113 protein-coding genes and 3 tRNA genes (2 of these 116 cut by a window edge) are annotated in these 111,985 nt (G+C 67.7%); 46 read left to right on the forward strand and 70 right to left on the reverse strand.

What is annotated here, in order from left to right; all coding sequences use genetic code 11:
- Window positions 1-381, reverse strand: partial view of a carbohydrate ABC transporter permease gene (locus EV650_RS13840; RefSeq protein WP_134118966.1) — the start only. Its footprint begins 573 nt before the window's first position; only the first 381 of its 954 coding nucleotides appear in the window; the start codon lies at window positions 379-381; the stop codon falls past the left edge of the window.
- Complete coding sequence (locus EV650_RS13845) at window positions 378-1,379, reverse strand: ABC transporter permease (protein ID WP_238174195.1); 1,002 nt, start codon at window positions 1,377-1,379, stop codon at window positions 378-380. The genes EV650_RS13840 and EV650_RS13845 overlap by 4 nt, the downstream gene beginning before the upstream one ends.
- Window positions 1,380-2,115: 736 nt before the next feature.
- Here EV650_RS13845 and EV650_RS13850 point away from each other — a divergent pair.
- A complete protein-coding gene (locus EV650_RS13850; protein ID WP_134118968.1) occupies window positions 2,116-3,363 on the forward strand; it encodes an MFS transporter in 1,248 nt (415 codons plus the stop codon).
- Here the strand turns inward: EV650_RS13850 and EV650_RS13855 are convergent.
- A complete protein-coding gene (locus EV650_RS13855) occupies window positions 3,314-4,294 on the reverse strand; it encodes a TerC/Alx family metal homeostasis membrane protein (RefSeq protein ID WP_134118970.1) in 981 nt (326 codons plus the stop codon). The genes EV650_RS13850 and EV650_RS13855 overlap by 50 nt on opposite strands.
- Before the next feature lie 303 nt (window positions 4,295-4,597).
- Between EV650_RS13855 and EV650_RS13860 the strand changes: the two genes are divergently transcribed.
- The 6 genes from EV650_RS13860 to EV650_RS13885 all read left to right on the forward strand — a co-directional run bounded on the left by EV650_RS13860 (window position 4,598) and on the right by EV650_RS13885 (window position 10,858).
- Window positions 4,598-5,143: a TetR/AcrR family transcriptional regulator gene (locus EV650_RS13860; RefSeq protein WP_202874502.1), complete on the forward strand. Its 546-nt coding sequence runs from the start codon at window positions 4,598-4,600 to the stop codon at window positions 5,141-5,143.
- A complete protein-coding gene (locus tag EV650_RS13865; protein ID WP_134118974.1) occupies window positions 5,143-6,660 on the forward strand; it encodes an MFS transporter in 1,518 nt (505 codons plus the stop codon). Before EV650_RS13860 ends, EV650_RS13865 begins: the two co-directional genes overlap by 1 nt.
- 210 nt (window positions 6,661-6,870) lie before the next feature.
- The gene (locus EV650_RS13870) at window positions 6,871-7,182 is read left to right on the forward strand and encodes an RlpA-like double-psi beta-barrel domain-containing protein (protein WP_238174196.1); all 312 of its coding nucleotides are present in this window, start codon (window positions 6,871-6,873) and stop codon (window positions 7,180-7,182) included.
- A 13-nt stretch (window positions 7,183-7,195) separates the two neighbouring features.
- Window positions 7,196-7,798 carry a cell wall protein gene (locus EV650_RS13875; protein WP_134118978.1) on the forward strand — a complete coding sequence of 201 codons (603 nt, stop codon included), beginning with the start codon at window positions 7,196-7,198 and terminating at the stop codon, window positions 7,796-7,798.
- 1 nt (window position 7,799) lies between these two features.
- Entirely contained in the window at window positions 7,800-8,621 is an 822-nt protein-coding gene (locus EV650_RS13880; protein ID WP_134118980.1) for a MauE/DoxX family redox-associated membrane protein, read from the forward strand.
- A gap of 182 nt (window positions 8,622-8,803) precedes the next feature.
- Complete coding sequence (locus tag EV650_RS13885) at window positions 8,804-10,858, forward strand: PQQ-dependent sugar dehydrogenase (protein WP_134118982.1); 2,055 nt, start codon at window positions 8,804-8,806, stop codon at window positions 10,856-10,858.
- 7 nt (window positions 10,859-10,865) lie between these two features.
- Here the strand turns inward: EV650_RS13885 and EV650_RS13890 are convergent, their stop codons facing one another.
- The 5 genes from EV650_RS13890 to EV650_RS13910 form a co-directional block, all read right to left on the reverse strand.
- Window positions 10,866-11,483, reverse strand: a complete 618-nt coding sequence (locus tag EV650_RS13890) for a TetR/AcrR family transcriptional regulator (RefSeq protein WP_134118984.1) — start codon at window positions 11,481-11,483, stop codon at window positions 10,866-10,868.
- Complete coding sequence (locus EV650_RS13895; protein WP_134118987.1) at window positions 11,480-12,493, reverse strand: NAD-dependent epimerase/dehydratase family protein; 1,014 nt, start codon at window positions 12,491-12,493, stop codon at window positions 11,480-11,482. The genes EV650_RS13890 and EV650_RS13895 overlap by 4 nt, the downstream gene beginning before the upstream one ends.
- A gap of 75 nt (window positions 12,494-12,568) precedes the next feature.
- On the reverse strand, window positions 12,569-13,426 hold the full coding sequence (locus EV650_RS13900) for a haloalkane dehalogenase (RefSeq protein WP_134118989.1): 858 nt from the start codon (window positions 13,424-13,426) through the stop codon (window positions 12,569-12,571).
- An 11-nt stretch (window positions 13,427-13,437) separates the two neighbouring features.
- A complete protein-coding gene (locus EV650_RS13905) occupies window positions 13,438-13,875 on the reverse strand; it encodes a MarR family winged helix-turn-helix transcriptional regulator (protein WP_134118991.1) in 438 nt (145 codons plus the stop codon).
- 57 nt (window positions 13,876-13,932) lie between these two features.
- Window positions 13,933-14,439: an NUDIX domain-containing protein gene (locus EV650_RS13910; protein WP_134118993.1), complete on the reverse strand. Its 507-nt coding sequence runs from the start codon at window positions 14,437-14,439 to the stop codon at window positions 13,933-13,935.
- 179 nt (window positions 14,440-14,618) lie between these two features.
- Here EV650_RS13910 and EV650_RS13915 point away from each other — a divergent pair, with 179 nt between their 5' ends.
- The 3 genes from EV650_RS13915 to EV650_RS13925 all read left to right on the forward strand — a co-directional run bounded on the left by EV650_RS13915 (window position 14,619) and on the right by EV650_RS13925 (window position 17,082).
- Window positions 14,619-15,014 carry a VOC family protein gene (locus EV650_RS13915; RefSeq protein WP_134118995.1) on the forward strand — a complete coding sequence of 132 codons (396 nt, stop codon included), beginning with the start codon at window positions 14,619-14,621 and terminating at the stop codon, window positions 15,012-15,014.
- A 454-nt stretch (window positions 15,015-15,468) separates the two neighbouring features.
- Entirely contained in the window at window positions 15,469-16,575 is a 1,107-nt protein-coding gene (locus EV650_RS13920; protein ID WP_134118998.1) for an NAD(P)/FAD-dependent oxidoreductase, read from the forward strand.
- Between the two features lie 84 nt (window positions 16,576-16,659).
- Window positions 16,660-17,082, forward strand: coding sequence for an iron chaperone (locus EV650_RS13925; RefSeq protein ID WP_134119000.1), 423 nt, complete (start codon window positions 16,660-16,662; stop codon window positions 17,080-17,082).
- Between the two features lies 1 nt (window position 17,083).
- Here the strand turns inward: EV650_RS13925 and EV650_RS13930 are convergent, their stop codons facing one another.
- Window positions 17,084-17,659 (reverse strand): YbhB/YbcL family Raf kinase inhibitor-like protein, encoded by a 576-nt coding sequence (locus EV650_RS13930; protein WP_134119002.1) that lies wholly within the window; start codon window positions 17,657-17,659, stop codon window positions 17,084-17,086.
- Window positions 17,656-18,156: a MarR family winged helix-turn-helix transcriptional regulator gene (locus EV650_RS13935; RefSeq protein ID WP_134119004.1), complete on the reverse strand. Its 501-nt coding sequence runs from the start codon at window positions 18,154-18,156 to the stop codon at window positions 17,656-17,658. Before EV650_RS13935 ends, EV650_RS13930 begins: the two co-directional genes overlap by 4 nt.
- A gap of 120 nt (window positions 18,157-18,276) precedes the next feature.
- On the opposite strand from EV650_RS13935, the gene EV650_RS13940 reads away from it, so the two are divergent.
- Entirely contained in the window at window positions 18,277-21,405 is a 3,129-nt protein-coding gene (locus EV650_RS13940; protein WP_134119006.1) for an AfsR/SARP family transcriptional regulator, read from the forward strand.
- Here the strand turns inward: EV650_RS13940 and EV650_RS13945 are convergent.
- A complete protein-coding gene (locus EV650_RS13945; RefSeq protein ID WP_134119008.1) occupies window positions 21,389-22,132 on the reverse strand; it encodes an ABC transporter permease in 744 nt (247 codons plus the stop codon). The two genes, EV650_RS13940 and EV650_RS13945, sit on opposite strands and share 17 nt — an antisense overlap.
- Window positions 22,129-23,073 carry an ATP-binding cassette domain-containing protein gene (locus EV650_RS13950; protein WP_134119010.1) on the reverse strand — a complete coding sequence of 315 codons (945 nt, stop codon included), beginning with the start codon at window positions 23,071-23,073 and terminating at the stop codon, window positions 22,129-22,131. Before EV650_RS13950 ends, EV650_RS13945 begins: the two co-directional genes overlap by 4 nt.
- 100 nt (window positions 23,074-23,173) lie before the next feature.
- Here EV650_RS13950 and EV650_RS13955 point away from each other — a divergent pair, with 100 nt between their 5' ends.
- A complete protein-coding gene (locus EV650_RS13955; protein WP_238174197.1) occupies window positions 23,174-23,896 on the forward strand; it encodes a DUF4097 family beta strand repeat-containing protein in 723 nt (240 codons plus the stop codon).
- A gap of 77 nt (window positions 23,897-23,973) precedes the next feature.
- On the opposite strand, the gene EV650_RS13960 is transcribed toward EV650_RS13955, so the two are convergent.
- Both EV650_RS13960 and EV650_RS13965 read right to left on the reverse strand, forming a co-directional pair.
- Window positions 23,974-25,431: an FAD-dependent monooxygenase gene (locus tag EV650_RS13960; RefSeq protein WP_134119013.1), complete on the reverse strand. Its 1,458-nt coding sequence runs from the start codon at window positions 25,429-25,431 to the stop codon at window positions 23,974-23,976.
- 83 nt (window positions 25,432-25,514) lie between these two features.
- Complete coding sequence (locus tag EV650_RS13965; RefSeq protein ID WP_134119015.1) at window positions 25,515-26,942, reverse strand: DHA2 family efflux MFS transporter permease subunit; 1,428 nt, start codon at window positions 26,940-26,942, stop codon at window positions 25,515-25,517.
- A 53-nt stretch (window positions 26,943-26,995) separates the two neighbouring features.
- Between EV650_RS13965 and EV650_RS13970 the strand changes: the two genes are divergently transcribed.
- Window positions 26,996-27,706: a TetR/AcrR family transcriptional regulator gene (locus EV650_RS13970; RefSeq protein ID WP_134119017.1), complete on the forward strand. Its 711-nt coding sequence runs from the start codon at window positions 26,996-26,998 to the stop codon at window positions 27,704-27,706.
- Window positions 27,707-27,788: 82 nt separating this feature from the next.
- On the forward strand, window positions 27,789-28,433 hold the full coding sequence (locus tag EV650_RS13975) for a dihydrofolate reductase family protein (RefSeq protein WP_134119019.1): 645 nt from the start codon (window positions 27,789-27,791) through the stop codon (window positions 28,431-28,433).
- A gap of 52 nt (window positions 28,434-28,485) precedes the next feature.
- Here EV650_RS13975 and EV650_RS13980 read toward each other — a convergent pair whose 3' ends face one another.
- Window positions 28,486-28,719, reverse strand: coding sequence for a hypothetical protein (locus EV650_RS13980; RefSeq protein WP_134119021.1), 234 nt, complete (start codon window positions 28,717-28,719; stop codon window positions 28,486-28,488).
- A gap of 117 nt (window positions 28,720-28,836) precedes the next feature.
- Window positions 28,837-28,909, reverse strand: a tRNA-Ala gene (locus tag EV650_RS13985).
- A gap of 150 nt (window positions 28,910-29,059) precedes the next feature.
- On the opposite strand from EV650_RS13985, the gene EV650_RS13990 reads away from it, so the two are divergent.
- A complete protein-coding gene (locus EV650_RS13990; RefSeq protein WP_134119023.1) occupies window positions 29,060-30,079 on the forward strand; it encodes a class I SAM-dependent methyltransferase in 1,020 nt (339 codons plus the stop codon).
- A gap of 232 nt (window positions 30,080-30,311) precedes the next feature.
- On the opposite strand, the gene EV650_RS13995 is transcribed toward EV650_RS13990, so the two are convergent.
- The 5 genes from EV650_RS13995 to EV650_RS41320 all read right to left on the reverse strand — a co-directional run bounded on the left by EV650_RS13995 (window position 30,312) and on the right by EV650_RS41320 (window position 32,337).
- On the reverse strand, window positions 30,312-30,956 hold the full coding sequence (locus tag EV650_RS13995; RefSeq protein ID WP_134119025.1) for a histidine phosphatase family protein: 645 nt from the start codon (window positions 30,954-30,956) through the stop codon (window positions 30,312-30,314).
- Entirely contained in the window at window positions 30,953-31,330 is a 378-nt protein-coding gene (rsfS, locus tag EV650_RS14000) for a ribosome silencing factor (protein WP_134119027.1), read from the reverse strand. Before rsfS ends, EV650_RS13995 begins: the two co-directional genes overlap by 4 nt.
- Before the next feature lie 11 nt (window positions 31,331-31,341).
- The gene (gene nadD, locus EV650_RS14005) at window positions 31,342-31,953 is read right to left on the reverse strand and encodes a nicotinate-nucleotide adenylyltransferase (protein WP_134119029.1); all 612 of its coding nucleotides are present in this window, start codon (window positions 31,951-31,953) and stop codon (window positions 31,342-31,344) included.
- A 20-nt stretch (window positions 31,954-31,973) separates the two neighbouring features.
- Window positions 31,974-32,132 (reverse strand): hypothetical protein, encoded by a 159-nt coding sequence (locus tag EV650_RS40340; protein ID WP_166678110.1) that lies wholly within the window; start codon window positions 32,130-32,132, stop codon window positions 31,974-31,976.
- A 76-nt stretch (window positions 32,133-32,208) separates the two neighbouring features.
- Window positions 32,209-32,337, reverse strand: a complete 129-nt coding sequence (locus EV650_RS41320) for a hypothetical protein (protein ID WP_255512034.1) — start codon at window positions 32,335-32,337, stop codon at window positions 32,209-32,211.
- A gap of 144 nt (window positions 32,338-32,481) precedes the next feature.
- Between EV650_RS41320 and EV650_RS14010 the strand changes: the two genes are divergently transcribed.
- Window positions 32,482-32,934 (forward strand): Lrp/AsnC family transcriptional regulator, encoded by a 453-nt coding sequence (locus tag EV650_RS14010; protein ID WP_134119031.1) that lies wholly within the window; start codon window positions 32,482-32,484, stop codon window positions 32,932-32,934.
- Here EV650_RS14010 and EV650_RS14015 read toward each other — a convergent pair.
- On the reverse strand, window positions 32,864-34,102 hold the full coding sequence (locus EV650_RS14015) for an MFS transporter (RefSeq protein ID WP_134119033.1): 1,239 nt from the start codon (window positions 34,100-34,102) through the stop codon (window positions 32,864-32,866). The genes EV650_RS14010 and EV650_RS14015 overlap by 71 nt on opposite strands.
- Before the next feature lie 88 nt (window positions 34,103-34,190).
- On the opposite strand from EV650_RS14015, the gene EV650_RS14020 reads away from it, so the two are divergent.
- Complete coding sequence (locus EV650_RS14020; protein ID WP_134119035.1) at window positions 34,191-35,054, forward strand: winged helix-turn-helix transcriptional regulator; 864 nt, start codon at window positions 34,191-34,193, stop codon at window positions 35,052-35,054.
- Here EV650_RS14020 and EV650_RS14025 read toward each other — a convergent pair.
- Window positions 35,044-35,928, reverse strand: coding sequence for an alpha/beta fold hydrolase (locus EV650_RS14025; protein WP_134119037.1), 885 nt, complete (start codon window positions 35,926-35,928; stop codon window positions 35,044-35,046). The genes EV650_RS14020 and EV650_RS14025 overlap by 11 nt on opposite strands.
- Window positions 35,929-35,994: 66 nt before the next feature.
- On the opposite strand from EV650_RS14025, the gene EV650_RS14030 reads away from it, so the two are divergent.
- Entirely contained in the window at window positions 35,995-36,573 is a 579-nt protein-coding gene (locus EV650_RS14030) for a PadR family transcriptional regulator (RefSeq protein ID WP_134119039.1), read from the forward strand.
- On the forward strand, window positions 36,570-37,235 hold the full coding sequence (locus EV650_RS14035; protein WP_134119041.1) for a 4'-phosphopantetheinyl transferase family protein: 666 nt from the start codon (window positions 36,570-36,572) through the stop codon (window positions 37,233-37,235). The genes EV650_RS14030 and EV650_RS14035 overlap by 4 nt, the downstream gene beginning before the upstream one ends.
- A gap of 6 nt (window positions 37,236-37,241) precedes the next feature.
- On the opposite strand, the gene EV650_RS14040 is transcribed toward EV650_RS14035, so the two are convergent.
- From EV650_RS14040 to EV650_RS14085, 10 genes are all read right to left on the reverse strand, one after another.
- Window positions 37,242-38,519 carry a glutamate-5-semialdehyde dehydrogenase gene (locus EV650_RS14040; protein ID WP_134119043.1) on the reverse strand — a complete coding sequence of 426 codons (1,278 nt, stop codon included), beginning with the start codon at window positions 38,517-38,519 and terminating at the stop codon, window positions 37,242-37,244.
- A complete protein-coding gene (locus EV650_RS14045; RefSeq protein ID WP_134119045.1) occupies window positions 38,516-39,010 on the reverse strand; it encodes an HXXEE domain-containing protein in 495 nt (164 codons plus the stop codon). Before EV650_RS14045 ends, EV650_RS14040 begins: the two co-directional genes overlap by 4 nt.
- Window positions 39,007-40,119: a glutamate 5-kinase gene (gene proB, locus EV650_RS14050; protein WP_134119047.1), complete on the reverse strand. Its 1,113-nt coding sequence runs from the start codon at window positions 40,117-40,119 to the stop codon at window positions 39,007-39,009. The genes EV650_RS14045 and proB overlap by 4 nt, the downstream gene beginning before the upstream one ends.
- Before the next feature lie 3 nt (window positions 40,120-40,122).
- On the reverse strand, window positions 40,123-41,697 hold the full coding sequence (gene obgE, locus EV650_RS14055; RefSeq protein WP_134119049.1) for a GTPase ObgE: 1,575 nt from the start codon (window positions 41,695-41,697) through the stop codon (window positions 40,123-40,125).
- Between the two features lie 105 nt (window positions 41,698-41,802).
- Window positions 41,803-42,063, reverse strand: coding sequence for a 50S ribosomal protein L27 (rpmA, locus tag EV650_RS14060; protein WP_112245816.1), 261 nt, complete (start codon window positions 42,061-42,063; stop codon window positions 41,803-41,805).
- Between the two features lie 11 nt (window positions 42,064-42,074).
- Window positions 42,075-42,392: a 50S ribosomal protein L21 gene (rplU, locus tag EV650_RS14065; RefSeq protein WP_134120071.1), complete on the reverse strand. Its 318-nt coding sequence runs from the start codon at window positions 42,390-42,392 to the stop codon at window positions 42,075-42,077.
- 170 nt (window positions 42,393-42,562) lie between these two features.
- Window positions 42,563-45,940: an Rne/Rng family ribonuclease gene (locus EV650_RS14070; RefSeq protein ID WP_134119052.1), complete on the reverse strand. Its 3,378-nt coding sequence runs from the start codon at window positions 45,938-45,940 to the stop codon at window positions 42,563-42,565.
- A 156-nt stretch (window positions 45,941-46,096) separates the two neighbouring features.
- Window positions 46,097-46,924: a TIGR03936 family radical SAM-associated protein gene (locus tag EV650_RS14075; RefSeq protein WP_134119054.1), complete on the reverse strand. Its 828-nt coding sequence runs from the start codon at window positions 46,922-46,924 to the stop codon at window positions 46,097-46,099.
- Window positions 46,925-46,942: 18 nt separating this feature from the next.
- Window positions 46,943-47,443 carry an anthrone oxygenase family protein gene (locus EV650_RS14080; protein WP_134119056.1) on the reverse strand — a complete coding sequence of 167 codons (501 nt, stop codon included), beginning with the start codon at window positions 47,441-47,443 and terminating at the stop codon, window positions 46,943-46,945.
- 101 nt (window positions 47,444-47,544) lie between these two features.
- Window positions 47,545-49,791, reverse strand: coding sequence for a M64 family metallopeptidase (locus EV650_RS14085; protein WP_134119058.1), 2,247 nt, complete (start codon window positions 49,789-49,791; stop codon window positions 47,545-47,547).
- Window positions 49,792-49,911: 120 nt separating this feature from the next.
- Here EV650_RS14085 and EV650_RS14090 point away from each other — a divergent pair, with 120 nt between their 5' ends.
- The 4 genes from EV650_RS14090 to EV650_RS14105 all read left to right on the forward strand — a co-directional run bounded on the left by EV650_RS14090 (window position 49,912) and on the right by EV650_RS14105 (window position 53,181).
- Window positions 49,912-50,406: a hypothetical protein gene (locus tag EV650_RS14090; RefSeq protein ID WP_134119060.1), complete on the forward strand. Its 495-nt coding sequence runs from the start codon at window positions 49,912-49,914 to the stop codon at window positions 50,404-50,406.
- A 62-nt stretch (window positions 50,407-50,468) separates the two neighbouring features.
- The gene (locus EV650_RS14095) at window positions 50,469-51,266 is read left to right on the forward strand and encodes a lysophospholipid acyltransferase family protein (protein WP_134119063.1); all 798 of its coding nucleotides are present in this window, start codon (window positions 50,469-50,471) and stop codon (window positions 51,264-51,266) included.
- Between the two features lie 39 nt (window positions 51,267-51,305).
- Window positions 51,306-52,184, forward strand: coding sequence for a prephenate dehydratase (locus EV650_RS14100; protein WP_134119065.1), 879 nt, complete (start codon window positions 51,306-51,308; stop codon window positions 52,182-52,184).
- 22 nt (window positions 52,185-52,206) lie between these two features.
- Entirely contained in the window at window positions 52,207-53,181 is a 975-nt protein-coding gene (locus tag EV650_RS14105; protein WP_134119067.1) for a GNAT family N-acetyltransferase, read from the forward strand.
- Here EV650_RS14105 and EV650_RS14110 read toward each other — a convergent pair.
- The gene (locus tag EV650_RS14110) at window positions 53,178-53,720 is read right to left on the reverse strand and encodes a hypothetical protein (RefSeq protein WP_134119069.1); all 543 of its coding nucleotides are present in this window, start codon (window positions 53,718-53,720) and stop codon (window positions 53,178-53,180) included. The two genes, EV650_RS14105 and EV650_RS14110, sit on opposite strands and share 4 nt — an antisense overlap.
- Window positions 53,721-53,723: 3 nt before the next feature.
- The gene (locus tag EV650_RS14115; protein ID WP_134119070.1) at window positions 53,724-54,329 is read right to left on the reverse strand and encodes a DedA family protein; all 606 of its coding nucleotides are present in this window, start codon (window positions 54,327-54,329) and stop codon (window positions 53,724-53,726) included.
- A gap of 254 nt (window positions 54,330-54,583) precedes the next feature.
- Here EV650_RS14115 and EV650_RS14120 point away from each other — a divergent pair, with 254 nt between their 5' ends.
- The 4 genes from EV650_RS14120 (at window position 54,584) to EV650_RS14135 (ending at window position 60,269) form a co-directional block, all read left to right on the forward strand.
- Window positions 54,584-56,842 (forward strand): DUF8189 domain-containing protein, encoded by a 2,259-nt coding sequence (locus EV650_RS14120; RefSeq protein ID WP_238174198.1) that lies wholly within the window; start codon window positions 54,584-54,586, stop codon window positions 56,840-56,842.
- Window positions 56,843-57,197: 355 nt separating this feature from the next.
- Window positions 57,198-58,523, forward strand: coding sequence for a M28 family metallopeptidase (locus EV650_RS14125; protein ID WP_134119072.1), 1,326 nt, complete (start codon window positions 57,198-57,200; stop codon window positions 58,521-58,523).
- Between the two features lie 5 nt (window positions 58,524-58,528).
- Window positions 58,529-59,854 carry an HAD-IA family hydrolase gene (locus EV650_RS14130; RefSeq protein ID WP_134119074.1) on the forward strand — a complete coding sequence of 442 codons (1,326 nt, stop codon included), beginning with the start codon at window positions 58,529-58,531 and terminating at the stop codon, window positions 59,852-59,854.
- A 46-nt stretch (window positions 59,855-59,900) separates the two neighbouring features.
- Window positions 59,901-60,269 (forward strand): hypothetical protein, encoded by a 369-nt coding sequence (locus EV650_RS14135; protein WP_134119076.1) that lies wholly within the window; start codon window positions 59,901-59,903, stop codon window positions 60,267-60,269.
- Here the strand turns inward: EV650_RS14135 and EV650_RS14140 are convergent.
- From EV650_RS14140 to EV650_RS14160, 5 genes are read right to left on the reverse strand one after another with little or no spacing between them, the layout of a single operon-like run.
- The gene (locus EV650_RS14140; protein ID WP_134119078.1) at window positions 60,266-62,197 is read right to left on the reverse strand and encodes a TIGR03960 family B12-binding radical SAM protein; all 1,932 of its coding nucleotides are present in this window, start codon (window positions 62,195-62,197) and stop codon (window positions 60,266-60,268) included. The two genes, EV650_RS14135 and EV650_RS14140, sit on opposite strands and share 4 nt — an antisense overlap.
- Before the next feature lie 37 nt (window positions 62,198-62,234).
- Window positions 62,235-62,690 (reverse strand): hypothetical protein, encoded by a 456-nt coding sequence (locus tag EV650_RS14145; protein WP_134119080.1) that lies wholly within the window; start codon window positions 62,688-62,690, stop codon window positions 62,235-62,237.
- On the reverse strand, window positions 62,687-63,340 hold the full coding sequence (locus EV650_RS14150; protein WP_134119082.1) for a hypothetical protein: 654 nt from the start codon (window positions 63,338-63,340) through the stop codon (window positions 62,687-62,689). The genes EV650_RS14145 and EV650_RS14150 overlap by 4 nt, the downstream gene beginning before the upstream one ends.
- Before the next feature lie 60 nt (window positions 63,341-63,400).
- On the reverse strand, window positions 63,401-64,144 hold the full coding sequence (locus EV650_RS14155; RefSeq protein ID WP_134119085.1) for an alpha/beta fold hydrolase: 744 nt from the start codon (window positions 64,142-64,144) through the stop codon (window positions 63,401-63,403).
- A 10-nt stretch (window positions 64,145-64,154) separates the two neighbouring features.
- Window positions 64,155-64,610 (reverse strand): Lrp/AsnC family transcriptional regulator, encoded by a 456-nt coding sequence (locus EV650_RS14160; protein WP_134119088.1) that lies wholly within the window; start codon window positions 64,608-64,610, stop codon window positions 64,155-64,157.
- A gap of 79 nt (window positions 64,611-64,689) precedes the next feature.
- Here EV650_RS14160 and EV650_RS14165 point away from each other — a divergent pair, with 79 nt between their 5' ends.
- Window positions 64,690-65,100: a DUF2000 domain-containing protein gene (locus EV650_RS14165; protein ID WP_166678111.1), complete on the forward strand. Its 411-nt coding sequence runs from the start codon at window positions 64,690-64,692 to the stop codon at window positions 65,098-65,100.
- Here EV650_RS14165 and EV650_RS14170 read toward each other — a convergent pair.
- Window positions 65,072-65,614, reverse strand: coding sequence for a DUF6790 family protein (locus EV650_RS14170; RefSeq protein ID WP_134119092.1), 543 nt, complete (start codon window positions 65,612-65,614; stop codon window positions 65,072-65,074). The two genes, EV650_RS14165 and EV650_RS14170, sit on opposite strands and share 29 nt — an antisense overlap.
- Window positions 65,615-65,670: 56 nt before the next feature.
- Between EV650_RS14170 and EV650_RS14175 the strand changes: the two genes are divergently transcribed.
- Entirely contained in the window at window positions 65,671-66,093 is a 423-nt protein-coding gene (locus EV650_RS14175; RefSeq protein ID WP_134119094.1) for a MarR family winged helix-turn-helix transcriptional regulator, read from the forward strand.
- A 15-nt stretch (window positions 66,094-66,108) separates the two neighbouring features.
- Here the strand turns inward: EV650_RS14175 and EV650_RS14180 are convergent, their stop codons facing one another.
- The 9 genes from EV650_RS14180 to EV650_RS14220 all read right to left on the reverse strand — a co-directional run bounded on the left by EV650_RS14180 (window position 66,109) and on the right by EV650_RS14220 (window position 75,075).
- Entirely contained in the window at window positions 66,109-66,837 is a 729-nt protein-coding gene (locus tag EV650_RS14180) for a hypothetical protein (RefSeq protein ID WP_134119096.1), read from the reverse strand.
- Between the two features lie 196 nt (window positions 66,838-67,033).
- The gene (gene rodA, locus EV650_RS14185) at window positions 67,034-68,200 is read right to left on the reverse strand and encodes a rod shape-determining protein RodA (protein ID WP_134119098.1); all 1,167 of its coding nucleotides are present in this window, start codon (window positions 68,198-68,200) and stop codon (window positions 67,034-67,036) included.
- A 10-nt stretch (window positions 68,201-68,210) separates the two neighbouring features.
- A complete protein-coding gene (gene mrdA, locus EV650_RS14190) occupies window positions 68,211-70,265 on the reverse strand; it encodes a penicillin-binding protein 2 (RefSeq protein ID WP_134119100.1) in 2,055 nt (684 codons plus the stop codon).
- Window positions 70,262-70,792 carry a rod shape-determining protein MreD gene (mreD, locus tag EV650_RS14195; protein ID WP_134119102.1) on the reverse strand — a complete coding sequence of 177 codons (531 nt, stop codon included), beginning with the start codon at window positions 70,790-70,792 and terminating at the stop codon, window positions 70,262-70,264. Before mreD ends, mrdA begins: the two co-directional genes overlap by 4 nt.
- Before the next feature lies 1 nt (window position 70,793).
- Entirely contained in the window at window positions 70,794-71,711 is a 918-nt protein-coding gene (gene mreC, locus EV650_RS14200; protein ID WP_134119104.1) for a rod shape-determining protein MreC, read from the reverse strand.
- A gap of 10 nt (window positions 71,712-71,721) precedes the next feature.
- Entirely contained in the window at window positions 71,722-72,750 is a 1,029-nt protein-coding gene (locus EV650_RS14205; protein WP_439648777.1) for a rod shape-determining protein, read from the reverse strand.
- A gap of 170 nt (window positions 72,751-72,920) precedes the next feature.
- Window positions 72,921-73,331 (reverse strand): nucleoside-diphosphate kinase, encoded by a 411-nt coding sequence (gene ndk, locus EV650_RS14210; protein WP_134119106.1) that lies wholly within the window; start codon window positions 73,329-73,331, stop codon window positions 72,921-72,923.
- Window positions 73,332-73,369: 38 nt separating this feature from the next.
- Complete coding sequence (locus tag EV650_RS14215; protein WP_134119108.1) at window positions 73,370-73,720, reverse strand: DUF4233 domain-containing protein; 351 nt, start codon at window positions 73,718-73,720, stop codon at window positions 73,370-73,372.
- A complete protein-coding gene (locus EV650_RS14220; RefSeq protein ID WP_134119110.1) occupies window positions 73,717-75,075 on the reverse strand; it encodes a bifunctional folylpolyglutamate synthase/dihydrofolate synthase in 1,359 nt (452 codons plus the stop codon). Before EV650_RS14220 ends, EV650_RS14215 begins: the two co-directional genes overlap by 4 nt.
- Before the next feature lie 73 nt (window positions 75,076-75,148).
- On the opposite strand from EV650_RS14220, the gene valS reads away from it, so the two are divergent.
- Both valS and EV650_RS40990 read left to right on the forward strand, forming a co-directional pair.
- Window positions 75,149-77,701 (forward strand): valine--tRNA ligase, encoded by a 2,553-nt coding sequence (gene valS / locus EV650_RS14225; RefSeq protein ID WP_134119112.1) that lies wholly within the window; start codon window positions 75,149-75,151, stop codon window positions 77,699-77,701.
- Window positions 77,702-77,843: 142 nt separating this feature from the next.
- Entirely contained in the window at window positions 77,844-78,638 is a 795-nt protein-coding gene (locus tag EV650_RS40990) for a hypothetical protein (RefSeq protein WP_238174199.1), read from the forward strand.
- A gap of 1 nt (window position 78,639) precedes the next feature.
- On the opposite strand, the gene EV650_RS14235 is transcribed toward EV650_RS40990, so the two are convergent.
- Together EV650_RS14235 and EV650_RS14240 are read right to left on the reverse strand one after the other, a co-directional pair.
- Entirely contained in the window at window positions 78,640-79,566 is a 927-nt protein-coding gene (locus EV650_RS14235) for an AEC family transporter (protein WP_134119114.1), read from the reverse strand.
- Between the two features lie 105 nt (window positions 79,567-79,671).
- On the reverse strand, window positions 79,672-80,154 hold the full coding sequence (locus tag EV650_RS14240; protein WP_134119117.1) for a MarR family winged helix-turn-helix transcriptional regulator: 483 nt from the start codon (window positions 80,152-80,154) through the stop codon (window positions 79,672-79,674).
- A 72-nt stretch (window positions 80,155-80,226) separates the two neighbouring features.
- On the opposite strand from EV650_RS14240, the gene EV650_RS14245 reads away from it, so the two are divergent.
- A complete protein-coding gene (locus tag EV650_RS14245) occupies window positions 80,227-80,655 on the forward strand; it encodes a PPOX class F420-dependent oxidoreductase (RefSeq protein WP_134119119.1) in 429 nt (142 codons plus the stop codon).
- Window positions 80,652-81,119 carry a nitroreductase/quinone reductase family protein gene (locus tag EV650_RS14250; protein ID WP_134119121.1) on the forward strand — a complete coding sequence of 156 codons (468 nt, stop codon included), beginning with the start codon at window positions 80,652-80,654 and terminating at the stop codon, window positions 81,117-81,119. The genes EV650_RS14245 and EV650_RS14250 overlap by 4 nt, the downstream gene beginning before the upstream one ends.
- On the opposite strand, the gene EV650_RS14255 is transcribed toward EV650_RS14250, so the two are convergent.
- A complete protein-coding gene (locus tag EV650_RS14255) occupies window positions 81,113-81,607 on the reverse strand; it encodes a COG4315 family predicted lipoprotein (protein WP_134119123.1) in 495 nt (164 codons plus the stop codon). The genes EV650_RS14250 and EV650_RS14255 overlap by 7 nt on opposite strands.
- Before the next feature lie 86 nt (window positions 81,608-81,693).
- Here EV650_RS14255 and EV650_RS14260 point away from each other — a divergent pair, with 86 nt between their 5' ends.
- From EV650_RS14260 to EV650_RS14270, 3 genes are read left to right on the forward strand one after another with little or no spacing between them, the layout of a single operon-like run.
- Window positions 81,694-82,197, forward strand: a complete 504-nt coding sequence (locus EV650_RS14260; protein ID WP_134119126.1) for a sigma-70 family RNA polymerase sigma factor — start codon at window positions 81,694-81,696, stop codon at window positions 82,195-82,197.
- Window positions 82,194-82,799 carry an anti-sigma factor family protein gene (locus EV650_RS14265; RefSeq protein ID WP_134119128.1) on the forward strand — a complete coding sequence of 202 codons (606 nt, stop codon included), beginning with the start codon at window positions 82,194-82,196 and terminating at the stop codon, window positions 82,797-82,799. Before EV650_RS14260 ends, EV650_RS14265 begins: the two co-directional genes overlap by 4 nt.
- 10 nt (window positions 82,800-82,809) lie before the next feature.
- On the forward strand, window positions 82,810-83,169 hold the full coding sequence (locus EV650_RS14270) for a DUF4345 domain-containing protein (RefSeq protein WP_238174200.1): 360 nt from the start codon (window positions 82,810-82,812) through the stop codon (window positions 83,167-83,169).
- Window position 83,170: 1 nt separating this feature from the next.
- Here EV650_RS14270 and EV650_RS14275 read toward each other — a convergent pair whose 3' ends face one another.
- The 3 genes from EV650_RS14275 to EV650_RS14285 all read right to left on the reverse strand — a co-directional run bounded on the left by EV650_RS14275 (window position 83,171) and on the right by EV650_RS14285 (window position 86,467).
- A complete protein-coding gene (locus EV650_RS14275) occupies window positions 83,171-84,424 on the reverse strand; it encodes a hypothetical protein (protein WP_134119130.1) in 1,254 nt (417 codons plus the stop codon).
- 3 nt (window positions 84,425-84,427) lie between these two features.
- On the reverse strand, window positions 84,428-85,969 hold the full coding sequence (locus EV650_RS14280; protein ID WP_134119132.1) for an alkaline phosphatase D family protein: 1,542 nt from the start codon (window positions 85,967-85,969) through the stop codon (window positions 84,428-84,430).
- Window positions 85,970-86,095: 126 nt separating this feature from the next.
- On the reverse strand, window positions 86,096-86,467 hold the full coding sequence (locus tag EV650_RS14285) for a DUF1304 family protein (RefSeq protein WP_166678112.1): 372 nt from the start codon (window positions 86,465-86,467) through the stop codon (window positions 86,096-86,098).
- A 151-nt stretch (window positions 86,468-86,618) separates the two neighbouring features.
- Between EV650_RS14285 and EV650_RS14290 the strand changes: the two genes are divergently transcribed.
- A complete protein-coding gene (locus EV650_RS14290; protein WP_134119136.1) occupies window positions 86,619-87,662 on the forward strand; it encodes a helix-turn-helix transcriptional regulator in 1,044 nt (347 codons plus the stop codon).
- On the opposite strand, the gene EV650_RS14295 is transcribed toward EV650_RS14290, so the two are convergent.
- Window positions 87,649-88,548 (reverse strand): AraC family transcriptional regulator, encoded by a 900-nt coding sequence (locus EV650_RS14295; protein WP_134119138.1) that lies wholly within the window; start codon window positions 88,546-88,548, stop codon window positions 87,649-87,651. The two genes, EV650_RS14290 and EV650_RS14295, sit on opposite strands and share 14 nt — an antisense overlap.
- Window positions 88,549-88,669: 121 nt before the next feature.
- Here EV650_RS14295 and EV650_RS14300 point away from each other — a divergent pair, with 121 nt between their 5' ends.
- Window positions 88,670-89,521: an SDR family oxidoreductase gene (locus tag EV650_RS14300; protein ID WP_134119140.1), complete on the forward strand. Its 852-nt coding sequence runs from the start codon at window positions 88,670-88,672 to the stop codon at window positions 89,519-89,521.
- Between the two features lie 82 nt (window positions 89,522-89,603).
- On the opposite strand, the gene EV650_RS14305 is transcribed toward EV650_RS14300, so the two are convergent.
- From EV650_RS14305 to EV650_RS14325, 5 genes are read right to left on the reverse strand one after another with little or no spacing between them, the layout of a single operon-like run.
- Window positions 89,604-90,347 carry a sugar isomerase domain-containing protein gene (locus EV650_RS14305; RefSeq protein WP_134119142.1) on the reverse strand — a complete coding sequence of 248 codons (744 nt, stop codon included), beginning with the start codon at window positions 90,345-90,347 and terminating at the stop codon, window positions 89,604-89,606.
- Window positions 90,347-91,174: a fumarylacetoacetate hydrolase family protein gene (locus tag EV650_RS14310; protein WP_134119144.1), complete on the reverse strand. Its 828-nt coding sequence runs from the start codon at window positions 91,172-91,174 to the stop codon at window positions 90,347-90,349. The genes EV650_RS14305 and EV650_RS14310 overlap by 1 nt, the downstream gene beginning before the upstream one ends.
- On the reverse strand, window positions 91,171-92,682 hold the full coding sequence (locus EV650_RS14315) for a hypothetical protein (RefSeq protein ID WP_134119146.1): 1,512 nt from the start codon (window positions 92,680-92,682) through the stop codon (window positions 91,171-91,173). Before EV650_RS14315 ends, EV650_RS14310 begins: the two co-directional genes overlap by 4 nt.
- Before the next feature lie 48 nt (window positions 92,683-92,730).
- On the reverse strand, window positions 92,731-93,579 hold the full coding sequence (locus EV650_RS14320) for a carbohydrate ABC transporter permease (RefSeq protein ID WP_134119148.1): 849 nt from the start codon (window positions 93,577-93,579) through the stop codon (window positions 92,731-92,733).
- Entirely contained in the window at window positions 93,579-94,460 is an 882-nt protein-coding gene (locus tag EV650_RS14325; protein WP_134119150.1) for a carbohydrate ABC transporter permease, read from the reverse strand. The genes EV650_RS14320 and EV650_RS14325 overlap by 1 nt, the downstream gene beginning before the upstream one ends.
- Before the next feature lie 191 nt (window positions 94,461-94,651).
- On the opposite strand from EV650_RS14325, the gene EV650_RS14330 reads away from it, so the two are divergent.
- From EV650_RS14330 to EV650_RS14355, 7 genes are read left to right on the forward strand one after another with little or no spacing between them, the layout of a single operon-like run.
- Window positions 94,652-95,953, forward strand: coding sequence for an ABC transporter substrate-binding protein (locus EV650_RS14330; protein WP_134119152.1), 1,302 nt, complete (start codon window positions 94,652-94,654; stop codon window positions 95,951-95,953).
- A gap of 1 nt (window position 95,954) precedes the next feature.
- The gene (locus tag EV650_RS14335; RefSeq protein ID WP_238174201.1) at window positions 95,955-97,010 is read left to right on the forward strand and encodes a Gfo/Idh/MocA family protein; all 1,056 of its coding nucleotides are present in this window, start codon (window positions 95,955-95,957) and stop codon (window positions 97,008-97,010) included.
- Window positions 97,007-99,265 carry a heparinase II/III family protein gene (locus tag EV650_RS14340; protein ID WP_134119154.1) on the forward strand — a complete coding sequence of 753 codons (2,259 nt, stop codon included), beginning with the start codon at window positions 97,007-97,009 and terminating at the stop codon, window positions 99,263-99,265. The genes EV650_RS14335 and EV650_RS14340 overlap by 4 nt, the downstream gene beginning before the upstream one ends.
- Window positions 99,258-100,205, forward strand: coding sequence for an amidohydrolase family protein (locus tag EV650_RS14345; protein ID WP_134119156.1), 948 nt, complete (start codon window positions 99,258-99,260; stop codon window positions 100,203-100,205). Before EV650_RS14340 ends, EV650_RS14345 begins: the two co-directional genes overlap by 8 nt.
- Entirely contained in the window at window positions 100,202-101,017 is an 816-nt protein-coding gene (locus tag EV650_RS14350; RefSeq protein ID WP_134119158.1) for an amidohydrolase family protein, read from the forward strand. The genes EV650_RS14345 and EV650_RS14350 overlap by 4 nt, the downstream gene beginning before the upstream one ends.
- Window positions 101,010-102,377 carry a hypothetical protein gene (locus EV650_RS40345; RefSeq protein ID WP_166678113.1) on the forward strand — a complete coding sequence of 456 codons (1,368 nt, stop codon included), beginning with the start codon at window positions 101,010-101,012 and terminating at the stop codon, window positions 102,375-102,377. Before EV650_RS14350 ends, EV650_RS40345 begins: the two co-directional genes overlap by 8 nt.
- A gap of 20 nt (window positions 102,378-102,397) precedes the next feature.
- Window positions 102,398-103,696 (forward strand): aspartate aminotransferase family protein, encoded by a 1,299-nt coding sequence (locus EV650_RS14355; protein WP_166678114.1) that lies wholly within the window; start codon window positions 102,398-102,400, stop codon window positions 103,694-103,696.
- On the opposite strand, the gene EV650_RS14360 is transcribed toward EV650_RS14355, so the two are convergent.
- From EV650_RS14360 to EV650_RS14385, 6 genes are all read right to left on the reverse strand, one after another.
- The gene (locus EV650_RS14360; protein ID WP_134119162.1) at window positions 103,659-105,254 is read right to left on the reverse strand and encodes an alpha/beta hydrolase; all 1,596 of its coding nucleotides are present in this window, start codon (window positions 105,252-105,254) and stop codon (window positions 103,659-103,661) included. The genes EV650_RS14355 and EV650_RS14360 overlap by 38 nt on opposite strands.
- 103 nt (window positions 105,255-105,357) lie before the next feature.
- Window positions 105,358-106,650 carry an ATP-dependent Clp protease ATP-binding subunit ClpX gene (gene clpX / locus EV650_RS14365; RefSeq protein ID WP_134119164.1) on the reverse strand — a complete coding sequence of 431 codons (1,293 nt, stop codon included), beginning with the start codon at window positions 106,648-106,650 and terminating at the stop codon, window positions 105,358-105,360.
- Between the two features lie 172 nt (window positions 106,651-106,822).
- Window positions 106,823-107,434, reverse strand: a complete 612-nt coding sequence (locus EV650_RS14370) for an ATP-dependent Clp protease proteolytic subunit (protein ID WP_134119166.1) — start codon at window positions 107,432-107,434, stop codon at window positions 106,823-106,825.
- 29 nt (window positions 107,435-107,463) lie between these two features.
- The gene (locus tag EV650_RS14375; RefSeq protein ID WP_134119169.1) at window positions 107,464-108,087 is read right to left on the reverse strand and encodes a ClpP family protease; all 624 of its coding nucleotides are present in this window, start codon (window positions 108,085-108,087) and stop codon (window positions 107,464-107,466) included.
- A 366-nt stretch (window positions 108,088-108,453) separates the two neighbouring features.
- Window positions 108,454-109,866 carry a trigger factor gene (gene tig / locus EV650_RS14380; protein WP_134119171.1) on the reverse strand — a complete coding sequence of 471 codons (1,413 nt, stop codon included), beginning with the start codon at window positions 109,864-109,866 and terminating at the stop codon, window positions 108,454-108,456.
- A gap of 78 nt (window positions 109,867-109,944) precedes the next feature.
- A tRNA-Pro gene (locus tag EV650_RS14385) sits at window positions 109,945-110,017 on the reverse strand.
- A gap of 140 nt (window positions 110,018-110,157) precedes the next feature.
- On the opposite strand from EV650_RS14385, the gene EV650_RS14390 reads away from it, so the two are divergent.
- Window positions 110,158-110,228, forward strand: a tRNA-Gly gene (locus EV650_RS14390).
- Window positions 110,229-110,583: 355 nt separating this feature from the next.
- Here EV650_RS14390 and EV650_RS14395 read toward each other — a convergent pair.
- Complete coding sequence (locus EV650_RS14395; RefSeq protein WP_238174202.1) at window positions 110,584-111,006, reverse strand: hypothetical protein; 423 nt, start codon at window positions 111,004-111,006, stop codon at window positions 110,584-110,586.
- A 79-nt stretch (window positions 111,007-111,085) separates the two neighbouring features.
- On the reverse strand, window positions 111,086-111,985 hold the 3' portion of the coding sequence (locus EV650_RS14400; protein ID WP_134119173.1) for a phage tail protein. The gene runs 834 nt beyond the window's last position; 900 of the gene's 1,734 nt are visible here — the last part of the coding sequence; its start codon lies off the right edge, out of view; its stop codon occupies window positions 111,086-111,088.

The raw sequence follows: 111,985 nt of genomic DNA on the forward strand, positions 1-111,985 counted from the left end.
GAAGAACGTCCGGCGGGACAGCGGGTACGCGATCGCGATCGTCAGCGTGACGCTGATCAGGGTCCCGCCGATCGCGTAGATGAACGAGTTCAGGTACCCCTTCATGATGAGGGGGTCGCTGAACGCCTCTTTGTACGCGCGGATGCTCGGCTCGATCGGCCAGAGCAGCACCCGGCCGGCGCTGACCGCCGACGGGCTGCTGAACGAGTTCGCGACGATGTAGATCAAGGGAACGGCGACCACGATCAGCGCGATCCAGAGCATGATCTTCACGCCGATCAGGAAGATCTTGTCGGTGCGCGTCTCCTCGATCGTGGTGCGCCTGGACTGCTCAGGCCGCTTACCCGCCGTACGCCGGAATCCTTGCAACGTGACACTCATGACCAGAGTCCGTTCCCGGTAATGCGCTTGGCGACGAAGTTCACGCAGAGCAGCAGGGCGAGGTTGATCACCGAGTTGAACAGCCCGATCGCGGTGGCCATGCTGAAGTCGGCGTTCAGCAGGCCGGTCTTGTAGACGTAGGTGGCGATGATCTCGGACTGCGACTGGTTCAGCGGGTTCTGCAGCAGGTACGCCTTCTCGAACCCGATCGACATGATGTTGCCGACGCCGAGGACCAGGATGATCACCGCGGTCGGCATGATCCCGGGCAGGTCGACGTTCCGGATCCGCTGCAGCCGGCTGGCCCCGTCGATCCGGGCCGACTCGTGCAGCGCGGGGTCGATCCCGGACAGTGCGGCCAGGTAGATCACCGCGGAGTACCCGGTGGTCTGCCAGACGTCGGACCAGACGTAGATGTGCCGGAAGTAGTCCGGCTTACCGAGGAAGTCGATCTGCGGTACGCCGAACAGCCCGATCGCGTCGTTCACGAAGCCGAGCCGCGGCGACAGCACCAGGATCGTCATCGACACCACCACGACGGTGGAGATGAAGTACGGCGCGTAGGTGACCAGCTGGACGGTCTTCTTGAACCGCCCGTTCCGGATCTCGTTCAGCGCGATCGCCAGGATGATCGGGATCGGGAAGCTGGCCAGCACGGTGTAGGCGGCCAGGAAGAACGTGTTCTTCACCAGGGTCCAGAACACCGGGTTCTGGAAGAACAGTTCGAAGTTCTTGAAGCCGACCCAGTCGCTGCCCCACGGCCCCTTGATCGGGCTGTAGTCCTTGAACGCGATCACCGCGTTGCTGATCGGGATGTACTTGAAGATGACGAAGTACGCGAGCGGTACGACGATGAGCAGATATAGCTGCCAGTGCCGCCGCAGGCTCCGCCAGGCCTGGGTCCGGCGACTCGTTCGCGGTGGTTTCCGGGCAGCCTTCTCCGCCGCCCGCGGAGCCGGGCCTGCCGGCGCCGGTTTCACCTCGAAGGTTGCGCTCACTCCGCATCCTTTCCCTCACGCGCTGGAGTGGAACCGATATCCGATAGGATCTCGGGTTTCGCTATCCCGGAGGATGACACAAAACCCCTCCGGAGCGGAAGAGTTCCCCCTCCGGTCGAGACCGGACGGTGACCGATGCACTCCGAATCCCTTGCAGACAAGGGATACCCGGCGTTGCCGGCGGCAACTACCAGGCGGAACATGCCGAATGATCCGGTGGCACGCCACCGGATCCGGGCACAGACCGATCAAGCCCGGGGTCACTCTGAGCCACCGACACCGGACCGATCCACAATTTATTTCCCGTGTGAACTATGTTGCAGTCAACCTGCCCCGCCCGGCCCGTGTCAAGACCTGATCGGGCCGTCGACGACCGAGGGCGCGAGCGGGCCGGCACCGAGGACGTCCCAGGACTACGGGCTGTGGTCACTCGAGGTGCGGCAGGGACCGGATCACCGGGGTCTGACCTGCGGGGGGATCAGAAAAACCTGACCCGACCATCACGGGGGAACGGCCGGGCCAGGCATTACTGATAGTACCCCTGATCGCACGGCGCAGTCAGGTAATTGGGAGGCAGACGCGCCGCGTCTCACCTACCCTGATCGCCATGCGAACCCGCTCCTGAAGCGCACCCGCGCGGCACTGCCGCCGTCCGTGCGCAACGTCAAGCGTTTGACCGCGCTCGTCACACCCGGTCGCGCTTCGTCATGTCCGCACGCCTTCGGGAGCAACCCTCATGCCTGTCTACCGGTCCGCTGATCCTGTCCGGACGTACTACGTCTACCAATCCGCCTGGTCGTTCCTGGCCGCCTCGTCGTTCACCCTCAGTGCGGTGTACTACGTCCGCGACGCCGGCCTGAATCCGCTCCAGATGGTCCTGGTCGGGACCACCCTCGAGCTCGCCTGCTTCCTGTTCGAGATCCCCACCGGCATCGTCGCCGACCTCTACAGCCGCCGGCTGTCGATCGTCATCGGCTTCGTGCTGATCGGCGCCGGCTTCCTGCTCCAGGGCCTGGTGCCGGCGTTCCTGGCGATCCTCGCGGCGCAGGTGCTGTGGGGCGTCGGGTTCACGTTCACGTCCGGCGCTGACCAAGCCTGGATCACCGACGAGATCGGCACCGAACGGACCGGGCACGTCTTCGTCCGCGCGCAGCAGTTCGAGCTGGCAGCGAAGATCGCCGGTACGGTCACGGCCGGCACGCTCGGCCTGATCAGCCTGCCGCTTCCGATGGTGCTGTCCGGCGCGGGGATGATCCTGCTCGCCCTGATGCTCGCGGTCTTCATGCGCGAGCAGAACTTCCACCGCACACCCGCCGCGGAGCGGGAGACGTTCCGGCAGATGGCCGAGACGTTCAAGCACGGACTCGGGGTCGCCCGGAAGCGTCCCGTCGTACGGACGCTGGTGGTGATCAGCCTGATCTCCGGGCTGTCGAGCGAGGCGTTCGACCGGCTGTGGTCGGTGAAGATCCTGACCTTCACGTTCCCGACGGTCTTCGGTACGTCGGACCCCGCGTTCTGGTTCACGGTGCTCGCTCTGGTCGGGACGCTGCTCTCACTCGGTACGTCGCTGACACTGAACCGACTCTCCCCCGAACGTCTGTCGGCCGCCCATCCCAATGGGATCCTCGCGACCCTGGCGGCGCTGCAGGTGGTCGGCGTACTCGCCTTCGCCCTGCTCGGGAACCTCTGGCTCGCGCTCGCGGCCATGTGGCTGCAGACCGTCGCCGGAACGTTGGCGTACCCGGTCGAGTCCGCCTGGCTGAACCGGCACGTCGACTCCCGCTCCCGGGCGACGGTCATCTCGATGGTCTCGCAGGCCAACGCGATCGGTCAGGTAGTCGGCGGCCCGCCGCTCGGCGCGGTCGGCCGCTCGTCGCTCCGAGCCGCCTTGCTGACGTCCGGCGTACTGCTGACCCCGATCCCGGCGCTGTACCTCAGTCTTCGACGGGCACCTCGGCGCGCCGGTGATCGCGCGACGACTTGATCAGGCTGACGACCGTGGTGACGAACAGGGTGCCGATGATGAAGCCGAGCGAGGTCAGGATGCCGATGTGCGGCAGGTGGATCGCGCCGATGTCGTCGATGTGCGAGCCGTGCAGCGCCTCGATGATCAGCTTCACGCCGATGAACGCGAGGATGACCGACAGCCCGACGTTCAGGTAGATGACCCGCTCGAGCAGACCGCCGATCAGGAAGTACAGCTGCCGCAGGCCCATCAGCGCGAACGCGTTCGCTGTCAGCACGATGTACGCGTCCTGGGTGAGCCCGAAGATCGCCGGGATCGAGTCGAGCGCGAAGATCACGTTCGCCATCCCGATCGCGGAGATCACGATCACCAGCGGGGTCAGCAGCCGACGCCCGTCGACCCGGGTGGTCAGCTTGTCGCCGTCGTAGTCGTGCGACAGCGGCAGCACCCTGCGGAGCGCACGCAGTACGGCGTTCTCCTGGAAGTCGGTCTCGTCGTTCTCACCCTCGAGCGCCAACCGGATCGCGGTATAGACCAGGAACGCGCCGAAGATGTAGAACACCCAGCTCGCCGCCGAGATCGCCGCCGCGCCGGCCAGGATGAAGATCGCCCGCAGCAGCATCGACACCACGATGCCGATGTAGAGCACCTTGTCCTGCGCCAGGCTCGGTACGGCGAACCGCGCCATGATGATCACGAACACGAACAGGTTGTCGACGCTGAGGCTGTACTCCGTGATGTAGCCGGCGACGAACTCGCTGCCGCTCTGCCCCGGACTGAACAGGAACAGGCCGAGCGCGAAGAGGCCGGCCAGGCCGACGTAGAACAGCACCCAGCGGGTGGCGTCCTTGATCGTCACGGTGTGGTTGCGGCGCGCGATCACGACCAGGTCGAACGCGACGATCGCGAGCAGACCGATGATCGTGAGCACCCAGACAGCGGGTGGCATGACAGAGACCATGACAAACCTCCGGACGTCGGCGAACAGCAAGCTTGGTCCGGAGGTCTCTTCCACCCAGGCTGGTCGCTAGATCAACCAGTCCGGGCCGGCAGCACCGGTTCGGCCCGTCCAGGCCTCCCGTGATGACGACACTGCCGTGGCGGAATACTCCCCTCCACAAACGCTGCAAGCATATCCGGTCCCGATCTATTCCCGGTCACACCTGCCGCGCTCTTCAAGATCGTATACCGCATACTGACTTCACTGCTAGTCCGTGAGACAGTCATGCCTCATATGAGTTATGGTTGTCTCATGGCTGTTGATCGGGATCAGGTACTGCGTGCCGCCGCGGGGCTGCTGATGCGGAAGGCCGCGGCGACCATGGACGAGGTCGCCCGGGCCGCCGGGATCAGTCGCGCCACGCTGAACCGGCAGTTCGCCGGCCGGGACGCGCTCGTGCGCGCGCTCGAGGAGCTCGGCATCGCCGAGTGCGAGGACGCCCTGGCGAAGGCCCGGCTCGACGACGGCCCGGCCGCCGATGCGGTACGCCGCTTGGTCCGCGAGCTCGAGCCCTCCGCCGGACTACTCGCGTTCCTGTACTCGGAGAACCAGCTCTTCGAAGGCGACGAGCAGAACGACGGCTGGGCCCGACTCGACGCCAACCTGGTCGGGCTGTTCCGGCGTGGTCAGCAGGCGGGTGAGTTCCGGATCGATCTGAGTCCGGTGTGGCTCGCCGAGGCGATGTACGGGCTGCTGGTTTCCGGCGCCTGGGCGGTCGCCGAGGGCAGGGCTGCCCGAAATGACTTCACCCAAATGATCGCCGAGTTGCTGCTCGGCGGCGCAGTACGGAGAGACTGATGACGGTTTCGCACGACGCCGACGTGGTGACGCGGCCCGGTCGGTGGCTGGCGCTCGCCGTACTCGTGCTGGCGGTCCTGCTTGTCGCGGTGGACGCGACCGTGCTCGGCCTGGCGACTCCGTTCCTGACCGAGGACCTGAAGCCGTCGGGCACGCAGTTGCTCTGGATCGGCGACGCGTACTCGTTCGTGCTCGCCGGACTGCTCGTCTCGATGGGCAGCCTCGGCGACCGGATCGGCCGCAAGCGCATCCTGCTGATCGGCGCCACGGCGTTCGGCGCGATCTCCGTCCTGAACGCGTACGCGAACTCGGCCGAGCTGATGATCGTCGCCCGTGCCCTGCTCGGGGTCGCCGGCGCGACGCTGATGCCGGCCACGCTCGCCTTGATCCGCAATCTCTTCCACGATCCGCGCGAGCGCAGTCTCGCGATCGGGATCTGGGGTGCCGCTGCGTCCGCCGGGATGGCGGTCGGTCCGATCGTCGGCGGCGTACTGCTGGAGAACTTCTGGTGGGGTTCGGTCTTCCTGATCAACCTGCCGGTGATGGCGGTCCTGGTCGTCGTCGGCGCGAAGTTGCTGCCGGAGTCGCGTAATCCCGAGCCGGGTCCGTGGGATCTGGTCAGCGTCGTGCTGTCGATGGTCGGCATGATCGGTGTCGTCTACGCGATCAAGGAGTTCGCGGCGCACGGGTTCGGCTGGCTGGCAGTCGCGGCCGGGGTCGTCGGTGTGCTCGCGCTCTATGGATTCGTACGGCGTCAGCGTCGGTTGCCGATCCCGTTGCTGGATCTGCGGTTGTTCCGCAGCCGTGGTTTCAGTAGTGCCGTCCTGGCCGATCTGCTCACGATCCTTGGGCTTTCCGGGTTGATCTTCTTCCTCTCGCAGTACCTCCAACTGGTGCAGGGCCGGCGACCGATCGAGGCCGGCCTCGCGGAGCTCCCGGCTGCGATCGGGGCGGTTGCCGCTGGTCTCCTGGCCGGACGTGCGGCGCGGCGGTTCTCGGTACGGGCGGTTGTCGCGGGCGGTCTGGCTGCGATCGGACTGGCGTTGGCCGCGCTCACGACGATCAGCACCACCACCGGGTATCCGCTGCTCGGTGCGGCCTTGCTGGTGGTCGGGGCTGGCGCTGGGTTCTCGTTCACCGTCACGGCCGACGTGATCCTGACCGCCGTACCGAAGGAGCAGGCCGGGGCGGCGAGTGCGGTGTCCGAAACGGCGTACGAGCTCGGCGCGGCGCTCGGTATCGCGCTGCTCGGCTCGATCGTCACCGGCATCTATCGCGGCTTCCCCAGCCCGGCCGGCACGCCTGCTTCGGCGCACGAATCACTCGGTGGAGCCTTCGAAGCCGCCGCGAACCTTCCGCCCCAGGCCGCTGCCGCTCTGTTGGACGCGGCACGCGAGTCCTTCGCCAACGGCATAGCCATTGCGGCCGGCGTCGGCGCCTTCGTCCTGCTGGCAACCGCAGTCGCCGCCTGGTTCCTCCTCCGCGGCCAGGAGCTCAACGCCGGCGACGAACTCTAGGCAAAAAGTTTCCATTCTTCGATTACCCCTGGGAGATTCCGCCGAATCGGAGTACAAAGAATTCTTGTTAGGTCTTACCGCCCCTAGGCCTAGGAGGAATCTGTCATGGCCGGAATCACTGCTGAAGCCTCATGGTTCTGTTGTGGGAACGCATGGGGACCCTGTGGAAGCGCCGGGCACGGCGCCTGCGGGACCTGTAACTCGGGAAACATGCAGCACGCGTGGCCGAACACCTCGGACGGGTGCTACGCCATCACCCATCCGGACACCTGCGGGATCACCGGGATGTCCCGGCGAACCTGCGGCTTCCAGCACGCCACGACCAGTCTGTGCACTGGTAAGCGGGTCGTCACGTCGATCGCCGACTGCGGTCCGCAGACCGACCTGTTCTGCGGCGAACGCACCTGCTGCGGCGGGAACTGCGCCTCGAACCGGGTCATCGACTTCACGCCGGCCGCGTTCAGCGCGCTCGGCCTCAGCCTGAACAGCGGCCTGTCTCCCGTCACGATCAACGCGGCCTGAGAGGAGAACCGAGATGACAACCACGATGGATCGCCGCTCGCTGCTCAGCCGCGCCGCTCTCGGTGCGACCGGACTGGTCGCCGCCACCGCGATGGGATCACTCGCCCCGGAGACGGCGTTCGCCGCCGGTAGTCAGTTCGCCGACGCGGGTCAGCCGGACCCGAACTTCGCCGAGGGTCTGATCATGGGCCGCAACCAGGATCTCCTGCAGGTACAGGGATCCGACGGCCGGCTGCACCGGATCCAGCTGACCGGTGTGACGAGCGTCTGGAAGCTCCGCCCGACCACGATCGACCAGGCCAAGATCGGTGACGGCCTGTACGCACGTGGCGTGCTGCTGCCGGACGGGATCCTGGCCGCCGAGGCGGTCTGGGTCAACATCGTCAACCTGACCGTCGACATCACCTCGATAAGCCGCACCGGCGTGCAGTTCGACCACCACGGCCAGAAGGTCGTCGGTCACGTGCAATCCGGTACCACGGCAGCTGTGTACAACGGCACACCCGCGGTGTCCGATCTGTCGATGCTCAAGGTCGGCCGGCACGCCCAGGTGATCGGCGCCTGGCGACCGGGCACCAACGAGATCGACATCGCGACGATCTACACGTCGAACTGATATGGGCACCGGTTTCGCGGCTGCACAGCCGCTTCTGATCGGGTTGCTCCTGCTCTGGTCGTCGTACGGCAAGTTCGCCGATCCCAAGCAGGCCGAGCGTACGGCGTTACCGCGCTTGGTCGGCGAGTCACGAGCGATCACTGCCTATCGAACCGTTGCGGGGATCGAGGCACTCGTTGCCTTGGCCCTCCTACTCCCACCGGTCTGGACCGTCGAGGCGATCACCACGGTGGTCCTGGCGGCGGGTTTCACCGGATTCCTGATCTACTCGAAGGTCGTCGTCCCCGAGGCGTCCTGTGGATGCGCCGGAAAGTCGGCGAAACCCGTTGGCCGGCGTGCCATCGCTCGAGCTTTGTTGCTGCTGGCAACCGCTGCAGTGGCGACGACGGCGACAATCGCCTGGTGGTCTGCGGGTCCGGTCATCGCTGTGCTCGTCGTCGAGGCGGCTGCGTTCGTGATGCTGTCCGCCGAGCTCGACCGGTACTGGCTACTACCGATCCGCCGCTTCCGGATCCGGCTCAGCCATCCGTACGCCGGTACTGCGTCCGACACCGCACCACTCGCCGCGACCCAGCGGCGCGTCCTGCTCAGCCCGGCGTACCGCGCGGTCGACGGGCTGCTGCACTCCGACATCCACGACTACTGGGACGACGATGACTGGCGCTACTTGAGTTACGTCGCCAGGTACGACGGCCGCCGAGCGACCGCCGTCTTCGCCGTACCGCACCAAGACTCCACCCCGGAGTCCGTCCGGGTCGCTGTCGTTGACGAGGCGTCTGGGATGACCCTCTACCGACCGATGGTGTTGGGGGTTGCCGGGTAATCCGGACCGCCAGGCCATCACAACCGCAAGTTCGCCGCCCCCGCCAGGCTGACCGTGGCGGGGGCGGCGGCATTGTGATGGCGCGGCGGTCCGCACCTGTTGACAGATCTCAGGATCGTTAGGAAGCTTTCCTAATAGTTTGTCCCCTGCAGCTCCTCCGCCCCGGAACACCAGGAGACCTCATGAGATCCCGTTCGATCTGGTCCGTGACCGCGCTGGCCGTCCTCACGCTCGGGCTCAGCGCTCCACCATCCGCCACGGCTGCGGCTGCGGCTGCGGCCACGGACTACCAGGCCGAGGATGCGACCATCTCCCAAGGTGTGGTCGAGTCCAACCATGCCGGCTACACCGGAAGCGGCTTCGTCAATTACGACAACCTTGTCGGCGGTTACGTCGAGTGGACCGTGACGGCTCCGGCCGGTCCGGCCGACGTGACCCTGCGATACGCGAACGGCACGACGGCCACTCGGCCGATGGACTTCACCGTCAACGGTCAGCCCGGTGCGGTCGGCATCACGTTCCCCGGTACGGGCGCGTGGACTACGTGGAAGACCAAGACTGTCCGCCTCCAGCTCAGTGCCGGCACCAACAAGATCCGCGCCCGCGCTACCAGCGCTGACGGAGGACCTAACGTGGACGAGCTGACCGTCACGCCGACCACCAACGACACCACGCCCCCGTCCGCTCCGGGGAACCTTGCCGTCAGCAACATCAAGTCGAACGCCGCCACCTTCACCTGGACCGCGGCCACCGACGACGCCGGCGTGGTCCGCTACGAGATCAACCGCGGCGGCAACGTCCTGAAGGTTGTCGACGGCAACACGTTGACCGCGACCGTGGACACGCTGACCGCCAACACGGCGTACGACATCTCCGTCGGCGCATTCGATGCCGCGGGCAACGCTTCGCAACAGAGCAACGTGGTCACGTTCACCACGCCGGGCAGCGGTGACACCCAACCACCGACCGCTCCGGGGAGCCTGCACTCGACCGGAGTGACCGCGAACAGCGTGTCCCTCGCGTGGAATGCATCCACCGACAACGGCGGCAGCATCGCCGGGTACGACGTCTATCAAGGGTCGACGAAGGTGGCGACGACTGGCTCGTTGACCGCGACCGTGACCGGTTTGACGCCCAACACGCAGTACAGCTTCACGGTCAAGGCCAGAGACCCTGATGGCAACGCGTCCGATCCGAGCAACGCGGTGACGGTTCGTACGTCGACCACGGGCACCGGCGGCATTCCGGAGTACGACAAGGACATCGCGAAAGTCGACCTCGGCTGGAGCGTTGCGTTCCTGCCGGACGGGTCCGCGCTGGTGACCGAGCGGGACCGGTTCGAGGTACTGCGGGTGACGGCGAGCGGGCAGAAGACGACGCTCGGGAAGGTGCCGGGCGTGGTCACGACCAGCGGCGAAGGCGGTCTGCTCGGGATCGCGTTGTCGCCGAACTTCGCGACCGACCACTGGGTGTACTTCTACCACACGGCTTCCGGCGACAACCGGATCGTGCGGATGAAGTACGAGGACGGCAAGCTCGCCACAACCTCGTCCCCGGTACTCACGGGATTGGCGAAGAACCGGTACCACAACGGCGGGCGGATCGCGTTCGGTCCGGACGGGAAGCTGTACGCGACCGTCGGCGACGCGAAGAACTCCGGCAACGCGCAGAACAAGAACTCGCTCAACGGCAAGATCCTGCGGATGAACGCCGACGGCACTCCGCCGAGCGACAACCCGTTCTACAGCAGCGGCGGCAACGCCCGCTATGTCTGGAGCTGGGGTCATCGGAATCCGCAGGGTCTGGCCTGGGACTCGCGTGGTCAGCTGTGGGCCGCCGAGTTCGGTGAGAACAGCCTGGACGAGCTCAACCTGATCCAGAAGGGCGGCAACTACGGTTGGCCGGCCTGCGAAGGCACGATCGGCGACTGCGACGGGTACATCGCGCCGAAGCGCACCTGGTCGACGTCGCAAGCCGGGCCGAGCGGCATCGAGATCGTCAACGACTGGATCTACATCGCCGGCGTCACCGGTGAGCAGCTCTGGGTCACGAAGATCAATGCCGCGGGCAACGGTGTCGGGACTCCGCAGGCGTTGTTCTCCGGTCGCTGGGGACGACTGCGGAGTGTCACTCGGACGCCGGACGGCGGGTTGTGGCTGACGTCAACGAACGACGACAAGGACGGCGGTACGCCGAGCACGATCGACAATGCGATCGTGCGGCTGAAGTTCCCTTAGACAGTCGTTATTTCTTGCTGCTGCGGAGGATGGTGTCGAGGGCCGCGGCCGGTGGCGGGGGCACCGGCAGCGGTGGGTGGCCCGGGCGGAGGGCGTCGAGCATCAGGGCCAGGTAGCGGCGCCACAGCTCCGGGTCGATGGTGCGGCTCATGGCGAACGCCGGGCCGAGCATCGCGAAGACCGCCGCGACGTCTTGCGGCGCGGCGTCTTCGCGAATCGCGCCGGCGCGTTGACCGCGTTCGAAGAGTTCGGTGACGGAGGCAACGATCCGCGGCCAGATCCGAGCCTGCTCATCGTCATCCCCCTGTCCGGTAAGGGTTTCGTAGAGTCCGCGGTCGGTGGCCTGCCGGGAGGCGGTGCGCTGGAAGAACTGAACGAGTCCGTCCCACGGGTCTTCGATCGCGAGCGCCTCCTCGGCGTCGACCACGATCTGCTCGGTCGCATCCCGCAGTACCTCGGCGGCGATCGCATGCTTGTTCGGGAAGTGCCGGTACGCCGTACCCGTGCCCAGGCCGGCGTGCCGGGCGATGTCGTCAAGGGTCGCGCCGAACCCGTGCTCGGCGAACACCTCGCGCGCCGACGTGACGAGGCGCTCCCGGTTGCGAACGGAATCCCGCCGGCTCATCCTGCGACCACGCCGTGCTCGATGAGGCTCTCGGCGCACTCCACGACGGTCTGCGCCGCCGGGCGCTGCTTCCACCCGAGGACGCGCTCGGCCTTCGCGGTCGTGTGCCGGTTGCGCCGGCCGAGCGAAACGGTGATCGCCTTCAGCGACGGGTCGGTGATCGACGCGAGCCGGACGACGAAGTTCGGCAGCTCGCGGGTCGGCACCGACCCGGCTTGGGCGCCGAGGCCGGCCTTCAGGGCTTGGGCGATCTCCCGCATCCAGACGAATTCTCCGGTCCCGAGGAACCGTTCGCCGGCCGCCTCCGGCGCCAGCATTGCGCGGATGTGCAGGTCGACCAGGTCGCGGACGTCGACGACCTCCAGGCCGATCTTCGGTGCCCCCGGCATCTTCCCGGTCAGCATCCGCTGAATGATCTGCGTCGTACCAACGTTGTTTGCGGTCAGGATCGGGCCGAAGACCGCGCCGGGCAACACCGTCGTCAGCTCGGTCGGGCCGTCGTACGACGCCATGAAGTCCCAAGCAGCCTTCTCTGCAAGGGTCTTCGACCGCCGGTACGCCGGCAGCGACGGGTCGTCGATTGTCCACAAGGTCTCGTCCGTCACGCTCTCCTCGGCGTACGACGCCGGGCTCGCAGCGTTGGCCGCCGACGTCATCACGACCCGCCGTACGCCGGCGTTGGTCGCGGCCCGAAGGACCCGCAAGGCCCCTTCGCGCGCCGGGACGATCAGCGCGTCGGGGTCCTTCGACGACTCGTCGCCGAGCGGCGAGGCCACGTGCAGCACGTAGTCGACGCCGGCCATCGCCGCGTCCCATCCGTCGTCGTTCAACAGGTCGGCCGCGGCGAACGTCAGCCGCTCCCCCGGATCCCCCACTGCCTCGCGAACCGCGTCCCCTTTCGCGAGGCTCCGCACCGTCGTCCGCACGTCGTACCCGCGCTCGAGCAACGCGACGATCGCCCAGCCACCGACGTACCCCGTGCCGCCGGTCACCAGCACCGTTTCAGTCATCTTCTCCACCTCGGGCTTAACGGAGATCCGCTCTCCGGTTACGAGAGTAGCACGAAGTGGAGAGACGCTCTCCGGTTAGCGCAGGCCGTGCTTGTCGATCCAGGTGGAGAGCTCAGCGGCGATCTCCTTCGGGCGGTCCTCAGCGGCATGGTGGCCGGCCGGGCCGCAGTGGACGACGTCGAGCGCGGCGATGCTTGCCTGGCACCATTCCTTGACCTCGTCGCCGATGAGCAGAGTCGGCGAACCTTCGAAGGTCAGCAGCAGCTTGGGTACGTCGGGACTCGCGGCGAGCCAGTCGTCGTACGCCTCGACCCTCGCGACGAGCTCGGCCGGGTCGCCGCCGAGCGGGAGCTGACGGGCCCAGGCGAGGATGGGCTTGCGGGTTTCGGGCGTCGGGTACGGCGCGAGGTAGGTCTGCAGATCCTCGTCGGAGACTGGCGTGAGTACGCCGCCGGTGAAGGCTTGGCGGACGAAGAGGTTCTGCTCGAGGACGAGATCCTCGCCGGCGCCCGTCGTACGGATCAGGCGGGACCGTTCGGCGGCCTGTGGGGACAGGTCTTCCCAGGCCATCGGCTTCACGATCGTCTCGAAGAACGCGATGCCTTTGACGCGCTCGGGATGACGCGACGCCCAGTCGAACGCGAGCGCGCCGCCCCAGTCGTGGCCGACGAGAATCACCTCGTCGAGACCGAGTGCGTCGAACCAGGCGTCGAGGTAGCGGGCGTGGTCGGCGAACGTGTACTCGAGGTCGGGCTTGCCGGACCGGCCCATGCCGATCAGGTCGGGCGCGAGGATTCGGCCCGCGCCGACGTTCGGCACGATGTTGCGCCAGACGTACGACGAGGCGGGGTTGCCGTGCAGGAAGACAATCGGCGTACCACTGCCGCTGTCTTCGTAATAGATGGTCGAGTCGAGTAGGTCGATTTCAGGCATGACGGAATTCCTCACAGTGGGGTGTCGAGCAGGTCGGTGAGATCGCGGACGAAGCTCTTCGTCCGCGCGCCGCGGCGCCCCCCGAGCGGCGCCAGCAGTTTGTCCAGCAGAGCAGCGACTTCTCCGATCGCGGGCTGGATCGTCTCGCGCCCTTTCGCGGTCAACTCGAGCCGCATCGTGCGCGTGTCGACGGCGTCCCGGGTGCGCTCGATCAGCCCGTCCGCGTCGAGACTGCGCGCCAACTTGGAGACGTACAACGCTTCCAGGCCGGTGTGATCAGCCAACTCCCGCTGGCTCGGCGCGTGACCGTCCCGCTCGAGTCCGTACAACGAGGCCAGCATCACGTACTGCGCATGCGTCAACCCCCGCGGCGCCAACGCCCGATCAACCGCCACCCGCCACTTCATCGAAAGCCGCCAAACCAAATGCCCCGGCGTCGCTTCACCCATACCAAATACAGTACATGGCTACTATGTACATGGCTAGTATCTCGGAGTGCGACCGCTCTAGCTGCGGCCGAAGTCGGAGTAGGTAGGGAGACCGGTGGTCAGGGAGGTTTGGGCGAGGGTTAGGCGGCGGGCCATCGAGGGGCGGAGGTGGGGGGTTGCTTCGGCGAGGGTCAGGTAGTGGTGGGCTCGGGCCTCGGTGGGGTCGAGGGTGAGGGTTTGCTGGTCGAGTACGCCGCCGTCGAAGATGAACGCGAGGGAGTCGGTCCAGGGGCCGATCGCCGGGACCCAGTCGACGACCAGGAGGCGGCCGATCTCGAGGTCGAGGCCGATCTCCTCCTTGACCTCGCGACGGCAGGCTTCGTACGGCGATTCGTCGTACTCGACGATGCCGCCGGGGATGTCGAGGGTCGGCTTGTAGGTGGGTTCGAGGAAGAGGATGCGGCCGGCCCGGTCCCGGATCAGCGCGCCGCCGGCGGCGGTTTTGCGCGGCAGGCGGGCGGCGATGCCGGGGTTGAACTCCTTCTCCGGCTCACCCTCGGCGGCGAGATCGTCCTGTCGGTTCACGGGTCGAGCGTATGTCTCCTACTTCCCTGCCGTCGCGAGTAGGAGCCAGCCAGTCCCGAGCCAGGACCCGGGACTGAAGACAGGAATCGGGACTGGGGACAGGGTATGGGGGCTGGGGACCTGGTATTGCTTGTCTCCGGACACCAAAGGGTGTCTTCAGTCCCGGGAGAGGGGTCGCGATGTTGCGAGGGCGGTCGGCGAAAGGGCATTGGTTCGGGACGGTGATCGACGCGCCGGATCCGCAGGCGCTCGGCATGTTCTACCACGCGATTCTCGGGTGGGAGATCCACAAGGACGAGCCCGACGAGTTCACGCTGGCTGTGCCCGGCAACTCCGAGACCTACCTCGCGTTCCAGGCGCAGACGTCCGCGCCGTGGGCTCGCCCGGTCTGGCCGGCCGCCGACGGACAACAGCAGATGATGATGCATCTGGACATCGAGGTCGGCGAGCTCGATACCGCCGTACGGCACGCGATCGAGCTCGGAGCCACCCTCGCGGAATACCAGCCTCAGGACGAGGTCCGGGTTCTTCTCGACCCGGCCGGTCATCCGTTCTGCCTCTACGCCAACGGCTGATCCAACGCGCGCGTCATCCAGATCGAGTCGCCGCGCTCGGGGTTCTCGTCGACCCGGCCGCTGCGCTCGAAACCGAGCTTCTCGAGAACACGGAACGACGGCGCGTTCCACTCCCGTACGGTCGCCCACAGCAGGACCCGAGGAACTCCGGACCGCTCGGACGTCGGACCGTTTCAGGGGTCAACCCCCGAGTTGGCCGGTTGTCCCCCCGGCATACAAGCGGCTAAGCGGCCGGGTCAGGGGTTGACCCCTGAAACGTACGTCGTCGGGCGGGGCTGGGCTCGGCGCGCGGCTGGGGTTAGGAGCGCGGGGGCGGGCCGCGGGCCGGATTCGTGACGTCCCTGGTGTCCGCGCCACCGCCGCAGGACTTCGACATCGATGTTGAACGTGACCGGCGTCACGTCACATCCGGGGTGGTGAGCGGTGTCTTGTGTTTATCGAAAGGAGTGCGCACATGACACCGCACATCGTCGTACTAGGGGCCGGGTACTCCGGTCTGGTCGCGGCCAAGCTGGCAGCGCGGCGTACCGGATCGCCCGTCACGCTGGTCAACGCCCGCGAGACCTTCGTCGAGCGGGTCCGGATGCACCAGCTCGCGTCCGGTCAGAAGTTGCCGGAGCGGCCGATCAAGGAGCTGCTCGCCGGGACCGGCGTCGAGTTCGTCGCCGACCGGGTGCAGCGGATCGACGCCGAGTCCCGGACCGTCGTCCTGAGTGATCGCGAGCTGCGGTACGACGTCCTGATCTACGCACTCGGGAGCCGGGCGGACCTGAACTCGGTGCCTGGGGCAAACGAATACGCCTACACCGTTGCGGACGTCGACCACGCCGGCCAACTCCGCGACCGCCTCCGCACGGCCGGAACGATCGCCGTCGTCGGCGGTGGGCTGACCGGGATCGAGGCCGCCACCGAGCTCGCCGAGAGCTACCCAGACCGGACTGTCCGCCTCGCAACGAGCGGCCGGCTGGGCTCGGCGCTCTCCGATCGTGGCCAACGGCACCTACATCGTGTCTTCGACCGCCTCGGCATCGAGCTGGTCGAGAACGCCCGCGTCGCCGCGGTGGACGCCGACGGCCTGAAGCTCGACGACGGAGATCGCGTGCCCGCGGATGTCGTGGTCTGGACGACCGGCTTCGAGGTCTCCCCGCTGGCAGCCGAGGCCGGCTTCGCGGTCGACGCACACGGCCGGATGAAGGTGGACGCGACCCTCCGGTCGACCTCCCACCCGGACGTCTACGCGATCGGCGATGCGGCAGCGGTACGTCGTACCAGCGGGCAGGAGCTCCGGATGGCCTGTGCGACCGGACTCCCCGCCGCGGCTCACGCCGTACGTTCGCTGACCGCCCGCCTGGCCGGCCGTCAGCCGAAACCGCTGCGTTACCGCTACATCCAGCAGTGCATCAGCCTCGGCCGCAACGACGCCCTGATCCAGTTCGTCCACGCCGACGACTCGCCGCGCAAGACCGTGCTCACCGGCCGCTCCGCCGTCCGCTACAAGGAGGCCATCGTCCGCAGCGCCTTCCTCGCCCAACGCCACCCGGCGCTCACCGCCTTGGCCTGATCGATCAGTTTTCAAGAAGCACCGGCCCGGCGTCGGCTTCTACTGTGAGGAGTGTTCAAGCCGATCAGTTGAAAGGACACTCCAATGGCCACGACGCCGAAGAAGTCGTACGACGGGTTCAGCGAAGCTGAGCGGGATGCGATGAAGGAGCACGCGAAGGAGCTCAAGAGCAAAGAGGATCCCAACGAGGCGCAGCTGGCGAAGATCGCCGGGATGGCCGACGGTGACCGGGAGATGGCCGAGCGGTTGCACGCGCTGATCGCCAAGGAGGTGCCCGAGCTGACGCCGAAGCTCTGGTACGGGATGCCCGGCTGGACCCTGGGCGGGAAGAACGTCTGCTTCTTCCAGGACGCGGCCAAGTTCAAGGCCCGCTACGCAACCTTCGGTTTCAGCGACCTGGCCAAGATCGACGACGGCGACCTGTGGCCCACGTCGTACGCCGTCATGGAGCTCACCCCGGCCGTCGAGAAGCAGCTCATCGCGCTGGTAAAGAAGGCTGTCAGCTAAGTCAGGCGGACCGTTCGTAGAAGCCGTCGTACCGGGCGCGGGCAAGGACTCCGCCGGCCGAGGCCAGAACGTCCCGCGGCTTGGCGTTCTCGAGAGCTGGTCCGCGCGGTCCCTCGGTCAGAGGGTCAGCGAGGGCGAAGAGCTGGAATACATAGCGATGCGCGCCATGACTCTTCGGTGGTGCAGGCCCGAAATAGCCGCTGCCGATGCCTGCGCGCAGTACGCGTACACCGGCGGCCGGATTGCCCGCATCGAGAGCGCCCTGCGCCAGGCTGGTCGCCGACGCGTCCAGCAAGGCCACGCAATGGATGAAGGGCAGCGGCGTGGGGGCATCGGGATCCTCGACGACCAGCAGCAGTTGCGCCGTACCCGTGGGGACCGAGGACCAGGTCAAGGCTGGCGACACGTCCTCGCCGCCCACCCGGGTCGAGGCATGCACCAGCGGAATGATGCCTTCGTGGTCGAAGTCCGAACTGCTCAGCGACAACGTCTCCGGGCCGGCCAGATTCGGCGAGTTCCAGGCGAGCGCCGCGTCGCCGCGTCGCCGGTTCTTGGGCGCATCAGCCCGCTCTGTCATTGCTTCTCCTGATCGGTGGGTGGAGCGGCGGGGTGGCCCTGGCGCAGGCCTGTCAGTTCGTCGACGGCGCTGCGCTGGGAGCGTTCGATGAACTCCAGCAGCGTGTTCAGCGCTTGGGGCTGGAAGACCGCGAGGTCATCGTGCGCGCGGGCGGTCAGTCCTTCGTAGTACGCCGCGATGCGGGCCAGTCCGTCACCGGTCGGTTCGATGAGCACCCGGCGCCGGTCTTGAGGATCGTTGGTCCGCGTGATGCAGCCGGCGGCGTCCAGACGGTCGATCATCCGCGACACCGACCCCGGTGTCAGACCGACACTGCGAGCCAGCTCGGCAGCGGTGGCGGGTCCGTGCTGATTCAGCACATGCAGACAGTCCAGGTCACTGGCGGCGACGCCGATCCGCTCAGCGATCAGCCGGTTGAGCTGCGACATGGCATTGACCCACCCCGGCAGCGCGGCCAGCACCCGCTCCTGGGCGTCGCGTCGCGACGTGCGCGCCATCCGGCTCTCCTCTCTGCGGTCGCCGGTCAACCTAGCGAATAATGTTGTGCGACGCAATCATTGCGTCACACACCAAGTGCGCCGCCGGAGACCGGCCGCCGCCATGGCACAATCTGGCGGGTGCAGATCGCGATGCTGGGGCCATTCGAGGTGCGTACGGGCGATGGCGGCATCGCCGACGTACCGGGGGCGCGGCTTCGTGGGCTGTTGATCGCGCTGGCGCTCGAGCCTGGTCGCGTCGTTTCGAAGGCGGCTCTGGTCGACTGGATCTGGGGTGAGCAGCCGCCGGCCGATGCGACGAACGCCTTGCAGCGCTTGGTTTCCCGGCTCCGGAAGGTCCTTCCGGAGGGATCGGTCGAAGGGCAGACGGACGGCTACCGGCTGCAGGTGGATCCGGACTCGGTCGACGCCGTACGGTTCGAGCGGCTCGTCGCTCGGGCCCGCACGGACCAGGATCCACAGGGCGTGCGACTGCTCCGCGAGGCGCTCGAGTTGTGGCGCGGTCCGGCGATGCAGGACGTCGGCCTGACCGAGAGCGGGGCATTCGACGCTGCCGTGACTCGGCTCGACGGTCTCCGCCTGGCTGCCATGGAGGATCGGTACGACGCCGAGATCACCCTCGGTCACGGCGCGGAAATGGTCACCGAGCTGACCGATCTCGTCACCGCGCATCCGGTCCGCGAACGGCTCGTTGCCGCGCTGATGCGTGCCCTGGTCGCCTCAGGTCGCGACACCGAAGCACTCCGGGTGTTCGAGCGCACCAGGGAAATCCTCGCCGACGAACTCGGCGTCGACCCCTCGCCGGAGCTCTCCGCACTCCACGTCGCCCTACTGCGCGGCGAGCTGGTACGACGTGACGAGAAGCGGAACACCAATCTCCGCGAAGAACTGACGACGTACGTCGGTAAGGACGCCGACATCGACGCCGTCCGCGGTCTCATCGCCGAACACCGACTCACCACCCTGATCGGGCCTGGCGGGTCCGGAAAGACCAGGCTGGCCGGGGAATCCGCGCGTACCCTGCTCGGCGATCTGCCGGACGGAGCCTGGATGGTCGAGCTCGCGGCCATCGGCGCCGACGGTGACGTGGCCCAGGCGACCCTGGCCGCGCTCGCACTCCGGGACGCGCTGCTCGGCGACGTACCGGAGGCGGATCCGACGGACCGGGTCATCGCGGCGGTCCGCGAGCGGGCGATGCTGCTGATCCTGGACAACTGCGAGCACGTGATCGAGTCGGCGGCGACGTTCGCCCATCGGGTGCTCGGCGAGTGCCCGCGGCTGCGGATCCTCGCGACGAGCCGGGAGGCGCTCGGGATCACCGGTGAGGCTTTGTGGCCGGTCGCGCCGCTTGCCCTGCCCGCGGAAGGCGGGGAGCTCGACTCGCCGGCCGTTCGCCTGCTGCAGGACCGGGCCGGCGCGGTCCGTGCAGATCTCACCTCGGACGCTCAGACGCTGGCCACGATGGCCCGCATCTGCCGGGCCTTGGACGGTATGCCGCTGGCCATCGAGCTCGCCGCGGCCAGATTGCGCACCATGTCCCTCGAGCAGCTGGCCAACCGGCTCGACGACCGTTTTCGTTTGCTGACCGGCGGCAGTCGTACGGCGCTCCCCCGGCACCGGACGCTTCGTGCAGTCGTCGACTGGAGCTGGGAGCTGCTGTCGGAGGCCGAGCGATCGGTGCTGCGCAGGCTCTCGGTCTTCGCCGGCGGCGCGAGCCTGGAGGCGGCGGAACAGGTCTGCGCCGGAGGTGCGGTCGAGTCGTGGGAGGTGCTCGACCTGCTGACCGCGTTGACCGAGAAGTCGCTGGTGGTCGCCAAGGACGAGGGCACGCCGCGCTACCGGATGCTCGGCACGATCAAGGAGTACGCCCAGCAACGGCTCGCGGAGGCGGGTGAGTCCGATTCAACCCGTCGTACCCACCTCGCGTACTTCACCGAGCTGACCGAGACCGCGGACCCGCATCTGCGCCGCGCCGAGCAGCTCGAATGGCTGGCGATCCTCGAACCTGACCACGACAACATCGCCGCGGCGATGCGGGGCGCGCTCGCGGCGCAGGAGGCAGGCGGCGCGATGCGGCTCGCCGCGGGCGCCGGCTGGTACTGGTGGTTCGCCGGGCACAAGGTCGAGGGCAACGAGTACCTGATGGCTGCCCCGGCCCTGCCCGGTGAGGTGGCCGACGAGGTGCTGGCCGTGGTGTACGCGTTCGTCACCGGGATCATGACGTCGGGACGAGGGCGGGACCAGTACAACGCGGAGGAATGGATCCGGAAGGCTGCCGACATCGGTCGACGGGTCGGGACCACGCACCCGGCTGTGAAGATGTCGCCCGCGTTGGAGCGCCTGCTGGAGGGGCCGGCCGCCTTCGTGTCCGCGTTCGAGCCGTTGCTCACCGATGACGATCCTTGGGTTCAGGCGCTGGCACGTCTGCAGACCGGCAAGATGCGCATCATGCTCGGCGACGGCGACCGTGATGCCGACGCCTTGCTCGAGACGGCGCTGGCCGAGTTCCGTGCGATTGGCGAACGCTGGGGGATGTCGTTCGCGCTGACCGAACTGGCGGACCGGGTCGCCGTCCGCGGAGAGTTCGCCGCTGCTTGCGAGTACTGCGAACAGGCGATCGCGGTCGCCGCGGAGGTCGGCGCCACCGAGGACGTCGTACGAATGCGGTCGAGGCAGGCGCAGCTGTACTGGCTGGCCGGTGACCTGGAGGCGAGCGCGGCTGCGATGGCCGACGCGCAACGGCAGGGCGAACGAGTCGCCTGGCCGGAGGCACTGGTCGAACTGGCGCTGTCCAAGGCGGAACTCGCGCGCTGGAGCGGCGACACCGAGGAGGCCCGCCGGCAGCTCGCCGTCGCAACCACGTTGCTGGGGAACGAGGCCGAAGGAGCCAGTCTGCGGATGATCCGGCACGATCTGCTCGGCTACCTGACCGACGATCTCGACGAGTCCTGGGAGCACCGCACCGCCGCGGTCCAGGCGGCGACCGAGAGCGGGCACATCCCAGGCATCGCGCAGGTGCTGGTCGGGATCGCGGACCTGGCCTTGCGTACCGGTCAGGACGAGCAGGCCGCGCGGCTGCTCGCCGCGAGTGCCGCCGTCCGCGGACTACCTGATCTGTCCAACCCGGATCTGACCAGGATCGAGCAGGAAACCCGCAGTCGCCTCGGTGAAAAGCTGTTCACCGAGGCGACTGAAGAGGGGCAGCAGGCAAGTTGGACCGAGTTGGTCGCGGTCACGCTCGCTTCTTGAACGTCGAGGTCGCCCAGACGTACCCGACGACCGCGATCCCGACCAGCCAGGCCAGCGCCGCGATCAGGTCGCTGGACGCGGCCGAACCGTTGAGCAGGCCACGCAGGCTCTCGATGATCGGCGTGAACGGCTGGTACTCCGCGAACTGCTTCACACCGGGACCCATCTTGTCCGCCGGCACGATCGCGCTGCTGAAGAACGGCAGCATGATCAGCGGCACCGAGGCCAGACCCGCCGTCTCCGGAGTCTTCGCGAACAGGCCGAGAGCGACCGTGAGCCATCCGCAGGCGAGAGCAAGCAGTACGACGATACCGATCACACCGAGCCATTCGGCGAAGTTCGCCGACGGGTTGAAGCCGAGCGCGAAGGCCACTCCGATGATCGCCGCGATCGCGATCAGGTTCGTCATCAGGCTGGCGATCACGTGCCCGGTCAGCACCGCACCACGCGGGACGTCCATCACCTTGAACCGGTTGATGATGCCCTTGGTCATGTCGGAGTTCACCGACGTCGCCACCGACCCGAGTCCGTAGCAAACAGCCAGCAGGAGCATGCCGGGCGTTGCATAGTCGACGTACGGAACACCGACGCTGAAGGCGTCTCCGAGCATGTACACGAACATCAGCATGACCACGACCGGCATCAGGACTGCGTTGAAGACCGAAGTTGGGTTGCGGGCGATGTGCTTGAAGTTGCGGCGCAGCATCACCATCGAGGGGTTCTTCATTTCGCGACTACCTCCGCGGTGTCGTGGCCCGTCAGGGCGAGGAATACGTCATCGAGATCAGGGGTGTGGACGGAGAACTCCTCGGCGTCGAGCGAGTGCTCGTCGAGGCGGTCGAGCAGTGCCCGGACCGACTTGGTGCCGCCGTCGCTGGGGACCCGCAGCGTCAGCGCGTCGTCGTCCCGGGTCGAGTCGGGCATGATCTGAGCGGCCGTGTCCAGGTCTTCGAAGCTGGCGAACCGGAACCGCACGTGCGTGCCGGGGATCAGCCGCTTGAGCTCGTCGGGGGTGCCTTCGGCAACCAACTTGCCCTTGTTGAGTACCGCGATCCGGTCGGCCAGTTCGTCGGCCTCGTCGAGGTACTGCGTGGTGAGGAAGATGGTCACGCCGTCGGCCAGCAGCTCGCGGATGATCGTCCACATCGTCCGCCGGCTGCGCGGGTCCAGGCCCGTCGTCGGCTCGTCCAGGAAGATGATCCGCGGGTTGCCGACCAGGGTCATCGCCAGGTCGAGCTTGCGGCGCATACCCCCGGAGTACGTCGCCGCGGCCTTGTCCGCCGACTCCACCAGGTCGAACCGCTCCAGCAGGTCGGTCACGATCCGCTTGCCGTCTTTTGCCGACACCGGGCTCAGGTCCACCATCAGCTGGAGGTTCTCCCTGCCGGTGAGCAGCTCGTCCACGGCGGCGAACTGACCGGTGACCCCGATCTCGGAGCGGACCGCTTTGGCCTCGGTGGCGACGTCGTGCCCGGCCACCCGGACCGTGCCGCCGTCGGCCTTGGTCAACGTGGTCAGCACGTTCACCGTCGTCGTCTTGCCGGCCCCGTTCGGGCCGAGGAGGGAGAAGACGGTGCCCGCGGGGACATCGAGGTCGATGCCGTCGAGCACGGTCTTGTCGCCGAATGCCTTGCGCAGTCCTGAGACCGCGATCGCCGAAGTTGTCATGGGAATACCTTCGGCAGCCGCCCTGACACGCACCTGACACGCCGCCTACACCGTGTCAGTGGCCGTGTCCGCTCTCGGTGGCGGAGCGGTGTCAGGGCCGATGACCAGAGTTGTCCTCATCACCACAACGACTCAGAAGGACACCACCATGACGACGTACAACACCCCCGCACCGATCTCCGCCTCGATCGACATCATCTTCGGCAACATCACGATCAAGGCCGGCGACCGTACCGACACCGTGGTCGAGGTCCGCCCGGTCGACCCGGCCTGGGACCTGGACGTGCAGGCCGCCTCGCACGTCACCATCGAGTTCGCCGACGGGAAGCTGCAGGTCAAGCACCCGAAACTGCGGACCTTGTTCAGCAAGAAGTACGGCGAGGTGGCGGTGCTGATCGAGCTGCCGGCCGGCTCGGACGTGCAGGGTTACACCGCGAAGGGCGCGTACGCCGTCGAGGGCAAGATCGGCTCGTGCGAGCTGAAGACGGCGAACGGCGACATCCGGGTCAGCGAAGTGACCGGCGACCTGCGGGCCAAGTCGGCCACCGGTGACATCTCGGTCGACGTGGCAGGTGCGGCGGTCAACGCCCGTACCGCCAGCGGCGACATCCGGGTCGGCGCGCTCGGCACCGGCGCGGTCGACCTGTACACCGCCACCGGCGAGGTCGCGATCGGCGTACCTGCAGGAACCGCCGCTCAGCTGGACGCGCACACCTCGATCGGCCGGGTGTTCAACGACCTGGACGCCTCCGAGCACGCCGACCGGACCGTAACCGTCCGCGCCCGCACCCACGGCGGCAACATCACCGTCCGCCGCGCGTGATGTCTTGCAGCTCGACAGGAGGTGTCGGACTGCCGGTAGTGCACCTGAGCGCACGCGTACAGCGTCCCGCAGGTGCACTACCTGTCGACCTGCCGAAACCACCGGCCTGCGGCTTCGTCGAATGTCTCCTGATCACCAGTCCAGGCGACGAAACCGTCAGGGCGGATGAGCACCGCGTCTAGTCCGAGGTCGTTTTTCGCCGGCCCGGCGACATAGCGGACATCCCAAGTCGGCTTGAGGTTTCCGGTGAAGTCGAGGAGGACGCCGCGGCCGTCCTGCATCAGGTCGCGGAGCCGGGTGCCGTCCTCGAGTTGGAAGTCCGGCGCGCTCCGGCCGACCAGCGGATGCTCGCCGCCGAGGTCGTAGCGGATCCACGATCCCGACAGCTTGTCCACGATGTACGTCGTACCGTCGCGCGTCCCGAGCAGATCGCGGATCACTCCCTGGATCGCCTGCGCCTGCGGACCCGGACGCATCACATCCACCTGAGCCCGGGTCCAATCGAGCACCGAAGCGCCGATCGGATGACGCTCGGAGGTGTAGGAGTCAAGCAGTCCGTCCGGCGCCGACCCCTGCACGGTCGCCGCGAGCTTCCAGCCCAGATTCATCGCGTCGCCGAGACCGGTGTTCAGCCCCTGCCCACCAAGAGGTGAGTGGATGTGCGCCGCGTCGCCCGCGAGCAGGACGCGTCCTCGCCGGTACGTCGTAGTCTGCATCGCGCGATCGGTGAAGCTCGACGCGAGGTGCAAGTCGGTCAGCGTGACGTCGGTCCCGGACACACGACGCAGTACCGCTTGAAGATGGTCGCGCGTCAACGGCTGCGAGCGATCGAACGCTCCCCCGTCGAAGTCGAGCATGCTGAAGTGGCTGTCGGTTCGCATCCGGATGTACATCCCCGCCGCCGTCACGTTGAAGCCCGGGCGCAGCTTGTCGAGTCCGGCGACCGTCGCGTGCATGGTGTAGCCGGTGAGCTGCGGCTCCGTCCCGACGAACTCGAATCCGGCCAGTCCGCGCACCACGCTACGTCCGCCGTCACACCCGACAACCCAGCGGGCTTCGTACTCCTGATCACCGGCGCGTACGACGACACTCTCGTCGTACTGCGTGACGCCCGAGACCGCCGTACCGCGGTGGATCTCGACGCCGAGCTTGACCGCCCGCTCGGCGAGCACAGTCTCGATCACCTCGAGGCTTGTCATCAGGATGTCGGGAACCGGGCTCGGCAGCCGGAACGGAAACGCGGCCTCGTCGAGGTTGGCCGCATCGACCATCATGCCGGCGAAATGACCCACCATCCGCGTGGCCGGCAACTCGTCACCTCCGCCGACGGGCAACAGGGGCTCCAGCAACCCGCGCCGGTCGAACGCCTGGATCGACGCCGCCGACAGCCCCCGCATCCCGAGCGGCTGCGCCCGCCACGGCGACGGCCCTTCCAGCTCTCGCTCGATCACCATCACAGAACAGCCCGCGAGACCGAGCTCGCAAGCCAGAAACAGCCCAACCGGACCGGCGCCCACAATCACCACGTCATGCACAAGAACTCCCCTTCCGAAGCTTGTTGCCTAAGGCATGCAATGACGGTGACACGCGTCGCGCACACGGCGCTGGCACGAGCCGGTCACGCCGCTGGTACGACGACGTGCTTCGGAAGCAGCCACACCAGGGCGAAGGTGATCAGGTACAGCACGACGGCGATGCCGATCACGAGTACGGCAGCGTGGTCGAAGGAGGATGCGGTGGCGTTGACGCGCGCGAAGAACGCCGTACCGAGAGCGGCGACGCCGAGCGCACCGGAGAACTGCTGTACGGCGTTGAGCATGCCGGAGCCGGTGCCGACCTCGTCGGTGCTGGCGTCGCCGAGGATGAAGTCGAAGATCGGGACGAACACCAGACCGGTACCGAACCCGATCAGCAGCAGCGGTGCGGCAAGGGTTGTGGAGGTGAGCTCGCGATGCTCGATCGTCCACCACAACGTGAGCAACCCGATGACGGCGATGCCGAGGCCGAGCTGCAGGGTGGTGCGGCCGAGTCGCTGCGTGAGTACGGCGCCGGCGAGTCCGACGGCGACGGCGCTGCCGAGGGCCAACGGGATCAAGGTGAGGCTGGTGTGTAGCGGAGTCCAGTGCAGGCCCAGCTGCAGCAGCAGGTTGAACGCCAACTGGAATCCGCTCAGCGCTGCGAAGAAGGCCGCCACAATCACCAGGCCCACAACGAAGCTGCGTTTACCGAACAGCGAGGGCGTGATCACCGGATGCCTGCTGCGCCGTTCCGACGCAACAAACAGCGCCAAGGCAACGATCGAACCGGCCATCGACAGGTAGGTCCACAACGGCCAGCCGAGCTCGCGGCCCTGCACCAGCGGAATGATCAACAGCGCTGAGGCCGCGGTCAGCAGCCCGACGCCGACAGGATCGAGCCGGGCGTTCGTGTCCTCGCCGGTCCTAGCCGGCAACAGGAACCAGCCGAGGATCCAGGCGACGATGCCGACCGGCACGTTGATCAGGAAGATCGAGCGCCACTGGCTGCCGAACAGGTCGAGGTGCAGCAGCCAACCGGCCAGGATCGGACCGGCGACCGTTGCCAGGCCCATCACCGGACCGAACGGGATGAGTGCCTTGCGCAACTGCTGCGGCGGGAAGACGACCTTCACCATCGCGAACCCCTGCGGAATCATCACCGAACCGAACAGGCCTTGTACGACACGAGCGGTGATCAGGAAGCCGACGCCCGGTGCCAGCCCGCAGGCGAGCGAGGCGAGCGTGAATCCGGCCATGCCCAGCAGGAACAGCCGTCGACGGCCGAGCAGGTCACCCAACCGGCCGGACGTGATCAGACCGATGGCGAAGGCCGCGGTGTAGGCGGTGAGCACCCATTGCAGGGTCGTCTCACTGCCGCCGAGGTCGGCCCGGATCGACGGGCCGGCCAGGTTGGCGATGGTCGAGTCGATCACATCCATCACATCGGCGATGAAGACCACCGCGAGCACGAGCCAGGCCCGCCGGAGAGTCAGGCTAGGCGGGGTTGACGAACATTGTTCTATGGTCACGAACTAAGTTCTACTCTTGGAACATTGTTCGTGTCAACGGTAGGGTCAGTCACATGCCAGTCGATCCGAAGGAACGCCGCGCCGCCCGGCACGCCCAGCCGGCCGCCTCACCGGCGCAGCAGAGACGCCGGAAGGCGCCGATCACCGTCGAGCGGATCACCGACGCGGCGCTCGAGGTCGTCTCCACCCAGGGGTACGACGCGTTGACGATGCGCAGCGTCGCCGCCGTACTCGACACCGGCCCCGCGTCGCTCTACGCGCACGTGGTCAACAAGGCCGACATCGACGAGCTCATCATCGGCCGGCTCTGCGCCCAACTGGTGCTGCCGGAACCCGATCCGGCCGCCTGGCGAGACCAGATCCTCGACGTCTGCGCCCAGATCCGCGACCAGTACCTCGAGTACCCCGGCATCTCCCACGCCGCGCTGGCGATGGTCTCCACCAACCTCGACGTACTGCGTGTGCACGAAGGAATGCTGTCGATCCTCCTTGCCGGCGGCATCGAACCGCAGCCGGCAGCCTGGGCGATCGACGCCCTCTCCCTCTACGTCAGCGCCTACACGCTCGAGATCTCCCTGGTCACCCAACGGCAATCTCGCGACGACACCCCTTGGATCGTCAGCCAGGACGAACTCGTACGCCGGTTCACCGCGCTCCCCGCCGACCAGTTCCCGAACACCAACCGCTACGCCCGCGAGCTAACCTCTGGCACCCCTCAGGACCGCTTCACCTTCACCCTCAACCACCTCATCGACAACCTGTAAGTGCATGTCAAAGCGGCTTGGTTGGCTTCGACCTGGTTGTGAGGCGCCGGACCGCGGTGCCCTGGAGCTAAGGAGCGACGTCATGTCAGAGGTCAGGGTTCACAACTTCTCGATTTCACTCGACGGATTCGGCACCGGTGAAGGGCAGGCGCTCGACGCGCCGTTCGGTCACGCGGGCGAGCGGCTGCACGAGTGGTTCGTCGGTACGCGGTTCTTCCATGCGATGGACGACCTGCCGGGCGGCACGCTCGGCGCCGACAACGCTTTCGCCGAAGAGCACAACCCCGGGATCGGCGCCGAGATCATGGGCGCCGGCAAGTTCGGCCCGCCCGGATGGCAGGACGACCCGGACTGGAAGGGCTGGTGGGGCCCCAATCCGCCGTACCACACGCCGGTCTTCGTCCTCACCCACCGCCCGCGCCCCTCGATCGAGATGGAGGGCGGTACGACGTTCCACTTCCTCGACACCACCCCGGCCGAAGCGCTCGCACAGGCCCGCACGGCGGCCGACGGCGCGGACGTGAGGATCGGCGGCGGCCCCACCGTCGTCCGCAACTACCTCGCCGAAGGCCTGATCGACTACGCGCACATCGCAGTCGTCCCCATCCTCCTCGGCCGCGGCGTCCGCCTCTGGGACAACCTCGAATCCCTAAACCACACCTACAACATCGAGTCAGTCTCAACCCCCACCGGCATAACCCACCTAACCTTCACAAAGAACCAATGAGCGAGGCCTACGCGTTCATCCGGATGAGGGCGCTGCGGTCGCGAACCGACTGCTACTTGTTCTTCGCGCGGTTTGCGTCAGCGGCGATCCGGACGTCGCGGAAGTCGATGACGGCCTCGCGAGCCACGCTGATCAGGGCGGCGAGGTCGCCACCCGACAACAGCAGTACGTCGTCGAGTACGGCAGGCGGCACGTCCAGCTCCCGTGGGCCGTAGCAGTCGTGCCACGCGATATCGATCAGCTGCAACAGATCGAGCGCCGCTTCAAGCCGCTCCCCCGCAAACACCCCTTCGATGCGAGCCCGACGCTCTGTCCGGCGATGCTCGCTACCAACAGCAACGGATCCTCCCGGATCGAAGCGAAGAGGCCCCTCCCCAACCGGGAAGGAGCCTCTGTGTTGCGGTGGAGCTTAGGGGATTCGAACCCCTGACCTCTTCCATGCCATGGAAGCGCGCTACCAACTGCGCCAAAGCCCCGCGGTGTCTTGCGGACTCCGGAAGTTTAGCGGATGTGCACCGGCAAAGAAAAATCGGTTCGGTCGTGGGGCTGATGGGGTGGCTGGAGGCGGTGGAGGGGCGGCGTACGACGGTGTGCGGGGTGAGCCGATGTGTGTCTAGGTTGGGTTCGTGTTGACCACCTCTGACCAGGAATTGCTCGATCGGAACGCGCTCTCCCAGCAGGCTGCTGGGAAGGTGCACGGCTGGGCGAACGGTGCGCGGATGTTCGCCGTACTGCGAGGGCTGCAGGAGCGCGGCTGGTTCGAGTACCTCGGTCAACCTCGTGAGCGGGCCGCGCTGCTCGCGTTCTCGGGTCTGGCGACGGCGCAGTTCGACGACGTACTCGCGGTGCTGGATGCGCACGGGATCGTCGAGCAGGAGGCGGAGACCGTACGGCTGACCGCGAGTTTCGCCGAACTGGTGGCCGACGACGCGTTGATGGGGCTCGACGAGATCCTCGATGCTTCCGCGCTGACGGTCGAGCAATGTCGCGCGGCGGCTGCGCCAGATCCGACGCCAATGACGGAGCAGGACGCTCTCGTTGTGGCGCGCGCTTCGGGGGGTCGGCCGAACGAGATCACCAGGATCGAGTACGAGCAGTGGCTTGAGCATCTTCCGGAATTGTCGGATGCGCTGCGGTCGGAGCCCTTCCTCGATGTCGGGTGCGGTGTGGCGACAACCTCGCTGACGCTCACGCGGATCGTCCCCGAGGCCCAGGTGGTGGGGATCGACGTCGTACCTGCCGCGGTGGACGAGGCCCGGCGCCGGGCGGAGACACTGGGAGTGCAGGATCGTGCCGAGTTCAGGTGTCTGGACGCACAGGAGTTCGACGCCGTGGATGAGTTCGGTACGGCGTTCTGGGCGCAGCCGTTCTTTCCCGAGCCGACCCGCGCGCGGACGCTGGCCGCGATCTACCGGGCACTCCAGCCGGGCGGACTGCTGATCCTGCAGGAGATGGCGGTCCCGCCGACCGACGAGGCCAGGCTGCCCGCGTACACGCTGCGCCGGCTGGCTGTCCGCACCACCGGACGGCCCTACGGCCGCACCGCCGAAGAGCTGATCACGGAGGCTGAGTCAGCCGGTTTCACCCTGTCCCGGGTGGCCCTCGCCGACTCCGAGCGCTACGTGATCATGCAACGCCCCCACTGACCGCGGCTCTCGGTTCACCGTCCGCGGCAACGCAGTCGACCCAAGACAGTTTCCGGGGCCGGGCGACGACCGCTCCTTTGCGGAAAGAAGTTTGCGCTATCTGCAAATTTCTTTCCGCAAAGGAGCCGCTCTCACAGTCGATCCGCCGGGAGCGCTAGATCGGACAGCAGTCCACGCGCCACCGGAGGCGGTCAACAAGACAGCCGCCGCGGAGCGGTGTCCTTTGGAGGTTCTACCGCTGGGGGTCGTCGCTCATGACCGGTTCGGGGAGGGAGCCGGCGTTCCATTCTTCGATTCGCCAGCCGTGGCGGCCGGGGAGGAGGGAGACCCAGTTGCAGTTGGAGAGGCCGCCGAACGCGGGCCAGTTGGCTTGCGGGATGCCGAGGAACTGGCAGATGCCGACGCGACCGGCCAGGCCGTGGGTGGCGATGACGATGGTGTCTTCGGCGGTGCCTTGTTCGCAGATGCGGGACAGCGCCGCGGCGAACCGGTCGGCCACCTCTTCGACGGTTTCACCGTTCGAGCCACGGCGTTGGGTTTCGCCGCTGCGGATGCGGGCGGCGGCTTCCGGGTTGATGGCCGCGAGTTCGGACGACGTGAGGCCGGCCCAGTCGTCGACGTCGATCTCGCGCAGAGCTTCGTCGTACTCGACCTTCAGGCCGGTCAGCACCGCGAGTTCAGCGGCCGTGGCAGCGGCGCGTTGCAGGTCGCTGGCGAACAGGCGGGTGGGCGCGAGCGAGGCGAGGCGTGCGGCGGCGTCGCGGGCCTGTGCGACTCCAACGGAGTCGAGTGGGATATCGGCTTGGCCCTGGATCTTGTCCTGCAGGTTCCACTCCGTCCGGCCGTGCCGCCAGACGATCAGTCGGCCCGCGGTCATTCAGCGGTCGGGATCGGCGACGGCAGCGGGATGACCGGGCAGTCGCGCCAGAGCCGTTCGAGCGAGTAGAACGCGCGCTCCTCGTCGTGCTGGACGTGGATGACGACCTCGAGGTAGTCGAGCAGCACCCAACGACCCTCGCGCGCCCCCTCGCGGCGTACCGGCTTGGCGTCGAAGTCGACGCGCAGCTTCTCCTCGACCGCGTCCACGATCGCGCGGACCTGGCGGTCGTTGGAGGCTGACGCGACCAGGAACGCGTCGGTGATGGCGAGCTGCTCGGACACGTCGAAGGCGAGGACGTTGTCCGCCTTCTTGTCGTGGGCCGCTTCGGCCGCCGCGGTGAGCAGCTCGATGGCGCGTTCGCTGGCTGGCATGTGGTTCCTAACTAACGGTTGGTGTAGAGCTCACGCTTGGCGATGTACTGGACGATGCCGTCCGGCACCAGGTACCAGATCGGGTTGCCCTTGGCGACCCGGGCGCGGCACTCGGTCGACGAGATCGCCAGCGCCGGCACCTCGAGCAGGGTGATCCGGTCCATCGGCAGCTGGTCCAGCGGCAACTCGAGCCCTTCGGTCCCCGGCCGGGTACAGCCGACGAACTGGGCGAGTTTGAAGGTCTCGTCCACGTCCCGCCAGGTGAGGATCTGGGCGAGCGCGTCGGCGCCGGTGATGAAGAACAGTTCGGCGTCCGGGTACAGCCGGGACAGGTCCCGCAAGGTGTCGATGGTGTACGTCGGTCCCGGCCGGTCGATGTCGACCCGGCTGACCGAGAACCGCGGGTTCGACGCCGTCGCGATGACGGTCATCAGGTACCGGTCCTCGGGCGGGGAGACGAGCCGATCCGACTTCTGCCACGGCTGCCCGGTCGGGACGAAGATGACTTCATCGAGGTCGAAGTACGACTGCACCTCGCTGGCCGCGACCAAGTGGCCATGATGGATCGGGTCGAACGTGCCACCCATCACGCCGATACGTCGTATCCGCTCCACAAACGCCACGTCAGCCCTTCAACAGCCGCTCAGCTGTGCGGCCGGCCCTTGCCCATGATGACGGTGACGGCCAGCAGCAGCAGGAACACGACCAGCGCGAACCCGCCGTACCACCACTTCGAGATGTGCGACGCCTCGACGGCGGCCGCTTCGATGGCCGCCACCTGCGGCACGAGGATCGAGAACATGGAGCGAAGCCTATCTCGTGGCCGCCCGGACGACAGCGACCGGTGGCCTCAGGAGGACACCGGTCGCGTGAAGAGGTCAGCTGTGGCGGACGTGACGGGTCAGCAGCCGGCGCCAGGCAGACGGTACGGCGTGCGCGCGGCGGGCCTGCGCAGCGAGGCGATGCCGCTCGTCGATGTGGGCACGGGCAACTTCGGGGGTGATCATGATTCCTTCACGGGGTTGGTACGGCGATGCTGGGGCGGACTCACCCCAGTACCTGGAATTATACGGTTTCAACTACTCTCTCTCAAACGAATTAAAGGCCAGGATCATTCCCAGCCTTAGAATCTGTGGTGAACAGGAGGAGTCATGGACGCGACCGATCGTCAGCTGATCGAGGCGCTCCGGCTGAACGGCCGCTCCAGCTGGGCCGAGCTCGGCCGGGTGGTCGGCCTGTCCGGCCCGAGCGTCCAGGAGCGGGTACGGCGGCTTGAAGAGCGCGGCGTACTCCTCGGGTACCGCGCCGTGGTCGCGCCGGACCAGGTCGGACTCGGGACGAGCGCGCTGATCGGGCTGTTCCAGCGCGACGACGTCGAGACCGACGACATCGTCGAGCAGGTCCGGGAAATCGTCGCCGTCGAGGACTGTTGGTACGTCGCCGGCGACCAGGAGCTGGTGGTCAAGGTCCGGGTCGCGGACGTGACTCAGCTCGAGGCGGTCGTTGGCTCACTGCGGCGGGTGAACGGCGTCGTCAGGACTCGTACGACGGTTGTGTTGTCGACTCGCTGGGAGGGTCGGCCGGCGCCGCTGCCTGACGCCTGACCTGCGGTCGACCAACGCCTCGCCGTCGGCCGATGAGGAGTGCGGCGGCCGCGACCACAGCCAGCGCGGCCGCGACTGGGAAGAGTGCGTGCGGAGCGTGCTGGTACACCGATCCCCCGATGGCCGGCGCGAGGAACATGCCGCTGATGGACGCGGCGGCGTACAAGCTGGAGTAGCGGCCGACCATCCCCTCGGGCGCCGCGTCGGCGACGTGGGCGGTGGCGGTCGGTTTGTAGAGCATCTCCCCCGCGGTGATCACCACGATCGCCAGCGTCGCTCCGGCGAGCACCGGCCAGACGCCCAGAATCGCGAGCCCCACGCCGACGAGCACGAAGCCGATCGCGATGACCAGGGTCGCGCGATGACCGCGGAGCCGTACGGCGAGTGGGGCCTCGCAGACGACGATCACGACCGAGCTGATTCCGATGAGTACGCCGTACGCGACCGCCGACGTACCGGCATCGCGTAGGAGCAGCGGCATCGTCGCGAAGATCTGCCGGTAGACGGTGTCGACGACCACGATCGTCGCGAGCAGAACCAGCACGGTGCGGTCGCGTCCTAAGGCCTGCCAGAGGCCGCCGTCGGAGCGGACGGTCGAGGTACGGCGGGCGGCCGGGACGAAGCGCCAGATGATGGCGGCCATGATCAGGCTGGTCACGGCGTCGACGACGAAGACGAGCGAGAAGTTGTACGCGGCAAGGAGTCCGCCGAGCGGTGGGCCGATGGTGAAGCCCGCGTTGCTTGCGGTCCGGGACAACGCGATGCCTTCGCGACGGCGCTCGGCCGGCAGGGCTGTGGCGACGAGAGCGCTGAGGTTTGGGCGGCTCGCACCGCCACACAGGCCGGCGAGCGCGGCAACCACAGCGATCCACGCGCCCGGGACCAACGGCATCGCGCAGCAGGTGACGACCCAGGCGAGCTGGCTGGCGACGGCCGCCGTACGCAGGCCGAAACGGTCGCCGAACCAGCCGCCGCCGAGGTTGCCACCGAGCAGCCCAACGCCGTACGCCGCTGCCGCGAAGCCGGCCTGTTGCGCCGACATGCCGCGATCCTCGACCAGGTAGAGAGTGAGGTAGATCCACGCGAGTGCGCCGGCGGAACTGACCAGCTGGCCGACCATGACCGCCTTGAGCCAGGCGGGAAGGTCCGCGATCCGGCGCCAGTACATGCCTGTCCTCCGTCGGCTAGAGTGAGTTCCCGACAGGAACTTACTGGGCCGGTTAGCGTGGTGGCAACCGGATTCGAAGGAGTGCAGCGTGCGGCGGAGCAGCTTCTCGCCCGAGGCGGACTGTGCGATCGCGCAGTCCCTCGGCGTCATCGGCGACGGCTGGGAACTGCTGATCGTCCGGGATCTGGCTCGCGGTCTGGAACGGTTCGACCAGCTCGCCGAGTCGCTGCACATCTCGCGGAAGGTGCTGACCGAGCGACTCAACGGTCTGCACGACAGCGGGATCGTCGAGCGGTCGGCGTACCAGCAGCGGCCGACTCGGCACGCTTATCGGCTGACGGCTCGCGGGCGAGCGCTGCTGCCGGTGCTGGTTGCGTTGCAGGACTGGGGCGATCGGTGGCTGCTTGGGGACGGGTCGCTGACCGGGACCAATGCTGCGGATGAGTCGCCGGCGCATCGGTTGCACGAGTTGGTTGGTCAGCGGGTGCCGTACGTCGCTTTGCCGTCGACCGCGGGTACGACGGTTGACGTTGTGGACGGGGATGCGCGGGCGACTGTGCTCTTCGGGTATCCGGCGACGGGGCGGCCGACTCCGTTGCCGGATGGATGGGACTCGATCGCCGGAGCCAGTGGGTGCACGTTGGAGAATCGGCTCTTTGGTGGTCGGTACGACGAGTTTGCCGCTGGGGGGATCGCGGTTCGTGGGGTGAGTACGCAGCGTGGGGATGAGCAGCGGGCGTTCGCCCGGGCGGAGGAGATCCCACACCTGCTGCTCTCCGATGTCGATCTGGAGTTGGCGGCGGCCCTGCGGTTGCCGACGTTCCGGGCCGGTGGGTACGAGCGGTTGAAGCGGGTCGTGCTGGTGATCGGCAGCGATCGGGTCGTGCAGGCTGTGCGGTATCCCGTGACAGACATTGCGGATGCGGTCGACTGGGCGCTCGCTACTGCTTGAAGAACGCTCTCACCTCCGCGGCGACACGTCGTACTGCGTCGGCGCTGCCGCTCGGATTGACGCCGCCGGGGTCCGAGGACGAGCCGTGGTCGAAACCGTCGAACTCGATCCGCCGGCAATGCGGCAGTACCCGCTCCAGCGTGGCGCGCCCGGGCTTCAGGCCGGGAAGACCCTTGGTGCCGCCCAGCAGCAGGACGTCGGCGTCGACGGCGCGGAAGCTGTCGAACGTGCCTGCGAGTTCGGCGACGATGACGCCTTCGGCGTGGATCGTCGGCGCCAGTTGGCGCATGGTGATCGCGCCCGCAGGGGCCTGGCGCTCCTCCTTGGCCATCATCTTCTCGGTCATCCAGCGGAGAAGGCTGCGCGGCATGATCTTGAGGAACGGCGGCGCCATCTCGAAGCCGAACATGCTCGTCACCATCCCGGCGGCGAGGTCACCCCGCGCGATCTCCTGGTCGAAGCGCGCGAGCCATGCGCGGTGCGGAGCGCCGTCGGCGACGATCGCCGGCTCGTAGAGCGCGATCTGCCGCAAGGCGGGGAGAGTGCGGGCCGCTTCGAGGACGACCGCTCCCCCGGCGCTGACGCCGAACGCCCGGTCTGCACCGGCTGCGATCAGGACTGCTTCCAGGTCCTCGATCTCCGTGCGGACCGAGTGGTCGGGGCGATGCGGACCTGACAGGCCACGGCCCCGGCGGTCCGGGAGGTAGACGGTGAACTCGTCGGCAAGCGCCTCGGCAAGGAGGCGGTGGCTGCGGGCGGACTCCATGCTGCCGTGCAGCACGACGACGGCCGGGCCCTGACCGGTCTTGTAGTAGCCGATCTCGGTGCCGTCGCGGGAAGTCACGGTGCCTTGGGTCAGTTCTGCTGTCTTCATGGCTCGATAGTTACATAAGGTCTAGTTGCATTGCAACTAGTATCTTTGAACCCTTAAGCTGGCGGCATGACGTTTCGACGCTCACCGCTCGCGCTCGCGATCCTCGGCCTACTGGAGAACGGGCCGATGCATCCCTACGGGATCCAGCGGCTGATCAAGCAATGGGGCAAGGACCAGGTCGTCAACGTCGGACAACGGACCAGCCTGTACCGGATGATCGTGCGCCTGGAGGAGGCCGGGCTGCTGACCGCCGGAGCCACCGAGCGGGACGAGCGGTATCCGGAGCGCACGGTCTACCACCTGACCGACGACGGCCGGACGATCTCCCGGGAGTGGCTGGCCGAGATCCTGACGACACCACGCAACGAGTTCCCGGAGTTCCCGGCGGCGTTGTCGTTCGTGATGCTGCTGACGCCGGAGACCGCCGGCGAGCTGCTGACTCAGCGGCGGGAGCAGCTGATGAAGCGGATCAGTGAGCTCCAGCTGGAGCTCAAGCTGGAGGTGGATGGGCAGCCGATTCCGCGGTTCGCCCTGCTCGAGACGGAGTACCAGATCGCGGTGGTTGTCGCCGAGGCCAAGTGGATCGACGGCGTCCTGCATGACCTGAGCAAAGGCACCCTCACCTGGACACCAGGCCCGGCATGACCGGCTGGGGTGGCCCGGGTGCGGGGGCTCTGGTCGAGGTCTGGTGGGCTCGCCTCGGTCAGGCGCGCGCGGAGTTCGTTGCGGATCTGGACGCGGTCGAGCGGGAGCGGTTGGGCGCGTACGTGCGGGACGAGGACAAGGATCGGTTCCTGCTGGGGGTGACGCTCACGCGCAGGGTGCTGGGCCGCCGGCTTTCGTTGCCGGCAGCAAAAGTCTCGCTGGATCGGACCTGCGCGGAGTGCGGGAAACCGCATGGGAAGGTGCGGGTCGCCGCGGCTGTGGAGTTGTCGGTCACGCATTCGGGCGATCTGGTGGGGGTGGCGTTCGGGGATCGGCCGGTGGGGCTTGATGTGGAGAAGGTCGATCCGCGGGTGGATGTCGACGGGGTCGCCCGGATCGCGTTGCCGGCTGAGGAAGTGCGGGAGCTGAGCGGGTACGACGGGATTGCGAAGGTGCGGGCGTTTACGACGTACTGGACGCGTAAGGAGGCCGTCTTGAAGGCGACGGGTGAGGGGCTGCGGGGGGATCTGCAGGCGGCTGTTCCGGCGGGGATTCAGATGCAGGAGCTGGACGTCGGTCCGGATCACCGGGCGGCTCTGGCAGTGGTGAGCACCGAGCCGCCCGCCGTGCAGATCAAGGACGCAAGACAGCTCCTGCGCTGATCGAGGTCAGGTTCGGATCTGGCCCTCGCCGATGACGATGTACTTGGTGGAGGTCATTTCTGGGAGGCCCATGGGGCCTCGGGCGTGGAGTTTTTGGGTGGAGATGCCGATTTCGGCGCCGAAGCCGAACTCACCGCCGTCGGTGAAGCGGGTGCTGGCGTTGACCACGACCGCGGCCGAGTCGACTGCCTGCGTGAAGCGGCGGGCTGCCGCTTGTGAGCGGGTGATGATCGCTTCGGTGTGACCCGAGCTGTAGCGGCGGATGTGTTGTACCGCGTCCTCCAGCGACTCCACCACCGCGGCCGACAGGTCCAGCGAGTTGTACTCCGTCCCGAAGTCCTCCTCGGTGGCGGCCACAACACCTCGCTCGTCGGCGTCGGTCGCTGCGGATGTGTTCTTGCTGGCGGCAACTACCGTTGGGTCGCCATGCACGGTCACGCCGGCGGCGGCGAGGGCCGGGAGGGCGCGCGCGAGGAACTCGGAGGCGACCGCCGAATGGACCAGCAAGGATTCGGCTGCGTTGCAGACGCTTGGGCGTTGGGTCTTGGAGTTCAGGAGGATCTCGAGGCCCAGGTCGAGGTCCGCGTCCGCGTCGATGTACACGTGGCAGTTGCCGACGCCGGTCTCGATTACGGGCACCGACGACTCGCCGACGACGGTCTGGATCAGACCGGCGCCGCCCCGCGGGATCAGTACGTCGACCAGTCCGCGGGCCTGCATGAGCTCCTTCACCGCGGCTCGGTCGGTCGGTACGCCCTGTACGACGTCCGCCGGCAACCCGGTCGACTCGGCGGCATCCCGCAGTACTGCGATGATCGCTTCATTGGACGCGGCCGCGGAGGACGAACCGCGCAGTAGGACCGCGTTGCCGGACTTGAGGCAGATGCCCGCGGCGTCGGCTGTCACGTTCGGCCGGGCCTCGTAGATGATGCCGACCACGCCGAACGGAACGCGGACCTGGCGCAGCTCGAGACCGTTCGGCAGCGTGTACCCGCGAACGACCTCGCCGACCGGGTCCGTCAGCCCCGCGAGCTGCTCGAGCCCCGCGGCCATCCCGTCGACTCGGGCGGGATTGAGCGCCAAGCGGTCGACCGTCGACTCCGGCGTACCGGCCTCGCGCGCCGTTGCGACGTCCTTGGCGTTGGCCGCGACGATCGTGTCCGTGTTCTCGCGCAGCGCCGCAGCCATCGCGTGCAGCGCCGCGTCCTTGGTCGCCCGGGACGCCTCCGCCAGCGCGTACGACGCAACCCGCGCCCGCCGTGCCAGCTCGATGATCTCGCTCACTTCTTCATCCTAGGTCCGCTGGAGCCCAGCCGCGGCAGGCGGGCGATGGCATGGGCAACGGGTACGACGGCAGCAAGAGCGAGCGTAAGGCGGCGGTCGCTCGGAGCGATCGGTACGCCGTCCGCCTTCAGCCGTCGCCAGGCCCAGATCGAGAACGGGATGACGACGAGCGGCGTGGTGACGAGCCCGGGTGTGTACCGGCGGAGTGCGACCGACTGCGCAATGTGCGTGCCGGCGTGCAAGCCGAAGCCCATCAGCGATGCCTGGAAGAACTTGCTGCGTCCACCGGTCGCCGCACCAGCCGCGGACGCCGCAGCCATCGCGACACCAGTCAGACCGATCGCTGTAGCTGCCTCGCCGCGCGACATCGGCAGCACCTTCGCCAACGGCTGCGGCAGGTCACCCGACTGCGAGAACGACGGCATCGTGGCAAGTTCTTCCAAGTCATGGACGAGCCACGCGGCCAGCAAACCCCAGGCAACCTTCTTCACAACAACACCAGATCGTCGCGGTGGACGACCTCGCGTTCGTATGCCGCGCCCAGTTCGCGGGCCAGGTCTCGGGTGGAGCGGCCCAGGAGTGCCGGTAGCTCGGAGGCGTCGTAGTTGACCAGCCCGCGCGCGACGGTCACACCTGATGGCGAGACGAGGTCGACCGGGTCGCCGGCGGAGAAAACGCCTTCTACAGAAGATATTCCGGCCGGGAGGAGGGACGCGCGGCGTTGGGTCACGGCGCGAACGGCTCCTTCGTCCAAGCGCAGTACGCCTTGGCCAGAGGTAGCGTGCGCCAACCACAGCAGGCGGGTCTTTTGACGACGGCCGGTGGGGTGGAAGAGGGTGCCGACAGGCTCGCCGCCAAGGGCCTCGCTGACGCGCGCGGCCGATGTCAGGACGACCGGAATCCCTGCCTCCGTAGCGATTGCGGCCGCTTCGACCTTGGTCTGCATGCCGCCGGTCCCGACGCCGGACGAGCCCGACTTGCCGATCGCGAGCGGCTCGAGATCCGCGGCGCCGCGGATCTCGGTGACCATCGACGTACCAGGTTTGCGCGGATCCCCGTCGTACAGGCCGTCGACGTCGGACAACAGCAGCAACAGATCGGCGTGGACCAGATGAGACGTCAGCGCCGCGAGCCGGTCGTTGTCACCGAAGCGGATCTCGGTTGTCGCGACGGTGTCGTTCTCGTTCACGATCGGTACGACGCCGAGCTCGAGCAGCCGCGCGAACGTCCGGTACGCGTTCCGGTAGTGGCTGCGCCGCGTCACGTCATCGACGGTCAGCAGCACCTGGCCGACCCGCAGCCCGTGCGCCGCGAACGCATCGTTGTAGCGAGCCATCAACAACCCTTGACCGACGGAGGCAGCGGCCTGCTGCGTGGCCAGGTCGCGCGGTCGCGACCGCAGCCCCATCGGCGTGAGGCCGGCTGCGATCGCACCGGAGGAGACGAGCACGACCTCGGCACCCTCCACCCGTCGCGCCGCGATGGCGTCGACGAGCAGACGGAGCCGTTCGAGGTCGATCTTGCCGCGCTGGGTCAGCGATGAGGAACCGACCTTCACGACGATTCGCGTGGCCTGGACGACCTCCGCGCGCTGCTTCATGGGTCAACCGTTCTGGTCGAGATCCTGCTGCGCTTCGAGCTCGCGCGCCTCCTTGCGCGCCAGTTTCTCCGCCTTCTCCGCCGCTCGTTTCGCCTCGGCCGGGGACAGGTCCACCTCGTCCTCGGCCCAGCCCTGCTTGTACTCCGAGCGGTCCACCGTGGCCCGCTGCTCGTGGTACTCGGTGTCCTTGGTCCTCCGCCGCTGGACCGCGGGACGCGGCTCCTCGAGCCGGTGGTCCTCGCCACGCCGGGCCAGGATCTCGGCACCGGCCTGGACCTCGGGCGCGAAGTCGAACACGATCGCGTTCGGCCCGTCGCCGATGACGACCGTATCGCCCTCGACCGCGCCGCGCTCGAGCAGCTCCTTCTCGACGCCGAGCCGGTTCAGCCGGTCGGCCAGGTAGCCGGTCGCCTCCGCGTTCGCGAAGTCGGTCTGCCGGACCCAGCGCTCGGGCTTCGCGCCCTGGATCAGCCAGCCGCCGTCGTTCGGCAGCTCCTTCACCTTGAACTCGGGCCCGCCCTGCACCTGCGGCCGGATCACGATCCGCGTGGTGTCGGGCTTCTCCTGCTCGGCACGCCGTCGTACCACGATCTCCGCCATCGCGAACTTCAAGGCCTCCAGGCCCTCGTGCGAAGCGGTCGAAATCGGGAACACCCGCAGCCCGCGCTGCTCCAGCTCGGCCTGCACCATCTCGGCGATCTCGCGAGCGTCGGGTACGTCGATCTTGTTCAGGGCAACGAGTCGCGGCCGGTCCTCGAGCCCACCGTGGGCCTCGAGCTCGGCCTCGATCGTGTCCAGATCGCTCAGCGGATCGCGGCCCGGCTCGTACGTCGCACAGTCGATCACGTGCACCAACGCGGCGCACCGCTCCACATGCCGGAGGAAGTCGTGACCAAGTCCACGGCCCTCGCTCGCACCCTCGATCAGACCGGGTACGTCGGCCACCGTGAAGGTGACGTCGCCCGCGACCACGACGCCGAGGTTCGGGATCAGGGTGGTGAACGGGTAGTCGGCGATCTTCGGCCGAGCACGGCTGATCGCGGCGACCAGGGAGGACTTGCCCGCACTCGGGAAGCCGACCAGGCCGATGTCGGCGACGACCTTCAGCTCGAGTACGAGCGTCCGCTCCTCACCGTCCTCACCGAGCAGCGCGAACCCGGGGGCCTTGCGCGCGCTGCTCGCCAGCGCCGCGTTGCCGAGTCCGCCCTTGCCGCCTTGCGCAGCAACGAACTCGGCTCCAGGGCCGACGAGGTCCGCGAGTACGACGCCGTTGGCCGCGCTGATCACTGTGCCGTCGGGGACCGGCAGGATGACATCTCCGCCGTTGCTGCCGGCCTGGTGGTCACCCTTGCCCTGGGCACCGTTCGTCGCGGTGCGGTGGCTGGAGCGGTGGTAGTCGACGAGCGTGGTCACGTCCGGGTCGACGCGCAGGATCACGCTGCCGCCGTCGCCGCCGTTGCCGCCGTCGGGACCGCCGAGCGGCTTGAACTTCTCCCGGTGCACCGAGGCGCAGCCGTTTCCGCCGCGGCCCGCGGTGACATTCACCGTGACCCGGTCGACAAAGCTGGGAATCGCCATCGGTGTTCTCTACTTCCTGTTGGGTACTACATACACAGCAGAAGGGCGGGTCCGCGGTATTCCGCGACCCGCCCCTCGATGGAGCTGCTGTTCCGGGTGGCGGTGTTACTCCGCCGGGGCCGGGACGATGTTGACGACGCGGCGACCGCGCCGGGTGCCGAACTCCACGTGGCCCTCGGCCAGCGCGAACAGGGTGTCGTCGCCGCCACGGCCGACCAGGTTGCCCGGGTGGAAGTGGGTGCCACGCTGGCGAACGATGATCTCGCCGGCGTTGACCAGCTGACCGCCGAACCGCTTCACGCCGAGGCGCTGCGCGTTGGAGTCGCGACCGTTACGGGTCGACGCTGCTCCCTTTTTGTGTGCCATCTCAGATCAGCTCACTTCTTCTTCGCGTCGATCGCGGTGACCTTGACCTGGGTGTAGTGCTGACGGTGCCCCTGGCGCTTGCGGTAACCGGTCTTGTTCTTGTACTTGAGGATGTGGATCTTGGGGCCCTTGGTGCGGCCCAGGACCTCGGCCGACACGGCCACCTTGGACAGCGCCGCAGCATCGGTCGTCACGGTGTCGCCATCGACGACCAGGACCGCCGACAGAGACACGGTGTCGCCCACCGCGTCGGTCAGGCTGTCGATCTCGATGACATCGCCGACGGCGACCTTCTGCTGGGTGCCGCCACTGCGCACGATCGCGTACACCGTGGATCTCACTCTCTGCTGGTTCGGAAAACTTACGGGGCCTGCACAGACCTGGCGGCCCACACAAACATGGCACGCGGAAACGCGCGCCGACGCTCAAGTTTACGGGTCCCCTCACAGACGGGTCAAACTGACTCCCCCGCCTGCCCAGGGACCCACATCACATCGCGTCAGCTACCGGTCGTGACGAGTTCCGCGGGTTCGGTCGCGTCACCCTCGGTAGCGGTCTTGCTCCGGCTCCGGCTGCTGCGCCGGCGTCGGGTGCTCTTGGTCGCGCCGTTCTGCGCCGGGTCGGCTTCAGCCGGCTCGGCGACAACGGTCGTCGTCGTGTCGGCCGCGGTCGCGGGGGCCGGGAAACCGGTGGCTTCCGGGCTCACGTGCTCCTCGGCTTCGGCGGACACCGGGTAGCCGGTCGGTTCCGGCGTACCGGACTCTTCGTCCTTCTTCGTGGAGGCGGCAGCGATCTGGGCCAGCCGATGGGCCGCGTCGGCGCTGTGCTGCGCGGTCTCCGTGGTCTCGGACGTCTCGTCCTCGCCACGGCCCTTGCCCCGGCGGCGGCGCGAGCTCTTCCGGCCGCCCTCCTCCGCCTGCGCGGACTTGGCCTGCTCCTGGCCGTTGCCGTTGCTGCCGTTCCCGTTCCCGTTGCCGCTGTTGTTGCCGCCGTTGTTGCCCTGGCCGTTGCGGCCGTTGCGGCCGCGGGACTCCTTCGGCTCGTCGTGCAGGATCAGCCCGCGGCCACCGCAGTGGTCGCAGTTCTCGCTGAACGCCTCGAGCAGGCCGGTGCCGATCCGCTTCCGGGTCATCTGGACCAGGCCGAGCGAGGTGACCTCGGCCACCTGGTGCTTGGTCCGGTCGCGGCCCAGGCACTCGACGAGGCGCCGCAGTACCAGATCGCGGTTCGACTCGAGCACCATGTCGATGAAGTCGATCACGATGATGCCGCCGATGTCGCGGAGCCGGAGCTGCCGGACGATCTCCTCGGCCGCCTCGAGGTTGTTCTTGGTGACGGTCTCCTCGAGGTTGCCGCCGGAGCCGGTGAACTTGCCGGTGTTCACGTCGACGACGGTCATCGCCTCGGTCCGGTCGATGATCAGCGAACCGCCCGACGGCAGCCAGACCTTGCGGTCCAGCGCCTTCTTGATCTGCTCGTCGATCCGGAAGTTCGCGAAGACGTCGCCGTCGCCGCTCCACTTCTCGACCCGATCCGCCAGGTGCGGCGCGACACCCGCGACGTACTCACGGACTTGTTCGTACGCACGGTCTCCGGAGATGACCAGCTTCGCGAAGTCCTCGGTGAACAGGTCCCGGACGACCCGGATCAGCAGATCGGGCTCGCCGTACAGCAACTGCGGGGCCTGACCGCTCTTGGACAGCTTGTCGATCTCGACCCAGGCGGACTGCAGGCGGCTGACGTCGGAGGTCAGCTCCTCCTCCGACGCACCCTCGGCGGCGGTCCGGACGATCACGCCGGCCTCGTCGGGGACGATGTCCTTGAGGATCGTCTTGAGCCGGTTCCGCTCGGTGTCGGGCAGCTTGCGGCTGATGCCGCCGTTGCCGCCGCGCGGGACGTACACGACGTACCGGCCGGGCAGGCTGATCTGGTTGGTGAGCCGGGCGCCCTTGTGGCCGATCGGGTCCTTGGTCACCTGGACCAGGACTGCCTGACCGGACTTCAGCACCTGCTCGATCTTGCGCGGACCGTTGGCACCACCAAGGGTCGCCCAGTCGACCTCACCGGCGTACAGCACCGCGTTGCGGCCCTTGCCGATATCGATGAACGCGGCCTCCATGCTGGGCAGGACGTTCTGCACCCGGCCGAGGTACACGTTGCCGATCAGCGAGGTCTGCTCGGCGGTGGTGACGTAGTGCTCGACCAGGACGTTGTCCTCGGACACCGCGATCTGCGTGACGTCGTCGCGGGACCGGATCACCATGGTCCGGTCGACCGACTCACGCCGGGCCAGGAACTCGGCCTCGGTCACGATCGGCGCCCGGCGGCGACCGGCGGCGCGGCCCTCACGGCGGCGCTGCTTCTTCGCCTCGAGGCGGGTCGAACCCTCGATCGCGGTGACCTCGTTGTTCACGGCCTTACTGCGCGGCTCCCGGACCCGGACGACGGTCTCGTCGGGGTCATCGGGGGACGACGCGCTGTCCTCGCCCTTGCGGCGGCGACGACGGCGGCGACGACGGGACGAGCTGCCGGCTTCGCCGTCCTCGTCGGAGTCCGCCGTACCGTCGTTGTCCGCGTCGTCGGATGCGTCGGCTTCGGGCTCGACGTCCTGGGTCTCGGCGTCGTCTTCGTCGTCGGACTGGTCGTCGGCGCTGTCGTCGGCACCGTCACCGGACTTGCGGCGACGACGGCCTCCGCGGCGGCGACGGCGACGGCGGGTGCCCTCGCTGCCTTCCTCGCCATCCTCGGCCTGTACGTCGGTTGTGTCGTCCGCCTCGGCCTCCAGGTCTGCGTCCGCTTCGTCGGTGTCGACGATCGCGGCCGGGGCCTCGGCGGTCTTGCGGGCGTTCCGGCGGCTGGAACGGCCGGCGGGCTTGTCGGTGGTGTCGTCGGTCGCGGCTTGCGGCTGGGCGTCCGTGGTCTCTTCGGCCGGCTCGGTCTCGCGGGCGTCGGCGTCGCGGTTACGGCGGCTCCGGCGACGGCGGTTGCCGGTCGGCTGCTCGTCGATCCCGGACTCCGGGGTCGCGTCCGAGGTGGCCTCGACCGGGCTGGTCGCGGCGGCCTGGGCAGGCGCTTCCTGCGCGGTGCCGGTCGGTGCCTGGAACAGCACGGCGGCGGGGGCCGCGGCACGCCTACGGGTACGCCGGGTGCTCGGCTCGTCGGCCGGAGCGTCGGAGGACGCCGCGCGGTCCGCGGAGGTGCCGGAGGCGGAGCGGTCCGTGGGGGCGTCGGCGGTCGCGGTCGCGTCGGACTGCGCGCTGGCGGTGTCGACAGGCTCGGTGGTCTTGGTGGTGCGGCGGCGGGAGCTGCGCTTGCGGGCCGGGGCTTCGGCGGCGGTTTCCGGCGTGCTCGGGGTCGCGTCGGCGACTGGGCCGTCGGTGAGCGGCGCGTCGGCGGTCAGGAGGTCCGGCTCGGCGGTCGCCTTCTTGGCGGTGCGCTTGCGGGTGGTCTTCTTCGCGGGCGCACTCGCGGCGGTGTTCGCCGTGTTGTTCGCAGCGGTGTTCGAGGCTTCCGGCGTGTCGTCGGGGACGAATTGCGGGAAGATCTCCTGGTCGGTCGTCTTCGCCGGGGCGCGCTTGGCGGCCTTCCGGGCGGTCGCGGTCTTCGCGGCGGCCTTCTTGGCCGGAGCCTTCTTCGCGGCGGTGGCCTTCTTGGCGGCCGCCTTCTTCGCCGGCGCCGAGTCGGCAGCCGGCACCGGGTCGGCGGTCTGAGCGTCGGACTGGGTCGGGACCGCGTCGGCGGCCTTCACCGTGCGCTTGCGCGTCGTGGTGGTCTTCCTGGCAGCCGGGGCCTTCTTCGCGGTCCTGCGGGTGGAGGCAGCTGGCTGGGCGGTGGCAGCCGTGTCGGCTGCCTCGGTGGTCGGCTCGTTGTCGAGCATGTAGTGCGGGTCTCCTCAAGCCTTCCGGCGCATCCTGCGACCCCTGTCACGGGTCCGGCGCGGCCACAAGGCGGTCACGGTTCGCCGCGCCCGGCCCAGAAAAACTGCCTGGGGCCGCGGTGTGGCGGAAGCCTGCTGGATCCGCTCCGCCCGCGCTCAGGGCACAGAGGGAGCGGCGGCGTCGCCCTCCGCTGTATGCGTCTGGTGGTCGTCCGCCTGGCCGGTCGCGGTCGCCTGGGTGGCGTCGCGGTCACGAGCGAGCGGGTCGTCCACCGTGCCGGTTGCCGCGATCAGCGGGCCCTGGGCGAGCCTGGTCAGAAGAGCCGGGCCCGTCACCGGAAGCGTCGCTACTTCGAGCACGCCGGCGAGAACGTCGTCGGGTCTCACAGCCGGGGTTCCGTGCTGTAACACCACTTGCAGTATCGCACACGTCTCAACCGGCCCCGGTTCACTCGCGACGGTGAGTCGGAGAACAGCAGCCCGACAGTCGAACGAGCGAACTCCCCGTTTGGTCATGCGCTCGACCAGAATCTCCGCCTGACCGAGAAACGCCTGCACCGCCGTCTCGGCGGCAGCGGCATCCACACCCGGCAACGCGATCCGCCACTCGCTGGCCTCCAGCCGCTCGGCCAGGCCGCCAGGCCCCGCGACGACCACCTCGAGTACGTCGAGGCCGGGCGGCAGCGCCTCGTCCAGGGCGGCCCGGACCTGCTCGGCGTCCCGCTCATGTGTGAGCGATATCTCCAGGTACTCCGCCTCGGAGGCGGCTCCCGTCGGCGCGGCACCGGCGTACGAGATCTTCGGATGCGGGCTGAAACCGTGCGAGAACGCCACCGGCAGCTCGGCCCGCCGGACGGCGCGCTCGAAGGCCCGCTGGAAGTCGCGGTGTGAGCTGAATCGCAGCCGCCCGCGCTTGGCGAACCTCACCCGCAACTTCTGGACCGCGGGCAACTGCGACGACGGCGGAGCTTGAACTGGTGCCACGACCGCATTGTCGCAGGCTCAGGGCTGGGTCGCCGACTTGCCGGTCAGGTAGAGGGCCCAGCCGAGGAGGCCGAAGGAGACCAGGGCGAGGATGGTGCGGACCAGGTTGAAGGCCACCCATTTCGCCTCGTCGAACGCCGCACGGGCTGCCGCGACGTCGATCGTCGCCGGGTCGCCGGCGGCCTTCAGGGCGTCGTTCAGCGGGACGTTCACCGCCACCGTGACGATCATCGAGATCAGGTAGAGGACGAACGCCGCCACGATCCACGGCGTGGCCTTCTCCTTCAAGTTGAGCAGACCCGCGAGCAGCGTGAACAGCAGCGCGCCGACGAATCCCAGGCCGAGGAACAGCGGGTTCACGATCGCCCGGTCGACCGCCGTGAACGCCGCCACAAAGGTCTTGTCGTCGGTCTTCGCCAGCCCGGGCATGAAGGCGTTCGCGTAGATCGCGTACACCCCCGCCACCAGGCCCGTCATCATCGTGGCCGCCATCAGGGACGCCACCCGCAGTCCGTTCATTTCACTCCTCCAGTACGGCGGGAACTCCCCGCACTGGAAAAGTTATGAGACCAGCGCCGCCGCGAACATGTCGGCGAAACTCACGCCCATGTCCGCCTGACTCACAGCCGTGCGCACTGCCCGGAACGCGGCCCGGACACCCGGTTCGGCGCCTCGAGATTGGTCGGCGCCGGAGCGTTGGCCGAGCAGGTCAGCGGACCGTTGACGGTGTTTCCGGCCAGGGCCGGAGGCTGCGTGGTCGAGCCGCTGATCACCGAGACCGGCCCCTGAATCGTGCTCGCGACGACGACCACGCTTCGACTGACGTGATCGGCGCTGACGGGGCCGGCGACGGTGGAGCGCAGCAGTTGCAGGTCCGCGGCTTGATCGGCGCGGACCGGACCGGACACCCTGCTGTCGGTCGCCACGAGCGATGCGCCGGCCGTGACCAGGACAGGGCCGTTGACGGTCGCGTTGGTCAGGCAGGTGACGCCAGAGCGGACGTACAGCGGGCCTTGGGTGCCACTGATCGTCGTCGTGCAGGCAGGCGCCGGATGCAGCAGCGTGACCGCGAACCGGCGCGGGCTGCCGATGTTGCCGGTGGCATCGACAGCGCGGTACTCGACCTGGTGACGCCCATATCCCGGCGGTACGTCGTCCCACGGCACAACCCGCGGTACGCCGAGCTTGCCGTACACGAGCTGGTCGATCTCGGTCCCCTCGGCGGTGAACTTGAACGGCGCGGACGCGTCCGTCGGCCAGCCGAAGTAGTTGTACCAACCGTCACCGTCGACCCGGAACTCCGGTACGACGTACCCCGGGCTGTCGTCCGTTGCCGCGAGCCCCATCGTGAAAGCATCGTTGTATACGTATTCGGGCCCGCTCGCCTTCTGAACGGTGAGCAACGGTTTCGACATGGTCGTCGTCACGGCCGGCTCGACGCCGTCGACCTCCCAGGTGATCGTCTCGGCGCCGGCCTGAGCGGTCAGCGTGTGCCGGCCGGTCAGTTTCAACGGCTGCAGGTGGAGGTCGCGGTCGTTGCCAGGGTTCGGTACAACGGTGCCGTCGAGCCGCCAGGTGACGGCCGGCTGCTCGGTCGAGGACTGGGTGGTCTCCGCGTAGACAACCTCGTCGGCGCTGACCGGATGGTCGGTCGCCGTGGAGCCGGTGAACTCGACTGCCTGCTCAACCGGAGTCGCCGAGAGGGCCGGGTCGACGGTCCACGACCGGGAGGCGGTCGGGCGGACCGAGGGATCGCGGATGAACTCGGTCGGGTCCACGATCGTCGCGGTCAGCGTGTGCTTCCCGGTTGGCAGATTCAGCGTGGACAGATCGACAAAACGGGCCGTCGCGGTCGGCAGCGTCGTACCGTCCAACGTCCAGGAGACGGTGAGCTCGTGGTCGAGCGGATGCAGGGTCTGCAGCCAGACGACCTGGTTCGGGCCGACCTGACCGGCCGGGGTGCTGTCCTGGAACAGGTTCGCCTTGGCCGAGAGCCGCTGGGTCATCCGTTCCCGCGCGACCTGGTCGAAGTAGTACCCGAGCGCCTTCATCATCGAGTGCGCGCTGGGTCGCCAGACGCCCGAGCCGGCGTACATCCCGCCCTCGTACCGGCCGATGGTTCCGCCGGACTCCGACGGCTCCCCCAGCCAGCGGTACCACTTCGTGTGCTGGTCGAGCATCTGCTGGTCGGTCAGCAAGGTGTGGTGGATCGACGACGGTTCGGGGCCGTCGTACGGCGCTCCTCGCTCACCGCGGGCGTAGTAGTCGTACTCGTCCTGCAGTCCGCCCAGCGAGTGGCCGAGTTCATGCGGCGTGATCAGGGCCGACAGGGCATTACCACCGGACGCGGTGGCGTACGTGCCGCCGGCCCCGCCGTACGTGTTGCTGTTGCCGATAGCAAGGATCTGCCGGTTGGACGAGGTGGTGCCGGGCACCAGGTCGGCGTACTGCGTCGCGGCCGCCTGGCTGACCGTCAGCAGTCGCTGGACGCTGCCCGGGTTGCAGCCGCCCCAGAAGCCCATCCGCAGTGGGGTGTCGCGCATCGGCGAGCTCAGGCCGGGATCGCAGTCGACACCGGACTCCGGGGAGGCGATCTCGACGGCGTACACGTTGATGTAGTTCCGGTACGACTTGAACGGCTCGATGCTCCAGAGGATGTTCAGGTGCTTGTCGAGCTGCTCGCGGAACTTCGGCAGCTCGGCCGCGGTGTACCCGTCGCCCATCACGACCAGGTTGAACCGGGACGCAGCCGGGCCGGTCACCTGGATCGGTACGACGGTCGCGTCCGGTGCGGCCGCGTTGGCCGGCAGCGTGACAAGGGCGCCGGCGAGCAGTGCGAGGATCGCAGTCAGGACCTTGGTGCGCATGGTTCTCCCCCACCTGGGCGACGGTGTGGTCAGCAGCTTACGAACGAGCGGGCGACGATGTCAGCGGCTTCCGCGTGGCGACCGGGGGCGATGCACCTGGGGCGGCACTAATTTGAATTCATGACCAATCCAAATGACGGCACCGTCGCGGTCGAGCGGGAACGTGTGATGCGTCCGGTGATCCGGCTGGTGGCGATCTATCTCGGCCTGAGCATCCTCATCGCGGTGCTCGTCGCCGTCTTCCACCACAGCGTCCTCAACTACCAGTTCGCCCATGCCCCGAACCACGACTCGGCCGATCCCGCCGTCCGGGACCAGGTCCGGACCAGCCTGTCGTGGTCGCTGTGGTCGCGGCCCCTCACGGCGCTGATCATCCTGTTCGTCTACCTGCGCATCATCAAGGGTTTGCGGCACGGCAAGCGTTCGTCGTACCGGCGGATCCGGATCGTGGCGATCGTGGTGACCGTGCTGAACGTGTACTACATCGCCTCCGGCCAGAATCCGGTCTGGATGAGCATCGGTCAGGGCCTGCAGATCGTCGTACTGATCGCCACCTTCGTCCTCGCCAACCGCCCCGATGTCAAGGCACACTTCAAGCCGGCCCAGGGCGACTGATCCCCATCCGGGTTCCCGTACGGCATCATGAAGGTTCGGGGAACGCGTGAGGAAGGAATTCGATGACGGAACCGGCACAGTCGCCGCGGCGGGAGCCGGACCCTGCGGTCGTGGATGCCGGTGACGGCGACGGGCGGGGCATCTACTGGGTGCTGAAGAACGTGGTGGTCGGGCCGCCGGTCAAGCGGATCTTCCGGCCGATCGTGGTCGGCGCGGAGAACATCCCGGAGACCGGTCCGGCGATCATCGCCAGCAACCACCTCTCGTACTCCGACTGGATCTTCATGCCGCTGGTACTGCGGCGCCGGGTCACGTTCGTGGCGAAGTCCGACTACTTCACCGGGGCCGGGATCAAAGGCCGGTTCCAGCGCGGGTTCTTCAAGGGCACCGGGCAGGTGCCGATCGACCGGTCCGGCGGGTCGGCGTCCGAGGGCGCGATGCGGGCCGGGATGAAGGTGCTCGAACGCGGTGAGCTGTTCGGGATCTACCCGGAGGGCACCCGGTCGCACGACGGCCGCCTCTACAAGGGCCGGACGGGCGTCGCCCGGCTGGCGCTCGAGGCCAAGGTGCCGGTGATCCCGTGCGGCGTGATCGGGACCGACGTGGTCGCGCCGCCCGGCAAGGTGGTCGCGTCGTTCGCCTCCCCGACGATCAAGTTTGGTGAGCCGCTGGACTTCTCCCGGTACGAGGGGATGGAGAGCGACCGACTGATCCTGCGGGCCGTCACCGACGAGATCATGTACAAGATCATGGAGCTGTCGGGGCAGGAGTACATCGACATGTACGCCACCAAGGCCAAGGCGCTGGAGGGTCGCGCGGTCACCGGTGCGCCGGAGAAGGTCCGCAAGACGGACACCTGATCCGTCTGCTGAGATGGCCGGGGTCTAGGCTGGTAGATCGTGGACGGACCGATCGCTTACCAGGGTGAGCCAGGCGCCAACTCGGCGATGGCGTGCACCGAGATGTTCCCCGAGCGCGAGCAGCTGCCTTGTACGACGTTCGAGGACGCGCTCGATGCGGTCAGCAGCGGCCGTGCCGGGCTCGCGATGATCCCGGTGGACAACTCGATCGCCGGCCGGGTCGCGGACATCCACCACCTGCTGCCGGAATCCGGGCTGCACATCGTCGGCGAGCACTTCCTGCCGATCCACTTCCAGCTGCTCGCAGCTCCTGGTACGTCGCTCGACCGGATTCGGACCGTCCGCAGCCACGTGCACGCGCTCGGCCAGTGCCGCAAGATCATCCGGGAGCACGGCTGGTCGACCGTGGTCGCGGACGACACCGCCGGGGCCGCGCGGGAGGTCGCCGAGCTGGGCGACCCGACCGTGGCGGCGCTGTCGCCTCGTGCGGCCGCCGAGCTGTACGGCCTGGAGACGCTCGCCTCTGACGTCGAGGACGAGCACCACAACACGACCCGATTCCTGGTCCTGTCCCGCGAACCCGAAGTACCGCCGGTGGACGCGGGGCCTGTCATCACCAGCTTCGTCTACCGGGTGCGGAACGTGTCGGCCGCGCTCTACAAGGCTCTCGGCGGATTCGCGACCAACAGCGTGAACATGACCAAGCTGGAGTCGTACCAGCTCGGCGGGATGTTCTTCGCCACCCAGTTCTACGCCGACATCGAAGGCCACCCGGAACAGCCGAACGTCGCTCTTGCCTTGGAGGAGCTCGCCTTCTACTCGGTCGAGGTCCGCGTCCTCGGGGTCTACCCGTCCCACCCGTTCCGCGCCCAAATCGCCGAACCAGCCGCCAACCGAGCCCTCCGCCCGCACCACTGAGCCGTCCGCTTAGGGTTCTCCGATGGAGATTGTGGTGGTTGACGGGCGGGATGCTGAGGTTTTTCGGCGGTTTTATGAGGTGAAGTTCGGGGTTCGGCAGGAGCTTGAGTTTCCGGTGGGGTTGGGGACCGAGGAAGCTCGGGTGTTGATGAGTGGGGAGCATGCCGACGTTCGGGCCGAGGGGCTCGGGCTGGTGGATGGGGATACGTGGCTCGGGGTTGCCTGGCTGGATTGGTGGTTGGTGGGGAACACCGACACCGTTGACGTCGAGCTTGCCGTGGCGCCGGAGTACCGGCGGCAAGGGGTCGCCAGTCGGCTGCTCGAGGCCGCGATCGCCAAGGCCCGGGCCGACGGGCGGCGGATTGTGTCGGGGGCGAACCTGGCGGGTGATCCGGTGACGGGTGAGAGCCCGGGTACGGCCTTTGCCGCGGCGCGCGGGTTCGAGCAGAAGCATGCCGAGCTGCATCAGGTGGTCGAGCTGCCTGTAGCTGTGTCGGAGCGACCCGTGGATGGATACGAGATCGTGCAGTGGCGCGAGCACACGCCCGACGAGTGGCTCAAGCAGTTCCTGGAGTTGCTGAACGGGATGAGCGAGGACGTGCCGACCGGCGATCGGACGGACGCGCCGATCCAATGGACGCCGGAGCTGCTGCAGGACGCTGAGGCCCGGCGGGTTGCTCAAGGCCGGTTCACCTACACCACCGCCGCGGTCCACACCGCGTCCGGTGAGTTGGCGGCGTACACCCAGATGGGCGGTACGCCGGAGACGCCGGACCGCCTCAATCAGTACGACACCTACGTACGCCGTTCGCACCGCGGCCACGGTCTCGGCATCGCGGTGAAGGCGCCGAACCTCCGCGCGATCCAGGCCGGCGTCGGCCACCCCGCCGTACTGCACACCTGGAACGCCCCGGAGAACACCCCGATGATCGCGGTCAACACCAAGCTCGGTTTCCGCCCGGTCGCCCAGCGCACGATGTGGGAACGGGTCCTCTAACCGAAGGTCCAGGCCGGGTGGTTGGCCTCGATTACGGCGCGATGCCCGGCCCACTCCTTCGCGGGGAGCGCGGCGACGTCGAGCAACGTCGGCCGGCCGGACCGGAGTTCGTAGCCCCAGGTGAAGGCGGCGATCGGTACGACGGTGCGCGAGCGGATGACGTCCGGTACGACGACGAGGAAGGTGTCGGCGCGCCAGGTGCCGTCCGGGTGGTCGGGGTTGGCGGGAGCGTCGAAGAACGTCGGTAGGTAGCCGTACGCGTAGAACGGATCCGTCGCATCGAGGTTCGGCGCCAGGTCGACCGAGACGTCGGACCCGCGGGTGATGACCTGGATCCAGCCCATGATCGCGTTGATCCCGTGCCCGTGGTACCTGAGCGACGCCGTGCAGATCGGGAAGCCGCGGAATGCCTCCGCGTTCAGATCCGGTACGACGAGTTGGTGGCCGGACGCCCACGGGTCCTCGTTCGGCACGACCCGGACCGTGATCAGTCCACGTTGACCCCGGGTCTCGAACGGGATGGATCTCTCACGCTGCATGGATCAATCCTCTGAACGACGACGGCGGACCCGCCAGACCACGATCACGGCAACGACGACAGCTGCGACGACGAGTGCGGCCAAGCGGCCGAAGGTCTTCTCGACCTTCGTGTACGAGTTGCCTGCAAGGTAGCCGACGAGGACGACAGCGGTCCCCCAAATGATCCCGCCGGCCGCGTTGAACGACAGGAACTTCAGGTATCGCATCCCGGAAGCGCCCGCGAGCGCGGGCATGGTGGCCCGGAAGAACGCCACGAACCGTCCGAGGAACACCGCCGTACCGCCGCGGTCGGCCAGCTGTTTGCGAGCGGCGTCGAGCCGGCCGGACCGGCGTTTCAGGAACCTGCTCGCGAGTAGCCGTGGCCCGAAGTACCGACCGACTTCGTACCCGACGGTGTCACCGAGGATCGCGCCGGCGATGACGACAATGAGCACGATCGCGAGCGATGCATGACCGAGTGCGGCGATCACTCCCCCGAGTACCGCGGCGGTCTCGCCGGGCAGCACGAACCCAACGAACAAAGCGTCCTCGGCGAAAACGAGCAGGCCGACGATTCCGTACACAGCTAAGCCGTGCAGTCCGAGCAGCCAGTCGGTCAGCCGATTCACCCGTTGATCCCATCCGCTCTGCCCCCGTTGACAAAATCGAGGCTACTGGGATCCGAAAGCCTGGCCGCGAAGGGTTGTGCGCGGGCGGCGATCGGAGCAAGGTGAAACGCAGAGCAGTCAGTTGGGGGGCCGACTGTTCGGCGGGGGAAGGCGGTACAGACCGTTTTCGGTCGAGGGGTCCGCTGGGGGGTGATCTTCTCGGTTCGGCGCACGTTCGCCGGCCTGCTTGTGCCCCCCCCGTGGAAGGGGGAGAGATGCCCAGGAAGGCCAACGGGCGAGCGGACAAGCACGACGACAATCGGATGCCTGGCGAGGCACCGGCGGTCGCGAACGGCCACGCTACGAACGGACAGCCCGCAGCAGACGCGATGCCGGCGGCACCGGCTTCGAGCGGTACGGCGATGAGCAGCAGCGGAACGCCGGCTCCGGACATGAGCGGCGGAGGAACGCCCGCCGCCGAGATGAACGCCGGCGGATCACCCGCTGCGGACATGAATGCGGGCGGACAACCAGGTGGTGCCGGTATGAGCGGCGCGACCGGTGGCGGACGCACGGAACTCCCGAGCCGTCGTCAGTGCGGCGTGATGGATGTGCACCGACGGTTGTTGTCGACCTCCCCGGCGTACGCCGCCGCGCGGTCGGCGCTCGAGACCGCGACGCTGGACTACGTCTCCCGCCAGGAACGTTTCACCGGGACCGCCCGCATCCCGTGTGTCGTCCACGTCGTCTGGAACACGAACACGCAGAACATCTCGCAGGCCCAGATCGACAGCCAGATCGACGTACTGAATCGCGACTACCGCGCCACCAACCCGGACACCAGCATCGTGCCGGGCGTGTTCAGCGGCCTGATCGCGGACTCCCGGGTCGAGTTCTTCCTGGCCACCGAGGACCCGAACGGGAACCCGACGACCGGCGTCACCCGGACCCAGACGAGTACGGCGGGCTTCGGCACCGACGACAAGGTGAAGTCGTCGGCGACCGGCGGGATCGACCCGTGGGACACCGCCCACTACCTGAACATCTGGGTGTGCCAGCTCGGTGGCGGCCTGCTCGGATACGCGCAGTTCCCGGGCGGTCCGGCGAACACCGACGGCGTGGTCATCCTGCACAGCGGGTTCGGCACGAACGGTACGGCGGCCGCACCGTTCGACCTCGGCCGTACGACGACCCACGAGGTCGGGCACTACTTCAACCTGTTCCACATCTGGGGTGACGACGGCAGCGGCTGCAGCGGCACCGACGAGTGCGCCGACACCCCGAACGCGGCCGGCCCGAACTTCGGCGTACCGGCGTTCCCGCATGTGACGTGTAGCAACGGGCCGAACGGTGACCTGTTCTACGACTACATGGACTACACCGACGACCGCGGCATGGTCATGTTCACCACCGACCAGGTGGCGCGGATGCAGGCGACGCTGGACACCGCCCGCAAGGACCTGCCGGTCTTCGGCTCCGCGCGTACGCCGGAACCGGCCGGCTCGGTCGTGTCGTGGGGCGCGAACCGGCTCGACACGTTCGTGCTCGGAACCGACCTGGCGATGTATCACAAGTGGTGGGACGGATCGGCCTGGGGACCGTCCGTCGCCGGTTACGAGTACCAGGGTGGTATCTGCATGAGTGCTCCTGAAGTCGCGTCCTGGGGCCCGAACCGGCTCGATGCCTTCGTCCTCGGCACCGACCACGCGCTCTACCACAAGTGGTGGGACGGGTCGTCCTGGAACGGGTACGAGTATCTCGGCGGGGTCTGCATGAGTCCGCCGCGGCTTGCCACTTGGGGTCCGAACCGGCTCGATGCCTTCGTGCTCGGGACGGACCGGGCTCTGTACCACAAGTGGTGGGACGGCTCCTCGTGGAACGGGTACGAGTACCTGGGCGGGATCTGCATGAGTCCGCCCGAGGTCGTTGCCTGGGGCCCCGATCGGCTGGATGCCTTTGTTTTAGGGACGGACAACGCGGTATACCACAAGTGGTGGGACGGGTCGTCCTGGAACGGATACGAGTATCTCGGCGGGGTTTGCGCTTCGCCGCCGCGAGTCGTTGCCTGGGGCCCTGACCGGCTCGATCTGTTTGTCATCGGCACCGATTCGGCGTTGTACCACAAGTGGTGGGACGGGTCTTCGTGGAGCGGGTACGAGTACATGGGCGGCGTGTGTACGACGGCGCCGACCGTGGTCTCGTGGGGCTCGGACCGGCTCGACGTGTTCGTGCTCGGGACGGACTCGGCGCTCTACCACAAGTGGTGGGACGGAACCGCTTGGGGACCGTCGCTGACCGGGTACGAGTACATGGGCGGGATCTGCACCGACGAGCCGGGCGTGGTCTCGTGGGACACGAACCGGCTCGACGTGTTCGTCACCGGCACCGACAAGCAGCTGTACCACAAGTGGTGGGACGGGACCGCCTGGGGACCGTCGCTCACCGGGTACGAGGCCCTCGGTGGGGTCATCAGTGACTTCAAGGTCACGGTGCCTGATTCACCCGCCTCGATCGGACAGGCGGTGCGGACCTGACCACCACACCGATCGGGCACTGGACGCATTCCGTCGAGGAGGACCACGACGGGATCAGCGTCTACCGCCGCGACGACTTCGCCTTCCCGCCGGCCCGTGGCCGGCGGGGGGTGGAGTTCCGCCCGGACGGGACGTTCGTACGGCTGATGATCGGCCGCGGTGACGCTCCCTCCCCGGGTGAAACCGGTCGCTGGGACTCCAGCGGCCGCCTGTCCGTCCCCCCACCTGCCGCCCCGGACTCCCCCACACCGGGCGCGGCGGGCCCGCGCCCCGGACCGGCCCCGACCGGGCCGGGGTCGACGGGACGGATCGTCTCGGTCGAGCCGGACCGGCTCGAGATCGCTTGGGATAACCCATGACCACAGGTTCTGTGCGCTATCTCGTCGTACCGACCGCGGATGCCGCTGGTGGCGCGCGGTCGGTGCGGTTCGGGGAGAAGACCCTCCTCTGGGTCCCGGCCGACCAACGCCTCGGCCGGGCCTCCCGAACCGCTCCCGGTCTGCTGCTGGTCACGCAGGTGGGCCGGAGCTTCCAGGACGAGTACCCCGATGTCACGCCGCTGCTCGACCACGGCCGGCATCTGGTCATCTCGTCGGCCGACAAACCGCATCGGCGGTCCAACCACCATTGGCGGATCGACCCGATCCGCCCGAACACGACGATTGTCGACAATCAGATCGTCTCCGCCGCCCGCGTCGACCCGTCCGTCGCGGACCTGGTCAGTGAGGTGTCCACGACGGCGTACCAGAGCGACCTGACCTGGCTGGCGAATCTGCCGACCAGGCATTCGCTGAGTACGACGTTCACCCAGGCGATGGACTTCGCCGCCGACCGGATGGTTGCCCTCGGCTACCAAGTGACCCAGATGCCGATCACCGTTGGCGCCGGCCACTCGGCGAACCTGATCGGCGATCGGCCGGGCACCGGGACCAACCGTGAACTGGTGATCGTCACCGCGCATCTGGATTCGATCAACATCGCGGGCGGTCCGGCCGCGGCGGCTCCAGGTGCGGACGACAACGGCAGCGGGTCGGCGGGCGTGCTGGAGCTCGGGCGTCTCTTGTCCACGCGCAGTTGGCAGCACGACGTACGGCTGATCCTTTTCGGTGGCGAGGAGGAGGGCTTGTTCGGCAGCAAGCAGTACGTCGCTGCGCTGCCTGCGGCCGATCGGTCCCGCGTCCGTGCGGTGCTCAACATGGACATGATCGCGACCAGCAATACCGCGACTCCGGGCGTTCTGCTGGAGGGAGCGGCGGTCTCGTCGACTCAGATCACCGACCTCGCAACGGCGGCTGCGACGTACACCGGGCTGAAGGTCGAGACCTCGCTGAATCCGTTTGCCAGCGACCATGTCCCGTTCATCAACGCTGGTATACCAGCGGTTCTGACGATCGAGGGCGCGGACAGTGCGAACGGCCACATCCACTCCGCCAACGACACGCTGGCCTTCATCGAGTGGTCGCTGGCCGCGGAGATCCTCCGGATGAACATCGCCGCCCTGGCCGGCTGGCTCGAACCTGCCGCCGTACGACGCCGTCCACAACCAGCCGGCTCGGTGGTCTGCTGGGGTCCGGGCCGGATCGACGTCTTCGCGGTCGGAACGGATTCCGCCTTACATCACAAGGCTTTCGACGGCAGCTGGCACGATTTCGAGTCGTTGGGAGGTGGTGTCTTAAACTGACAGCTATGTGGAGCCCGAATGCGCGTGACGTTGGCGGACTTCCGACGCGGTACGGCGTACCGACGCGCGAGCGAGCTCTGATCCGTAGCGAGCTCCTCGACGCCGCTCACCTGCCCGAGTTCGAAGCGATCGACGCCGGACTGGTGCTTGACCTGCGCTCCGATTGGGAGCTGAAGCAACCACATCCGCTCGAAGACAGTTTGGTATACCAGCGGATCCCGTGGATCGACCCGGAGGCCGAGGTACGCCGGGTGCCCGAAGACGAGCCGCTGCTCGTCGACGTGTACCGCAACAGCCTGACTCGCAACGCGGCCCACATCGGCAGGATCTTCACCGCGATCGCGGACGCACCCGCGGGCCAGCCGGTCGTCGTGCACTGCAAGGCCGGCAAGGACCGGACCGGTCTGACGGTCGCGCTGCTGCTCGACCTGGTCGGCGTACCCCGCTCGGAGATCGCGGCCGATTACGCGATCAGCGAGGTCAACCTCGGCCTGCAGGACGGGCCGGAGTACTCGCGGACCCATCCGGAGACGATCCTCGGATCGCTCGAGCACGTGGACAATCGCTTCGGCGGAGTCCGTGCGTACCTCATCGGTCTCGGACTGAGCGAGGCGCAGATCCATCGACTGGCGAGCCGACTGGTGCCGGTGGACGTGCAGGCGATCGTGTTCGACTTCGACGGTCTGCTGATGGACACCGAGACCACGATGGTGGAGAGCTGGCAGGCCGAGTGGGCGCATCACGGACTCGAGCTCGATCTCGACGATTTCTGGCCGGGTCATGGCGGTGATGTCTCCGAAGACCGGTACGCCGTACTCGCGGCGGCCGTCGGCACCGGGTTCGACCGGCAGGAGAGTCATGCCCGGCGGCTCGATCACCGCGAAAGGATGCACGCCGAGCTCGACTTCCGGCCCGGCATCCGGGACTGGATCTCGACCGCTCGCGAGCTGGGTCTTCGGGTCGCGATCGCCAGCAGTTCGCCGCGGAGTTGGGTGCTCGGTCACCTGGAGCGGGTAGGCGCAGTCGAGCTCTTCGACCAGATCGCCACCGGGGACGAGGTGGAGACCCACAAGCCCGATCCGGCGATCTACGAGCTCGCTCTGCGGCGTCTCGGCGTACCTGGTGCGGACGCGATCGCCGTCGAGGACACCACGCACGGCGTCGCTGCAGCGCAGGCGGCCGGGATGTTCGCGGTCGCCGTACCCAATCCGTTCGTCACACCGGCTGCGGTCGCAACAGCAGACCTGGTTCTGAGCAGCGCTGACCAACTCTTGCTCACCGACCTGCTCCTCTCAGCCAGATCGAAAGGGTCGACGGTCGTAATTGAGTGACCTAATCTACTGACCCTCTGTAGGTTTCCAACCGGAGGGTGGACAGATGAGGAAGCTCGTAGGCGTGATCGCGGCCGGCGTGATGGCGGCGGCCGGGATGACAATCGCGGCACCGGCCCAGGCCTCGACGGCAGCATGCGACCTGGTCACGGCGAAGTCGGTCGGGTACTCCGCGCTGATGCTGTACGTCGCCGTCGGCCTGGAGGGCTGCTCGAACAGCGTCACCGAGGTCCGCGTCGAACTGCAGAAGGGCGACAGCGCAAGCGGTCCGTTCAGCACGGTCGCGGAGACGTACGCGTACTCCGGTGGCGGCGCGTGGTTCGACGAGGGCACCGGCTGCGGGTACTACGTCGGCGTCGCCCACTGGCAGGACCAGACCGAGACGACGCCAACCCCGGCGTACTACTGCAACTAGACGACCGAGAGCGGGAGGAGCTTCTGTCCGGTGGGACCGATCTGGATCTCGGTGCCCATCTGAGGACACACGCCGCAGTCGAAGCACGGGGTCCAGCGGCAGTCTTCGACCTCGATCGCGCCGTCTTCCTCGAGCGAGTCCTGCCAGTCCTCCCACAGCCAGTCGCGGTCGAGGCCCGAGTCGAGGTGGTCCCACGGCAGCACTTCGGCGTACTCGCGCTCTCGGGTGGTGTACCAGGCGAGGTCGACCGGCTCCGCCTCCAGCGCCGTCTGGCAGGCGGCGATCCAGCGGTCGTACGAGAAGTGCTCGCTCCACCCATCGAACCGGCCGCCGTCGCGCCAGACCGCCTCGATCACGCGGCCGACCCGGCGGTCGCCACGCGACAGCAGGCCTTCGATGATGCCCGGCTTGCCGTCGTGGTACCGGAAGCCGATCGCCTTGGCGTAGCCCTTCTCCGAGCGGATCGCCGCGCCGAGCTTGGCCAGCCGCGCGTCGGTCTCCTCGGAGCCGAGCTGCGCGGCCCACTGGAACGGCGTGTGCGGCTTCGGCACGAATCCGCCGATCGACACCGTGCAGCGGATGTCGCGCCGGCCGGACACCTCGCGGCCGGTCTCGATCACCCGCTTCGCGAGGGCGGCGATCGCCAGCACGTCCTCGTCGGTCTCGGTCGGCAGGCCGACCATGAAGTACAGCTTCACCTGCCGCCAGCCGTGGCTGTACGCCGCCGCGACCGTCCGGATCAGGTCCTCTTCGGTGACCATCTTGTTGATCACCTTGCGCATCCGATCCGACCCGCCCTCGGGCGCGAACGTCAGCCCGCTGCGCCGGCCGTTGCGGGAGAACTCGTTCGCCAGCGTGATGTTGAAGGCGTCGACCCTTGTCGAAGGCAACGACAGCGAGACGTTGCTGCCCTCGTACCGGTCCCCCAGCCCCTTCGCGACCTCAGCGATCTCACTGTGGTCGGCCGAGGACAGGCTCAGCAGGCCAACCTCTTCGAACCCGGACTGCTTCAGCCCGTTCTCGACCATGTCGCCGATGGTGGTGATGCTGCGCTCGCGCACCGGTCGGGTGATCATGCCCGCCTGGCAGAACCGGCAGCCGCGCGTGCAGCCGCGGAAGATCTCCACGGAGAACCGCTCGTGCACGGTCTCGGCCAGCGGGACCAGCGGCTTCTTCGGGTACGGCCACGCGTCGAGATCCATCACCGTGTGCTTCGCGGTCCGGAACGGAACGCCTTGGCGGTTCGGTACGACGCGCTGGATGCGACCGTCCGGCAGGTAGTCGACGGTGAAGAACTTCGGGATGTACACGCCGCCGGACTTCGCGAGCCGCAGCAGCACCTCGTCGCGACCGCCCGGGCGGCCCTCGTCCTTCCACTCCCGGATGACCTCGGAGATCGCCAGCACGATCTCCTCGCCGTCACCCAGTACGGCGGCGTCGATGAAGTCCGCGATCGGCTCCGGGTTGAACGCCGCGTGCCCGCCGGCCAGCACGATCGGGTCCTCGTCGGTCCGATCGACGGCGTACAGCGGGATGCCGGCCAGGTCGAGCGCGGTCAGCATGTTCGTATAGCCCAGCTCGGTCGAGAACGACAGTCCGAAGACGTCGAACGCCCGTACCGGCCGGTGCGAGTCGAGCGTGAACTGCGGGAGGTCGTTGTCCCGCATCACCTTCTCCATGTCCGGCCAGACGGAGTACGTCCGCTCGGCCAGGATGTGGTCGCGCTCGTTCAGCACCTCGTACAGGATCTGGACGCCCTGGTTCGGCAGACCGACCTCGTACGCGTCCGGGTACATCAGCGCCCAGCGCACACTGACCGAGTCCCACTCCTTGCTGACCGAGTTCAGCTCACCTCCGACGTACTGGATCGGCTTCTGCACAGTCGGCAGCAACGCCTCCAGGCGCGGGAACAGCGATTCGACAGTCATCGAGAACTTCCGGTCGAGGAGCAGAGCGCCTACCAGACTAACGCCGCTGCCCTCGCACGCTGGAATTGAGCGCCTGGTCGACCAGAAACCGATACTCGGCCAGATAGTCACCTAGTGCGGTGTCGAACTGCTGCTCGGTCGTGATCCGGGCGTCGTACAGGTCCAGCTCATGCCGCAACCTCACTGCCAGGTGATCCGGCAGGCGCCCGTCAGCGACCCGTTCGGCCAAGGCCACTGCACGGTCCCGGAGCTCGCGCCGACGGATCTCCCCGGCACGCACTTCTCGCCGCGGCGCCAGCCGGGTCTCGAGCGTCTTCTTGACTCCGAGCGCCAGCGAGGCGGCGATAATCGCGGCGTACCCGGGTGGTGGCAGGAACGTCACGACGTCAAGGCCTGCATCGAGAACGAAGGCCAGCGGACCCGCCAGCAGCAACACCGCGAGATCGGCCGGAGACGACACCCGATCCAGCAACTTCCCCAGGTCGTCGATCACCGGGACTCCATCCATCGGAGCAGATCGTTCAGGAGTTTCTCGCGCACTGCTTGGGGTGCCGAGCCGAACAACCGGGCAAAGTAGTGCAGGTGTTCCCGCAGTTGCCGACCGCCGTTGTGCCGGTCCAGTGCGTGAAGCGCGTCCGGGCGCTCCGACAGGGGCGCGCTCATGTATCGCATCAGGTCGATCGAGAGTCGGACGTCCTCGCCAGGCGCCTCGCCCATGATCGCCAGCAGGTCGGCGAACACAGTCTCGACCGGCCCGGACGGCGGGGACGGTCGGACCTCCGGGGTCGGTCTGGCTTTGGGGGTTGTTCCGGCGTCCGTGATCGGCGAGCCCTCGGTTGGCAGCCGCATCCTTCGCATCATCGCAGGGAAACCGACCCTGCTGTTCGCCCACTGCACACTCGCGCTGGGCCTGAAACTCAGCCGGTTGGGTTCTGGTTGCGGCGCAGATCTGCGCCGCAAGATCAGCGACACCAGTGCAGGAACCAGGAACAACAAGAGCACTGCGCCGATGGCGACGAAGAAGACCGCCACCGCATTCACGCCTGTCGGTACGGCGTCGGCGATGAAGAATGCGAACAGCCCCACGACCATGGCGAGGCCGAGAAGGTTTCCCTTACGCACTGGCTCGTCAGGCCCGCTCACTCACACCCCTTTCGATCACCCCATTGTTCCCGTTCGCAGTCGGGTGAATCCAGTGGGTGATCAGCCGAGGTGGGCGAGGAGTAGGGGGTTGATGAGGTGGGGGTGGGAGTAGGTGACCAGGTGGGCGGCGTGCTCGATGATTTCGAGGTGGGCGCCGGGGATCTGGCCGGCTGCGGGTACGACGGTTTCCGGCGGGATCGAGGTGTCGGAGTCGGCCGTGATGACGAGGACCGGGGCGGTGATGGTCGCGAGGCCCGGGAGGAGGTTGGCCGAGCCGAGTGCCTCGCAGCAGGCGGCGTACCCCTCGTCGGAGCAGTCGAGCAGCATCTGGCGGACGGGCTCGATATCGGTGAATTCGGGGAGGAACCATCTGCCGAGGGTCGCGTCGGTGATCGCCTGGGTGCCTTCAGCGCGGACCTGGGCGGCGCGGTCCGTCCACATCTGAGCGTTCTCCGCCGGGTTGGTCGGCGGGCAGATCACGACGAAACGGTGGAATCGGTCGGCAGCGTTCTGCGCCAGCCACAGGCCGACCGAGCCGCCTAGCGAGATCCCGACGTACGACGCCTGCTCGATCTCGAGCGCGTCCAGCAACTCCACGACGTCGCGACCCAGGTCGTCGATCGTGTACGGCCCGTCCGGCGCCTCGGACTTCCCGTGCCCGCGATGATCGAACGCCACCACCCGGAACCGCTGCGCCAGCACCTCGACCTGCGGCGCCCACATCGCCTGGCTCGCGCCGAGCGACGACCCCAGCAGGACAACAGGCGCGTCAGCCGGACCGGTCTCCACGTAGTTGAGTCGCATGTCCCCCACCCTACGAAGTCAGCGGCATGATCGTCGTGCGGTGGTGGTGTTCGAAAACGACCGAGCTGCGGATGTCGGCGATCTCCTGGCGTTTGGCCAGCGCGAGGACCAGGTCGCGGAGGGCCTGCGTGTCCTTCACCGCCACGTGCGCGAGGAAGTCCGACCCACCCGAGACCATGAACATGTCCAGCGTCTGCGGCAGGTCCATCACGTAGGCCTGGAACGCGGTCGCCACCGCCATCGCCTGCGGCCGGAGCTTGATCGAGATGATCGCCTGGGTCGACCGGTCGATCGCCTTCAGGTCGACGGCCGCGTAGTACCCGCTGATCACGCCGCGATCCTTGAGCCCGCGGATCCGCTCCAGGCAGGTCGACGGCGCGATCCCGAGCTCGGCCGCCATGTCCCGGTTGGTCCGGCGGGCGTCGTTCTGCAGCATCCGCAGCAGCGCCGTATCAAGTTCGTCCATGCCGCCCAGTTTCCCAGATCTGCCGAACGATGTTCGGAGTCGGCGTAGATCGGCCGCCCATCGAGCTACTTTGTCCGACGTGCTGACGAACAAGATGGTCGTGGTGATCGCGACCGAAGCGCCGATCGGCGTCGCCCTGAACACCGCCGCGCTGCTCGGCGTCGGCCTCGGCCGCCACCACGACGACACGGTCGGCCCCGACACCACCGACGCCTCCGGCACATCCCACACCGGCATGTGCGCCTACCCGATCCCGGTACTGCGGGCGCCCGCCGAGCAACTCCAGTCGCTCCGGGCCCAGGCCGCGGCCCGCGCCGACGTCACCATCCACGACATGCACCAGGTGGCGCAGCAGGCCCGCACCTACGACCAGATGTCCACGACCCTCAGCGGCACCAAACCGGAAGACATCGACTACCTGGGCCTAGCCCTCTTCGGCCCCCGTGCCACCATCGACTCCCTCACCGGAGCGCTACCGCTGTACCGCTGACAACTTCATCCCGGGGGTTTGCCTTCTGCTGACGGGACTGGACGACCGCCAGGATGATCATGACCGCGGGGATGCCGACGTCGTACACGAGGATGCCGCCGCCGTTGCCGGGCTGGTGGTCGCCGTGCACGAACCACTGGTAGACGTGGCCGACCGTGGCACCCCAGAGGAAGGCCGCGGCGAGCAGGCCGACCGTCAGCCGCTCGCGGGCAGAGCCGGACGCGGAACGGAAGGCGCCGACGGCCAAGGCCAGGTTGGCGAACGCGATCTCGAACTGGAACGGGCTCCTGGTGAAGCCGATCGTGTCTGCCATGTAGTCACCGATGGTCAGGAACGAGACGGTCATCCACACACTGCCGCAGCCAAGCGCGACGATCGCCCACCAGCGCTGCCAGATCTCCAGCCGGCCGGCACGGTCCTCGACGCCGCGGGAACGCAGCGCCGCTCCGACACAGGCGATCAGGATCCAGAGGAACGGAGTACAGGTCTTGATCAGGTAGGTCGAGGTCTCCATGCCTTGAATCTTGCATGGTTAATATTAACTAGTCAAGACTCGTGTACAGTGACCTCGTGGACGACGGACTAGCGGACTTGCTGCACCGGGTGGTGGCGCTGCTCGGCGATGCGGCACGCAAGCACAGCGGCGGCCAGGAGGGTGACCTGACGTACAGCCAGCTGCGCCTGCTGGGCTCGGTCGAGGACGTGGAGCCCGCGACCCAGCACCGGCTCGCGCAGGTCCTGGGCGTCTCCGACCCGGCGGTCAGCCGGGCCCTGCGACCGCTCGAGGAGCGGGGGCTGGTCCGCATCACGCAGGACCCCCAGCACGCCCGCCGGCGCCTGGTCGAGCTCACCTCAACCGGCCGCGCGGCCTACCACGCCAACGGCAAACCCCTCGCGGAAGCACTCCGTCACGCCTTGCAGGCCGAGAACTTCCCGTACGACCGCTATCTGGCCGACACCCTCCGGCTGGCCGAAATCCTCGAATCCGCGTGATCCGGGCCGGACGGCTCACGCCGGCTTGAGGACCTGGCGGGCCTTCGTTACTGCGGCTTCGGTGGCAGGGTCCAGCTCGGTGCCCTGGCTGGCGAGTACGCCGACCGACAGGATCACGTCGTCCACGCCGGTAACGGCGGCGGTGTACTCGAGGCCTCGCTTCGGGCCGCTGGTGCCGGTCAGGCGGAAGGCGAACGGCTTGGTGCCGTACGACGGGGCGGTGATCTTCTCGACCTTCATCGAGGTGGTGCCGGCACCCTCGGTCTTGAGGGAGATCTTCGAGCACGAGTCGACGGCGTCGGCGTACGAATCGCGGAGGTCGGCGACCTCGGCCGCGGTGCCCATCGAGTCGAGGCCGTAGTCGATGTACGGGCCCTCTTGGCCGCCGGAGAAGGTGCGGGTCACGCTGGCCTTCGAGCCGGGAGCCTTGGTGGCGTTCAGGTATTTCACCAGGGTCTTGCAGCGGCTGCTCGACGATGAGAACGGCTTCGAGCCGTCGTCGGGTTCGTCCTTCTCCTGCGCGAACCCGCTCGGCAGGTCGCTCAGCACGAGCAGGGCCTTCGTCAGCTCGGCCGCCGTCCGCGTGACCGGCGTCGACGACGAAGGGGTGCTGGGCGTCGCACTCGGCGCCGGCGTGGATGGCGCCGTACCGGCATCCTGCTTGTCGTCCTCGCCGCTACAAGCGGTGAGGGACAGAGTGAGGGCGGTGGCGAGCGCGAGCGGATACGACACGAACCTGGTCATGGGGCCTCCCGGCCTGGACTGAGGAGCGGAGGGAGCGAAGCGACCGCAGCGACGAGGGAAGGCCGGGAGTCACAGCCCCATGACCCGCCGCGCCGGAGGCGTGGCATCAGTAGAGTCATGAAGCCTCTCCGGACTGGACTGAGGAGCGCGCTGGGAGCGTACCTGACGGGTCAGCTCTTGGCGCGGAGGCGCCCGGTCAGTAGCGGTGCGAGCGGAGGTGGATGTTCTGCAGCAGGCCGACGGCGAGCAGACAGGCGAACATCGACGAACCGCCGTACGAAACGAACGGCAGCGGCAGACCGGTGACGGGCATGATGCCGAGCGTCATCCCGATGTTCTCGAACGCCTGGAACGCGAACCAGCAGACGATTCCGGTCGCCACCAGCCGGCCGAACGCGTCCCGCGCGTTGACCGCGATCCGCAGGCCGCGGAACAGGATCACCGCGAACAGCACGATGATCGCCCCGGCACCGATCAGCCCCAGCTCCTCGCCGGCGACGGTGAAGACGAAGTCGGTGTGCTGCTCGGGGACGAACGCGTTCTGCGTCTGGCCGCCGTGGAACAGCCCCTGCCCGAAGACGCCGCCGTTCCCGATCGCGATCCGGGCCTGGTTCACGTTGTAGCCGATGCCCTGCGGATCCGACGACGGGTGCGCGAACGCGATGAACCGCGACAGCTGATACTGCTTCAGCACCTGCAGTTTGATCGCAATCGCCGCGATCAGCACGCCCGCGGTGAGCAGCCCGAGCATCCACCGCTTCGGTACGCCGGACACCGCGATGATCCCGAACACGATCGAGCCGAGCACCATCACCGTGCCCAGGTCGGGCTGCAGCATCACCAGGATCACCGGTACGGCGGCGACCGCGACGGCCTGCGCGACGTCGATGGTCCGTGCGTTCTCGTTGCGGTCGGTTTCACCCTTCTCCGCGATCAGCAGCGCCATCCCGACGATCACCGCGAGTTTGGCGAACTCGCTCGGCTGGATCGACATGAACGGGAGCTGGATCCACGACCGCGACCCGTTGATGGTCGAGCCGACGCCCGGCACCAGGACCAGGATCAGTCCGACGATCGAAGCGGCGTACAGAACCGGGGCGAGGATCCGGACCCGGCGGTGGTCGGTGACGGCCGCGCCGATCGCGAGGACCAGGCCGATGGCGAAGTTCAGCGAGTGCCGGACCAGGAACGCGTACTGGTTGCCGCCCGTCAACGCGGTCCGGTTGTGGGTCGCGGACCAGATCAGCATCGCGCCGATGAACGACAGCGCGACCACACAGAGCACGAGCACCCAGTCGACCTGCCACACGGTCGACCGCCGGTCCATTCGCGGCCGGGTCCGGATCGGACTCAGCAACGCCATGTCAGGGGCCTCACTGCTTCGGCTGGTTCTGCCCGGCCGGCGGGGCCGGCTTGATGTTGTACAGCGTCTCGTAGATCTTCCGGACCGCGTCGCCGCCGGCACCCGAACCGGTACCGGACTGGCTGAGCATCATCACGACGGCGTACTGATCGGTGTACGACGCCAGCCACGACGTGGTCTGCTTGCCGTAGACCTCGGCCGTACCGGTCTTGGCCCGGACCGGGATCTTGTCGAGCGGGAAGCCCTGGAACTTCCACGCCGCCGTACCGGTCTTGGTGGTCTGCTTCAGCGCGTTGTCGATGTAGCGCAGGGTGGTCTTCGGGACCGGGAGCTTCGACTTCACCGTCGGCTTGATCTCGTGCGGCTTGCCGTTCGCGCCGACCCAAGACTGGACGACGCGCGGCTCGAAGAGGGTGCCGCCGTTCGACAGGGCCGAGTAGACGGTCGCGAGCTGCAGCGGGGTGACGGTGGTGTCGCCCTGGCCGATCGCGAAGTTGACCGCGTCACCCGCGCGGTACTTGTACCCGTCGACGCAGAACTCGCTGGCGAACTGCTTCAGGAACGCCGACGTCCCGGCGGGCGGGTTGGCCGACAGCTTGCAGTAGTAGTCCTTCATCGCGTCGTAGTACGTCTTCTTCCACTGGCGGTCCGCGATCCGGCCGCTCGCCTCGCCGGGCAGATCGACGCCCGTCGGCTTGCCGAGGCCGTACTTCTTCGCCATCTCGACCAGCGGGTCGTAGGTGCTGATGTCGCTGGAGTTGCCGCCCTCCTTCAGCCAGAGCGCGTACGCGATCCGGTAGAAGAACGTGTCGCAGGACAGCGCCAGCGCCTGGTCGAAGCCGATCATCCCGTACGACGCGGACTCGTAGTTCTTGAACCGGCGGTTGCCGACCTCGAAGTACGACGAGCAGTCCTCTCGCGTCTTCGGACCGTACCCGGCGCCCATCGCGGCCGAGGTCGTGATCGGTTTGAACGTCGATCCCGGCGCGAGCTGCGCCTGCAGTGCGCGCGAGACCAGCGGCGTGCCGGACTTGGTCGAGTAGAGCGCGTCCAGCTCGCGCTGGCTGATACCGCCGACCCACACACCCGGGTCGTACGTCGGGTAGCTGGCCATCGCGACGACCCGGCCGGTCTTGGTGTCCATCACCACGGCGGCCCCGGAGTCGGCGACGTACTTCTTGTGCGTGACCGGGTCGGTCTGCTTCCGCGCGGTCATGATCGCGTTCTTCAGCTGGGTCTCGACCGAGGCCTGGATCCGCGCGTCGATCGAGGTGACCAGCGTCGCGCCCGGGATCGGGGCGGTCTGCTTCTGGATGCCGGTGGTGTAGCCGACCGGGTCGACGATGACGTCCTTCACACCGGGCGTGCCGCGCAGGAGCTGGTCGTACGAACGCTCGATGCCGGCTCGGCCGACCAGGTCCGACCGGTGCGGGACCGAGTCCTGCCCGGCCTTGTCCATATCCGCGAGCTCTTCGGTGGTGATCGGCGAGAGGTATCCGAGGATGTGGGCTGCGTTCACCTTGTAGGGCCCCGGGTACGCGCGGAGGGTCTGTGAGTCCGCGGCGACCCCGGGGAAGTCCTCGCGGCGCTCCATCACCTCGATCGCGACCTGCTCGCTGACGTCCTTCGCGACTGGGATCGGCTGGTACGGCGTGCCGTTCCAGCAGGCGGGTGGTTTGGACGCGCCTGGCTCACCGCACAGCATGGTGCGGGCCTTGAGGTCCTTCGGTGTCTGGCCGAGCACCTTGGCCAGGCGGGCGAGTACGACGTTCTGCTGGCTGTCGGGGAGTTTGGCGAGCACGGACCGGTCGACGGTGATCATCAGCGAGACCCGGTTGCCGACCAGAGTCCGGCCTTTGGAGTCGACGATCGTGCCGCGCGGAGCCGGGATCAGGACCTGGCGGATGTGCTGTTGCGTCGCCGCCTGGCTGTAGTCGGCGCCGGACATCACCTGCATGTACCAGAGCCTCGCGAAAAGCGTGCACAGCAAGGAAAAAACCAGCACCCCGATCACAACCAATCGCAACCGAGCCTTGAGCGGAGCCTCAAACCCGTCCCAACTCATGGGGCGACTCGGCGTTCGCGGGCGGGTTGGACTCGGCCCATGATCCACATCACCAGGGGGATGACCACGATCGCGCCGACCACGTCGTACCCGGCGGCGATGCCGAGGCGGACGCCGAACTCGCCCCAGTCGACCGACGGATCGTGTAGCAACGAGCCGGTCGCGCTGTAGATGAAGAACGAGATCGCCGTACCGAGCACAACCGTCAACGCGACGCCCAGCGGTCCGACCGGCCCGCTCGACTTCTCCCGGCGGATCAGACCGGCGACGTACCCCGCGATGGCCAGCGACAACGCCCACCGACCGGCCGTGTGGTCAGCCGGCGGCACGACGTCCATCAGCAGACCGCCCACGAACCCGGCGATCGCACCCCACTCCGGCCCACGCGACAGCGCGAGCGCGATCACCACGATCAGCGTCAGGTCGCACGTCACGCCGGCGACCGCGATGTTGGTCAGCACAGACGTCTGCACGGTGACGGCGAGCATCAGGAAAAGGGCCGCCAACCCAATGCGTAAAGCGATCACGTCAGTTCCCCTTTCCGGTGATTTGGGCGCGCGGGGGCCGCGCGGGTGGTCCGGTCACTACTCCGACTGTGTCGATCCGGGTCGGGTCGACGTCCGGCTTGATGGTCGCGGTGGAGCCGAGCGAGCCTTCGTTCGGCGTCACCGAAGTGACGACGCCGATCGGCACACCCGGCACATACGGCGCGTTGCCGCTGGAGCCCCAGGTGACGATCCGGTCGCCGACCTTGGGCCGCGCCTTCGGGTCGACGAGTTTGTAGTCGAGGGTGCCGGCCACATCGCCACGTCCGGAGACGAAGCCGAGCGCGAGCGTCGAGTTCAGCCGACCGCCGACGGTCGAGTTGCGGTCGCCGATCAGCAGCACGGTCGCGGTCCCCGCGGTGGTGCGCACCACACGGCCGACCAGACCGGTCCCGTTCAGCACGGTCATGTCGGTGTGCACGCCGTCCGCCGTCCCGGCGTCGATCGTGACCGTGTGGCTGAACGTCTGGGCGCCACCGATCCCGATCACCCGGGCCGGCGTCATCGTGTACGCCGGCGCGATCTTGAGCAGCTTGTCCAGTTCCTGCGCCCGGTTGCGGGCGTAGTCGGAGGTGGTCAGCTCCTCGGTCAGATTCTCGTTGTCCTTCTTGAGTTTTTCGTTCTCTGCTTTCAACCTATCCATTTCCGCGAACCGGTCGCGGAGGTTGTCCACAGGCTGCCGGGCCGAGCTCGCGGTCGACTCCAGCGGGCCGAACACCCCGGCCGCGGCCTCCCGCAGCGGCTCGACCGGCGAACCGGCCGAGCGGCGGGCGTCGAGCACGATCAACGTGAAGCAGGCCAGGATCACCAGCACCAGCACGGTCCGGCGGCGACGGATCTGCCGCGGCATGCCGGTCGCGCGGACCAGGCCCTTGGCGGGGGTACCGAGGTCTTTGAGCATCGGGTGGACCTCAGCGCCGGTTGTCGGTGACCAGGATGCGGTTGAGGGTCTCGATGTTGTCGACGCACTTGCCGGCCCCGAGGACGACGGCGTCGAGCGGGTTGTCCGCGACATGGATCGGGATGCCGGTCTCGTGCCGGAGCCGCTCGTCCATGCCCTTCAGCAGCGCGCCGCCGCCGGTCAGCACGATCCCCCGGTCGACGATGTCGCCGGCCAGCTCCGGCGGGGTCTTGTCCAGGGTCGCCTTGACCGCGTCCACGATCGCGGTGATCGGCTCCTCGATCGCCTGCCGCATGTCGGCCGAGGACACCTTCACCGTCCGCGGCAGGCCGGACACCATGTCCCGGCCGCGGATCTCGCTGTCCGGGCCGTCGGTGGTCGGGAACGCCGACCCGATCGTCATCTTGATCTGCTCCGAGGTCGCCTCGCCGAGCAGCAGCGAGAACTCCTTCTTGCAGTAGTTCACGATCGCCTTGTCGATGGCGTCGCCGGCCACCCGGATCGACTGACTGGTGACGATGCCGCCGAACGAGATGACCGCGACTTCCGTCGTACCGCCGCCGATGTCGACGACCATGTTGCCGGTCGCGTCGCGGACCTCGAGGTTCGAGCCGAGCGCGGCGGCCATCGGTTCCTCGATGATGTAGACCTTGCGGGCGCCGGCCATGTAGCCGGCGTCGCGGACCGCGCGCTGCTCGACCGCGGTGATCCCGGACGGGACACAGACCACGATCCGCGGCTTGGCGAAGTACCGGCGCCGGTGGACGCGCTGGATGAAGTACCGCAGCATCTGCTCGGCGGCGTCGAAGTCGGCGATCACGCCGTCCTTGAGCGGCCGGATCGCGGTGATGTTGCCCGGCGTCCGGCCGATCATCTTCTTGGCCTCGTGGCCGAACGCGACCGCCTCGCGCGGATCGTCGGTGCGGGTCGCGACCACGGACGGCTCATTGAGTACGACGCCCCGTCCACGCACGTACACGAGAGTGTTCGCCGTTCCGAGATCGACCGCCATGTCGCGGCCGAGCATGCTGTTCGCCACCGCGGCACCTCCCACTCGACCACCTTCAGGCTAAGCGCCGCCCGCGCACAGCCAGTGGACCGACACGACCGGCCCGTCCAGGAACAGATCGTATCGGTCCATTCACCTGCAGTCCGCAACGGCCTCCAGGTCGTCGACAGTTCCGGACCTGATCGTGCGAAGGTCCTTCGTCAGGGGAGGTCGGGGAACCAGAGCTTGATCTCCCGGCTCGCCGAGTCCTCGGAGTCGGAGCCGTGGACGAGGTTCTCGCGGTTGGACAGCGAGTGGTCGCCGCGGATGGTGCCGGGGGCGGCCTTGCGGCCGTCGGTGGCGCCGTTCAGCGCGCGGATGACCTCGATCGCCTCGTCGCCCTCGAGCACCATCGCGACCAGCGGGCCGCTGGTGACGAAGTCGCGCAGCGGCGGGTAGAAGGCCTTCTCGACGTGCTCGGCGTAGTGCTGATCGGCCATCTCGGCGTCGATCGTGCGCAGATCCATGGCGACGATCCGGAGTCCCTTGGACTCGAACCGGCCGAGCACCTCACCGACCAGGCCGCGGCGGACCGTGTCGGGCTTCAGCAGGACCAGCGTGCGCTGCGACATCTGTCAACTCTCTCTCGAAGTAGCTAGGGCGGATGAGCCTAACCGGTCTGGGCCTGACCGGTCTGGGCCTGGTGAGCTTTCTTGGCCTGCTCGATGCGGCGGCCGAGGACCATCGCGGCCACCCAGAAGCCGGCGAAGGCCAGGCCGAGGAGGAACATCACGGGTACGACGAAGCCGAGGCCGACCGCGCCGACCTGGACCACCGAGCCGAGCACGTAACCGGCCCGGAAGCGGAGCAGTCCGGCCGAGACAATCGCCAGTACAGCCAGACCGAGGCAGACCGGGACGGCCACCGCGGGCCGGACGCCGGCGACCGAGATCATCACCGGCGTGACCAGAGCCAGCAGCACGGTCTCGAACCCGAGGACGATCGACGCCAGAGACCTCACTGTGCTTCCTTCTGCTTGCGGACCAGCAGCGCCCGCGCCTCACCAGCGGTAATGACCGAGCCGGTGATCAGTACGCCGCCGGTGCCCATCGCGATCGCGTTCTCCTCGGCCAGCCGGATCGCGTCGTCGATCGCGTCGATCAGGTGCGGCCGCACCAGCACCCGCTCCTCGCCGAACACCTCGGCCGCCAGCTCCCCCAGCTCCTCGGCCGGCATCGAGCGCTCGACGAAGCTGTTCCGGGTGCAGACGACCGTCTCCATGATCGGCTCGTACGCCTCGAGGATGCCGTACACATCCTTGTCCTTCATGCATCCCAGTACGCCGATCAGCGGCTGGAACTGGAACGCCTCCGAGACCGTGGCCGCGGTCGCCTGGGCGCCATGCGGGTTGTGCGCGGCGTCGACGACGATAGTCGGGCTGTTCCGGACGACCTCCATCCGGCCCGGGCTGGTCACCTTCTCGAATCCGGCCCGCAGCAGCTCGACCGTGACCCGGCCCTCGTTCTCCGCGGTCGCTCCGAGCAAAGCCTCGACCGCGGCGACCGCAGTGGCGGCGTTGTGCGCCTGGTACTCACCGTGCAGCGGGATGAACAGCTCGTCGTACTCAGCGCCGAGGCCCTTGACCGAGATGACCTGCCCGCCGACCGCGAGCGTCCGGCTGACGACACCGAACTCGATCCCTTCGCGCGCGACCTGCGAGCCGACCTCGGCAGCCTTGCGGAGCAGGACCTCGAACACGTCCAGGCTCTGCTGCGACATCACCGTCGTACCGCCGGGCTTGATGATGCCCGACTTCTCGCCGGCGATCGTGACCGGATCCGCGCCGAGCAGGTGCGAGTGATCGACCGCGACCGGCGTGATCACCGAGACGATCCCGTCAGCCACGTTGGTCGCGTCCCAGCTCCCGCCCAGGCCGACCTCGATCACCGCGACATCGACCGGCGCGTCCGCGAACACGGCGAACGCCATCGCGGTGATCACCTCGAAGAACGTCAGCGGGTGTTCCTGCTCGGCGTCGACGACATCCAGGTACGGCGCGATTTCGGCGTACGCCTCGACGAAGCGCTGCTCGCTGATCGGCTCACCGTCCAGCGTGATCCGCTCGCGCACCGACTCCAGGTGCGGACTCGTGAACCGGCCCGTCCGCAGCCCGGCCTCGCGCAGCAGGGTGTCGATCATGCGGGCCGTGGACGTCTTGCCGTTGGTCCCCGTCAGGTGCACCACCGGGTACGTCTTCTGCGGGTCGCCGAGCAGCTCGACGAGCCGCCGGACGCGCTCCAGGGTGGGCTCGATCTTGTGCTCCGGCCAGCGCTGCTGAAGCCGTGCCGATACCTCGGCATAGGAAAGGTCGCTCATCAGAATGATCAGTCTAGAAGGGGCTGTGGATAAGCGTTCGGAGCACCCCTTGACAACCACTACGATTGTGCGCATGAGCCAGACGTCCCGCGTTCCAGACAAGCCCACCCTCGAAGGCCTCGAGGAGAAGTGGGCGGCCGTATGGAAGGAGCAGCAGACCTACGCCTTCGACCGCACCGCCGAGCGTGCCGACGTGTACTCGATCGACACGCCGCCACCGACGGTCTCCGGGTCGCTGCACGTCGGGCACATCTTCAGCTACACCCACACCGACCTGGTCGCGCGGTTCCAGCGGATGCGCGGGAAGAAGGTCTTCTACCCGATCGGCTGGGACGACAACGGCCTGCCCACCGAGCGCCGGGTGCAGAACTACTACGGCGTCAAGTGCGACCCGTCGCTGCCGTACGACCCGGACTTCACTCCGCCGGCCAAGCCGGACCCGAAGAAGCAGATCCCGATCTCCCGGCAGAACTTCGTCGACCTGTGCGGTGAGCTCACCCACATCGACGAGCAGTCGTTCGAGGCGATGTGGCGGCAGGTCGGCCTGAGCGTCGACTGGTCGTACCTCTACACGACGATCTCCGAGGACTCCCGGCGTACGTCCCAGCGCGCGTTCCTGCGGAACTTCGCCCGCGGCGAGGCGTACCTGTCCGAGGCGCCGACGATGTGGGACGTCACGTTCCAGACCGCGGTCGCCCAGGCCGAGGTCCAGGCCCGCGAGTATCCGGGCGCCTACCACCGGATCGCCTTCCACGGTGCAGATGGCCCGATCTACATCGAGACCACCCGCCCGGAGCTGATCCCGGCGTGTGTCGCGTTGATCGCCCACCCGGACGACGATCGGTACAAGCACCTGTTCGGGACGACGGTCCGCTCGCCGCTCTTCGACGTCGAGGTCCCGGTCCTGGCCCACCCGGCCGCCGAGATGGACAAGGGCGCCGGCATCGCGATGTGCTGCACGTTCGGCGACCAGACCGACATCCAGTGGTGGCGCGAGCTGCAGCTACCGGTCCGGACCGTCATCGGCCGCGACGGCCGCCTACTGCGCGACACCCCGCCGTGGCTCGAGGGTTCTGAGCTGGCGGTGTCACTCTATGGCGAGCTGGCCGGCAAGACCGTGTTCAGTGCGCGTGAGCTGATCGTCGGGAAGCTGCGCGAGAGCGGCGACCTGGACGGCGAGCCGAAGCCGACCCAGCGGATGGCGAACTTCTACGAGAACGGCGACAAGCCGCTCGAGATCGTCTCCACCCGGCAGTGGTACATCACCAACGGCGGCCGCGACGCCGGGCTCAAGCAGGAGTTCCTCGAGCTCGGCAACGAGCTCGCCTGGGTCCCCGAGCACATGCGCCACCGCTACCTGAACTGGGTCGACGGACTCAACGGCGACTGGCTGATCTCCCGCCAGCGGTACTTCGGCGTCCCCTTCCCGGTCTGGTATCCGCTCGACCACGACGGCGAGCCGGACTACGCCCACCCGTTGATGCCGTCCGAGGCCGAGCTGCCGATGGACCCGACCTCGCAGGCCCCGCGCGGGTACGACGAGTCCCAGCGCGGCAAGCCGGGCGGTTTCCAGGCCGACCCCGACGTGATGGACACCTGGGCGACGTCCTCGCTGACGCCGCAGATCGTCTGCGGCTGGGAGCGTGACGACGACCTGTTCCGCCGTACCTTCCCGATGGACCTGAACACGCACGCGCACGAGATCATCCGGACCTGGCTGTTCTCCCGCGTCGTCCGCGCTCACTTCGAGAACGGCACGCTGCCCTGGGCGCGGTCGATGATCTCCGGATTCGTCGTCGACCCGGACCGCAAGAAGATGTCGAAGTCGAAGGGCAACGCGGTTGTCCCGTCGGAGGCCCTGGAGAAGTTCGGGTCGGACGCGGTGCGGTGGCGGGCGGCGATGGCTCGGCCCGGGCTGGACTCGCCGTTCGACGAGTCGCAGATGAAGGTCGGACGACGGCTGGCGATCAAGGTCCTGAACGCGTCCAAGTTCGTCCTCGGGTTCGGGGCGACGACGGTCGATCCGGCCGCGGTCACGGAGCCGGTCGACCTGGCGATGCTGCGGCAGCTGCGGTCGGTCGTCGCGGACGCCACCGCGGCCTTCGAGCGGTACGACTACACCGGGGCGCTGGAGATCAGCGAGCGGTTCTTCTGGACGTTCTGCGACGATTACGTCGAGCTGGTCAAGGAGCGCGCGTACGGCGGTCAGGGCGACGACGCCGCGTCTTCGGCGAAGGCTGCGCTGGCCGTTGCGTTGTCGGTCCAGCTCCGGCTGCTCGCGCCGTACCTGCCGTTCGCGACCGAAGAGGTCTGGTCGTGGTGGCAGGAGGGTTCGATCCACCTGTCCTCGTGGCCGCAGCCGGATGTCGATCTGGCGGTCGCGGAGCAGGAGCCTGAGGTCCTGGACGCGGTCTCGGAGGTGCTGGCGGGAATCCGCGGCGCGAAGTCCGAGGCGCAGGTCTCGATGAAGACCGAGGTCAGCAAGGTCGAGGTCACCGGACCGGCCGCGCGGCTGTCGCTGGCCGAGCGCGCCGAGCCGGACCTGCGGGCGGCCGGCCGGATCACCGGCGAGATCGTCTGGCACGCCGACGACTCCGACGCGGTCAAGGTCGTCGCCGCGCTCTGAGCAACTGACTGAGCAGGGTGCCCGTCTCCCGCTGGGGAGGCGGGCATCTGTGCGATCGTGCGACTACCCTGCGAGATCGGTTTGTACAGATGTGGAAGCATCGGGTCCGAACCCCGCGACCGAACGTCCGAGGAGCAAATCGATGAGTGACCCCACCAACCCGGCGGATCCGCAGCCGGCGGAGAAGGCCGTCACCGCGGCCGACGCCGGCGCGGACACCACCGAGCTGGCCGCCGTCCCGGCCGCGGACCCCGCGCCACCCGGGCAGACGACGGAAGCCGGGCAGACCGCGGTCGCTGGGCAGACCGCGGCTGGGCAAACTGCGGCGGTTGGGGCGAAGGATCCCTCGGGCAAGGCGACCTCAGACGGCACGAAGACGGCGGAGCTCGCCTCGAAGAAGAAGGGCTGGCGGCGGTTCAAGGTCCGCGGCCCGTGGGTCACGGTCGGCGCGGCTCTCGTCGTACTGATCCTGCTGGCCGTTGGCGGGTACGTCTGGGGCCTCGGCCCGCTCAACACCCTCAACTCCAAGCGCGGGATCACTCCGCCCGCCAAGCTCGCAGGCCTCGACCGGATCACCAATCCTGATATCCGCGACCGGGCCGGCCTCGACCAGACCCGCGAAGCATTGAGACGGATCAACAACGGCAAACAGGTGACAGTGGAGGCGTACGGCAGCCTCGACGGCGACCGGCTCTACGTGATCATCGCGCTCCGCGGCAAGGTCGACATCGACAAGACCGTCGCCGACTCCGGCGCCACCTCCGACAAGATCAAGAAGGTCGGCAACGCCACCTGCGTCGAGTCCACCGGCAACCTCCCCACCCAGTGCTACCGAGGCTCCAACACCCTCACCGTCATCGCCCAATCAGCCAACGAGGGCGTCAACGTAGACCAGGTAGAACCCGTAGCCGAAGAAGCCTTCAAAGCAATGCGCTGACTCAGGCGAGGAGGCCTGCTATCAGGATCATGGTGGGGATTGACAGGAGGGTGCTGAGGAGTACGGCGCTGCGGGCCAGGGTGCGGCTGGCTCGGTAGTGGACGGCGTAGACGTAGACGTTCTGGGCCGTGGGTAGGGCGGCTAGGAGTGTTGGCGCTAGTAGGGCTGTTCCGTGGAGGTCTAGGGCCCAGCGGGCGATCGTGTACGCCGCTAGTGGTTGGACGAGCGTTTTCAGGGCGACTGCGAGTACGACGTCTCGCCGCAAGGTGATCGAGTTCTTGGTGCCGGCGCTCAGGCTCAAGCCGTAAGCGATCAGCGCGACCGGGACCGCCGCAGCGGCGACCAGGTCGATCGGGCGCATCAGGAGATCCGGCAGCGGCAGTCCCACCAGGGACACGAGCAGGCCGAGTAAGGACGCGACCGTCAGAGGGTTGCGGAGCGGGCGTGTGACGATGGTCCGCAGCGATACCCGGCGACCGGATCCCTGCCGATCCCCATCCAGTACGGCGAACGCGATCGGGGCCATCACCAGCACCTGGAACAGCACGATCGGCGCAACCAGCGCACCGTCGCCCAGCACGTACGCCGCCACTGGTACGCCGAGGTTTCCCGCGTTCACGTACGACGACGCGAGGACGCCGATCGTCGCCTCGGAACGCGTCCGTCGCCAGATCACCACTGCGACCAGCAGGAACAGCACCTGGACCACGAACAGGCTCACCAGATTCGTGACCAGGACTACCGAGAAGATCGTCCGCAGGTCGGCGCGGGCGACCGTCGTAAACAGCAGTGCGGGTGTGGCGACGAAGAACGCCAGCCGGGACAGCACGAGCTCGTCCTGTGAACGCAGTACGCCGAGGAGGCCGACGACGTACCCGAGGACGGCCACTGCGACCAGCGCGGCGAAGGCACCGACGACGGCGGACACTCAGCTGCTCAGCGGCTTAGACACGCCTACGATCGTAGAGGAAAACGCTGTCCAACAGCTGGGACAGCGGCCAGGACACCGTCCGGGACGGAGGTCAGACAGCGGTCAGACGGCGCCGCGGCAGCGGGTGATGATCCCGCTCATGGTCGCGCGGAAGTGCTCGAGGTCGGCCGGGCTCAGGTCTCCGATCAGCTTGTCGAGCTGCTGACCCACCTCGGCATGGAACGCGGTCGCGGCCCGCCGCCCGGCATCCGTCAGCCGCACCTGCACCGCCCGCCGGTCCCCCGGGACACGCGACCGCTCGGCCAGCCCACGCTTCTCAGCCCGATCCACCAGCCCCGTCAACGCAGCCTTCTCGACGCCGAAGATCTGCGCCAACTCGGCCATACCGCGCGGCCCGTCGAGCAGGACGCACAGCAGTTTGGCCTGCACCGGCGTCAGATCATGCCGGTCGGAAGTCGCGGCGTACATCGCCTGCACCAGCCCGGTCAGCTGCACCAACCCGCCGGCGGCATCCATCACGTCAGCGTCCAGGCCGGCGCCATTCACCTGCGCCAGCCGAGCGAAATGCCCCGTACTCCTGCTCACCTTTCTAAGGTACAGGGCATGTATAGTTAATGACGCGTACTGTATGTGGCATTAACCAGCCCAGGAGGACCGATGTCTTTCAGTGACGACGAGCTCGACTACCTGCGCTCCCAGCGCATCGCACGGATCGCGACGGTCGGCACCGACGGGCAGCCGGACGCCGTACCGGTCGGGTTCGAGTACGACGGCACGCACCTGTACGTCGGCGGCATCGATCCGGTGAAGACCCGGAAGTTCCGCAACGTCCAAGCCGGCAACACGAAGGTCGCCGTCGTCCTCGACGATCTGGCGTCGGTCGACCCGTGGGTGCCGCGGTACCTGCGCATCTACGGTGAGGCCGAGCTGGTCGAGCGGACCGGTCGCTTCGGCGCCGGCACGTACCTGCGGATCACGCCGACGACCTCCTGGAGCTTCAACCTCGAGGGCAAGCCGTTCACCTACGACGACAAGGTCACCACGACCCGCACCGTCCACACGTCCGAGGGTGTGACGAGCCGATGAGCTTCGACACCCGCGCCGGTACTCGCGGTGCCCGGCAGCCGAAAGGCCGCGTACTGCGGTGGATGAACACCTTGATGGCTCGCCGGATCCGGCGGCGTCGTGGCGGCAAGTTCATGGGCTTCGACGCCCTGGTACTGCGGACGATCGGGCGCAAGTCCGGCGAGGAGCGGCTGACCCCCGTCGGCTGGTTCCCGGTCGACGACGGCAGCCGCCTGATCGTCGCCTCCGCGGCGGGCGCTCCCGGGAACCCGGCCTGGTACTACAACCTGGCCGCGAACCCCGATCGGGTCCGGATCGACGTCAACGGCGAGACGATCGAGGTCCGTGCGGAACAGTTGCACGGCGCGGAGCGGGCCGAGGCGTGGGATCGGATCACGGCCGCTGCGCCGCGATTCACGGAGTACCAGGTGAAGACCGATCGCGAGCTGCCGATCATCAAGTTGACGCCACGCGGGGGTCAGTAGCCGTAGCCGGCGCCACCGCCGCTGTTGGTGCTCGGGGACGGAGCCGACGACGCGGTGGTTGTTGCCGCGTGCCAGGTGAAGCTCGTTCCGGAGAAGGCATCCGAGGCGTTGTTGCCCTTGGCCTGTCCGGATCCGGTGTCGAGTTTGAAGGTGTACAGCGGTTTGCCCTGGAAGGTGAGCTGCTCCGCGCCGGTGTCGGAGCGCTTCATCGTGCCCAGGCCAGTTACGGACTTCGCGTCGGCGGTTGAGCCGGTCGCCGGCATCCAGAAGCTCAGGCAACTGCCGGTGCACTTGATCATGCCGCCGGCTTCCTGGTCGGCGAAGTACAGCGTCTTGCCGGACGAATCGACCAGCGTCTGACCGACACCGCTCACATTCTGCACCGAGACAGCGGCCGCAGCACCTCCGGCAGCGGTATCACTGCTCCCACAGGCCGCCAACGTCCCCATCGCCGCCGTTGCTCCTAGCAACAATATCGTGATTCTCATCGAATCTCCTCTCCCCTGCAGATACGCGGGATCCCGGCGACAGGTTCAGTTGAACCTTCCACGGCTGTGTCGCGTAGTTCACAGGTGTGGATGACGAGACGGTGATCCGCACGTTGTACGACAGGTACCGGCGGCCGCTGTTCGGCTACGTCCTCCGCTCGGTGGGCGGCGATCGCCAGTACGCCGAGGACATCGTGCAGGAAACGATGGCGCGGGCCTGGACGCACGCCGCCGAGCTGGACCCGGACCGGGCCGGCCGCTGGCTGTTCACGGTCGCCCGCAACCTGGTCATCTCCGGCCACCGCAAGAAGGAGGCGCGGGTGACGGAGGTGCCGATCGACGACCACGAGTTCCCGGCGCTCGGCGACGACCTCGACCACGTGCTGCAGGTCTGGCAGGTGATCGAGGTACTGCGTGGTCTCAGTCCCGACCACCGCCAGGTGATCATCGAACTGTTCTACCGGCGCCGGACCGTCAACGAGGCGTCGGTCGTGCTCGGCGTACCGCCGGGAACGGTCAAGTCGCGCAGCTACTACGCACTGCACGCGTTGCGCGCGGCGCTGGAAGAACGAGGAGTGACCGGCTCATGACGTGCCCGGAGACGATGTCGATCGGCGCCTATGTGCTGGGGGCGCTGGAGCCATCCGAACGTCGCGCGACCGAGGAGCACGTCGCGACCTGCCCGACCTGCCGCGAGACGCTGCTGCAGTTCGCCCACCTCCCGGGACTCCTGCATGCCGTACCTGTCGAGGACATCGAAACAGACCAGCCGGAGCCGGCTCCGCTCCAACTGACCAAGAAGCGGCCGCGACGGCGCTGGGTGCTGGCGGCCGCGTCAGCGGTCGTAGTGAGTGGATTGGTCAGCTGGGGCCTGGTGACGGCTCCAGCCTCAGCCACGTGGACAGCAACAGACGGCGTCGGCGGCATCGACACCACAGCCAAGCTGACCAGCCACGGCTGGGGCACGGACATCCAACTCCGCCTGACCGACCTTCAGCCTGACAAGCACTGCATGCTGATCGTCCACGGCCGAGACGGTAGTACCGAGACGGCCGGCTGGTGGGCCTCCAACGGCACCTACCAGGCCCGGGTCCCAGCCAGCACCTCGATCCCCCTGGAAGACATCACCAGCCTCCAGGTGGTGACGTCGGCCGACGCAGTGCTCAGCACCATCACCCCGGCCACAAAGTAATCTTCGCCAGGTGATCGGGATCATCGTCGCCGCAGTCTTCTTCGCCGGTATGGGCATCTACGGACTCGCCGCACCCGCCGCACTCGTGCGGCCGTTCGGGATCCAGATCAGCGGGCCGCACGCCCGCAGCGAGGTACGTGCCGTGTACGGCGGGTTCGGACTGGCCGTCGCTGGGCTGCTTGTCGTCGCGGTGATCGATGACGGGATCCGCCGCGGCGCGGTGATCGCTGTTGCTGTTGCGCTGGCGGGGATGGCGGCCGGTCGGTTGGTGGGGCTGGTGTTCGACCGGCCGACCGCCTTCTATCCAGTCTGGTTCTACTTCTTGGTCGAGCTGGTGCTGGCTGCGATCCTGTGGTTCGCGGGTAACTGAATCACCAACTGTTGTTGGAGATCCCGGTGCCCAGGACGACCTGGTCGTACGTGTTGCCGTCGGTGTCGTCGGTATAGGCGACAGCGACTTCGGCGTACGGCGAGACTGCGACCGTCATCTGCTCCTGCCGGCCCGCAGTGGCAGAGCTGAGCTGCTGCGGCGACAGTCGGCCGGTGTCCGTGCCGTCCGTACCGAAGCCACGGATCCATACGTCCAGATCGGTCGCCTGGATCGTCCAGCCCACGACGGTCTGCGCCTGGTCGTCGATGCCGATCGACGGCGCCGTACCTCCGGCCGCGACCTGTACGTCGGCGTACCGGGCTGTGCCCGCCGAGTTGAACGAGCGCGTCCAGACACCCGCCGTACCGGTGTGGTCGGACTCCCACGCGACTGCGAAGTCGCCGTTGAAGTTGGCGGCCACAGATGCGTGCACCTGCTGTCCACCGCCTTCAGAGTTGGCGGTCCGGCGCGAGAGCGTCGCCGCACCATTGGTTCGTCCCAGCCGGATGAGTCCGATGTTGTAGAACGCGTTGGCGTCGCCGTCCTCGTCCCAGACGACCAACGCGTCACCTGACGCCGACACGGCCACGTCCGGGTTGTGGTGCTGGCCGGTCGTTTGTGAGGCAGTGACTTCCCAGGCGCGTGTGGTCGGTCCGGTATAGCCAGCTGCCTTGACCATGGCCTGGGCGCCGGTCTGGATGTCCTCCCACACCACGGTGAACGCGACGGCAGCACCGGACGGTGCACCATCCGGGTCCACAGCGACGCGCGGATTGATCTGCTGACCGGTCGAACTGCTGTTGGCGTTGCCGGATGCGGTCACGGTGCCGGCGGTGTTCACGACGCGGTACGGGATGTTGTAGAAACCGTTGCCGTCCGGGTCGTCCTGCCACACCACCACTGCGTTGCCCTTGTCGTCCAGACCGACGTCCGGGTGCAGGTGGCGCCAGGTCGTCACACCACTGCTGCCACCGGCCGACAGCTTCGTTTCGTACACTGCGGTGCCGTTGTGGAACAGCCGCAGGTAGATCTCGCTATGCACGTTGTCGGTCGCGTTGTCGGTGTCGCGGTCGTCCTCCCACGTCACGGCCACATAGCCGTTGCGGTTGGTGGCAATGGACGCGTTGTCCTGGTCACCGGTGGACACGCTGTTCGCCGTCACCCACGTGGGTGCAGCAATGTGCGCATCCGCAGTAGTGGCGGAGAAAGTCAGTGCAGTAGCAGCAAGCGCAGTAATAGTAAGGATCTTCTTCATGAGTCACACCGCCTGCAGGCCGGGGTGGCCCTCTTGGACGACGAACGACTTCACCGTCGCGGCAGCGGCGCCGTGCTCGGACACCTTGGCCACATTGCGGAAATCGGCCCGCAGCTCCGTCGGGCTCACCGTCGCGCGGACGTAGCCGCGACGGTCGTTGTAGAACTTCAGCCACGGGTTCGTGCCGACATCCGGGACCGTGGTGGACCCGTCGCCGTCGCCACTCGAGGTCACCGAGCTCGTGACGAGTTCGGTGCCGATGGTCGCCGAGTTCGCGTTGTTGTAGTCGGCCTTGAGGTCACTGGCCCAGGCCCGGTGCACATCTCCCGTGAGTACGACTGGGTTGCGCACGGACCGGTCGACCCAGCCCTGCTGGATCCGGGCCCTCGACGCGCGGTAGCCGTCCCAGGAGTCCATGCTGGCGCCGGTCGAGTTGAACCGGCGGGCGAAGAACACCTGCTGTCCGATGATGTCCCAGGTACCCAGGTGCTGTCCCAGACCGTCCAGCAGCCAGCTCTCCTGCGGGTTGCCCGGCAGACTGCGCGTAGCCAGATCAGCGTCCGAGCACACCTTCCAGCCGTCACCACAGGCCTGGTCGTTGCGGTACTGCCGGGTGTCGAGCATGTGGAACGTCGCCAGGCTCCCCCACCGCAGTCGCCTGTACAGCTGGATGCCGTTGCCACTGTTCACCTGAGCGGGTCGCAGCGGCATGTTCTCGTAGTACGCCTGGTACGCCGCCGACCGCCGAGCGGTCCACTGTGCCGTCGTCAGCGCCGGAGTGTTGTTCTCGCGCACCATGCCGGCGTAGTTGTTCTCCACCTCATGGTCGTCCGGTACGACGATCCACGGAGCGACCGCGTGCGCTGCCTGGAGGTCCGGGTCGGTCTTGTACTGCGCGTACCGGCGGCGGTAGTCCGCGAGCGACACGATCTCGTTGCCGAGGTGGAGTCGCGGACGGCCGGTGGTCGGGCCGTACTCGTAGATGTAGTCACCGAGGTGCAGGATGACGCCCGGGTTCTCCTCAGCCATCCTGCGGTAGACGGTGAAGTACCCCTCCTCGTAGTGCGAGCAGGAGGTGAACGCGATCACCAGGTTCCGTCCAGCGGTGCCAACCGTCGGCGTGGTGCGAGTGCGGCCGACGGGCGAGATGTAGCCCTGGGCACGGAACCGGTAGTAGTAGTCGGCGTCTGGGCTGAGACCGCTGGCGATTGCGTGCACCGAGTGCGCAGCGGCGTACTGGGCTGTGACCGTGCCGGACGCGACCAGCGTGCTGAACGTGTCGGTCGTCGACACCTGCCAGTCGACTGCGACGTCGGCGTTGGCCATGCCACCTTGGCCGTCGGCGTTGGTCGGGGACGGGGCCAGTCGGGTCCAGAGCACGACGCTGCTCGCGTCGGGCTCACCGGACGCGATGCCGAGCTGGAACGGGTACGGGACGGCGGCGGTGGCGGTTATGACCGAGGACTGGGCGGCAGCCGGGAGGGCGCCGACCCCGGCCGCGGCGAGTCCGCCGAGAACAAGGGTCCTGCGACTGATTGGGCTCATGAGCCTCACCTTCACGGGTACTCAGGGCGGTAGGCCCCCGGGCCAGCCGAACTGCCGGTGACCATTCGGGAACCTTGAGTGTGTGCGGTGGTTCATGCCCATGATGGCGCAACTTTCGTAACTTTCCTACAGCATGAGAATAAGCAAAACCGCGGCAGGAATGCCTTCCATCAACGCGTTCAGCCACAACCGGCGCTCCGACACGACCAGTACGACGGCCATGAACGTGTGCTGCGCCGCGGTGAACGTCACCAGCGCCTCGCCCGCCGACTCATGACCGTTCGCCGCGAGTACGACGCCGATCACCAACGCGGCCGCGGTCGTCAGGTTGTACCAGCCCATGTTCACGGTCCACAGCCGGATCGCGTCGAAGTCTCCCGGCCTGGTCAGGAACATCGGGTACAGCTTCGGGTGCTTGTAGAGGATCGACTCCATCACGAACACCACGGCGAGCATCACCGCGATGACGATCGCCAGCACCTGCGCCGCCGTACTCATGCCGGCTCGCCGGCCCGCCTGAAGGTCATGACTGCGACGGTAGGAAGCCGATGCCGGCGCCGACATCCCGTGCCGATGGGCCTCGCCAGGGCGACGGAATCCCCACATTTCCGGGATAGGCGGCCGGTGTGCGGCGGCGCATACTGAGCCCATGTGGGAGGGGCGGGCTCGGGCCGCGCGCCGGGACATCGCGGCGCTGGCGACGTCGGGGATGGGCGTCGCCGGGCTGCACGCGGCCGCGATCGAGGTGGTCGAGCGGGTCGTCGGCAGCGAGCTGACCTGCTGGGCCGGCCTGGATCCGGGCACGCTGGTGATGAGTTCGATGACCAGCGGGCAGGCCTGCATCCCCTCGGAGTACGAACCGCGGCTGGCCGAGACGGAGTACGCCGGAACTGTGCCGAACTCGTTCGCCGAGCTGGCCCGGAGTAGACGGCAGGTCGCGCGACTCTCGGACCTTCCGCACCGCGAGGTCGTCGGCCATCGGCGGCTGAACGAGGTGTGGCGGCCGCTCGGGATCGAGCACGAGGTGCGGTCCACGTTCACCGTCGACGGGGATTGCTGGGGTGCGGCCGGGTTCGTGCGCAGTGGGTCTGACTTCAGCGATCGCGAGGTGGAGTTCCTCGGGTCGGTCGCGCCGGTAATCGGTGCGGCGACCCGGGTCGCGGTCCGGACGGACGCGCACGGGTACCGCGGAGGGGTCGGCCCGTCGATCGTCGTCACCGGTCCGACCGGTGAGCCGCGGGCGATCACCGCGGCCGCGCGAACCTGGCAGGACGAGCTTGCACCCGGGCGGTTCGACGTACTGCTGCGGGCGATCGTCACCGGCACGCTGGCCGCGGTGTCCGGGACGTTCCAGGCTCGGGTCCAGACTGCGTCAGGCGGATGGGTTCTGATGCAGGGCAGCCGATTGATCGGGGACAACGACGATGAGGTCGTGGTGACGATCGAGCCCGCGTCCGGGCATCACCTGGTCGGCATGCTGCTGGCGGCGTACGGCCTGACCACGCGGGAGCGGGAGATCTGCCTGGAGGTCATCTCCGGGCACAGCACCACCGAGATCGCCGACCGGCTGTCGATCTCGCCGCACACGATCCAGGACCATCTGAAGTCCGCGTTTACCAAGGTCGGCGTCCGCAGCCGCGGCGAACTGGTCGCGACGCTCCGGCCGGAGGATCTGACCGTCAGGCCGGCGTGAGCTGCTTGCGATACGTCCCCGGCGGTACGCCGAAGTCGCGCTTGAACGCCTTCGCGAAGGCGAACTCCGACGTGTAGCCGATCTCCTTCGCCACCGTGGCGAGCGGACGATCGTGGTCGCGCAGCAGTCGCGCCGCTGTCGTCATCCGCCAACGGAACAAGTAGGTGAGCGGCGGCTCCCCGACCGCCTCGGTGAAGCGCCGCGCGAACGCGGCCCGCGACAATCCGACATCCCCCGCGAGGTCCGCCACAGTCCAGGCAGCACCAGGCTTCTCATGGATCAGCTCCAGCGATTGCGTGACCGCAGGATCCGTCAACGCCCGCGCCCAGCCGCGATCGGTTGGGCAGTCGTTGTCCTCGAACCAGGCTCGCAGGATCAGCACCAGCAACGCATCGACCAGCGCCGGTACGACGGCGGCCGCGCCGGGCCGCTGGGTGTCGAGCTCCTCGCCCATGATGCTGATTGCCGTACGCAACGAGTTGTGCCGGCCCGGGTTCGCCGGGACCACAACCACGTCAGGGAGTCTGCTCAGTACCGGATGCGGGCGCTCGCGCTCGAGCCGGTAGGTCCCGCACAGCAGCAGGGAGCGAGCACCCTGACCCTGCGGTGGCTGCTCGGTCGACGGGTTGAAGTCGACCGTCGGCGAGTCGGGGTGGTCGACGAGTGCGTGCTGAAGACCGCGCGGCAGCAGCACCGCGTCCCCCGGGCCGAGCGGGATCGCATCCCCGCCCAGCGGCCGCAACCACGCCGTACCCTGCAGGACCAGGTGGAAGGTAGCGCCGAACGAATGGGCGAAGCGCAGCCCCCACGGCCCGCGGAGGTCGGTGCGCCCGAACGTGGCCGGACCGGTCTTCATCGCGGCGACGACATCGGCAAGAACATCCATGCCTGGCATCATACGCGCAGCCGCCAAGACGATGAGACATAAATGTGCGCTTGATAGACATAGATCCGCTCGCGCACGCCGCCTAATGTCGGTGACACCACATCGAACACGAGGAGTACGGATGAGCATTGTCGTCACCGCCGCCACCGGTCACCTGGGCGGTCTCGTCATCGACGAGCTGCTGCAGCGGGTTCCGGCCGACCAGGTCGTCGCGGTCGCGCGGAACGCCGAGAAGGCCGCGCCGCTCGCGGACCGCGGCGTCGAGATCCGCGTTGCCAACTACAACGACCCGGACGCGCTGGCGAAGGCGTTCGGCCCCGGCGACACGGTCCTGCTGATCTCCGGCCTCGAGCCGAACCGGCTGGACCAGCACAAGGCGGTCATCGCGGCTGCGAAGGACGCGGGCGTCGCCCGGCTCGCGTACACCGGCGCGCTCGGCGGTCCCGAGGCCGACTTCGATCTGGCCGACGACCACCGCGCCACCGAGCAGGCGATCCTCGATTCGGGTCTGACCTACACGTTCCTCCGCAACGGCTGGTACAACGAGGTCTACACCGACCAGATCGCCGTACAGCTGGAGCACGGTGTCGTCGGAAGCGCGGGCGACGGCCGGATCGCGTCCGCCACGCGGCGGGACTACGCGGCCGCGGCGGCGGCTGTGCTGACCGGGGACGGGCACGACAAGAAGGCGTACGAGCTGAACGGCGACGCGAACTGGTCGCTGGCCGAGTACGCCGCCGAGCTGTCGAAGCAGGCCGGCAAGGACGTTGCCTACAACAACGTTCCGGCCGAGACGCACCTGCAGATCCTGCTCGGCGCCGGGGTGCCGGAGGGCTTCGCCCCGATCCTCGTCGACGTCGACAACGCGATCGAGCGCGGCCGGCTCGCCGGGCGCGGCAGCGACCTCAGCCGGCTGATCGGCCGCCCCACCACGCCGATCACGGACTCGATCGCTGCCGCCCTCAAGGCCTAGGCGGACCGCCACGCATGCAGAACCCCCTTGACACGCTCAATCTGCTGGGAGTGTGGGGGGTTCTGCATGCGTGCAGGTGCAGCTACAGCCAGGAGACCCGCTGCCGGAACCGGTCGAGGAACTGAGCGTTCGCCTCGTCCCCGCCGGGCGCGTTGCCGCTCCGCCAGACCGGCGGGGCGATGCCTCGGGCCAGCAGTTCCTCGAGTGTCCGCAGCACGATCGCGTTCAGCGCGAATGCGTTCGCGAACGTGGAGACTGCGCCGGCGCGCTCGGGCAGGCCGTGGAGCTCGATGACCGCGTCACCGATCGGCACCTTGGTGTCCACGGCCACGTCGACCAGGTCGTGCAGGTTCGCGCCGGACGGATGCCGGGCCGGGTGATCCGGCGCGGTCTGCTCGGCGTGCTGCCGTGAGCTCACACCGATCGTCCGTACGCCGCGCTCTTTGGCGATCAGGGCCGCGTCGATCAGCGCCGCGTTGATGCCGTAGGCGTTCACCAGCACGAGCACGTCGTCCTTTCCGAGGCCGGCGTTGTCGATCACGATCCGGCCGTAGCCCGGCGTACGCTCAACCGCCATCGATCGGAGCGCGCCGTTCGACAGCAACGTGCCCTCGTCGAGGATCGCGGAGATGTGCATCAGACCACCGGCCCGGAAGAAGATCTCCTGGGCCGCGAGGTTCGAATGCCCGCCCGGACCGTAGACATGGACCAGCCGGTCGGCAGCGATCTGGTCCACGAGCAGGCCGGCCGCCGCGGCGATCGACTCCTGCTCCTCGGCTTCGATCCGCCCGAGCAACTCCGTGATCGCGGACAGATACGCACCCATCAAGGCGCCGCGACGAGCCGGTTGTGCTGCTCGCCCAGGCCGTCCGCCCACACCCGCAGTACGTCGCCTTCGCGCAGGAACCGTGGTGGCTTCTGCCCGGCGCCGACGCCTGCCGGTGTCCCGGTGCTGATCACGTCGCCCGGGTAGAGCGTCATGAACTGGGAGATGTAGTGCACCAGATGCGCGACGCCGAAGATCATCTCGGCCGTCGAGCTGTCCTGCAGCGCCTCGCCGTTCACGTCCAGCCCGAGTTTGATCGCCTGCGGATCCGGCACCTCGTCCGCGGTCAGGATCCATGGGCCGAGCGGGCAGAACGTCGCCGAGTTCTTCCCCTTGTCCCATTGACCGCCGCGCTCGAGTTGGAAGTGCCGCTCGGACACGTCGTTCGCCAGCACGTATCCGGCGACGTGCTCCATCGCCTCGGCCTCATCGGTGAGGTACGCCGCCGTGCGGCCGATCACCACGCCGAGCTCGACCTCCCAGTCGGTCTTCTCGCTGCCGCGCGGAATGACGACGTCATCGCGCGCGCTGACCACGGTGTCCGGCGCCTTCATGAACAGGATCGGCTCGGCCGGCGCCGCCTGTCCGCCCTCGGCCGCGTGGTCGGCGTAGTTCAGCCCGACGCACACGATCTTGCCCGGGTTCAGCGGCGCGGCGAGCGTGACCGTCTCGAACTCCACCGCGGGATCCGTTGCCGCGGCGGCACGGTCGCGCCAGCGGTCCAGGTCGAACACCTCTGCTGCGCCGGGCAACGTCACCACCTTGTTGTCCTCGGTGAGCACGGCGTCGCGCGGTCCGTCCGGGGTATGGATCCGGAGCAGTCTCACTTGTTCCTCCAACCAGAGTTCTTGGCCCAGTTCAGATAGGCGATCCCCAATGCGTGCGAACCTTGCACCGGGTTGAGCTGTGCGGCGTCGTACACGCGCAGGGACTGTTGATAGATGAGCAGGTCCTGCTCGGCGTACGCACCCCAGCGTGCGCACTGCACCGCGTTCGCCGGCACCGCAACGCCCGTCCCGTCGACCTTGTACCAGACCTCGTTTTCCGACCGGATCAGGTTCTGCGTGAACGTCTTCGCGAACCGCTGCACGTCCGTGGCCGGCCCGCCGTCGATCCCCGCGTCGTACGCCGCATGCACGAACTCGGTGCTGATCGCGGCGTGACTGAGATCCTCGATCTGCGTCGAGGCCGGGTACGACGGCGTGTACTCCGAGATCCCCGCGGTCTTCGGGTACCCGGCGTACAACTCGCTGTACGGCGGCCAGTAGGTCCAGACGTAGGCGTCGCCCACGGGTCGCAGCGCGGGCACGTACGCTTTCAGCATCTGCAGGACCCTGGTCCGGTAACGCGGCTGTCTGGTGACGCGGAACAGCTCGATCTGGGTCTGCCCGAGGGCCTGGCTCTGGTTGTACGGCTGGATGGTCCCGTCGAACGGGATCGGCGCGCCCTTCGGCCACACGTAATCACCGGTCCCGTCCGGACGCGAGACCCACTCCGAGTCGTGGAACGCCACGGCCGCGGTCGCCGCGTCGAGAACGTCCCTCGCAAACTTGTGGCGCGACCCGAGCTTCCGCGACGCCAGGACCATCCGGGCGTAGCGGGCCAGCGGGAAGGCGACCATCCCGGTGTGCACCGCGAAGACGTAGTACTGCGGCTGGAAGGCGATCGTGGCCGGAGCCGGTGCGGGCGCGGCTGCCGGAGCCGAGCGGAGATCGACGGCGGTCCAGCGCAGCGATGCCGTGTAACGGTTGTTGACCGCGGTCACGACGTACGTCGGCGCGGCGGGATCCAGACTGACGCCGGGCAGCGTGACGACGGTGGTGGTGGACGGGTTCCGGAGCACAAGGTCAAAGGTGCCGTCAGCAACATTCGAGACCTCGGCCGTCGTCTGCGCCGAACTGGCCCCGGCCCATCGGAGCTGGACCGTGGGTACGCCGTTGCCGTCCGGGAGCACACCGTGTCCCGCGGTGTAGTTGCCGGCCGTCCGCCACACCTTCCCGGATCGGCCGGCGTAGTCCTTGACGCGGCGGGCGTGGTCGGTGGTTGCCATCACGTGCCGGGCGCGATCCTCGAACGTCCGCAGGTAGCGCTCGTCCTGATAGGCCTCGTACATCCGGAGCAGACTGAGCAGGAAGTAGGACTCGCCCCAGGCATAGACACCCTGCTCGTTGTCCTGCGGATCTGATGCCAGGTAGCCGGCCTGGGCGACGTCGAAGGCGGCGGGCGAGTCGTAGACGAGTGAGTCGGCGGACGCCGTCAGCGGGATGCCGGCCCAGGCCGCGACACCACCGGCTGTGGTTCCGAGCATGAGCGTGCGGCGGCTGAATGGTTGCATGGCGGTGTTCATTGAGTTGGCCTCACAGGTGGACGGGCGGAGGGCGGCTCAGCCTTTGACGGCACCGCCCATGCTGTTGAGAATGCGTTTCTGCAGCAGGAGGAAGACGATGACGACCGGCACCAGCGAGATCACCGTGCCGGCAGCGAGGCCGCGGACATCGGTCCCGGCGACGCCACTCAGGTAGGCGATCCCGAGCGCGATCGGGAACTTCGACTGGCTGTTCAGCACCACCAGCGGCCAGATGAAGCTGTTCCAGACCGAGACGAACCCGAGGATCGCCAGCACGGCCAGCGTCGGCGCGGCGATCGGCACACAGATCCGCCAGAAGATGCCGAACTCGTTCGCCCCGTCCATCCGGGCCGCTTCGACGATCTCATCCGGGATCTGCGAGAACGCCTGCCGGAGCAGGAAGATCCCGAGCGACGAGAGGATAGCGGGCAGGATCACCGCGGCGAACGTGTCGGTCAGCCCGAGCTCGCTCATCACCAGGAACCGCGGGATCAGCATCAGCTCGCCGGGCAGGAACATGATCGACAGGAACAGCATGAAGAACACCCCGCGACCGCGGAAGGCGATCCTCGCCAGCGGGTACGCCGTCAGCGCTGACACGACCAGGTACACCGGGACGGTGATGCCGACGTAGATCACCGAGTTCACCAGGAACCGTGCGTACGGGATCGTCGTCCACGCCTCGCGGAACCAGTCGGCGACCGGCGGTCGTGGGATCAGGTCGGGCGGGAACCCGAACACGTCTTGGCTGGCCGGCTTGGTCGCAGCCCCGAGCAGGATCAGGAACGGCCCGATGAACAACGCCGCCACCGCGATCAGCAGCACGTAGAGCCCGACGCGACGCGGGTTGATGCGCGGCTTGCTTCGATACAGGCGCCTGGCCATCAGCCGTCCCTCCGCCGGGTCACGAGTAGGTTGAAGCCGGCCAGGACGATCATGATCGCCCACAGCAGCAGGCCGACGGCGCTCGCGTAGCCCATGTCGTAGTCCTGGAAGGCCTTCGACCAGATGTAGTAGCCGAGGGTGAGAGTGGAGTCGAGCGGCCCGCCGCGGGTCAGCACGTAGACCGACTCGAACGCGCGCATCGCCTCGAGCATGCTGAGCACAAGCGTGACCGCGAACGTCGGCCGCAGCGCCGGTACGACGATGTGCAGCAACCGCCGCCACGCGTTCGCGCCGTCGATCGTCGCGGCCTCGACCTGGTCTGACGGCACCGACTGCAGCCCGGCCAGGTAGATCATCATGAACAACCCGGCGTTCTTCCACGCCTCCAGCAGGACGACGGTCGGCAGCGCCCAGTGCCGGTCGAGCAGGAAGTCGATCGGGCCGGCGCCGAACAGGCTGAGCAGCCAGTTCACGACGCCTTCGCGGTTGAACACATACCGCCAGGCGACCGCCACCGCGACCATCGACGTGATCACCGGCAGGTAGTAGAGCATCCGGAACGCCTGGATCGCGCGCAGCTTGAGGTTCACCAGCATCGCCAGGAACAGCGGGGCGACCACGGTCAACGGCAGGAACATCAGCACGAACAGCAGCGAGTTCCGCAGTGCGATCCAGACTCGCGGGTCGTGGCCGAGCTGGATGAAGTTGTCGAGGCCGGAGAAGCGGACCGGATGGACGATGTCGTAGTCGGAGAACGACAGCTGGATCGCGATCACGGCCGGCCAGGCGAACATCGCGGCGTAGAACAGCAGCCCGGGCAGCATGAACACGTACGGCGTGTACCAGTGCTGACCGACCACGCGGCCACGAAGGCTTGGCATATCTGGCTCCTCGTGTCTGAAACCCCGATTTCAGATCTCAAGTTGTCCGGAACCGTAACCTACAACCGGCCGCGCCGGAAGCGGTAACTCCAGAAAATTTTGCCCATCTCGAGTTGACTCGCCTGCTTCGATGCCGAACACTGTGATGTCTGTAAGCCAGGTTTAGGACATTCCGTTCTGAGGAGCCACCGATGGCCCGATCCCTGCTCAGGCACCTTGCGGTGGTTGCCGCTCTCGCTCTCGCGCTGTCCGGATGTGTGTCCGGCAGTCCGGCCGGCGGTGACGATCCGAAGCAGCAGTCCACCGACGCGTACTCCGGCGACGTCGAGTGGTGGACGATCAACCTGCAGAAGAACTACGGGCCGGACATCCAGAAGTGGATCGACGCCTACCAGAAGGAACATCCGAAGGTCTCGATCAAGTGGGTCGACGTGCCGGGTGCGGATATCAACACCAAGCTGCTGGCCGCGCTCGCCAGCGGCAAGGTGCCGGACGTCGTCAACTTCACCTCCGCCACCACCGGCCTGTTCGCCGGGTCGATGGCCGATCTGAGCTCGTTGTTCAGCCAGGACGACATCGCCGCCTACCTGCCCAACCTGGCCGAGCCGTTAGTTGTCGACGGCAAGCGAATCGCCATCCCCTGGTACAACGGCGGTACGTCGCTGTCGTTCTACAACAAGGATCTGCTGGCCAAGGCCGGCTTCGACCCGGCCAAGCCGCCGAAGACGTACGACGAAGCGCTCGCGCTGGCGAAGACGTACCACGACGCGACCGGCAAGTCGGCGACCAACTTCATGTCGTACTCGAGCGTGGTGCAGGCCAACGGCATCCCGCTGTTGTCGGAGGATGGGAAGAAGGCTGCGTTCAACACCCCGGCGACGCTCGCGCTGCTGGAGCGGTTCAAGCCGCTGTTCAGCTCGGGAGCGATCGCCCCCGGAAGCCTCAGCGAGAACCCTCGGGACCTGCCGCAGTCGCTGGAGAACAAGCTGATCGCGTTCAACCCAGCCGCGGTGTCCAGCTCGCTGCTGAACGTCCAGAAGAACGCGCCGGCCGTCTACTCGTCGATCGTGGTGGGTCCGCCGGTGGTCGGCGCCGATGGCAAGTTCTACATGCCCGGCCAGCAGGTGATGGGGATCCCGGCGAAGTCGGACAACCAGGCCGCAGCGGCCGCCTGGCTCAAGTACGTCGCCGCACCCGAGCAGCAGCTCGCGCTCTGCAAGCTGGTGCCGATCTACCCGTCGTCGGTCAAGGCGCTGGCCGACCCGTTCTTCACCGACATCACCGGGGCCACACCGGCCGACCAGGCCCGCAAGATCCTGGTCGATACGTTCAAGAGCAGCGTCGACGCGTCGATGGGCTCCGGGAACGACGACCAGCTGCGACAGCTGTTCGACGACCAGGTCCGCGCGTACATGTCCGGGACCAAGACCGCTCAGCAAGCTTTGGACGCCGCCGAGAAGGCGTGGAACGACACTCTGGCGAAGGGCAAGTAGCGTGACGGAGAAGCTGCGGATCGGGATCGTCGGCGCCGGGATCATGGGGCGTGGCAACGCGTTGTCGTTGTCCGGCCGGGCCGACGCCGAGATCACGGCGGTGACCAGCCGATCGGAGAGCTCGGCCGCGCAACTGGCGGACGAGATCGCCGAGCGGGGTGCGCCACCGCCGACGATCCATCCTGATTTCGCGGCCCTGCTGGCCGACGACGCGGTGGATGCCGTCGTCCTGACCACCCCGGACGACGTACACGGCGAGATGATGGTCCGCGCCGCGGAGGCCGGGAAGCACATCCTGGTCGAGAAGCCGATGACCACGTCGGTCGCCGAGGCGGATGCGGCTGTGAAGGCGATCCGCGAGAACGGCGTGGTGGCGATGTGCCTGTTCAACCACCGCTGGGTGCCTGCGTACGCCCAGGCCTACGAGCTGATCGCGGATCTCGGCGACGCCGCGGTCGCCTACGCCCGCAAGGACGACACGATCTTCGTGCCGACCGAGATGCTGTCCTGGGCTGATCGCACAACGTGCGCCTGGTTCCTGTCCAGCCACGACATCGATCTGGTGTCCTGGCTGCTCCGCGACCAGGTGCGCCGGGTCTACGCGACCGCGCGGTGGGGCAAGCTGCGGTCGCTCGGGATCGACACCCCGGACGCGATCCAGATCCAGGCGGAGTACTCGCGCGGAGCCGTCGCGACCTTCGAGTCGGCCTGGATCTATCCGAACACGTTCCCGACCGTGGTCGACTCGTACGTCTCGGTCGTCACCGACAACGGGGTCGTTCAGTTGGACCGGCAGAAGGAGAGCGTCGTACTGGCGCGACCGGAGGGCTACACCTATCCGCGGAACATGCTGCAGCGGGTCATGCACGGCATCCCGGCCGGTGCGTACGCCGACGCGATCGCGCATTGGGTCGACTGCTGCCGGACCGGCCGGCAACCGCTGATCACCATCGAGAGCAGCCGCAACGTCACCGCCGTACTGGAGGCCGCGCACCTGTCGATCGAGACCCGTCAGCCGGTCGACGTCTCGATGCTTGCTGATCCAGGGGCCGCATGAGTACGGCGGGCCCGGAGAAGCCACGGCATATCGACGGGCGGATCAATCGGATCGGGACCGAGGACCTTCTGAAAGCATTCGGGTCGCCGGCCGACGATCTCGCTGGGCTCCGTGCGTTTGTGGGCGGTCAGTTGCGGCGCCCCGCCTGGCCGTTGCCGGAATGGGCGGACGCGATTCGGTCCACGCCTGCAGCGGACGACGTACTGGCGGCTGCGGCTCCGCTGCTCGAGGGGGTGGACGTCACTGGACTGGGACGCGGCCGTTCGCAGTTGTACGGGTTCCATTACCTCGGCTGGCTGGCTCCCGGGGTCCAGGCGTGGCAGCTGACTGGCGATGAGCGTTATCTGCAAGCGTTTGAGCGGCACTTCGACGAATGGGTTGAGCGACGCGACTCGGTGATCGGAGAGTGGCCGGGGCTCGACGTGATCTGGTACTCGCTCGGGACGTGGGCACGCTGCAGGAGCCTGCTACCGACCCTCGAAGTGCTGACCAACTCACCACTGTCCGACTGCGTCTGGGGCCGACTGGTGGCGACTCTGGTCGGCGGGGCGCGCTGGGCGTACGACGAGCATGACGTCTTCCGGCACGGGAACTGGCAACTGGTGTGCGCGACCGAACTGCTGCACCTCAGCACCGTGCTGCCGTCCCTTGTGGAGTCGGCGGCCTGGGCGGAGCGAGCGCATCAGCGGATCGAGGAACACCTGGCGCTCGACATCTATCCGGACGGCGGGCATTACGAGCGGTCGCCCGGGTACCACGGGATGGTTCTGGACGCGTTGCAGACCGCGGCGCGGATCGATCCGGCGGTGGCGGCTCATCCACGGTTCGCGGCCATGCACACCTGGTTGTGCGAGCTGGTGTCATCGGGTGGATGGCTGCCGCATCTGCAGGACAGCGGGGTCGTGTGGCCTGCGGCGTCGTTGCTGCGAGGCAGCTACCTGCTGGACGATCCAGCACTCGCGCGAGTCGCCGCGCAATGGTTGCCAGATTCCCAGTTCGCGACGGAAGCTGCGGCGTATCCGGCGTGGACGGATGAAGAGCGACAGGCGCGCTGGATGCACACGCTCAGCACGGCACGCGAGCAGGCTGCCCCCGAGTTGCCCGCGACCACGGTGCTCCCGGAGTCGGGGTACACGATTCTGCGGAGTGACGAGGTGCGGGCCGTGATCAACCACGGGCCGCACATCGAGCACGAGCTCGAGTCGCACTCGCATCGCGCCGTACTGGATCTGGTGCTCGACGGGTGGCAGCAGCCGTTGCTGTGGGAGGCGGGTGGTCCGCCGAGCTACGACGATCCGGAGTACCTGACGTGGTACCAGTCAGGTCGGGGTCACAACACCGTACTCGTGGACGATCGGGAGCTGTCGACCGATCGTGGGGTGACGGTTGAGCCGTTGATCGAGACCGACCAATTGGCCGTGTTCTCCGGTCGGCATCGGGGTAACGGTGTGCGGCAGGCGCGCACGGTCGCGATGGTGCGGGAGGAGCCGGCGTACGTCGTCGTGACCGACAGCGCGGCTGGTCCGCACACGTTCCGCGCTTGCTGGCATGCGCTGCATCCGTGGCGGCAGGTGGGTCCGCTCGCGTACGACGCTGCTGCGCCTGATGGACCGGGGTTGCTGCTGATCGAGGCCGGGGACGCTGCGACGCCTTCCGCCGAGGCCGGGATTGGTGCGACGCCTTCCGTCGAGGCCAGGATTGATGCGACGCCTTCCGTCGAGCCCGGGAACGGTGCGACGACTTCTGTCGAGACCTCGGAAGGGGTTGCGCGGCGGCCGTTTCCGGATCGTCGGGTCGCGGAGTACGGGCCGCTTCACACGCTGTCGTTGGGGCGGTCGAGCGGTGACTTCACGACGGTGCTTGTTCCGCATGCCGGGAGCGAGCCGCCTTCAGTGTCCGTCGCGCAGGCGGACGGCGAGCTGGTGGTCGAGTATGGGAACACGGTTGATCGGGTGTCGTCGTCGAGCTGGACGCGGATTCGGTCGGGGAAGTTGTCATGGGCAACTGGTTGGCGGGTGCTCGAGCTCGCGGGGCTAATGAAGACCTCGGAGCCGGTGGACGTGCTCGCTGCCGTGACGGACGGCTTACTGCGGCTGGAGATCACGTGCCCGGGGCGGTGTGCGGTCTGGGTACCGCCGGGCGCAGGGATCCGGGTCGACGGCATCGCGATCGATGCCGAAGTCGATGAGGGTTGGGCGCGACTGACGCTGCCGTACGCCGGGCGGTGGCTCGTTGAGGGGGCTCAGCATGACTGACTCCGCCTCGTCCGTCCGACCCTCGACCTCCTCGACTCGCTCGACCTCTTCGACCTCTTCGACCACCTCGACCACCTCGACCACCTCGGCTGAAGACGTGATGGCGGGCTGGTTCGATGCGCGGATCGTCACCGGCGCGCATCCTGCCTCGCTGCTGCCTCCCACCGACCGCGACGCGATCGCGGCACACCTCGACCGCTACGCCCTGTCCGGTGCGTTGGTCAGCGCGATGGCGTCCTGGCTGCACCATCCGATCGGCGGCAACGCGGAAGCATCCGCGGTCGCGCACAGCCTGGCCGATCGCGGCGTACTGGCCTGCTGGACCGCGATCCCCGCGACAGCCGGCGAGCTGGAATCACTGACGGCACTCGTCGACCGCGCCCTCGACCAGGGTGTCGCCGCCTTCCGCATCCATCCCCTGTCGCACGGCTTCTCCCCCGGCCTGCTCAATGAGTTGTACGCCGCACTCGAGACCAACCGTCTGCCGCTGTGCATCGACGCCGCGGAGATCTCCTGGGCTGACCTGAGTACGATCGCGACTCGCCACCCTGAGCTGCCGATCGTCGTGTCGAACGTCGGCTACCGCAAACTGCGTGAGCTCTGGGCCGCACTTGATGGTCACGCCAACGTCTTCGTCGATCTGGTCGACTTCGCCGCACACCAAGGCGTCGAATGGCTGGCTGCCAACAACCTCGCCGACCGGCTGCTGTTCGCGACCGGTCTCGGGCTCCGTGATCCCGGTGAGGGCGTCGTCCGCCTGGCCTGGTCCGGCCTCGACGACGCGACAGTCCAGCTGGTCGGCTCAGGAAACGCGAGCCGCCTGTTCGGCTCAGGAAACGCGAGCCGGCCGTCCGGCTCGGAGAACGCCGACCGGACCTCCGGGTCGGAGAACGCGGATCGGACGTCCGGCGTACGGCGTGCTGATGGAGGTCGGTCGTGATCGGGCGGCGGGCGGAGTACCGGGTCATCGACGTGCATGCGCATCTCGGGCCGTACTCGTTGTTCTACATCCCCGAATCCGACGCCGCCGCGATGGTCGCGGTGATGGACCGGACCGGCACCGAGGTGACGGTCCTCTCGGCCAATCGCGCCATCCAGCAGGACGCGCATCTCGGCAACTCGCAGTCGCTCGCGGCGGTCGACGCTCATCCGGACCGGATCGCGGCGTACGCGGTCATCAACCCGTGGCAGGATCCCGAGCGCGAGCTCGAGCGGCTCGCGGCCGACGAGCGGTTCGTCGGGATCAAAGTCCATCCGACCCTGCACCGCTACCCGGTGACCGGGGCGCGGTACGCCGCCGTGTGGGAGTTCGCCGAGTCGACGGGCTGCCCGGTGCTCAGTCACTCCGAGCACCGGTCGCCGTACGACGCTCCGGCGATGTTCGAGACCGTCGCAGAGACGTATCCGGGCAGCTCAGTTGTCCTCGGGCATGCCGGGATCACCCCGGCCGGGGTCGACGAGGCGATCGAGGCCGCGAGTCGCTACGCGTCGCTGTGGCTGGAAGTGTGCGGTTCGCAGATGACCGGGCCGCTGATCCGCTCGATGGTGGACCAGCTCGGCAGCGGCCGGGTGCTGTTCGGCTCGGACTTCCCCTTCATCGACCAGCGCATGTCGCTGGGCCGGGTGGTGTACGCGCCACTGACCGAGAGTCAACGTCAAGATGTTCTCAGCGGGAACGCCCGCAAGCTGTTCCGGTGGCGCCCACTACCGGGCGAGTCGGGAGAACGAGGGGTTGACGACACGGATGAGTGACGAGACGCAGCCGGCTGAGCCGGTGTCGGGTGAGCGGGTGCCCGCGGTGACGGTCGGGTTGTTCGGGCCGCGGCGGCTGGTGAAGACGATGACCGAGGTCAGCCAGGAGGTCGCGGAGCGCTCCGCGCACGGGGTCCGGTTCCTGACGGGCGGGTACGACGACCAGGCCGACGCCGAAGAGCGGTACCTCCGGCTGCGCGACCGGATCGACTCCGCCGTGTTCCCCGGTCCGTGGGCGTTCGACCTGGCTACGACCGGTCACTGGCTCACCGTCCCGTCGACCCACCTCCCACTCACCGGCGCCGCGCTGTACGCCGCCTTGCTGCGTGCGTCGCTGACCATCCCCGACGTCGACCTGAGCCGAGTCAGCATCGACTCGCTGTCACTCGCGGACGTCACCGATGCGTACGGCGAGATCGGCCTCGACACCACACAGGTGTACGACGTCCCGTACGAGGGACCCGAGTCGGTCGCGGGCTTCGCTGCGTTCCACCGGGACAAGTGGGAGCGGCAGCACACCACGGTGGCCCTGACCACGATCCTGTCCGTCGAGCGCGAGCTGCGGGCGGACGGCGTACCCGTGCTGCGAATTGCGCCGACGCGGTCGAGTGTGCGGGATGCGTTGGAGACCGCGGTTCTGCTCGGCCAGGGCACTCGGATGGGTGCACATCAGCTGGCGATGATCGCCGTACAGGTCATACCGACCGGTGGGTCGCGGGCCGAGTCGGGTGACTACTGGCAGCAGGAGCTGGCGCTGCTGACCCACCAGAAGCTGTTGTCCGAGGCACGCCAGGTCGGTGCGTCGGTGACGCGCCGGTCCGACACGCTGTTCCTGGTCACGACCACACACGGCGCACTGGTGCGGTTGACCGAGCAGTTCACCGTCGCGCCCTTCCTGGGTGCGCTGACTACACAACTCGGCGTACCGGTCGCTGTTGGTGCTGGGACCGGTCAGACCGCGCGGGCTGCCGAGGCGAACGCACTGATGGCGGTTGAGGATTCGGTCGCCACCGGTGGGAAGGTCGCGGTGTACCTCGACGGCGGGAGCGATCGGCTCGACCTCGAACCGGGACGGGCGAGCAGCGCATCCGCGCCGGTGGACGCTACGTCGGCGACCGGCCAGCGGGCGTTCGAGATCGTCACCTCGATCGCCTCGGCAACCAGCCCTTCGCCCGGCCAGCAGGTGGTTGTCGACGTCGAGAGCGTCGCCGCGATCATGCAGGTCACCCAGCGGACCGGACGGCGAATGCTGAAGGAGCTGGTCGAAGCAGGCCTCGCCTGGCCGTTGCCACCGGCCCGTACCGCCGGGGGCGGCCGTCCCCGCCAGCAGTTCAGGTTGCTGACCGAGAAGCTCGATTAACGCCGCCCTGGAGGAGAACTGTGCAGAGGACTCACGACAATGCCGACCGCTTGTACAAGCGTGCCCGGCAGGTGATCGCCGGTGGTGTCTCCAGCGACGCACGGCGCGCTGACCAGCCGTTGTTCGTGGACCACGCCAGTGGCTCCGAGCTGTGGGACGTGGACGGCAACCGCTATCTCGACTACGTGCTCGGCCAGGGCCCGAACCTACTCGGCCACGCCGCACCGCTGGTCGCCGACGCGGTCTCTGCCCAGGTACGTCGCGGCGTCGCGTACGCCGCCCAACACGAGCTCGAAGCACAGGTCGCGGAACGCCTCTGCGCCATGATCCCGGCAGCCGAGCTCGTCCGTTTCAACACGGTCGGCTCAGAGGCTGTGCACGGCGCGATCCGGCTGGCCCGCGGCCACACCGGACGGCCGAAGATCGTGAAGTTCGAGGGCAATTACCACGGCTGGCTCGACCCAGTCCTGTACAGCGTGCACCCGGATCTTGCGCTGGCCGGTGACGCCCGGCATCCCACGGCGGTCGGCGGTACGGCGGGCCAGCCGCGGCACGACGCCGACGACCTGATCGTCCTGCCGTACAACGATCTCCCCGCCGTCGCTGCGCTGTTCGAGCAGAGCGGTGACGAGATCGCGGCCGTCATCCTCGAACCGCTGTTGTGCAACACCGGCTGCATCACGCCGCAGCCCGGCTACCTCGAAGGACTGCGTGAGCTGACCCGGCAGCACGGGTCGTTGCTGATCTTCGACGAGATCATCACCGGCTTCCGGATCGCACCCGGCGGCGCCGGCGAACTGCTCGGCGTCGTACCCGATCTCGCGGCGTTCGGGAAGGCGATGGCCGGCGGCATGCAGGTGTCCGCGCTGGTCGGCTCGCACGACGTGATGGGGTCGATTGCCAACGGCAAGGTTGCCCACGCGGGCACCTTCAACTCACACCCGGTCGCGATGGCCGCGGCCCACGCCGTACTGCGGCATCTCGACGAAGACCGTGAGTCCGTCTACCCACCGCTGACCGCGGCAGGCCGGCGGTTGATGGCCGGCCTGCGCGCGGCTGCTTCGAAACATGGCGTACCCCTTCTCGTCGACGGACCGGGGCCGGTGTTCCAGACCTACATCACTGACCAAGCAGAGGTGACCGACTATCGATCGTTCGCCGCCTGCGATCGGGCCGCGATGGCTCGGTTCCACGCCGGACTGTTCGCGGCGGGGATCAACATCGTCCCGCGCGGACTGTGGTTCCTCTCCACCGAGCACACCGCGGACCAGATCGACGAGACTATTGCGGTAGCGGAGTCAGTACTTTCTTCCCTGTAGGCAGCGGATCGAACGGCTTGCGGTCCTGCGTGCACGTCGCGCCGTCAGCCGGCGCCTTCAGCTGGGTCAGGTAGTCAGTGATCATCGCGTCGGCGCAGGTGCTCTTGCCGATCGTCGTGTGCCCGTAGCCCTCGACCGTGACCATGCGGGCGTCCGGGTACAGGTCGGCGTACGGACGGGTGGCCTCGTACGGCGTCGCCGGGTCGTGCCGGGTGCCAAAGACGAGTACGGGCTGCTTCACGCTGTTCTTCCACGGGCCGAGGAACGCGTCGCTGTCGCGGATCCCCATGAACTCGCATTGGACTCCGATCCAGGCTCGGTAGCGACCGAAGTGCGGAGCGCGCTTGTCGGCGGCGTCGGCGTACGCCGGGTACGCGAGCGGTCCCCGACCGGACTGCTTGGCCTCGACGCACGGCTGCAGGACGCTGCCGACCGACGTGCTGTAGTCCTCCTTGCGCCGGTTCCACTCGACCAACGCGGTCGGTGCCTTCGCGGCGGCGGCCTTGGTTCGGTTCATCGTCGAAAGCTCGGCCCACATCTGAGCGAGTGCGGGGAAGCCGGCCGGGTCGTACAGGTTCGAGAACGTGATGGCCACTGCGACGGCGTACGTCACCTTGAGCGTGGATCCGTCCGGCATCGGGACATCGATCGGATGGGTCTTCAGCCGCTCCATCGTGCTCTCCACGACGGTCTTCGGATCGCCGAGCGTATTCAGCGCGCAGTTGGCGGCCGCCTTCTTGCACTCGGCGAGGAACTGCTCGTACGTGTCGTACGCACCGTCGCCCTGCTTCAGCCGGACGCCGACCGGGTTCGAGTCGCCGTTCGAGCCGGAGTACCACTCCGGGCTCAGCGTGCCGTCGAGCACGAGCGCGCGGACCTTGTTCGGGAACAGCTTCGCGTACGTCGCACCGAGATACGTGCCGTACGAGTAGCCGATGTACGACAGCTTCTCGTCGCCGACCGCCTGCCGCAGCCGATCCATGTCACGGGCAACGTTCGCGGTCGAGTAGTGCGCGAGCCGATCCGGTGAAGTAGTCCGGCAGCTGACTGCGATCTTCGCGCTGTCCACGATGAACTGGCGCTCTTCCTTCGCCGTCAGCGGGAACGGCGGGACGTTCGCCGTCGCCTTCGCCTCGTCAGCAGCGGTCGGGTAACAGGTGGCGGGGTCCGAGCGGCCCACGCCGCGCGGGTCGAAGCCGAGGATGTCGAACTTCGCGCGCACCGACGGGGTGTAGATCTGCTGGCCGGCCTGCTGGACGAAGTCGACCCCGGAGCCGCCCGGGCCGCCTGGGTTCGTGAACAACGTGCCGATCTTGTGCGCCGCGTCAGTGGCAGGCAATCGGGTCAGCGCGATCGTGGTCGTCGGCCCGTGCGGCTTGTCGTATTCGGTCGGGACCTCGACGGTCGCGCACTGGAACGGCTTCAGCTTGGGGTCCGCGCCGCAACTCCCCCAGGCGATCGCCGTCTGGGCTTGAGCCACGGCGGAGGTCATCGGTGTGAGCAGCACCAGGGCCACACCGGCGACAGACAGTCTTCGAAGGATTCTTCTGGGCGTCATGTCACCGACCGTAGGCGGGTGACCTCTCAGGTCGCGTCCACCACGAGAAGGAGGCCGGGAACCCGCCTCACGGCGGACCCGGCCTCCTGCTGACAGCGGTGGTTCAGGCGCTCTTCTCGCGGCGCTGCTTGCGCTCGAGCTGGTCGCGCGGGATCAGCGTCGGGTTCACGTTCTCCAGGACGACCTCGCCGGTGACGACGACCTTCGCGACGTCCTCGCGGCTCGGCACCTCGTACATCACGTTCAGGAGGACTTCCTCCATGATCGCCCGCAGGCCGCGGGCGCCGGTGCCACGCAGCAGCGCCTGGTCGGCGATCGCCTCGACCGCGTCCTCGTCGAACTCCAGCTCGACGTTGTCGATCTCGAACAGCCGCCGGTACTGCTTGACCAGCGCGTTCTTCGGCTCCGACAGGATCTTGATCAGCGCGTCCCGGTCCAGCGGGGACACGGTGGTGATGACCGGGAGGCGGCCAATGAACTCGGGGATCAGACCGAACTTGAGCAGATCCTCCGGCATCACATCGGCGTACCCGCCGGCCTCTTTGGGCTTCTCCGGCTCGCGGGAGGTGTTGAAGCCGAGGGTCTTCTTGCCGACCCGCTGCTCGACCATGTGGTCCAGGCCGGCGAACGCGCCGCCGACGATGAACAGCACGTTGGTGGTGTCGATCTGGATGAACTCCTGATGCGGGTGCTTGCGTCCACCCTGCGGCGGCACCGAGGCCGTCGTACCTTCCAGGATCTTCAGCAGCGCCTGCTGGACACCCTCGCCGGAAACATCGCGGGTGATCGACGGGTTCTCGCTCTTGCGGGCGATCTTGTCGACCTCGTCGATGTAGATGATCCCGGTCTCGGCCTTCTTGACGTCGTAGTCGGCCGCCTGGATCAGCTTCAGCAGGATGTTCTCGACGTCCTCGCCGACGTACCCCGCCTCGGTCAGCGCCGTCGCGTCCGCGATCGCGAACGGGACGTTCAGCATCCGGGCCAGCGTCTGGGCGAGGTAGGTCTTGCCGCAGCCGGTCGGGCCGATCAGCAGGATGTTCGACTTGGCCAGCTCGACGGCCTCGTCCTTCGCGTGCCGTCCCGCGCTCGACGCGCCCTGGCCGTCACGGACCCGCTTGTAGTGGTTGTACACCGCCACCGCGAGTGCCTTCTTCGCCACGTCCTGTCCGACGACGTACGCGTTGAGGAAGTCGTAGATCTCCCGCGGCTTCGGCAGCTCGGTGAGTCCGACCTCGGAGCCCTCGTTCAGCTCCTCCTCGATGATCTCGTTGCAGAGATCGATGCATTCATCGCAGATGTAGACGCCGGGACCGGCGATGAGCTTCTTGACCTGCTTCTGACTCTTTCCGCAGAACGAGCACTTGAGCAGATCGCCGCCGTCACCAATGCGTGCCACCGGGACAGATCCCTTCTATGCGTGTCGAACTATGGGCCGGGAGGGCGTGGAAACAGGTACCCCGATCCGTTCTTGACGGTACCCCGTCCGGGGCCGAAACGCCGCGCCCGCCACCGGGTTGTGACTACGCCGGTGGCGAACGCGTCAGGCCCTTGACAGCCCGTCGTACGGATCAGACGCCGGCCGGGACCGGGGTCTTGAGGCTCTGCAGGACGTCGTCGATCAGGCCGTACTCGATGGCCTGGTCGGCGGTCAGGAACTTGTCCCGCTCGATGTCGCGCGACACTTCCTCGTGCGACTTGCCGCTGGCGTCGGCGATCATCTTCTCCAGCAGCGCGCGCAGGCGGAGGATCTCGTTCGCCTGGATCTCGATGTCGCTGGACTGACCGTAGGTGCCCTCGGTGGCCGGCTGGTGGATGATGATCCGACTGTTCGGCAGCGCCAGGCGCTTACCCGGCGTACCGGCCGCGAGCAGCACCGCCGCCGCGGAGGCCGCCTGACCGAGGCAGACGGTCTGGACGTCCGGCTTGATGTAGCGGACGGTGTCGTAGATCGCGGTCAGCGCCGTGAACGAGCCGCCCGGGGAGTTGATGTAGATGCTGATGTCGCGATCGGAGTCCATCGACTGCAGGCACAGCAGCTGCGCCATCACCGCGTTCGCGATCTCGTCGGTGATCGGCGTACCGAGGAAGATGATCCGGTCCTCGAACAGCTTCGTGTAGGGGTCGATCCGGCGCATGCCGTACGACGTGCGCTCCTCCCACTGCGGGATGAAGTAATTCATGATGCGTCCTTAACTGACGGAGTGGGAGATCAGGAGTTCGGGCTGCCGGAGCTGAGCTGCGCGGCGCTGGCGACCACGTGGTCGATGAAGCCGTAGTCCTTCGCCGCGTCGGCGGTGAACCAGCGGTCGCGGTCGGCGTCGTTCTCGACCTGCTCGAGCGGCTGGCCGGTGTGCTCCGCGATCAGCTTGAACAGCTGCGCCTTGATGTGCAGCGACTGCTCGGCCTGGATCTTGATGTCCGACGCCGTACCGCCCATACCGCCGGACGGCTGGTGCATCATGATCCGCGCGTGCGGCAGCGCGTAGCGCTTGTTCTTCGCGCCGGCGCAGAGCAGGAACTGGCCCATCGAGGCGGCCAGGCCCATCCCGACGGTGGCGACGTCGTTGGAGATCCACTGCATGGTGTCGTAGATCGCCATGCCGGAGTCCACCGAACCACCCGGCGAGTTGATGTACAGCCAGATGTCCTGGTTGGGGTCCTCGGCGTTGAGGAGCAGCATCTGCGCGCAGATCGCGTTCGCGTTGTCGTCGCGAACCTCGGACCCCAGGAAGATGATCCGGTTCTGCAGCAGGCGCTGGTAGATGTGGTCGTCGAGTCCGCCGGATCCGTTGCCGCCCGCGGCGGTGGGGCTGGCTGCAAATGTCTCGTTCACAAAGCCGACATTACTGGTCGGCGGCGACAGACCTAAGGCTGGGCCACAGGTGTTCGCTCACGGCGCACCGTTGTGCCTGCTCTGTCTGCTGTGAGCGAATTCGGCGCGGTTTCACCACCCGCACAGGACAACGGACCCCGACTCCTCGACGGTTGCCTCGTCAGGTACTTCGGGGCGGTCGGTGCGCTCGGCGTCCCGCCGTACCTCTGGCTCCTCGAGCAGCGCGGCCACACCCCGGTCCTTCCCTCGGAAATCGTTTCACCAGCCACGCTAGGTGGTCGATCCGTCAGTTTCCTTACGACCGGTTCGCGAAATGCGAACGGCCCGGACCCCTGCGACGGGGTCCGGGCCGTTACGGCGTACTGCTCAGGCCTTCGCGGGCTCCTCGACCGGGGCCTCGGCGGCCTCGTCGGTGCCCTCAGCGCCCTCGGCACCCTCGGCGTCCGGGTCGGCGTAGGTGCCGTCCGGCTGCAGGGTCTTCAGCTCGACCGTGTTGCCCGACGCGTCGGTGACCTTGGCGTTCTCGACCAGGTACGCGAGCGCCTTGCCGCGGACGACCTCGGACACCAGGCTCGGGACCAGGTTGTTCTCCACCGCGTGCTGGGCGAACTGGTCCGGGCTGACGCCGGAACGCTGCGCGTGCCGGACGATGTGCTCGGTCAGCTCCTGGTCGTTGACGCTCAGCTCCTGCTGCTCGGCCACCAGGTCCAGCACGAACTGCGCCTTGATCGCGTCCTCGGAGCGCTTCTTCAGGTCCTCGTCGAACTCGTCCTGAGTCTGCTCCTCACCCTCGAGGAACTGCTCCATCGTCATCCCGGAGTACCCGAGCTGCTGCTCCAGGTTCTCCTTGCGGGCGGCCAGCTCGTCGACCAGCAGACCCTCCGGCACCGGCACGTCCACCATGGTCAGGATCTTCTCGAGTACGGCGTCCCTCGCGTCGCCGGCCTGCTCGAGCCGCTTGCCGCGCTCCAGCCGGGTCCGGACGTCGGCGGTCAGCTCATCCGCGGTGTCGAACTCAGAAGCGGTCTGCGCGAACTCGTCATCGAGCTCCGGCAGCTCCTGCTCCTTGACCGCGGTCACGGTCACCTCGACATCGACATCGTCGCCCTTCAGCGACCCGCCGACCAGCTGCGTGACGAACGTCTTCTTCTCGCCGGCGCTCAGCCCGATGACCGCCTCGTCCAGGCCGTCGAGCAGCTGACCGCTGCCGACCTGGTACGACAGGCCGGTCGCCTGCGCCTCCTCGACCTTCTCGCCGTCCTTGCTGGCCGACAGGTCCAAGGTGATGAAGTCCTTGTCCGCGACCGCGCGCTCGACCGGGTTCAGCGAGCCGAACCGCTGCCGCAGCGACTCGATCTGCTCGTCGACCTCTTCGTCGGAGATCGCCAGGTCCTCGACCTCGGCCTCCAGACCCTCGAGGTCGGGCAGGGTGATCTCCGGGCGGACCTCGACCTCGGCGGAGAACTGCAGGCTCTCCTTGTCGTTGAACTCGGTCACATCGACCTCGGGCCGGCCGATCGCCTTCACCTGGTTGTCACTCACCGCCTGCGAGTACAGCTTCGGGAGCGCGTCGTTGATCGCCTCCTCGAGCACCGGGCCGCGGCCCACGCGCTGGTCGATGACCTGCGGCGGGATCTTGCCCTTGCGGAACCCGGGGACGGTGATCTGCGAGGCGATGCTCTTGTACGCCGCGTCGAGGCTCGGCTTGAGCTCCTCGAACGGCACCTCGACGATGAGCTTGACCTTCGTCGGGCTCAAGGACTCGACGGTGCTCTTCACGGTGGCGGTTCTCCTTGATTCGATGACATTCACAGCACGGGCGACAGCCCGGACCGCAGCATTGCTGCAGGGGGTTTGTCGGGGCGACAGGACTCGAACCTGCGGTCTCCTGCTCCCAAAGCAGGCGCGCTAGCCACTACGCTACGCCCCGCAGTGACCGCACGAGTCTAGTCGACCCGAACCAGTGCTCGCGCCACCCCCCGCTCGATGCGCAAATCCGGGCTCCGCCCGTGGCAATTTTGAGTCCACCGGGGTGGATGTGGAATCATGACGGAGTGCCGCGAGGCGCACGCGGGTGTAGCTCAATGGTAGAGCCCCAGTCTTCCAAACTGACTACGCGAGTTCGATTCTCGTCACCCGCTCTCGGACGATGGGCGAGGTGTGCCTGCGGAAAAGCGCAGGCCGCCTCGCCCTCGTCGTTCTGTGCGCCGTCGCTCCGCTCGGCGCGTTGCGGGGGCTTGCGCTTCTTCTCCGCGATCACCTGCGGGACATCGCCACCCGGCTACTGCGACGATCTGCAGCTCGACAGGTAGAACACCTGCGATACACCGTACGCACGGGCAGTTTTGCGCTCAGGTGTACTGCCGGCCGCCCGACACCTCCTGTCCACCTGTCCACGAACCCCGTCCCAGCGCCTCAGAACGCACTCACATCCACGCACGGCTCATCTGGGTCCAACCCGAGTGGCTCGGAATGAGGAGCATTCTTGGGATCGCGTTAGCTCGGAGCGGCCCGCCGTACTGCAGCGTCGTACTGGGAGCGGTCGAACGTGAACGGTCCGAAACTGCTGTAATCCCGCCGAGGACGATGAGGCTGACGGAACCCCCGCCAAGTGACCTGCGTCCCGACCACGACCTGAGCCTCGAGCGGCCAGCAACCCACCTCACCGCAGTTGCACCCAAGTAGAGCCACTGACCCGTCACGACCGCTCAGATACTCCGGCAGGCTCCCGTGGCTGAGGTGCTCCAGCACCAGGCCGGCGTACCCGCCGATGACGTCGAATCGGTGTGCTCGCTCGTAGGTCTCCACGAGGTCTGTCAGGGCGATCCCGTCCACTGTCGGCAGCAGTTCGCGAGCTGGACCGCCCTCCCACGGGTGCAGCTCAAACCCCACCCGCCGGATCGTCAACCTGTCGTTCACACACCCCAGTCTGTCCGCTCCAGGTGGCGAAGCCGAGCGCGGCCAGGCGGTTGAGCAACACCTATTTGGTTGGCTCAGGTCAGGGGGCTCGGAGTAGGGCTACTGCGTCTATGGAGGCGGGGGCTGTGCTGGTGCTGATGATCTTGAGGGCGCCGGTGCGGAAGACCGTGGTCGGTAGGTAGGTGACTACGCGGCTGGTGGTGGTGGCTGTTAGGGAGACCGTGCCGATTTTGATGTTGGCGTGGTAGATGTCTACTCGGCCTTGGGCAGGGCCGTGGAGGGCTATCAGGGCTATGCGTTGGCCTGCTTCGGTGGCCTTGGTCAGGTAGGCGCCGTTGGCTTTGAGGATGGTTGTGGTGCCTTGGAAGGCCAGGGTGCTGGTGGTGCGGGTGACTGTGCCGGCGGAGGTCAGGGCTCGGTCGTCTTCAGGCGCTACTGAGCAGAGTGGGGCGGACCAGGCGGAGAGGTTGCCCAGGTAGTCGCGGGATCGGACCATGAAGCATTCGTCCCAGCCGAGGCGGGGGGTCCAGGTGATCGACGTGATCCGGGTGTTCTGCCAGGTGGCCGGGTAGATCCACTTGCCGAGCGCGACGCCTGGTGCGGCGGTCTTGTAGACGACGTCGTACGACGCGATGTCGGTGTCGTCCTTGTAGGCCCAGCGAACGGTCGCGGTCGCAGCCAGGTTGACGCGGTCGCCGATACGCCAGGTGACGAGGGAGGGCGCGGTGCCGTCCACCTCACTGCAGTACGACGTACTCCACGCGCTCACGTTGCCCGCGTAGTCGCGCGCCCGGACCTGCCAGCACGTGTCTGTGCCGACGGCCGCAGTCAGACTCGCACCCGTGGTCTTCAGGCCCTGCCATGCGGGCACCTGGTTCCAGGCGCCGTACGGCGTGGTGCGGTTGGGGCGCTGCTGGATGCGCAGGTCGTAGCTCAACACGCCGGTTGCCGGTGAGTTCGGGTCCTGTGGGTCGTCGTA

It is taken from the genome of Kribbella kalugense (assembly GCF_004365875.1).
Classification (GTDB): domain Bacteria; phylum Actinomycetota; class Actinomycetes; order Propionibacteriales; family Kribbellaceae; genus Kribbella; species Kribbella kalugense.

What these genes read in the sequence shown, in the direction of transcription:
- EV650_RS13945 (WP_134119008.1), bottom strand. Translation starts at nt 22,132, where the DNA reads ATGAAGAACCCCTCGATGGTGATGCTGCGCCGCAACTTCAAGCACATC.
- EV650_RS13890 (WP_134118984.1), bottom strand. Translation starts at nt 11,483, where the DNA reads ATGAGCCGGCGGGATTCCGTTCGCAACCGGGAGCGCCTCGTCACGTCG.
- EV650_RS13875 (WP_134118978.1), top strand. Translation starts at nt 7,196, where the DNA reads ATGACAACCACGATGGATCGCCGCTCGCTGCTCAGCCGCGCCGCTCTC.
- EV650_RS14220 (WP_134119110.1), bottom strand. Translation starts at nt 75,075, where the DNA reads ATGAGCGACCTTTCCTATGCCGAGGTATCGGCACGGCTTCAGCAGCGC.
- EV650_RS13905 (WP_134118991.1), bottom strand. Translation starts at nt 13,875, where the DNA reads ATGGGTGAAGCGACGCCGGGGCATTTGGTTTGGCGGCTTTCGATGAAG.
- EV650_RS14130 (WP_134119074.1), top strand. Translation starts at nt 58,529, where the DNA reads ATGTGGAGCCCGAATGCGCGTGACGTTGGCGGACTTCCGACGCGGTAC.
- EV650_RS14305 (WP_134119142.1), bottom strand. Translation starts at nt 90,347, where the DNA reads ATGGGTGCGTATCTGTCCGCGATCACGGAGTTGCTCGGGCGGATCGAA.
- obgE (WP_134119049.1), bottom strand. Translation starts at nt 41,697, where the DNA reads ATGGCGATTCCCAGCTTTGTCGACCGGGTCACGGTGAATGTCACCGCG.
- EV650_RS13850 (WP_134118968.1), top strand. Translation starts at nt 2,116, where the DNA reads ATGCCTGTCTACCGGTCCGCTGATCCTGTCCGGACGTACTACGTCTAC.
- EV650_RS41320 (WP_255512034.1), bottom strand. Translation starts at nt 32,337, where the DNA reads ATGATCACCCCCGAAGTTGCCCGTGCCCACATCGACGAGCGGCATCGC.
- EV650_RS13855 (WP_134118970.1), bottom strand. Translation starts at nt 4,294, where the DNA reads ATGCCACCCGCTGTCTGGGTGCTCACGATCATCGGTCTGCTCGCGATC.
- EV650_RS14035 (WP_134119041.1), top strand. Translation starts at nt 36,570, where the DNA reads ATGACCGGCTGGGGTGGCCCGGGTGCGGGGGCTCTGGTCGAGGTCTGG.
- EV650_RS13925 (WP_134119000.1), top strand. Translation starts at nt 16,660, where the DNA reads ATGGCCACGACGCCGAAGAAGTCGTACGACGGGTTCAGCGAAGCTGAG.
- EV650_RS14245 (WP_134119119.1), top strand. Translation starts at nt 80,227, where the DNA reads ATGTCTTTCAGTGACGACGAGCTCGACTACCTGCGCTCCCAGCGCATC.
- EV650_RS40990 (WP_238174199.1), top strand. Translation starts at nt 77,844, where the DNA reads ATGAGTGACCCCACCAACCCGGCGGATCCGCAGCCGGCGGAGAAGGCC.
- EV650_RS14120 (WP_238174198.1), top strand. Translation starts at nt 54,584, where the DNA reads ATGCCCAGGAAGGCCAACGGGCGAGCGGACAAGCACGACGACAATCGG.
- EV650_RS14340 (WP_134119154.1), top strand. Translation starts at nt 97,007, where the DNA reads ATGAGTACGGCGGGCCCGGAGAAGCCACGGCATATCGACGGGCGGATC.
- mrdA (WP_134119100.1), bottom strand. Translation starts at nt 70,265, where the DNA reads ATGAGTTGGGACGGGTTTGAGGCTCCGCTCAAGGCTCGGTTGCGATTG.
- EV650_RS14290 (WP_134119136.1), top strand. Translation starts at nt 86,619, where the DNA reads ATGTGGGAGGGGCGGGCTCGGGCCGCGCGCCGGGACATCGCGGCGCTG.
- ndk (WP_134119106.1), bottom strand. Translation starts at nt 73,331, where the DNA reads ATGTCGCAGCGCACGCTGGTCCTGCTGAAGCCCGACACGGTCCGCCGC.
- EV650_RS13920 (WP_134118998.1), top strand. Translation starts at nt 15,469, where the DNA reads ATGACACCGCACATCGTCGTACTAGGGGCCGGGTACTCCGGTCTGGTC.
- EV650_RS14255 (WP_134119123.1), bottom strand. Translation starts at nt 81,607, where the DNA reads ATGAGAATCACGATATTGTTGCTAGGAGCAACGGCGGCGATGGGGACG.
- mreC (WP_134119104.1), bottom strand. Translation starts at nt 71,711, where the DNA reads ATGCTCAAAGACCTCGGTACCCCCGCCAAGGGCCTGGTCCGCGCGACC.
- EV650_RS14170 (WP_134119092.1), bottom strand. Translation starts at nt 65,614, where the DNA reads ATGGAGACCTCGACCTACCTGATCAAGACCTGTACTCCGTTCCTCTGG.
- EV650_RS14155 (WP_134119085.1), bottom strand. Translation starts at nt 64,144, where the DNA reads ATGCGACTCAACTACGTGGAGACCGGTCCGGCTGACGCGCCTGTTGTC.
- EV650_RS14360 (WP_134119162.1), bottom strand. Translation starts at nt 105,254, where the DNA reads ATGACGCCCAGAAGAATCCTTCGAAGACTGTCTGTCGCCGGTGTGGCC.
- valS (WP_134119112.1), top strand. Translation starts at nt 75,149, where the DNA reads ATGAGCCAGACGTCCCGCGTTCCAGACAAGCCCACCCTCGAAGGCCTC.
- EV650_RS13880 (WP_134118980.1), top strand. Translation starts at nt 7,800, where the DNA reads ATGGGCACCGGTTTCGCGGCTGCACAGCCGCTTCTGATCGGGTTGCTC.
- EV650_RS13860 (WP_202874502.1), top strand. Translation starts at nt 4,598, where the DNA reads ATGGCTGTTGATCGGGATCAGGTACTGCGTGCCGCCGCGGGGCTGCTG.
- EV650_RS14105 (WP_134119067.1), top strand. Translation starts at nt 52,207, where the DNA reads ATGGAGATTGTGGTGGTTGACGGGCGGGATGCTGAGGTTTTTCGGCGG.
- EV650_RS14280 (WP_134119132.1), bottom strand. Translation starts at nt 85,969, where the DNA reads ATGAGCCCAATCAGTCGCAGGACCCTTGTTCTCGGCGGACTCGCCGCG.
- EV650_RS40340 (WP_166678110.1), bottom strand. Translation starts at nt 32,132, where the DNA reads ATGTTCTCGATCCTCGTGCCGCAGGTGGCGGCCATCGAAGCGGCCGCC.
- EV650_RS13895 (WP_134118987.1), bottom strand. Translation starts at nt 12,493, where the DNA reads ATGACTGAAACGGTGCTGGTGACCGGCGGCACGGGGTACGTCGGTGGC.
- EV650_RS14080 (WP_134119056.1), bottom strand. Translation starts at nt 47,443, where the DNA reads ATGAACGGACTGCGGGTGGCGTCCCTGATGGCGGCCACGATGATGACG.
- proB (WP_134119047.1), bottom strand. Translation starts at nt 40,119, where the DNA reads ATGAAGCAGCGCGCGGAGGTCGTCCAGGCCACGCGAATCGTCGTGAAG.
- EV650_RS14315 (WP_134119146.1), bottom strand. Translation starts at nt 92,682, where the DNA reads ATGCAACCATTCAGCCGCCGCACGCTCATGCTCGGAACCACAGCCGGT.
- EV650_RS14090 (WP_134119060.1), top strand. Translation starts at nt 49,912, where the DNA reads ATGACCAATCCAAATGACGGCACCGTCGCGGTCGAGCGGGAACGTGTG.
- EV650_RS40345 (WP_166678113.1), top strand. Translation starts at nt 101,010, where the DNA reads ATGAGTGACGAGACGCAGCCGGCTGAGCCGGTGTCGGGTGAGCGGGTG.
- EV650_RS14010 (WP_134119031.1), top strand. Translation starts at nt 32,482, where the DNA reads ATGGACGCGACCGATCGTCAGCTGATCGAGGCGCTCCGGCTGAACGGC.
- EV650_RS14345 (WP_134119156.1), top strand. Translation starts at nt 99,258, where the DNA reads ATGACTGACTCCGCCTCGTCCGTCCGACCCTCGACCTCCTCGACTCGC.
- EV650_RS14325 (WP_134119150.1), bottom strand. Translation starts at nt 94,460, where the DNA reads ATGCCAAGCCTTCGTGGCCGCGTGGTCGGTCAGCACTGGTACACGCCG.
- EV650_RS13915 (WP_134118995.1), top strand. Translation starts at nt 14,619, where the DNA reads ATGTTGCGAGGGCGGTCGGCGAAAGGGCATTGGTTCGGGACGGTGATC.
- EV650_RS14160 (WP_134119088.1), bottom strand. Translation starts at nt 64,610, where the DNA reads ATGGACGAACTTGATACGGCGCTGCTGCGGATGCTGCAGAACGACGCC.
- EV650_RS14250 (WP_134119121.1), top strand. Translation starts at nt 80,652, where the DNA reads ATGAGCTTCGACACCCGCGCCGGTACTCGCGGTGCCCGGCAGCCGAAA.
- EV650_RS13885 (WP_134118982.1), top strand. Translation starts at nt 8,804, where the DNA reads ATGAGATCCCGTTCGATCTGGTCCGTGACCGCGCTGGCCGTCCTCACG.
- EV650_RS14085 (WP_134119058.1), bottom strand. Translation starts at nt 49,791, where the DNA reads ATGCGCACCAAGGTCCTGACTGCGATCCTCGCACTGCTCGCCGGCGCC.
- EV650_RS14070 (WP_134119052.1), bottom strand. Translation starts at nt 45,940, where the DNA reads ATGCTCGACAACGAGCCGACCACCGAGGCAGCCGACACGGCTGCCACC.
- EV650_RS13995 (WP_134119025.1), bottom strand. Translation starts at nt 30,956, where the DNA reads ATGACCGCGGGCCGACTGATCGTCTGGCGGCACGGCCGGACGGAGTGG.
- rpmA (WP_112245816.1), bottom strand. Translation starts at nt 42,063, where the DNA reads ATGGCACACAAAAAGGGAGCAGCGTCGACCCGTAACGGTCGCGACTCC.
- EV650_RS14015 (WP_134119033.1), bottom strand. Translation starts at nt 34,102, where the DNA reads ATGTACTGGCGCCGGATCGCGGACCTTCCCGCCTGGCTCAAGGCGGTC.
- EV650_RS14140 (WP_134119078.1), bottom strand. Translation starts at nt 62,197, where the DNA reads ATGACTGTCGAATCGCTGTTCCCGCGCCTGGAGGCGTTGCTGCCGACT.
- EV650_RS13900 (WP_134118989.1), bottom strand. Translation starts at nt 13,426, where the DNA reads ATGCCTGAAATCGACCTACTCGACTCGACCATCTATTACGAAGACAGC.
- EV650_RS13950 (WP_134119010.1), bottom strand. Translation starts at nt 23,073, where the DNA reads ATGACAACTTCGGCGATCGCGGTCTCAGGACTGCGCAAGGCATTCGGC.
- EV650_RS13975 (WP_134119019.1), top strand. Translation starts at nt 27,789, where the DNA reads ATGTCAGAGGTCAGGGTTCACAACTTCTCGATTTCACTCGACGGATTC.
- EV650_RS14370 (WP_134119166.1), bottom strand. Translation starts at nt 107,434, where the DNA reads ATGAATTACTTCATCCCGCAGTGGGAGGAGCGCACGTCGTACGGCATG.
- EV650_RS14300 (WP_134119140.1), top strand. Translation starts at nt 88,670, where the DNA reads ATGAGCATTGTCGTCACCGCCGCCACCGGTCACCTGGGCGGTCTCGTC.
- EV650_RS14320 (WP_134119148.1), bottom strand. Translation starts at nt 93,579, where the DNA reads ATGGCCAGGCGCCTGTATCGAAGCAAGCCGCGCATCAACCCGCGTCGC.
- EV650_RS14330 (WP_134119152.1), top strand. Translation starts at nt 94,652, where the DNA reads ATGGCCCGATCCCTGCTCAGGCACCTTGCGGTGGTTGCCGCTCTCGCT.
- EV650_RS13865 (WP_134118974.1), top strand. Translation starts at nt 5,143, where the DNA reads ATGACGGTTTCGCACGACGCCGACGTGGTGACGCGGCCCGGTCGGTGG.
- EV650_RS14295 (WP_134119138.1), bottom strand. Translation starts at nt 88,548, where the DNA reads ATGGATGTTCTTGCCGATGTCGTCGCCGCGATGAAGACCGGTCCGGCC.
- rodA (WP_134119098.1), bottom strand. Translation starts at nt 68,200, where the DNA reads ATGGCGTTGCTGAGTCCGATCCGGACCCGGCCGCGAATGGACCGGCGG.
- EV650_RS14030 (WP_134119039.1), top strand. Translation starts at nt 35,995, where the DNA reads ATGACGTTTCGACGCTCACCGCTCGCGCTCGCGATCCTCGGCCTACTG.
- EV650_RS14025 (WP_134119037.1), bottom strand. Translation starts at nt 35,928, where the DNA reads ATGAAGACAGCAGAACTGACCCAAGGCACCGTGACTTCCCGCGACGGC.
- rsfS (WP_134119027.1), bottom strand. Translation starts at nt 31,330, where the DNA reads ATGCCAGCCAGCGAACGCGCCATCGAGCTGCTCACCGCGGCGGCCGAA.
- EV650_RS13955 (WP_238174197.1), top strand. Translation starts at nt 23,174, where the DNA reads ATGACCAGAGTTGTCCTCATCACCACAACGACTCAGAAGGACACCACC.
- EV650_RS14125 (WP_134119072.1), top strand. Translation starts at nt 57,198, where the DNA reads ATGACCACAGGTTCTGTGCGCTATCTCGTCGTACCGACCGCGGATGCC.
- EV650_RS14285 (WP_166678112.1), bottom strand. Translation starts at nt 86,467, where the DNA reads ATGAGTACGGCGGCGCAGGTGCTGGCGATCGTCATCGCGGTGATGCTC.
- EV650_RS14275 (WP_134119130.1), bottom strand. Translation starts at nt 84,424, where the DNA reads ATGAAGAAGATCCTTACTATTACTGCGCTTGCTGCTACTGCACTGACT.
- EV650_RS14180 (WP_134119096.1), bottom strand. Translation starts at nt 66,837, where the DNA reads ATGACCAGGTTCGTGTCGTATCCGCTCGCGCTCGCCACCGCCCTCACT.
- EV650_RS13930 (WP_134119002.1), bottom strand. Translation starts at nt 17,659, where the DNA reads ATGACAGAGCGGGCTGATGCGCCCAAGAACCGGCGACGCGGCGACGCG.
- EV650_RS14110 (WP_134119069.1), bottom strand. Translation starts at nt 53,720, where the DNA reads ATGCAGCGTGAGAGATCCATCCCGTTCGAGACCCGGGGTCAACGTGGA.
- EV650_RS14135 (WP_134119076.1), top strand. Translation starts at nt 59,901, where the DNA reads ATGAGGAAGCTCGTAGGCGTGATCGCGGCCGGCGTGATGGCGGCGGCC.
- EV650_RS13970 (WP_134119017.1), top strand. Translation starts at nt 26,996, where the DNA reads ATGCCAGTCGATCCGAAGGAACGCCGCGCCGCCCGGCACGCCCAGCCG.
- EV650_RS14265 (WP_134119128.1), top strand. Translation starts at nt 82,194, where the DNA reads ATGACGTGCCCGGAGACGATGTCGATCGGCGCCTATGTGCTGGGGGCG.
- EV650_RS13935 (WP_134119004.1), bottom strand. Translation starts at nt 18,156, where the DNA reads ATGGCGCGCACGTCGCGACGCGACGCCCAGGAGCGGGTGCTGGCCGCG.
- EV650_RS13870 (WP_238174196.1), top strand. Translation starts at nt 6,871, where the DNA reads ATGCAGCACGCGTGGCCGAACACCTCGGACGGGTGCTACGCCATCACC.
- EV650_RS14095 (WP_134119063.1), top strand. Translation starts at nt 50,469, where the DNA reads ATGACGGAACCGGCACAGTCGCCGCGGCGGGAGCCGGACCCTGCGGTC.